This window comes from Leifsonia aquatica H1aii (assembly GCF_000633535.1).
GTDB classification, from domain to species: domain Bacteria; phylum Actinomycetota; class Actinomycetes; order Actinomycetales; family Microbacteriaceae; genus Leifsonia; species Leifsonia aquatica_A.
The window spans coordinates 1-110,703 of record NZ_AYMR01000006.1; the positions used below are offsets into that span (position 1 = coordinate 1).

The following is a 110,703-nucleotide window of genomic DNA, read 5'->3' on the forward strand; positions in this document are numbered from 1 at the left end:
GACGGGCCCGCCGGGTCGAGCAGGAGGCCCGTGTAGCCGTCTTCGCGGGCGACGCGGGCGACCGCCGCGATGGTGGTGCCGCGGGCGGTGAGGGCGGGGGACCAGACGAAGACCTCGGCGGGGGAGGTGAAGACGGGGTGCAGGAGGGCGCCGTCCTGCCCGACGGCGGACGGGATCGCGCCCTGGCCCTCGTCGAGGCCGACGTAGACGACCGGGGCGGCGGTTGCCAGCGCGAGGAACGCGGGCCACGCGAGGTCGCGGTCGACGAGGGCGTTCTTCAGTGCGGCGTTGCGACCGGGCTCGTCGGTCACCTGGGCGCGCAGCTCGTCGGCGTAGGCGATGAGGAGGGCGTCGTCTCCCGGGTCGAGGGCGAGGCCGTCGGCGCGGGACATGGCCTCGGCGAGGACCGACCAGGCCGGCTGCGCGAGCGACCGGAACTCGGCGCCGCCGTGGTAGGCGGCGAGGCGCTCGTTGCTCGTGAAGGCGACGAGGAGGTCTTTGCCCGCGGCATCGGTCTGCTTGGCGAGCGCCAGGGCGTCCCCGGGCTGGAAGCCGGCGCTCGGATCGGCGAAGACGGAGGCGCTGATGTCGAGCAGCAGCTCACCGGCGACGCACTGCCGGAGCACGTTCGAGAAGGTGCGGGCCTCCTTGCGGTCGGCCCACGCCTCCAGCGCGGTCTGGACGGGGACGTTGCGGACCAGGCGATCGTTCACCCGTCCAGTATCCCCGAGAGGCTCAGCGCTCGCCGAGGCGGTAGACGCGCTCCGCCGTCCCGCCCAGGATCTCCGTCCGTTCGCCCGGGCTCAGCCCGGCGATCAGCTCGGAGACCGTGTCCCAGGTCTCGGCGTACGGCCCGGCCAGGGTGGAGACCGGCCAATCCCCGCCGTACAGCACCCGCTCGGCGCCGAAGGCAGCCAGGGCGTGCTCCACGAACGGACGCAGGTCGGAGGCCGGCGCCATCTCGGTCGCGCCGAGCGTCGTGAGGCCGGAGAGCTTGACGGCGACATTGGGGCGCTCCGCGAGCGCCGTGAGCAGCCCGGCCCACGGCTCCCGAGAGGCGGCGCCGACCGGCGGAGTGCCCAGGTGGTCGATCACGAGCTGCAGCCCGGGCAGGTCGTCCGCGATGGCGATGGCGTGCTCCAGGTGGCGGGGGAGCACGCCGATCACGTCGAAGGAGAGGCCGCGCTCGGCGAGCACGGCGAGGGAGCGACGCACCGGCGGCTGGCCGAGCCAGTCCGGGTCGGGTTCGTCGTGGATCAGGTGCCGGACGCCGACGAAGGTCGGATGCGCGCTCCACTCCTCGACCTGTCGGGCGGCGGCGGACGGCACGAGCAGGTCCGCCCAGGCGACCACACCCGCGACCCGCGGGGAATCTACCGCGAACATCGCCGCCGAGTCCTCGACGGAGTTCGCGGCCTGGACGAGGACGACACGGTCGACGCCCGCCTGCGCCAGCTGCGGCTCCACCTCGGCGAACGCGAAGGTGCGGTCGATCGGCGCGAGGGCGGAGGTCAGCCAGGGATACTCGACCCGCTCGAGGTCCCAGAGATGCAGGTGGGCGTCGACCGTCATCTCAGTCGGCCAGGTCGAAGCGGACGAGGACGGGACCGGCGATCGTCGGCTCCGGGAGAGTCGCCACGAGGGCGTCCCCGTCGCGGGTCACCGCCAGGGGAGTGCCGTCGGCGAGGCGGGCGCTCGCCGCATCCACCGCCGTCGAGACGCCGGTGACGCGCACCTCGCCGGTCGCGTCGACGAACGCGTTCGCCGTGCCGCCCGTGCGCGTCCAGCGCACCCACGGCGCGTCGGACGGCCCTGCGACGGAGGCGTCGAGCGGGCGGCTGCCGAAGACGGCGTCGCCGTTCACCGCGTTCCAGTCGGCGAGGTGCTCGAGGGTGCGACGCTGCAGGTCGGGCACGGTGCCGCGTGCGGTGAGGCCGACATTGAGCAGCAGGTTGCCGCCCCGGGAGACGATGTCGACGAACGACGCGACAGCCGCCGGGCCGCTGAGCAGGTGCCGCTCGTCCTCCTGCGTGTTGTGGCCGAACGAGTAGCCGATGCCACGGCAGTTCTCCCATGTGCCGGAGCCCTCCACGTGCGTACCGTTCTGGTATTCGCTGGTGCGGAAGTCCCAGTGGGTCTCGCCCCAGCGGTCGTTGGCGACGCCGTCGGGGCTGGCCGCGTAGAACTTCTCGAACAGGTTCTCCATGCTGAACGGTCCGGATGGCTTGCCGGCATCGGGCCACTCGATGTCGCCCCAGAGCACGTCGGGGGAGTAGCGGTCGATGAGGTCGACGACATGGTCGTAGGCGTATTCGGCGTAGGCGGCGTCGACCGGGCGGCCGAACTCCTGGCCCTCGTCCGTGATGGGCGGCAGCTGGGAGAAGTGCCAGTCGAGGCCGCCGGAGTAGTAGACGCCGAAGCGCAGGCCGGCGGCGCGGGTGGCCTTCTCGAACGCGCCGACCAGGTCGCGCCGGGGGCCGCGGGCGACCGTGTTGCGTCCGTCGGTGCCGGGGGCGTCCCAGAGCGTCACTCCGTCGTGGTGCTTGGTGGTGGGGACGAAGTAGCCGGCCCCGGTGCTCTTGACGAGGGCGAGGAACTCCTCGGGGTCGAACTCCGCCGGATCCCACTGGTCGATGAAGTCGTCGTAGGGGGCGCCGCCGTAGACCTCGCGCTGGTGCTCGGCCGCGGGGCTGTCCTCGATGCGGATGGTGTTGTAGTACCACTCGGCGTACGGGTTGTGGGCGAACCAGTACTGCTTCTCGATGGTGCCGAGTTCGCCGATCGGCTCTGCCCAGGCGGGCACGGAGTAGGGGCCCCAGTGCACGAAGACGCCGAGCTTGGCGTCGGTGAACCAGTCGGGGGTGTCGCGCTCGAATCGACGGTAGTTCTCGGGGCGGACGGGGTCGTGAGTGAACATTGCCACGCTCGGATTCTCCTTCTTCATCGAATGGATTGTGAGGGTCGCCCTCTTCACATATCCTATAGGCAATAGCCATTCGACTCAAAGGAGAGCAACGCTGTGACCACCGCGCTTGTCGCCACGCCTGATTCGTTCGTGCGCCCGCCCGACTTCACACTGCCGGGAGGGGAGTGGTTCATCGGGGCGGGATTCGGCTTGTTCGTGCACTGGGACCACGCCAGCCAGCAGGGGATCGAGATCTCCTGGCCGCTGGTCGGCCGTTCCATCATCCCCGGTTCCGACGCCGTCGAGGACTTCGTGACCGTCGAGGAATACCAGTCGAGCGCTCCCACGTTCAACCCGGTCGAGTGGGATGCCGTCGCGCTCGCGCGTCTCGCCAAGCGAGCGGGAGCCCGCTACGTCGTGTTCACGGCCCGACACCACGCCGGCTACTCGATGTTCCACACGGCGCAGTCCGACTTCGGCATCGAGAACTCTCCGTTCGGACGCGACGTGACCCGCGAGTTCGTCGAGGCGATCCGTGCCGAGGGGATCCGCGTCGGCATCTATTACAGCCTCCCGGACTGGAACCACCCGGACTACCCGGCCTTCACCATGGCGGACCGTCCCTATGCCGAGGAGCACTGGCCGGCGGCCGGCGACCCGGCGAACGCGGGCCTGCCGATCGCCGTGGACACGCACCGCCGGTCGACGCCGGAGCAGTGGGCGCGCTACCAGCAGTACCTGCGGCGCCAGCTCACCGAGATCCTGACGGACTACGGCACCATCGACCTGCTCTGGTTCGACGGCGAGTGGGAGCGCACCGAGGAGGAGTGGGACAGCGCGGGACTGCGCGCCCTGATCACGTCGCTCCAGCCCGACGTGGTCATCAACGACCGCCTGCCCGGCCAGGGCGACTACACGACCCCCGAGCAGGGCTTCCCCGTCACCGCCCCGTCGGGCCCGTGGGAGCTCTGCCTCACGATCGGCCAGATGTGGGCCTGGCGCCCCGGCGACACCAAGAGCAAGAGCACTACGTCGCTGATCACCACGCTGATCGAGGTGGCGAGCCGAGGGGGCAACCTCCTGCTCAACATCGGGCCGAAGGGCGACGGGAGTCTCAACGAGTCGCAGGTGGCGACGCTCGAGGAGATCGGCGCATGGATGGATGTGCACTCCGAGAGCGTGGTGGACGTGTCGCCCACGCAGGGTGTCGACTTCTACGGCCCCTCGACCGCGCGACCCGGCACGCTCTACCTGCACCTCGTCCTGCGCCCGATCGAGGAGGTCGTCGTGCGCGGCATCCCGGTCGGGCGGGTTGCCGGGGTGCGGCTGCTCGCGACCGGCGAGCAGCTCCCCTACGAGGTGAACCTCGAGGTGCACGAGCAGCCCGCACCCGGGCAGGAGCCGCTCGGCGAGCTCCACATCCCGGCGCCCCGGGCGTCCGGCGCTCCCATCGACGTCATCGCGATCGATTTCGCGTAGACCGAGAGGCCTACTTGACCGTTCCCGGGCGAGCCCTTATGCTCCGAGTAACCTATATCATAGACCCTATAGGATCCAAGAGACTCCGGACTCGACGAAGCCGTCCCCCCGGAGGCCAGCGGATCGGCAGGCACGGTAGGCGATCACAGTGATGAATCCAATGAAGGAGGCACAGCAAGTGACACCACGAAACACGCGCAGAGCGGTCCGAATCGGAACCGCCGTCCTGATGGCCGGCGCCCTCGCCGCCCTGGCCGGGTGCTCCGGCGGCACCGGCGGATCGGACGCCAAGGGGCCCATCACCATGTACACCTGGGTCAGCAGCCAGAGCGATCGCGATCAGTGGCAGGGGTTCATCGACCTCGGCAAGAAGGTCGACCCCAGCCTCGACGTCACCATCGAGGGTCCGAGCTTCAACGACTACTGGACCAAGGTCAAGACCCGCCTCAGCGGCTCCAACCCGCCCTGCCTGCTCACCACGCAGGCCGCGCGCGCCCAGGAGCTCTCGGGACTGCTCATGCCGCTCGACGACCTGATCAAGAAATACAAGCTCGACACGTCGGCGTTCGACTCCTCGATGCTCAAGGGTATGACGGTCGACGGCACCATCCGCGCCATCCCCTATGACGCAGAGCCGATCGTCCTCTACTACAACAAGGACGCCTTCACCGCCGCAGGGCTCGACCTCCCGAGCACCACCTACACGCGCGAGCAGTTCCTGGCCGACGCCAAGAAGCTGACCACCGCCGACCACAAGGCGCTCGCCATCGCACCGGGCTTCTTCATCCCGAACGCGTGGGCCATCGCCGACGGCGCGGAGGCGGTCAAGAACGGCAAGCTGGATCTCACCAACTCGAAACTGGTCGATCAGGTGCAGTCGTACTTCGACCTGGTGAAGACGGACGGCATCGCGAAGGCTCCGGAGGCGGCCGACGCCTCCGACGCCTCGCAGGCGGCCTTCACCTCCGGTGCGGTCGACATGCTGATCGAAGGCCCGTGGATGTACGGGACCTTCGCCGACGCGGCGAAATTCGACCTGGGAGTGACCATCGTTCCGAGCACCTCGGGAGAGGCGCACGGCATGACCGCCGGCTCCGGGTTCGGCATCGCGAAGAACTGCAAGAACCCCGACGCGGCGTTCAAGGCCATCGTCGCGATGACCGACACCAGTGTGCTCAAGGGACAGGCCGAGAAGCGCGGCATCGTCCCCTCCCGCGCCGACGCGCAGTCGGCCTGGGCAGAGGGCAAGTCGCCGGAGGCCTACGCCGCCGTGCAGGCGCTGCTGAAGAACGCCACCGCGCAGCTCACCACGCCCACCTGGAACCAGGTGGAGACCTTGTTCACCCAGTACGGCGTCGAGGGCTACCGGGGTGACAAGAGCGCCAAGGACGTGCTGAGCACGATCCAGAACTCGGTGGGGCAGTAGCCGCATGGCCTCCCCGCTGATCACGGGTGCCGCCGTCTCGAAGGAGACGGCGGCACCCGCCGCGCCCGCGACGCGGCCGTTCCACGTACCCCACCCCACCCCGCCGCGGAAGGGCGGCAAGAAGCGCCGTGGCGACGGCCTCACCGCCCTCGCCTACCTCTGGCCCGGGCTCGCCGGCTTCGTCTTCTTCATCGTCGTTCCCCTGCTGGGCTCGCTCGTCATCAGCCTCTTCGAGTGGCCGCTGTTCGGCTCGCCGACGTTCATCGGGCTCGCCAACTACCAGAAGCTGTTCTCGGACCCGACGTTCTACACGGTCCTCTTCAACACGGTGATCTTCGCGTTCGTCTACACCGCGCTCAACCTGGCGCTGGCGCTGGCGATCTCGCTCTGGCTGAACACCCGGGTCAAGTTCGCCGGATTCTGGCGGGTCATCTTCTTCCTGCCCGCCATCACGCCGATGGTCGCCAACGCGCTGGTCTGGCGGTTGCTGCTCAGCGACAACGGCATCGTGAACTCGACGCTCGCCTCGATCGGGATCGACGGGCCGAGCTGGCTCTCCGACTCCCGCTTCGCCCTCGCCTCCGTGATCGCGATGTCGGTGTGGCAGTCGTTCGGCTACAACGTGATCGTGCTCTCGGCCGGCCTCGGCGGCATCCCGAAGGAGATCCTCGAGGCGTCGCGGATGGACGGCACCAACGCCTGGCAGCGCCTGAAGTCGATCATCCTGCCGATGCTCTCGCCGTCGCTGTTCTTCACGATGACGATGACGATGATCGGCGCCTTCCAGGTGTTCGTGCAGCCGCAGATCCTGACGCAGGGCGGACCGGGCGAGTCGACCAACACGTTCGTGCTGTACCTCTACCGCAACGGTTTCGTCTTCGACCGGCTGGGCTACGCGTCCGCCCTCGCGTGGATGCTGTTCGTCGTCGTCATGCTCATCACCGCGCTGCAGTTCGCCGGTCAGAAGAGGTGGGTCAACTATGACAAGTGAGTCCGTCCGCACCCCCGAGCGGGTGCGACCGAAGCCGCGCATGCGCCCCGCCCAGAGGGTCGTCGTCGCCAAGACCTGGCTGAACACGCTCGTGCTCGCGATCGTCGCGCTGGCGTTCACCTTCCCGTTCATCTGGATGTTCTTCTCGGCGCTCAAGCCCGAGAACGAAGTGTTCTCGCCCACGCCGTCGTTCATCGGCTCCGAGGTGAAGTGGTCCAACTTCGTCGACGCGTGGACCCTGGTGCCGTTCGGCCGATTCATCTTCAACGGCTTCTTCGTCGCGATCTGCGGCGCCCTGTTGTCGGTGATCGTGGCCGTGCTGAGCGCGTACGCGTTCTCGCGCCTGCGGTTCAAGTACCGCGACCGCATCTTCCTGCTGTACGTGTTCACGCTCGTGCTGCCGCAGGAGGTGCTCGTCGTCCCGCTGTTCATCATGATGAACCAGCTCGGGCTGGTCGACACCTACGTCGCCCTGATCGTGCCGTTCGCGTTCACCGCGTTCGGAACGTTCCTGCTGCGGCAGTTCTTCCTCACCATCCCCATCGAGTTCGAGGAGGCCGCGATCATCGACGGAGCCTCCCGGTTCCGCACGCTGTGGTCGGTGCTGCTTCCTCAGCTCGCGGCTCCGCTCTCGGTGCTCGGCGTCTTCTCGTTCGTCGGCTACTACAACTCGTACCTCTGGCCGTTGATCATCATCAACAGTCAGGACCTCGCAACCGTCCCGCTCGGCCTCTCGATGTTCACCGGCGAGCACGGAACGCAGTGGAGCCTGATGATGGCCGCCTCCACCCTGGCGATCATCCCGTCGCTGATCATCGTCGCCGTGCTCCAGCGCCAGCTCATCAAGGGCGTCGCGCTCGGCGGCTTCGGCGGCCGCTGACGCCCGGGACCCCGCCCCGCCTCGCCGCCCGGCGTCGCGCCGACCGAACCAGAAAGCAGAACCGATGACCCTCGCCCCGCCCGTCGCCCGAACCGCGGCCAGCGGCACCATCGTCAGTGCCGACGCCTGGCTGAGCGACCTCGCCGTGGAGACCGTCCGCACCGACGCCGTGCAGTCCTTCCTCAAGCAGGAGACGATCTTCGTGCGGCTGCGCACCGCCGGCGGCGCCGAAGGACTCGGCTACAGCTACACGATCGGCACCGGCGGGAGTGCCGTGCTGAGTCTGCTGCGCAGCACCCTCCTCGACGTCGTGGTCGGGCTCGACGTCAATCGGCCCGAGGAGGTGTGGCGCGCGATGTTCTCATCGACCAGGGCCACCACGGTGGGAGCCATCACCTCCCTCGCGCTCGCCGCCGTCGACACGGCCGTGTGGGACGCCCGCTGCGTCGCGGCCGGGCTGCCCCTGTGGGTGGCCGCGGGAGGCGCGCAGCCCAGCATCCCGCTCTACGACACCGAGGGCGGGTGGCTGCACTTCTCGACGGAGGAGCTCGTCGCCCAGGCGCTCGAGTCGCGTGCCCGCGGGCTCGGCGGGGTCAAGATCAAGGTCGGCAAGCCCCGCGGCCACGAAGACTACGAACGTCTCGCCGCCGTGCGGGACGCGGTGGGCGACGCCCTGGACATCATGGTCGACGCCAACCAGTCGTTGACGTCGGCGGAGGCGATCCGCCGGGCGGCGCTGTTCGAGAAGCTCGACATCTTCTGGTTCGAGGAGCCGCTCCCGGCGGAGGACCTCGCCGGGCATCGCCGCCTGGCGCAGTCGACGAGCGTGCCGATCGCGGTGGGCGAGTCGATGTACTCGGTCGGGCAGTTCCGCGAGTACCTCCAATCCGGTGCCGCCGGCATCGTGCAGGTCGACGTGGCACGCGTCGGCGGCATCACCCCCTGGCTGAAGGTCGCTCATCTCGCGGAGGCGTTCAACGTCGCCGTCGCCCCGCACTTCCTGATGGAACTGCATGTCTCGCTCTGCTGCGCCGTGCCCAACGCGCTCTACCTGGAACACATCCCTCAGCTGCGGGCGATCACGACCGCCGAGATGACCATCCGGGACGGGCACGGTGTAGCCTCCGACGAACCGGGTCTCGGCATCCGCTGGGATCTCGACGCGATCGAGGACAGGCGGGTGGCGTGACGATGGCGCAGACGAGCAGGCGGCCGTTCGGCCGGGCCGGGCTGGAGGTCGGACCGATCGGCTACGGTGCCGCGGCCCTCGGAGACCTGTACGAACCCCGCCCGGCGGACGAATGGCCGCGCATCGTCCCCACGGCCTGGAGCGCCGGCATCCGGTACTTCGACACCGCGCCGCACTACGGCGTCGGACTCTCGGAGGAGAGGCTCGGCGCGGGGCTGCGCGGGCTCTCCCGCGACGACTACGTGCTCTCGACCAAGGTCGGACGCGTGCTGGAGCCGAACCCCGACTACCGTCCGGGCGACACCGACATCGCGAACCTGTTCGCCGCCCCGGCCACGCTCCGCCGCCGGATGGACTACTCGCGCGACGGCGTGCTCCGCTCGGTCGAGGACTCCCTACGCCGGCTCGGCGTCGACCGCATCGACGTGCTCTTCGTCCACGACCCGGACGAGCATGAGCGGGAGGCGCTGGAGGGCGCGTTCCCGGCGCTCGACGACCTGCGTTCGCAGGGTGTCATCCGCTCCTACGGTGCCGGGATGAACCAGTCGGCCATGCTGACCCGGTTCGTGCGCGAGACCGACCTCGACATCGTGATGTGCGCGGGCCGCTACACCCTCCTCGACCATGCGGCCGAGGCGGACCTGCTCCCGGCGGCCGCCGAGCGTGGCGTCTCGGTGGCCGTGGCCGCGGTCTTCAACTCCGGCATCCTCGCGACCGAGCGGCCGGTCGCCGACGCGAAGTTCGACTACGGCGCGGCGCCCGCCGCCCTCGTCGAGCGCACGATCGCCATCGCGGACATCGCCGCCCCGTACGGCGTCACCGTGCCGCAGCTGGCCGTCCAGTTCCCGCTCCGGCACGCCGCGGTCTCGACGGTGGTGATGGGTGCGGACTCGGCCGGCCAGATCGAGAGCAATGCCGCCCTCGCCGACACCGCCGTGCCGGAAGACCTCTGGGCGGAGCTCTCCGCGGAAGGGGTCCTGTGAGGCGGATCCTCCATCCTCTATCCTCTTGGCACGACTCCCCGCGATCTAGGATGTGCACATGAGCATCGAACCCGACATCACGCAGGACGTGCGGGGCGAGCACTTCCTGCCCGCGCGCCGGGCGCTCGCCGACGACGTCTACGACGCCGTCCTCGGGCTGCTCATGGACCAGGTCATCGAGCCGGGGAGCCGGGCCAGCATCGACGGCATCGCCCGTCAGCTCGGGGTGTCGCCGACGCCGGTGCGCGAGGCGCTCGCCCGTCTCGAGTCCGAGGGGCTCGTGGTCAAGAAGGCCTTGAAGGGCTACACCGCGGCCCCGCTGCTGGACAGCGACGGACTCCGGGAACTGTTCGAGATGCGGCGGCTGCTCGAGCCGTACGCGACCCGCAACGCGGCCGGCGGGATCGAGGAGGGCACCCTCGACCAGCTCGGCGAGCTCTGCGAGGCGATGCACCGCAGCGGCGCAGCGGCGCACACCGGCGAGGACCGCTTCAAGGACTACAAGGACTTCGCGAACCAGGACGCCGAGTTCCACCGGATCATCGCGGAGCACTCGGGCAACGTCCTGCTCTCCGATGCGATCTCCCGGCTGCGCTCGCACATGCACCAGTACCGCATCTATTTCACCCACGGGGTCGTCGACGAGACCTCGGGCGAACACGAGGCCGTGCTGGAGGCGCTGCGCAGCGGGGACGCGGCCGCGGCCGAGGCCGCGATGCTCGATCACATCACGCGGTCGTACCACCGCATCGCGAGCAGCCTGGAGGCCGTCGAGGCGGAGTAGTCGCCCGCCTCCGCGCCGACCCGGCGGCCGCCCGCGGCTCAGCGCCGGGGGCGCAGCGAGTACATGCCGCCGTCCACGGCGAGGATCACGCCGTTGGTCGAGCCGGAGGTCGGGGAGGCCAGGTAGGCGACCGCCTCCGCGACCTCGTGCGGCTGGACCAGCCGGCCGCTGGGCTGTCGCGCCGCGAGAGCCGCCCGCTCGGCGTCGGGGTCGGTCGCCGAATCGAGCAGGCGGCCCACCCACGGAGTGTCGGCCGTCCCAGGAGCGACGGCGTTGACGCGGATCCCGAGCGGCAGGCAGTCGGCCGCGATGGCGAGGGTCATCGCCGAGATCGCGCCCTTGGAGGCCGAGTAGAGCACCCGCTGCGGCAGGCCCGCCCAGGCGGCGATCGAGCTCGTGAAGACGATGGCGGGCGCCGGCGACTCCCGCAGATGGGGCAGGGCGTGCCGCACCGTCCTGGCAGAACCGACGACGTTGACGTTGAGCACGCGCGCCCACTCGTCGTCGTCGTTGGCCGTGATATCCCCTTGCGCGCCGATGCCCGCGTTGGCGACCACCACGTCGAGGCGACCGGCGTCGGCGAGGACCGCAGCGACGGCGTCGCGCACGGAGCCGTCGTCGCCGATGTCGCAGCGGATGCCGGTGTGCGGCGCGGGCACTCCCGACGGGTCGAGGTCGAGCGCGTAGACGCGGGCGCCCTGCGCGGCGAGCTCGTCGGCGATAGCCCGACCGAGGCCGGAGGCGCCGCCGGTGACCGCGGCCACCAGGCCGTCGAAATGCTGGGACATCGATGTCTCCTTCGTGTCGGGGAAAGGTGGTCGCGCGGGACGGTCAGGCGGGACGGACGGTACTGCGCTGCGTTCCCAGTCCCTCGATGCCGACCTCGACCTCATCGCCGGCCGCGAGGTACGGGAACCGCCCGGAGAGCCCGACTCCTTCCGGGGTGCCCGTGTTGATCAGATCGCCCGGCTCGAGGACGGTGAACCGGCTGAGCCGGTAGACGATCTCGGCGACGGAGAAGATGAGGTCGCTGGTGCTCGAGTCCTGGCGGGTCTGCCCGCCGACCCGGGACCACAGCCGCAGTCCGGAGCCGTCGCCGACCTCCGCGGTCGGCACGAGCCAGGGGCCCAGCGGGTTGAACGTCTCGAAGCTCTTGCCCTTGCTCCACTGCCCGAGCGACCGCTCGAGCTGGTACTCGCGCTCCGACACGTCGTTGGCGACGGCGAAGCCGGCGATGTGCTCCAGGGCCTCTTCGGGCGAGGAGAGGTAGCGGGCGCGTGTGCCGATGACGGCGGCGAGCTCGACCTCCCAGTCCGTGGTGGTGGAGCCCGGCGGCAGCAGGATGTCGTCGTTCGGTCCGACCACCGTGTTGGGGTGCTTGTAGAACACGACGATGTCCGTCGGCGGCTCGGCGCCGGATTCGCGGGCGTGGGCCGCGTAGTTCATGCCGATGCAGATGACGGCCTGCGGGCGGGCGATGGGCGCGCCGACGCGGAGGCCGGCGGCGTCCAGCACCGGGAGCGACCCGTCCGTCGCAGCGGCAGCGGCGCGCGTGAGGCCGTCCGCGGAGAGGAAGGCTCCGTCGATGTCGGCGGTGAGCGGGCGCAGATCCCACGTCGTCGTGCCGTCGGTCACGGCCGGGATCTCCGCGCCGGGTGCGCCGAGTCGCATGAATCGCATCGAGGGTCCTTTCGCTCGGGTGGGGTCGTCGTCATCCTATTGCTATTTCCTATAGGAATTCAACGAACGAGATCGAGAGCGTTGGTATTGTCACCTATATCCAATAGGATGTTGTCGACAGCCGAACGAAAGGACAACGGCGTGAGCATCGTCACCGGCTTCGAGACCTTGGACGTGCGGTTCGAGACGTCCGCCCTGCTCGACGGGTCGGACGCGATGAACCCCGACCCGGACTACTCGGCCGCCTATCTCCGCGTGACCACCGACGCGGCCGACGGTCACGAGGGTCACGCCTTCGTCTTCACCATCGGCCGCGGCAACGACGTGCAGGTGGCCGCCATCGAGGCCGTCGCCCACCGGGTGATCGGCCGTGAGGTGGAGGACATCCTCGGGGACCTCGGCGCGTTCTGGCGCGAGTTCGTCCACGACTCGCAGCTGCGCTGGCTCGGCCCCGAGAAGGGCGTCATGCACATGGCCATCGGCGCCGTGGTGAACGCGTTCTGGGACCTCGCGGCCAAGCGCGCCGGGCTGCCGCTGTGGCAGCTCCTCGCGCGGATGACGCCGGAGGAGATCGTCGCGCTGGTGGACTTCCGCTACCTGAGCGACGCGCTGACCCGCGAGGACGCACTCGAGATCCTCCGTCGAGCGGCGCCGGGGCGGGCGGAGCGGGAGGCCGACCTGATCGCCCTCGGCTACCCCGGCTACACGACCACGCCCGGCTGGCTCGGCTACTCCGACGACAAGCTGCGCCGGCTCGCGCGCGAGGCGGTCGAGGACGGCTTCGAGCAGATCAAGCTGAAGGTCGGTGACGACCTGGACGACGACATCCGTCGCCTCGGCATCGCGCGGGAGACCGTCGGGCCGGGCATCCGGATCGCGATCGACGCCAACCAGCGCTGGGACCGCGATCAGGCGATCGAGTGGATCCGCGCGCTCGAACCGTTCGACCTCGCCTGGGTCGAGGAGCCCACCAGTCCCGACGACGTGCTCGCCCACGCCGCGATCGCGCGTGCCGTCGCGCCCGTCCCGATCGCCACCGGAGAGCACGGGATGAGCCGGGTGCTGTTCAAGCAGCTGCTCCAGGCCGAGGCGGCCTCCATCATCCAGATCGACTCCACCCGGGTCGCCGGCGTCAACGAGAACATCGCGATCCTCCTCCTGGCGGCGAAGTTCGGCGTGCCGGTCTGCCCGCACGCCGGTGGTGTCGGGCTCTGCGAAGCGGTCCAGCACTTCTCGATGTTCGACTACGTGGCGGTCTCGGGCTCTCAGGAGGGGCGCATGATCGAATACACCAAGCATCTGCACGAGCACTTCGTCACCCCTGTCGAACTGCACCGTGGACGCTACCGTGCTCCGCTCACGCCGGGGACCGGCATGGAGATGCTCCCCGCCTCGCTGCGGGCGCACGAGTTCTTGCCGACCCTGGTCGACTGACGACCCCCGCGAAGGATTCCGCATGCGCATCGCCCTCCACTCCGTGCTCCGCGACGGCCACGAGACCGCCTACGACCAGGATCACGCGGTCATCCCGGACGACCTGGCCGCCTCGTTCGCGCGCCTGGGCATCCGGGACTGGTCGATCTGGCGCAGCGGCCGAGACCTGTTCCACCTCGTCGAGTGCGACGACTTCGCCGCGGCGATGGCGGCGCTGGAGGACGACCCGGCCAATCGGCGCTGGCAGGAGTTCATCGGACGGCACGTCGATCACTTCGAGCAGTTCGGCGGCGGCGTGGCCGATCAGGAGCTGCCGCTGGTCTGGGAACTCTCTCAGCAGAGGGACAGCTGACCGTTACGTTCACAGCTTGACTCCAACCCGAGGATGATTCACGCTTATCCCTATGACCGCCACTCCGGGCCTCGTGCCCCGTGGCGCTCGCAATCCCGGGTCGCAGGGCGCACTGAGGCACCTGAACCAGGAGCGGCTCGTCGAGTTCCTGCTGGCGAACGGTCCTTCCACCCAGGCTGAGCTGGCGCGCGGGACGGGGCTGTCCACCGCCACTGTGTCCAACATCGTCCGGGACATGGCCGTCAAGGGCGTCGTCACCACCACGCCGGTCACCTCCAGCGGGCGGCGGGCGCTGCTCGTGCAGCTCACCGACACCGGCGACATCGCGGTGGGCGTCGACTTCGGCCGCCGGCACGTGCGCATCGTGCTCTGCACCCTCGGCTACGAGGTGCTCGCCGAGCAGGAGCTCGTGCTGCCCCTCGGCTACGACGTCGCCGGGGCCATCGTCGACGCCTCCGGCCTCCTGGACCGGATGCTGGCGGAGGGCGGACACGACCGCGAGTCGGTGCTCTCGGTGGGGATCGGCATCCCGGGCCCGATCGACCGCCGGACGGGAACGGTACTGCAGGGCGCCATCCTGCCCGAATGGGTCGGGGTCAACCTCCGCGACCTCGAGAACGCCTTCCGCTTCCCGGTCGTGCTCGACAACGACGCGAACCTGGGCGCGCTGGGCGAGGTCACCTGGGGCGCGCATCGCGGGGCCCGCAACATCATCTTCGTCAAGATCGGGTCCGGCATCGGCGCGGGGCTCATCCTCAACGGTCTGCCGTACTACGGCTTCCTCGGGATCACGGGCGAGCTGGGGCACACACCGGTCGTCGATCCGGGGGTGATCTGCCGCTGCGGCAACCGCGGCTGCCTGGAGACGGTGGCCTCGACCACGGTCATGATCGAGTCGCTCGGCCGCAACGGGACCGAGCCCGTCACGACCGCGGACATCCTGCGCCGCGGCCTGGAGCGCGATCCGGCCGCTCTGCGCGTGGTCGGAGACGCCGGTCAGGCGATCGGCCAGGCGATCGGGAGCGTCACCAACGTGATCAACCCCGAGCTGGTGCTGATCGGCGGCCCGCTCGTGGGCCTGGGGGAGGCGCTGCTGGAGCCCATCCGTCGGGGCATCCAGCACAACGCGATCCCGATCATCGCCGAGACCACCACGGTGAGCGTGTCGTCCCTCGGCGACCGCGCGGAGTCCCTGGGCGCTGCAGCCCTGGTGATCCAGAACGCGCTCGCCGGCGCCGAATAGCGCGACGCCGGACGGGAGCACCGTGCGGGTCGCGCCAAACCGTTACCGTCTCGTTGTCTTCACTATTTGACGCCAAGACCAGACATAGCGTTTACTACTTAGGCGCATGACCGAACATGCGTGGCAGGAATCCGAAACCAAGGAGCGACGATGTCGTCGAACGCAGTCATCCTCGAGATGCGCGCGATCACCAAGGAGTTCCCCGGTGTCAAGGCGCTGGAGGATGTGTCCCTGACCGTCAAGGCCGATGAGATCCACGCGATCTGCGGCGAGAACGGCGCGGGCAAGTCCACCCTCATGAAGGTCCTCTCGGGCGTGTACCCGTACGGGACGTACTCCGGCGACATCGTCTACCAGGGCGAGGTCATGCGGTTCAAGGACATCAAGTCCAGCGAGCAGCAGGGCATCGTGATCATCCACCAGGAGCTCGCCCTCATCCCGGAGCTCTCGATCACCGAGAACATCTTCCTCGGCAACGAACCGGGCCGCGGCGGCGTCATCAACTGGAACGAGGCCAAGCAGCGCGCGGTCGAGCTCCTCGCCCGCGTCGGCCTCTCGGACGACCCCGAGACCCAGATCAAGAACATCGGCGTCGGCAAGCAGCAGCTGGTCGAGATCGCCAAGGCGCTCAACAAGTCGGTGAAGCTGCTCATCCTCGACGAGCCGACCGCCGCGCTCAACGAGGCCGAGTCCGCCCACCTGCTCGACCTGATCCTGGGGCTCAAGAGCAAGGGCATCAGCTCGATCATCATCAGCCACAAGCTCAACGAGATCGAGCGCGTCGCCGACGAGATCACGATCATCCGCGACGGCCACAGCATCGAGACGTTGAACGTCAAGGCCGACGGCGTCGACGAGGACCGCATCATCCGCGGGATGGTCGGCCGCACGCTCGAGAGCCGCTTCCCCGAGCGCACGCCCGACATCGGCGAGACCTTCTTCGAGGTGCGCGACTGGGTCGTGCAGCACCCGCAGGTCCCCGACCGCCTGGTCGTGAAGAACTCCAGCTTCACCGTCCGCCGCGGCGAGATCGTCGGCTTCGCCGGCCTCATGGGCGCCGGCCGCACCGAGCTCGCCATGAGCGTCTTCGGCCGCTCGTACGGCAACTTCATCTCGGGCGAGATCTACAAGGACGGCCAGCAGATCCAGGTGCGGAACGTCTCCGACGCGATCCACAACGGCATGGCCTACGTGAGCGAGGACCGCAAGGTGCTCGGCCTCAACCTCCTCGACGACATCAAGCAGTCGATCGTCGCGGCCAAGCTGACGAAGATCGCGAAGCGCGGCGTCGTCGACGACCTGCAGGAGTACGCGGTCGCCGAGCAGTACCGCAAGAGCCTGCGCATCAAGACGCCGGACGTCGACCGCGGCGTCAGCACGCTCTCCGGCGGCAACCAGCAGAAGGTCGTCCTGGCCCGGTGGATGTTCACCGACCCCGACCTGCTGATCCTCGACGAGCCCACACGCGGCATCGACGTCGGCGCCAAGTACGAGATCTACGGCATCATCCAGCAGCTCGCCGCGCAGGGGAAGGGCGTCATCGTCATCTCCTCGGAGCTCCCCGAGCTCCTCGGCATCTCCGACCGGATCTACACGATCTTCGAAGGTCAGATCACCAACGAGTTCCCGATCGCGGAAGCGACCCCCGAGACGCTCCTGAAGAGCATGACATCCGCCAAGAAGAGGGTGACCGCATAATCATGACCACACAGATTCCCGAGAAGAAGAAGTCCGGGGGCATCCGCGACCTGGGCAAGATGTTCGGCAACGGCCAGTCCACCGGACGCCAGTTCGGCATCCTGGGCGCCCTCGTCGTCATCGTGGTGCTCTTCCAGATCCTCACCGGCGGCAAGACGCTCGACCCGGTGAACCTCATCAACCTGGTCAACCAGAACGCCTACGTGCTGATCCTCGCGATCGGCATGGTCATGGTGATCATCGCCGGCCACATCGACCTGTCGGTCGGCTCGGTCGCGGCGGTGGTCGGCATCGTGGTGGCCCAGGCAATGACGCAATGGAACATGCCCTGGCCGCTCGCCATCGTGCTCGGTCTCGCGATCGGCGCCGTGATCGGCGCCTGGCAGGGCTGGTGGGTCGCCTACGTCGGCGTCCCCGCGTTCATCGTGACCCTGGCCGGCATGCTCATCTTCCGCGGCCTGAACCAGTTCATCGGAAACGCGAACACCATCCCCGTTCCCGACGGCTTCACCTTCATCGGCGGCGGCTTCCTGCCCGAGTGGGGGCCGGACACCGGCTTCAACAACTCGACCCTGCTGCTCGGTCTCGTGATCGCCGTTGTGATCGTGGTCCTCGAGATCCGCACCCGTCGCAACCAGACCAAGATGGGCTCCGAGAAGGCGCCGCTCTGGGTGAGCGTGTTCAAGGTGATCGTGCTCGACGCCGTCGTGATCTACTTCACCTTCCTGTTCGCCAGCGGTCGCGTCGGGACCTCGTTCCCGGTCTCGGGCGTCATCCTCGGCATCCTGATCATCCTGTACTCGTTCGTGACGCGCAGCACGATCTTCGGCCGTCACATCTACGCGGTCGGCGGCAACTGGCACGCGGCGGAGCTGTCCGGCGTCAAGATCAAGCGGATCAACTTCTTCGTCATGATGAACATGTCCGTGCTCGCCGCGCTGGCCGGCATGATCTCGGTGGCCCGCTCGGTCTCCTCCGGCCCGCAGGACGGCCTCGGCTGGGAGCTCGACGCGATCGCGGCCGTCTTCATCGGTGGCGCCGCGGTCTCGGGCGGCATCGGAACGGTCGCCGGCTCCATCGTCGGTGGTCTGGTCATCGCCGTCCTCAACAACGGCCTCCAGCTGCTCGGCGTCACCACCGACAAGGTCCAGATCATCAAGGGCCTCGTGCTCCTCATCGCGGTCGGCATCGACGTCTACTCCAAGCGTCGCGGCGGACCCTCCTTGATCGGCCGGATGTTCGGCGGCGGCAAGAAGCAGGAGGCCGACGCCGTGGGCGCCGACCAGCCCGCCGTCGTCCCCGCCGACGACTCCGCCGAGGCCTCGTCCCGTTCACTGACGAACTGACTTCCACCTCCCACCTGCACCATCCAACACACAGAAAGTAGAAACGCCATGCGCAAATTCGCACTCGCGACAGTGGCTGTCGCAGCTGCCGCCGCGCTCGCCCTGACGGGTTGCTCGAGCCGTGACGGCTCGTCCGGCTCGTCGACGGCTGCCGGCTTCGACAAGGGCGCCACGATCGGCGTCGCCCTCCCGACCAAGACGTCGGAGAACTGGGTGCTCGCCGGTGACCTCTTCACCAACGACCTCAAGGACGCCGGCTTCAAGGGCGACGTGCAGTACGCCGGTGCCTCGGGCGCCGTCGCCGACCAGCAGTCGCAGATCCAGTCGATGATCACCAACGGCGCGAAGGTCATCATCATCGGTGCCGTCGACGGCGGCCAGCTCGCGGCTCAGGCCAAGGCGGCCCACGACGCCGGCGCCGTCGTCATCGCGTACGACCGCCTGATCCTCAACACGAAGGACGTCGACTACTACGTCGCGTACGACAACGAGAAGGTCGGCGAGCTGCAGGGCCAGGCCCTCCTCGACGGCATGAAGGCCAAGTTCCCGGACAAGAAGACCTACAACATCGAGCTGTTCTCCGGTTCGCCGGACGACGCCAACTCGAAGGTATTCTTCGACGGTGCGATGAAGGTCCTCCAGCCGAAGATCGACGACGGCACCCTGAAGGTCGTCTCGGGCCAGACCGACATCAAGCAGACCGCCACCCAGGGCTGGCTGCCGGCCAACGCGCAGACCCGCATGGACACGCTCCTCGCGGCCAACTACGCGTCGACCGAGCTCGACGGCGTGCTGTCGCCGAACGACACCCTCGCCCGCGCGATCATCACCTCGGTCCAGGGCGCCGGCAAGCCGGTCCCGGTCGTGACCGGACAGGACTCCGAGGCCGAGTCGGTCAAGTCGATCATGGCCGGCATCCAGTACTCGACCATCAACAAGGACACCCGCGCGCTGGTCAAGCAGGCCGTCGCGATGGTCACGTCCCTGCAGAAGGGCGACAAGCCGGAGATCAACGACCCGACGTCGTACAACAACGGCGCGAAGGTCGTCCCGGCTTACCTGCTCACCCCGGTCGTCGTGACCAAGGAGAACGCGGCGGAGGCGTACGCCAACGACCCGACCCTGGAGCCGCTGACCAAGTAGCACCAGCCCGACCGCCACGGCGGGACGGCGAGAAGGGCCGGAGCGACGATGTCGCTCCGGCCCTTTCGGTATCCCCCTGGTTCCGTCCCCCTGGCCGGAAGTCTGCGTCCAGACTATGAGCGGGCGGGAACGCGGGACATCGGGGTCTCCACGGATTCCGGGCACCGTGTGCGCCCGTACCGGATGGTCGGTTTTGTGGAATCCTTCGATATGAGGTAAACATATATCAGGGTATCCGCATCCTATTCGACCTCACCCGGCGAAAGAGCACGATATGACCCTCGACAGCGCCCTCGCCCTCGCTCCCGTCTCACACCTCGTCCCGTCGCGGGCGGCCGACCGCCGCCTCCTGCGCAACGACGTCTTCGAACTGATGCTGGAGCGCATCATGGACGGCACGCTCGAGCCGGGCTCCCGGCTGAAGGACGCGGAGCTCACCGACTGGCTGCGGGTCTCGCGGACGCCCGTCCGCGAGGCCCTCGGACGGCTCGGCACGATCGGACTGGTGGAGAGCTCGCCCAATCGCTACACGATCGTCGCGCCGCTCGTCGAGCGGGAGGTGCGCGACGCGATCGACGTCCTCCGGCGCCTGTATCCCGACGCGGTCCGCGACGGCCTGGCGCACCTCGACGACGATGCCGAGCTCGAGATCGGTCTGCTGGCCGGCCGACTGGAGCGCGACGAGGATCAGCACCCGGTCGACGTCTTCCTCCGCATCGTGCGGGTCGTTCTCGATGCCGTTCCCAACGGTGTGCTCATCGAGACCATCGACACCGTCCACCTGCGGGTGCTGCGCTACCTCCGGCTGCGGCCGGAGACGGCGGGGGCGCTGCCGCGGGAGCGGGTGCTCGCGTTCGCCGCAGCACTCGGCGACCGCGACGAGCAGGCGGCCGGGATCGTCGAGGAGATGCTCGACCGGACCGAGCGCCTGCTCGATCACGCCGCGGACGCCGACCCCGTCGGAGGCGCGCTCAGCGAGCGCTGACGACGGCGGGGGAGGCGGTGCCGCGCATGGCCGCCCGGTAGAAGCGGACGAGCTCCGCCGCACGCGGGCGCTGGGCGGCCATCGCGGCCGCGTCCACCCGGCGTGAGGCCATGTGGTGCCGCCACGACTCGGCCGCGCAGCGGTAGTCCCAGGCCACCCGTGCGGCGGCCTCCAGGGTCCGGCACCAGCCGATCAGCTCCCGCTCCGGAGAGGCCGCCGCCCAGGTGACGACCCGGAACCAGACGTCCGGCCGGGCCGGGTCGCCGAACGTGAAGCGACGGACCACCGCATACGCGGCGCCGGCCGCGCCCTGGCGCAGCACCCACTCGGTGGGGTGGGCGTTCGCCACGGGATGCCAGGATGCGGTCACGGCGAAACTGTACGAAACGCCGCCGACACCGCGGGCGGTTCCCGTCAGGTGAGCAGTCGGATGAGCGCCGCCACCAGTGCCGCGGCCGGCACGACGACGATGAACGGCACGCGCAGAGCGTAGAGGCCCGCTGCGATCGCCACGGCGGGCAGGCGCGCGTCCAGTTGCAGCGACTGGCTGGCGCCGAAGGTCTGCACGGCGATCAGCGCAGCGAGGAGCGCGGCGGTGAGCAGATCGCTGACCCGCGCGACGGTCGGGTGGTCGAGCGCCTTCGGGGGCACGAGCCAGCCGACGGCCTTGAGCGCGAGCACGGCGATCGACCCGAGCAGGATGATGTTCCACGTGGTCACGGCTCCACCTCCCTCTCCATCGGGATGGCCTCGGGGTGCGGAGGGTCGTCGCGCCGCCCGAACAGGTTCAGCACGCCGACCACGATGGCCACGACGGCGGCCGCGAGGACCGGCAGCCCGGGCAGCAGGAACGGCGTCAGCAGGGTCGCGACGAATCCGGCGGCCACGGCGACGGCCTGCGTCTGCCGGGCTCGCAGCCGCGGCCAGAGCAGGCCGAGGAAGGCGGCGGCCGCGGCGGCGTCCAGGCCGTAGGCGCGCACGTCTCCGATCAGATTGCCGAGGAGTGCGCCCGCCAGGGTCATCAGGTTCCAGCCCACGTAGACGACGAGCCCCGTGACCCAGAACCCCATCCGCTGCGCCCGCGGGTCCGTCTGCGCCGTGGCTACCGCCGTCGACTCGTCGATGGTGAGCTGCACGGCGGCGGCTCGGCGCCAGAATCCCCGGCCGATGATGCGGGAGAGCCGCAGTGCATAGAACGAGTTCCGCACGCCCAGGAGGGCCGCACCGGCGATCGCCGTCCCGCCGGCCGAGGCGCCGCCGGAGGCGAGCACGCCGATCAGCGCGAACTGCGAACCGCCGCTGAACATGACCAGGCTGAGCACGCAGGCCTGCCAGACGTCGAGTCCGGAGGCCGTGGCCAGGGCGCCGAACGAGATCCCGTAGGCCGCGGTGGCGAGTCCGACGGCCCATCCCGAGCGGGCGGCCGCGCGCACCTCGGGGGAGCGGTCGTCGGCCATCCTGCGAGACTAGCGCGCCTGCGCGGGTTCGGCGTCTCGCGCGGGCGGTCAGGGTGCCGGGCCGGGTGGCTCTACTGGAAGAGCCGCGCGACCACCTGATCGGCCGTGCGCTCGTCGAGCGTCCAGGGCAGGAAGATCACCCGGTACACGATCGGCGCGATGACGACGTCGATCACGTCGTCGACGCTGAACGGGGCGTCCGGATGCCGCTGCAGCAGCATCCCCGCTTCGGCGCGACGATTGCGGAGGCAGTCGGACTGCCGCTCGCCCGCGCTGGAGGCGCCGCCGCGCAGTAGTGCGGCGTTGACGGGCTTGCTGTAGTGGGCGACGATCTCGCGCGCCCAGCCGACGAGGTCGTCGTGCAGGTCGTCGGTGCGGGGGATGGGACGCTCGGGGTCGAGGCGGTACGTGGCGATGTCGTTGATCAGGGTGGGCAGGTCGCCCCAGCGGCGGTAGATGCTGGTCGGGTTGACGCCGGCCCGTTCCGCGATCATCGGGACGGTGACCCGTTCGCTGCCCTTCTCCTTCACGAGCTCCTCGACCGCGGTGCGCACGTTGTGGATGACTGCCGCGCTGCGGCCCCCGGTGCGCTTGGGGGCGGCCTCGTCGATCGTCGGTTCGGACATGGGAATAGCTTAAAGCAAATCCGCTTGCTTTAACTCGTTCGAGGTTCTAGAGTCCACTAAAGCAAACATATTTGCTTTAAGGAGGCAGTCATGACCACAGCGGATGAGCTCTGCGCGACCGGGTCCACTCCCGCCGTGCCCGGCGCCGCACGCGCAGCGCGTCGCCCGTTCCGGCTGCGTCCGGCCACAGCCTTCGCGGGGACGGCGCTCGCCTTCGTCGCGGTGGCGCTCGCCGTCGGCGCGCCGAGCCCCCTCTTCGTGCTCTACGAGCAGGAGTGGGGCTTCGCCCCGTGGCTGCTCACGGTCGCGTTCGCCATCTACGCGGTCACCCTGCTCATCACGCTGCTGGTGGCCGGCTCGCTCTCGGACCACATCGGCCGCCGTCCCGTCCTGATCGGCGCACTCGCGCTGCAGGTCGTGGCGATGCTGATGTTCCTGTCCGCGTCCGACATCGGCTGGATCATCGCCGCCCGCTCGGTGCAGGGTGTCGCCACCGGCGCCGCCATGAGCACCTTCACGGCCGCACTGGTCGAGTTGGCCCCGGAACGGCAGAAGAAGCTCGGCGCGACCATCGGGAGCACCGCCCCCGTCGGCGGCCTCGCGCTCGGCGCCCTCTTCGCCGGTCTGGCCGTCCAGTTCGCCGCGGCGCCGACGACCCTCGTCTTCGTCACCCTCGCGCTGCTCTTCGCCGCCGGCATCGTCGTCGTGGCGGCCTCGCCCGAAACCGTCGGCCGCCGTCCCGGCGCGGTGCGGTCGCTGATCCCGCGCCTGGTCATCCCCCGGGCCGCCCGCAGCGAGTTCGTCGGCGCCATCCCCCTCTTCCTCGCGACCTGGATGCTGGCCGGACTCTTCATCGGACTCTCGCCGACGATCCTGCACGGCGTGTTCCATCTCGACAGCGGGCTGCTGAACGGCGCGATCGTCGCGGCGCCGCCCGCGGTCGGCGCCGTCGCCGGGCTCGCCCTGACCCGCGCTCCCGCGCGCCGGACCACCGTGTGGGCGATGGCCGCGATCGTCGTCGGCATCGTCCTGGCCGGCGTCGGCATCGCCGCCGCGGTGCTGCCGCTGCTCTTCGCCGGCGCCGTGGTGGCCGGCGCCGGATTCGGGGCGGGCTTCTCGGCGATGCTCCGCCTCCTCGCACCCCTCGCCCCGAACGACAAGCGCGCGGAGCTGTTCGCCGGGATCTTCCTGGTCAGCTACCTCGCCTACGGCGTGCCCGCCCTGATCGCGGGCGAGCTCATCGCCACGGTCGGGCTCCTCCCGACCGTGCTCGGCTACGCCGTCGCGATCGGGGCGGTGGCCGTGGTGGCGCTGATCGTGCAGGCCGCGCGTGCCCGGCGCGAGGTCAGTCCAGGTCGATGAGCACCTTGCCCACGATGCCGCCCTCGACGGCGTCGTGGGCGGCGGCGGTGCCGGCCAGCGGGAACCGGGTGAGCGGGAGTCCGTGCTCGGCGCCGACCGGCAGCGCTCCGTCGGCGACCGCGGCCGCCACGGCACGCACGGCGGCGTCCTTCACCTCCGTCGCGGTCGTGTAGGTCAGCACGAACTGCCAGCGCAGGTTCTTCGCCATGCTCGGCCGGACCGGGATGCTCACCTCGGTCTCGCCGGGGCTGTCGGCGTAGATCGCGATCGTTCCTCCGGTCGCGGCGACGCGCACATCGAGGGCGACGTTCGCCGTCGGATTCACCTCGACCACGATGTCCACGCCGCGGGGAGCCAGGGCGCCGATCGCCTGGGCGGTGTCCGAGTCCCGGTAGTCGACGATGTGGTGCGCCCCGGCGGCGCGGGCGAGTTCGGCCTTCTCGTGGCTGCTCACCGTGGAGATCACGGTCGCGCCCGCCCAGACCGCCAGCTGGATCGCCGCATGACCGACTGCGCCCGCGCCCCCCGCGACGAGGACGGTGCGCCCGGCGAGGCTGCCGGGCGCGAGTTCGCCGGGTGCATGCTCGTACGCGGTCAGCGCGCGATGGGCGGTGAGCGCGGGGATGCCGAGGCTCGCTCCCACGTCGAAGCCCACCTCGTCCGGCAGCGCCACGACGTGGCGTACGGGCAGGACGACGAGCTGCTGGGCGGCGCCGTCGGGTCGCTGGTAGGCCGCGTCCCACACCCAGACGCGATCGCCCGGGCGCAGGCCGGTCACGCCGTCGCCGACCTCGTCGACGACACCGGCCCCGTCCTGGTTCGGGACCTGCGGGCGGGGGAGTGGAGCGGGATCGCCGCCGCCGCCGCGCCGGGACTTCCAGTCGGTCGGGTTCACCCCGGAGACGTGGATGCGTACCCGCACCTGGCCGGGGCCGGCATGCGGCTCCTCCCGCTCGCCGAGCACGAGCACGTCGGAGTCGCCGGTGGAGGAGTAGCTGACAGCCTGCATGCCCCTAGCCAACCACGGGTCAGCCCGCCGAGCACGCCCCCGAGCTGATCGGGGCGCTTCCGACGGAGGAGAGCACGGGCCGCAGCTCCGACAGGGTGAGCGCGTACCCGGTGTCGGGGTCGACGGTCGACCGGGCGAACACGACGCCCACCACATCCCCGGCCGAGTCGAGGAGCGGTCCGCCGGAGTTGCCGGGGCGGATGGTCCCGCGCAGCGCGTAGATCTCACGGTCGACCGAGCCGCTCTGGTAGATGTCGGTGCCCCGGGCGACGAGCTGGTCGCGCACACGCTGCGGGCTCACCGTGAACGGACCGTCCCCCGGGTACCCCACGGCGTAGGCCTGAGCGCCCGAGGAGAGGTCCTGCCCGATGTCGAGCGCCGGCGCCGAGAGCCCGGTCACGTCGAGCACCGCGAGGTCGCGCGACGGGTCGAAGGCGACAAGGGTCGCGCGGTCGACCGTGTCGCTGCCGGACTCGCGTACGACGATGGACGACGCCCCCGCCACGACGTGGGCATTGGTGACGACGCGGCCGCGCTGCACCACCCAGCCGCTGCCCTCGGAGTCGACGCCGCAGGCAGGCTTGGAGGCGAGCACGGTGACGACGGACCGCTCCGATGCCGAGATGTCCGCCGGCACCGAAGGGTCGGGAGCCGAGATCGTCTTGATCGACTCGTCGCCCTCGAAGACCTTCGGCAGCCCCGCGCTGGCGAGCGCGTCGTCCATCGCGCCGAGCACGGTCGACGACGGCACCGGCGCGATGCTGTTCAGGGTGGCGACGACACGGGAGGCGTTCGCGGCCTGGACGACGGTCGCCAGACTCGTCGACAAAGCGAAGCCGGCGACCAGCCACACCACGACGGCCCAGGTGGCGAGTCCGAGCACGGCGCCGACCAGGGAGTCGAGCCAGCGGATCGGCCCCCGGCGGAGCACCTTGCCGATCAGGGCGGCGATGCCTCCGGCGATGGCGTAGATCACGCCCGCGCAGACGAGGATGACCACGCCGGCGACGATCGAGCGCTGGGTGACCCCGGTGAGACCGTACGCGACGCCCCAGCCGACGACGGTGGGTGCGAGGAAGAGCCCCAGTGCGACGCCGCAGCCGAGGCCGACGAGCGAGCCGGCCGCGCGGATGGCGCCGTTGGTGTAGCCGGCGACCACGGCAAGCACGCCGAGCACCAGCAGCACGACGTCGACCACGATCTCCACGTGCCCCACGATGCCGCACGATGCTGGGCGCAGCCTCCACCCCGGGTGAGCATCCTCTGGCCCTTGCCTCCGAGAGGGCCCGCAGGGCGACCAGGACGGAGCCGGGGAGGCGGAGCGCCGCCTCCCCGGCCCTGGTCACATCGTGCGGTCGGACCCGGCGCCCGGGTCGGCGCCCGGCTTCTGCTCCGTTTCGGCACCGTCGTCCGTGCCGTCGCCCGCGGGGGCGGCGGCCGGCTTGCGCCGGGCGGTCACGACGACGATCACGACGCCGGCCACCGCCAGCACGACGATCGCGATCGCGATGCCGATCACCAGGCCGAGGCCCGAGTCGCTCGCGGCGACGGTGGGCTGCGGGCTCGCCGCGGTCACCAGCGGTGCGGAACCCCCCGAGGTCGCCTCCGGGGTCGCCGGGTCGGAGGCCGCGGGAGCCTCCGTCGCGGGCGTGCCCGCAGCGGCCCCGCACGCGGTCTTCTCGGTGCCGGCCGCCTCGGCCGCACCCGCGGGCGGCTGGTAGGCGAACGCGTACGAGTTCGACACCGTGTGCCCGTCCGCGGACACGATCTGATAGGTCACCGTGTAGGAACCGGCGCCGCCCAGGGCGACCGGGGCGCTGACGTTGCGGTCGGCGACCGTCGCGCACCCGGTCTCGAAGTGACGGGTCGCCGCATCCGGGCCGGTGACCGTCAGCAGCGTGCTCGAGCCGTCGCCGGCCAGGTCGAGCACCCGGTCGTTGAAGGTCAGCGTCACCGTGCTCGGCGGTGCGGTCACCGTCGAGTCCGCCGCCGGATCGCTGCCGACGAGGTAGTCGTGGGCCGACGCGGCCACGGCGGGCAGCAGAGCGAGGGCGAGGGCGGCGGCGAGGCCGGCCGTCGCGGCGAGGGTGCGGCGGATCATGCCCGCACCTTACCGCGGCGCACGAGCGCCAGCACGGAGATCACCAGGGCGATCGCACCCAGGGCGAGGCCGCCGATCCCGAGCCCGATCGAGACGGCCGTCGCGGCTGTCCCCGCTGCGATCGGCTCCGGGGCCGAGGTGCTGGTCGCCACCTGCGTGGTCATGGTGCCGCCGTCCTCGGCCGGGGCCGGGTCGTTCACGTACAGCGTGGGGGCCGGGTGCTCCGGCTCCTTCCCCGAGGCGGGCGTGGGCTGGGCCCAGTCCACGACGGTGCCGTCGGAGTAGTACTGGTGCGTCGGGAGCGCGATCGACCCGGTGTCGGGAACCGCACCGGCCGAGATCGTGAACTCCTGGAACTGCCCGGGGGCGATCTGCGTGCCGCTCTCGGCCGTCCAGGTGATCCGCACCGGTGCCTCGGTGATCGTGCCGTCGTCCGTCTTCACGGGCGTGGCGAGCGTCTCGGTGTCGACCGAGGCGGTCCAGCCCGGGATCGGCTGGTAGCTGACGGAGGTGAACGGCGTCGCGGTCGGCAGGTCGACCACCAGCTTCACCGTGCCCGCAGTGGCGGACTCGGTGGGCACCTTGAACGTGAGGGTGGCGTAGCTGCCGGGCGTCGCCGCATCGGGCGTGACGTGCACGTGCGCGCTGGCGGCGAGCGGTGCGGCCAGCAGCAGGAGTGCGGTGGTGGTGGCCGCGACGGAGGCGGCGAAGGTCGTCTTCTTCATGAGGGTCCTTGGTCTCTACAGGGTCGTCGAATGCGCGTGCGCGCATGCGGACCACCCCGAGGAAGCGGGGGGACCGTCAGAGCGCGCCGACGAGCGCCGGAGGTCCGCGATACCGCAGCCGCGCGAGGGGGAGGCCCAGGTCGCGCAGGCGGGCCGGCTCGGCCGCGGCGACGGCGGAGACGACGGCGACGACCCGCACGGGGATCGGCGCGATTCCGGCGACCAGCTCCGCGAAGCGCACCACCCCGACCCGGGCCGTCTGGAAGAGGCTCCAGAACGCGCGCTCGCCGAAGCGCAGCGCCACGACGGTGACGAGCACCGCGGCGGCGTGGGTCAGCCACATCGAGGGAGCGGTGGGGTCGGCGTGCGAGGCCGGCATGGTCGCGCCCGTCATCGTCAGGTGTGCACCCGCGTGCAGGTGCCCCGAGGGGACGGTGCCGTCGGCCGCCACGAATCGCGCGGTGCCATCGCCCAGGCTGAACAGCGCGTGGAACAGGAACTGGCTCAGCACGACCGACGCCGTCAGCCGCCACAGCGAGAGACGCCGCGACGTCAGGGCGATGGAGGCGATGGTCGCGAACGCGAGGCTCAGCGCCACGGGGACGACGCCCGGTGCCGCACCGCCGCCGGCCACGTGGAACAGGGCCGCGACGAAGATCGCGACCGCGGACGCGAGGGCGCCGCGCGTCGCGCGTGCCGGCCTCGATCCCATCGGTCCGTCCTCACTCGTCGTCCCCACCCGTCGCGAGGGGTTCGGAGTCAGTCTACGGAACGGATCGCACCCTCCCGCGCGGGGCTGGCGGCGCAGACCCACGGAGCAGTATCGTGCCGACCGTGGACGAGGTCATGAGGTTCCGAGCCCTGCTCCAGCTCGACGGCGCGACGGCGACGGGGATCGTCGTCCCGCCCGAGGTGGTGGACGGGCTCGGCGGTGGCGGGCGCATCCCCGTGCGCGCCACGGTCGGGGGGATCGAGTACCCCAGCTCCGTGGCCATGCGCGCGGGTCAGGCGAAGCTCCCCGTCAGCGCGGAGATCCGCTCGCGCGCCGGGATCGCGGCCGGTCAGGAGGTCGACGTGGAGCTCGTGCGCGACGACCAGCCGCGCACGGTCGCCGTCCCGGACGATCTGGCCACCGCCCTGGCCGCCGTGCCGGGGGCGCGCGAGCGCTTCGACGCCCTCTCGGCCAGCGCTCGCAAACGGCATGTGCTGGCGGTGGAGGGAGCGAAGGCTCCCGAGACCCGGTCGCGCCGCGTGGCCGGCATCCTGGCGGAGCTCGGGGCCTGAGCTGAGCCCACTGCTCCTCTTATAGGGGGTCCGATGCGCGGCCTCCGGCGCGTTCGCTCCGGTTATCCTGTGCAGCATGGCCGACGTGAGCAGCACGGGAGGGTGGAGCAGGCGGGTGCTCGTGGTGGAGGACCACGCCCTGATGCGCTCCCTCGTCGCCGATGCGTTCCGGCAGCGCGGGTTCGAGGCGACGACGGCGTCATCGGCCCCCGAGGCCCTCGCCGCTCTCGACCAGGCCGACCCCGACCTCCTCGTCACCGACATCGACCTGGGCGATCGGCCGAACGGTGTCGAGCTCGCGACGATCGTCCGCGAGCGTGCGCCCCATGTCGCCGTGCTGTTCCTGAGCAACCTCCCCCGGGAGGCCGCGGCCGCGCGCGCCCGGGGCACCGTGGCCGACGCCTCCTACGTCAACAAATCGGCGGTCGAATCGGTCGACGAGCTGGTGGACGCGGCCGAGGCGGTCCTCGCCGACCGCCCGATCACCCGGGACCGCGCGGGCAGCGGGCGACGGGACGCCCTGCTCCGGCTGAGTCCCGCCCAGCTGGAGACCGCGCGCCTGCTCGCCGGCGGGCTCACCAACGCCGAGATCGCCCGTCGCCGGGGCATCTCCGTGCGGGCCGTCGAGAAGAGCGTCGAGCGGGTCTTCCACGCCCTGGGGCTCACCGCGGGTGACGGGACGGCTGGGACGGCTCCGCGGGTCGCCGCGGCGACGCTCTACGTCACCACCTTCGGCGACGCCGACACCGGGCTATGACCGACGTCGCCCGGAGGCGCACGCGCAGGCTCATCGCGCGCGCGACCGGGAGCTCGGCCATCACCGTCTGGACGTGGGCCATCACCGCCCCCTTCGCCCTCACCGTGATGTCCGGTCTGCAGTACATCCAAGGGGGTCCGGGGGCGGTGCTCGCGCTCTCGATCACGCAGCACCTCGCCGTCGGTGTGCTGCTGGCCGGTGCGTGGGCCGTGCTCCGCGTGACTCCGGCGCGGATCCGGGTCGTCGTGGTGTTCGCCCTCTTCGCCGGCATCGGTGTGCTGCGTCCCCTTCTGTTCCTGGCCGTCGGGCGCATCCTCGACATCCCGGTCGAGACCGGCGACCTGGCGGGGCGGATCGCCATCAACGTCGTCACGACGGTGACGATCTTCACGCTGATCGCCGTCGGCGTCGACCTCGTGCGCGACCACCTCGGCGTCTACCGCCGGCTTCGTGCCGCGCAGCGCGCGACCGAACTGGACGCGGAACGTGCGGCGCTGCGCGTCAGCAGCATGCGGCACGCGGCCGTCGACGATGTGCTCGCCGAGATCGAGCGCGCCGCGACGAGCGCTGGCGGCCCCCTGCGGGCGAGCGAAGCGGCCCGAGTGCTGCGCGGACTCGCCACCGATGTGGTGCGCCCGGTGAGCCACTGGCTCTACGAACGGGAGGACGCCGCACCGGCCGGCGCCGGCGAGACGCCGCGAGTGCGGCTGCGCGACTGGGTGCTCACCCTCCACGGCGGAGCCCAGGCGGCCCCACCCCTTCTGCTCGCGGTGCTCTTCGCCGCCCTGGTCACCCCGTTCGGCCTCACCCAATACGGCTTCCTCTCCTGCGCCCCGGCCCTCATCGCGGGCCTGATCGTGGTCGCCGCAGGCAACCTCGCCGTCTCGCGAGTGCTCGTCCGCTCGCCGCGACGATTCCGGGCACTCGTCCTCGTCATCGGCTACGTGACGGTCGGCGTGCTCCTCTCGCTGGCGACCGATGCGGCGATCCGCTGGCAGGGTCTGCACCCCCACTTCATCTGGTTCGAGGCCATCACGTACCCGCTGATCGCGCTCGCCGTGGCGCTGGTCGTCTCGCTCTCGGCACGCATCCGGCTCGATCAGCATGTGCTCGAGGCGGCCGTGCAGACCAGCGTGCTCGACGCCGCCCGGCTCCGCGCCGACTACGACCATCAGCGCGCCGCTCTGGCCCGGATGCTCCATTCGGGAGTGCAGTCCGAACTCATCGCCGCTGCGCTGGTCCTCGCCGCCGGCGACGCGGATGACGCGGACGACGCATCCGGGGATCTCCGCGCCGTCGTCGACCGTGTCCGGGTGGAGCTGCTCGCCCCGCCGGAGGCGCCCGACCCGCAGCAGCGGGTGCGTGCCCTGGTCGAGAGCTGGCGGTCCGCCGTCGCGCTCCAGGCCACGGTCGCCGTCGACGCCTGGCCGCGCCTGCTCGAGCCCGCGCGGTGCGACGCCGTCGTCGATGCGATCTCCGAGGGGCTCGCCAACGCCGTCCGGCACGGCGATGGCAGCCCCGTGACCCTCGACGTCGAGCCCCACGGGGCGACCGGCGTGTCGGTCGTCGTGTCCTCCGGAGGAGTGCTGACAACGGCCTCCCCCGGAATCGGGCTGCGGCAGCTCGCGGAGCAGGCGGCGGTCGAACTGCGGGAGTCCGATGGTCGCGTCGAGCTCGCCGTCGTCGTGCCGTGAGTCCCCGACGGTGCTGTCGTACCACCCGTACCGGGCTCCTCCGGTATTCGTTCATGCGGATACGTTCGTATGGATCGGAGCCCCGCATCCGCGCAAGAGTCGAGCCGGGGCGCTTCTGCGCGACCCGAACGCGCGGGATGCGCCCCAGCGGCGGCCGAGTTCCGTAGGTACATGGAATCCATTCGTCTGCATTGATAGAACCTTCAGGCGAAATGGGGTAGAAAGGATCGGGTACGCCCCCGCCCCTGCCCCCAGGAAGATCAGCTTGCCCCGTTCCACTGCCTCCCCGCGGCCTCGCCGCGGTTCTCGTGCACCCCTCGTGGTCGAAGTGGAACGGCAGTCCGAGCTGACGGCCGACCCGGTCGACGACTTCACACGCGGCGAGCACCTGATCGCAGCGGATGCCCCCCAGGAGCAGGTCTACGGCAGCCGGCGCGCCCGGCTCGAGGCAGAGCGGACCCGTCCGCGCAAGCGGGAACGGGTGGTCGTCAAGCCGATCGTCGGTTCCCGGATGGCGGCGGCTCCGGCTCCGCGGCGCACGACGTCTGCTACCACCGCGCTCGAATCCGCGCGCGGCGGCGTCCTGCGGCGGCTGCGTGGCACCGGCCGACCCGGCGAGCACCGCCGCCGGGGCTTCCACGTCGTCGTCGCGCTCGCGCTGACGGCGTTCTTCGGCACTGCGGCGCTGCCCGCGTACGCGACCACCAGCGAGGGATCGGCCGTCGGAACGGCTCGCACCGCGCTCGCCGTGCAGACGCTGACCGGGGGCACCACAAACGCCACCCAGGTCGTGCTGCGCGACGGCCTCGACGTCCAGGAGAGCCCGCAGGCCCTGGACTCGACCACCAACAGCACGGTCTCGCCCACGGTCCAGGCCCTCGCCATCCAGCTGATGGGCGCCGTCGCCTCCGGCCGGCTCGTCGGTTCGACGCCGAACCATCTCCCTGAGATCGCGGACCTCGCCGAGGGCAGGGCCGTCCAGGGCTGCGGGGTCGACTACCGTGTGCTGCAGACCATCTCCTTCGCCCTCGCCCACTACAGCCAGGTCGGAGTCTCCGACATCAACCGTCGCTGCACGGGCCAGATCGAGGGCGCCGGAACCGAGTCGGCCCACTACGCCGACGGTGGCGGCCACGCGCTCGACTTCTATCTGCTGAACGGCTCCCCGCTGACCGGCGGGGACGCCCACTCGCTCGAGCTCATCCGCCTGCTCGACCCGATCGTCCCGGCCGGCACCGGACTCGGCCAGCTCAACTGCCGCAGCTCGATCAGCCTCGACAACTTCAAGCCGTTCGACGACACCTGCAACCACGTGCACATCGACTTCCTCAAGGCGCAGGGCACGACGATCAAATACTGATCGGAACAGGCCGACCTGCGATCGTCAGTCGCCCTTCACGCGGGGCGACGCCGTGACCTCAGGAGAAGAGGTTCAGTGCCGCCCACTGCAGGAGGATGACCGTCTTGCCGTCGGCGATGCGGCCGTCGGCGATCATCGCGAGCGCGTCATCGTAGGGCACGACGACCGGTTCGATCTCCTCGCCCTCGGCCTCGACCCCTCCGCCTCCCGCAATCTCGGCCGGGCGGTAGGGGGCAGCGTAGAAGTGGACGCGTTCGGTCACCGAGCCCGGGCTCATGTAGAGGTCGAAGAGGTGCTCGAGCTCGCCGATGCGCACGCCGAGCTCCTCCGCGGCCTCGCGCCGGATCGCCTCGTCGGGGGCGTCGCCGTCGAGCAGGCCGGCGGCGGCCTCCACCAGCATCCCGTCGGGGTGGCCGTTCACGTAGACGGGGAGGCGGAACTGGCGGGTCAGCAGCACCGTGCGGGCCGCGGGGTCGAAGAGCAGCACGGTTGCGCCGTTGCCGCGATCGTAGGTCTCACGCGACTGGGTGGTCCAGGAGCCGTCGCGGCCCCGGTAGTCGAAAGTGGTCCGCCGCAGGACGTGCCAGCCGTCGGAGGTGACCTCGACGTCACGTACGCGGACGTCCGGGTTGCCGGTCAGGTCGCGACCGGTGCGGTGAAGCCCCGTGCGCCCGCGGCCGTCCGGCTCGTCGTGCCCCCGCCGCGCATCGCTCATATCCACGAGCCTAGCGGCCGTCGAGACGGCACGATGTGCCGCGAAAACGGGCGAGACGGCGGACTATTCGCCGTCTCGGTGCGCGGGCGAGGGAGAGGGCGCGTGCTTGCGGAGGGCGCGGGCGGCGAGGATGGCGCCGGCCTCGGCATCGCGGGCCTTCACGATCGCGGCGTCGGACTTGAGGGGGAGGCTCAGGCCGTACTCGGCCTCCTCCCCGGCGAGGATCTCGCAGGCCCGCTCGACCTCGCGGTCGAGTTCGGCGCCGAGCAGCAGCGCCACGTTCGCGATCCAGATCCAGAGCAGGAAAACGATGATGCCGGCCAGCGCGCCGTAGGTCTTGTCGTAGCTGCCGAAGTTCGCGACGTAGAACGCGAACCCGGTCGAGGCGATCCCGATCACGACGATCGCGGCGATGGAGCCGGTGGTCAGCCAGCGCAGCCGCGGGTAGCGCACGTTCGGCGACACTCCGTAGAGCAGGGCCACCAGCACCACGAGCGCGACGACGACGACCGGCCAGCGCAGGATCGACCACGCGGTCTGGGCGGCTTCGCCGAGCCCGATGGCGTCGCCGATCGCCTGAGCGATCGGGCCGGAGACGACCAGCAGGATGGCGACGATGGCCACCAGCGCGAGGGCGGCGATGGTGACCACGAGCTGAGCCGGACGCAGCGCGAACGCCGTCCGCCCCTCCCGCACCTGGTAGATGCGGTTGAGGGCGCGCCCGAATCCGCCGACATAGCCGGAGGCGGACCACACCGAGCCGACGATCCCGATGGCCAGCGCGAGGCCGGTGGCGGGGGACTCCGCGAGTGCCTCGATCGGCCCGCGCACGACGTCCAGCATGCCCGGCGCCAGTTCGTTCACCATGCCGAACAGTGCGTCGATACCGGACCGGCTCTGCCCCACCAGGCCCAGGATGCTGACCAGGGCGATCATCGCCGGGAACAGCGAGAGCACGCCGAAGTAGGTGAGGCCGGCGGCCAGATCGGTGCAGGCGTCACGGGAGAAGCCGCGCAGCGTGCCCTTCAGGATGAAGCCCCACGGGAGCCGGATCCACGGGACCGGAGTGCGCTCAGCCGTCACGCCGGCGCTTCCGGATCAGCAGGGTGGCGACCCCCGCCGCGATGGTCGCGGCCGCGAGCAGCACGGCGCCCGCCGCGACCGGGTGCGAGCGGATCTGGATGCGCGGGTTGAACGTGGCGAAGATGTCGTCGAGCGTTCCGGCCAGCTCACTGCGCGTGAGCTCGAGGTCGAGCTCGATGGTGTTCATCCCGGCGCCCTTCGGCAGCGGCGGGCGGGTGGCGCCGGCACGGCCGGGCGTCGCGCTCACGGCTGCTCGCCCTTCAGGGCGTGGGCGTCGGCCTTGAGCTCCGACCCGAGGTCGTCGGGGATCGGCGGGACACCCCGTTTGAGGCTGGCCCGGCCGATGAGCACGGCGATGATCGCCAGCACGATCAGGATTCCCGCCACGATCAGGGCGGCGAGCCACGCGGGCACGATCAGCGCGAAGGCGAGCACCGCGGCTGTGACGAGCACACCGAGGGCGAAGAACACGAAGACGAGCGCCCCGACCAGCAGGCCCGCGCCGATCCCGGCCGCCTTGGCCTTGGCCGTCATCTCGGCCTTGAACAGGGCGAGCTCGGCGGTCACCAGGCGCTTGAGCTGGGCCACCAGATCGCGGGTCAGCTCCGGCAGCGGTCTCAGACCGCGCGTCGTGCGCCGCCGTTCGCGGGGGAGGGCGGGCCCCGCCGCGGGGCCGCCGGTGCTCGTGCTGTCGTGACTCATCCTGTGCCGTCTCACCTTTCGCTGTACGCCGACCGTACCCCGATGGGATGGTGCACACTAGGGACATGAGCGGCAACGACTCCTCCGGTCGCGGCGGCGTCCTGGTGGCGGTGGTCGCCGGGCAGCCGGTCGCGGTGCTCGAGCAGGCGGCCCGGCTGGCGACCGACCTCCACGTCCCGTTGGTGTGCGCCACCGTCGACCCGAACCGCTACCTCGTCTCCAACTACGTGGACGGCACCGTCGTCGCCCTGCCGTACGACCCGGACCTCCCTGAGGCCGAGGAGGAGGAGTTCGACGCCGAGCTGGAGGAGCGCATCCGCGCCGTGCTCGCGGGGCGCGGCGTCCCGTTCGTCCTGCGCCAGCTGGCGGGCGACCCCGCGTGGGCGCTGACCCGGCTGGCCGACGAGATCGACGCCCGGTACATCGTGGTCGGGACGCGTGAGGCGGGGCTGCGCGGCAGCCTGCGCGAGTTCTTCAACGGCTCGGTCGCGGTGCACCTGGCGCACCGGCAGCACCGTCCCGTGATCGTCGTGCCGCTCGCGCCGGTGCCCGGCGCCGAGACGCTGCCGTGGGAAGACCTCACGCAGCGGTGACGTCGCGGCCTCCCCTCCCCGTGCATCTGCACTGGCGCTCCGTGCTGCTCGTCTTCGTCGGCGGCGCGCTCGGGACGACGGTGCGGTACCTGATCTCGACCGCCGTCCCTCCGGTGCTCGGGCTGCCTCTCGCGACGGTCGGCATCAACGTCGTCGGTGCGTTCGTCCTCGGCTGGCTGCTGGAGGCGCTGGCGTTGCGCGGTCCCGACGAGGGCCGCCGCCGTTCGGTGCGGCTCTTCGTCGGCACCGGCATCCTGGGCGGCTTCACCACCTACAGCGCGTTCGCCGTCGACACCGACGGCCTGATCGTCGCCCAGAACCTCGGCGGCAGCATCATCTACGCCGTGGCGACGATCGCCGTCGGTGCGCTCGCCTCGATCGCGGGCATCGCCCTGGGAGCCGCGCTCGGCCGACGCCGGGCCGACCGGCTGCACCGGGAAGGGGGAGACGCGTGACGCCTCTCCTCGTCCTCGCCGTAGCGGTCGCGGGCGGCCTCGGTGCCGTGGCGCGCCTGGTGCTCGACGGCGTGACCCGCAGCCTCGTGCGGGTGAACTTCCCCCTCGGCACGACCGTGATCAACGTGACCGGCTCGTTCCTGCTCGGGCTCGTCACCGGCCTGGCCCTCGCGAACGGGCTCCCGGCCGAGTGGCGCGCGATCCTGGGCACCGGCTTCCTCGGCGGGTACACGACCTTCAGCACGGCGAGCTACGAGACGGTGCGCCTCGAGCAGCAGCGCCGCTATCGGGCCGCGCTGTTCAACGGCGTCGGGATGCTGCTGCTCGCGCTCGCCGCGGCCGGCCTCGGTCTCTGGCTCGGCCAGCTCTGATCCGGTCCGCTCCGATGCGGCCGGCACGGCCGATGCCGGCTCGGATGGCACCGGTGCAGACGCCGCTCAGTCCGTGGCGGCGTCCCGCTCCATCCACCACTCGGTGAACTCCTCCGCCCGCCCGTCCGGCGCCAGGAGGATCACCCACAGATTGCTGTAGCTGGGGCCGTCGCGGTAGTCGGTGACGCCCTCCACGAAGTACTGCGGGCCGTCCTGACCGACCAGCTGCCATTCGAACGACGCGGCGCCCGGTTCGTCGCGTGCGTCGAGCCAGCCCTCCACGATCTCGATGTGGCCGTCCCACGGCTCGGCGAACGGTTCGGTCCGGTAGCTCGCGTCCTCGGTGAAGAGGGCCCGGATGTCGTCGGGGTCGTTCGACTCCCACGCGCGTCGGTAGTCGTCGATCCAGGTGGTGATCGCGTCGGCCATGCCCCCGTTATACGCCCTGGCCACCTCGACCCGCCAGCCTGGTGCGCGACCGGCGGATACGCTATGCGCCATGACTCCGCAGTTCGAAGAGTGGGCGGCCTTCAACACCGCGGTCGCCGGGGCCGGTGCGGCCCTGGGCGGCCTCCTGATCGTCGCGCTGTCGGTCAACATCAAGCAGATCGCCGAGTCGCGCGGCCTGGCCGCACGGGCGGGCGCGTCGATCGCCTCCCTCATCCTCGGCGTCGCCCTGTGCTGCCTCGCCCTGATCCCGGGGCAGAGCACCGTCGGATTCGGAGTCCAGGTGCTCGTCGGCGCCCTCGCCTGCGGGGTCGTCGCCGTACTCGCGGCCCGCGCGATCCGGCACGACGAGACACGGACCGGCTACCACCAGTACGACGCGTCGCAGATCATCCCGTTCGTGATCCCGCTTCTCGCCTACCTGACCGGGGGTGTGCTGCTGCTGGCCGCCCTTCCGGCCGCGGGTCTGGTGCTGGTGGCCGTCGCCACCATCCTGGCGATCATCGCCACCGTGCTGTTCTCGTGGGTGGCGCTGATCGAGGTGCTGCGCTGACCGGGAGGTCGGCGGGAGACGGAGCAGAGGCCGTCGCCGTTCCGGGATCCCTCTCCGGCGTCAGTGGAGCGCGAAGGGAGGCGTCTCGACGCCCGGCGTGAGCGCCTCGGCCGGGTCGGAGCCGACCGCGACGATGCGGTTGCGCTCGTCGACGTGCACCACGTGCGGGACGAAGGAGCGGGCCTCCGCCTCGTCCATCTGCGCGTACGCCATGACGATCACCAGGTCGCCGACCTCGGCGAGGTGCGCGGCGGCGCCGTTCACGCCGATCACGCCGCTGCCGCGCTCGCCGGGGATGAGGTAGGTCTCGAACCGGCTTCCGTTGGCGATGTCGACGACCGACACCTGCTGCCCGGGCAGCAGATCGGCAGCGTCGAGGAGGTCCTGGTCGACGGTTAGCGAACCGACGTAGTGCAGGTCGGCGTGCGTGACCGTGGCGCGGTGGATCTTGGACATGAACATCGTGCGGAGCATGACGGCCGTTCTGGGTCGGTGGCGAGAGTCGGCGGGCTGGTCAGCTCGCGGCGAGCGTCAGCTGCGGCAGGGCGGCGACGAGCGCGGCCAGCTCGGGGAGGTCGGTCGCCTCGGCGAGGGCGCGCTCCAGAGCGACGTCGTGCACCGGGCGGGCGCGGTCGAGCAAGGCATGGCCGTCCCGGGTCAGCTCGGTGTAGATCCCGCGACGGTCGTCGAGGCAGTCGACCCGGGTGAGCAGTCCGCGCTCCTCGAGACGGTTCACGAGGCGAGTGGTCGCGCTCGGGCTCAGCGCGCTCGCCCGCGCCAGCTGCTGCATGCGCATGTGCCAGCCGTCCTGGCGGTTGAGCGCGTCGAGCACCGTGTACTCCACCACCGAGAGCCCGGCCTCGCGAGTCAGGGCCCGCTCGAGTTCCGTCTCGATGAAGTTGTGCAGGGCGGCGAGGGTGCGCCACCCCTGGGCGCGTACCTCGACGGCGTCGTCCGCGATGCCCATGGGGTCTCCTCTGCTCGGGTTGCGCAATCTAGTTGCACGTGCAACTATTTATAGCGCGTCTGCAAGTACCACGATACGCGATCCCCCCACCCGTACCTCATCACTCACGGAGTCTTCCCATGCCTGCTGGCCTGATCGCCCTTGCCCTCGGTGGATTCGGCATCGGTCTCACCGAGTTCGTCATCGCGGGGCTGCTGCCCGAGGTGGCCGCCGACTTCCGGGTCGACGAGGCCGCCGCGGGGTGGCTCATCTCCGGCTACGCGCTCGCCGTCGCCGTCGGCGCGATCGGGCTCACCGCCGCCGCGACGCGCATCCCGCGCAAAGCGGCGCTGCTCGGGCTGATGGTGCTGTTCATCCTCGGCAACCTGCTGTCGGCCCTCGCCCCCACCTACGCGATGATGCTCGGCGGACGCGTCGTCGCCGCCCTCTGCCACGGCGCGTTCTTCGGCATCGGCTCGGTCGTCGCGGCCGGGCTCGTCGCGCCAGAGAAGCGCGCCCGGGCCATCGCTATCATGTTCACGGGCCTCACCGCCGCCAACGTCCTCGGTGTGCCGCTGGGAACCCTGCTCGGGCAGGAGGCGGGCTGGCGTTCGACCTTCTGGGCCATCACCGGGATCGGCGTGATCGCCCTGATCGGCGTCTCCGTCCTGGTGCCGCGCGAGGTCTCCGCCGCCGGGGCCACGAGCCTGCGCCGGGAGCTCGGCGCGTTCCGATCGGGGCAGGTGTGGTTCTCCCTCGTCGCCACCGTGCTCGGGTTCGGCGGGATGTTCGGCGCCTTCACCTACATCGCCTACACCCTCACCGGCGTCTCGGGGTTCTCCGCCGGGGCCGTGCCCTGGCTGCTCATCCTCTTCGGACTCGGCCTGTTCGCCGGCAACGCAATCGGCGGCCGGCTCGCCGACCGGTCGATCGACCGGACGCTGCTCATCCTGCTCGCCGTGCTCGTGCTGGTCCTGGCCGGCTTCGCGCTCGTCGCCGCGCTGCCGATTCCCACGGTCGTCGCGCTGGTCCTGATGGGGGCGGCGGGATTCGCCACCGTCCCCGCCCTCCAGCTGCGGGTGCTGACCTACGCCGACCATGCCCCGACGCTCGCGTCGGGGGCGAACATCGCCGCGTTCAACGTCGGCAATGCGATCGGTGCCTGGCTGGGAGGCCTGACCATCGCCGCGGGCCTCGGCTACACCTCGCCGCTCTGGGTCGGCGCGGCCATGACGGTCGGCGCGCTCGTGGTGATCGCGGTGGCAGCCGTCGCCGCGCGCCGGTCCCGCGCGGTCATCGCGCCGAAGCCGGACGAAGCCCTTTCGGTCTAGTAGACGGAGGCGTACACTCACCGGTGTCCCGAACGAACTGGACGACCCCGAGGAAATGACACGCGTGACGATCAGGGGGTGATCGTGATGGTGGATGTGGCCGAAGACCCACCCCCGTCGCGCCTCGCCGTCCGCATCCTGCTGGGCTCCCTGCTCGGAGGCGCCGGCCTGGTCGTCCTGGGACTCCTCTTCGGCGGAGGTTCCGCTCGCGCCGAGGCGCCGGCGCCCCCGCCTCCCGCCGCGTCGAGCGGCCTCGGGGGCGCGGTCTCCGGGCTCACCGATGGGCTGGGTCAGGCGGTCGGAGCGGTCACCTCGCAGCTGGCGCCCGCGGTCCCCGAGCCGGTGCGGCAGGTCGTTGCGCAGGTCGTGGCGCCGGTGACCTCGGCCGTCTCCCGCGTCGCCGGATCGGACCCCGTGACGACGATCGTGCAGCCCGTGGCCACCACCGTCGACACGGTCGTGACGTCGACGCCGGTCGTCGGCGACGTGGTGACAGGGTTGCTCGGCAGCGCTCCGGTGGAGTCGGCCACCACGCCGGTGACCGGCCTCGTCGATCAGACCGTCGCCGGCGTCGCGGGGGTCGTGAGCGACACCGTCGCCCCCCTCGCTCCACCCGGCGACTCGACGCCGCCGGTCGTCTCCGTCCCGCCCGCCCCGGGCATCGCCGGGCCGGGTACGGGATCGCCGCTCGCCGCCGCGACCGTCGCGGCCACGTCCGCGCCGGGCGCGACCGCCGCCGCGGCACCGGGAGCCGTGACGTTCCCGCGGAGCACCCTCTTCCTCGCGTCGCCGATCGCGGCCGCCGCCGGAGCAGGTGCGGGCGGACCGGCCGGGCAGGATCCGGCGGTCCCCGGACGGCCGGGCGGGAACGGTCAAGCGCCCCCGGGCATGCCCTCGGGCAGCGCCGGGACCGGCTCGGCCGCGCCGGGCGGCGGCACGGTCATGCCCACGGCCATCGCCGACGGCACCGCCCTGCCCGGTAGTGCTCCGGGCCGCATCGCACACGTCATCACGGACGACCGCATCCCGGCGTCCCCTGTCGCCGACCACGACACCAGCCCCGACTGAGTGGGTCCCGTCTGCCCGCGGGCAGAACGCGACCCTGCCTCCCGAGCGGAGGCGACACCACTCATTCGAAAGGCTGAATCATGAACACGTATGTCTCGCGAGGGTTGTGGATCACCCTCTGCGCCGGCGGCCTGTGGCTGGCGGGGACCGCGGCGGCGAACGCCGCCGAGCCTCCCACCGGCGACAGCTCCGGCTCCGGCACCCAAGCGGTGGTCGGACTCTCCGTGCCGGTCACCGTCTCCGGCAACGGCATCTCGGTGCTGGGCGACTCGTCGTCCTCGGCGGCCGCCACCAGCGCCCCGGCTCCGGCTCCGGCGCCGAAGCTGACCATCGACCCGTCGGCGATCGGCGGTGTGCTCGGCGGCACGCAGGCCGTCGCCGACGTGTCGGTCCCGGTGACCGTCACCGGCAACGCGGTCAGCGTGGTCGGCGACGCGGGAAGCACACAGTCGCACACCGCACCGGCGGCACCGGCGCCCGCGCCGGCCGCGACCACGGCCGGCTCCTCCGGGAGCGGCGGCCTGATCGGCGACGTCCAGGCGCCCGTCGACGCGGCCGTGCCGGTCACGGTCGGCGGCAATGCGATCAGCGTGCTGGGCGACTCGTCGTCGACCGGTTCGAAGACGTCCGCATCGGCGGCTCCGGCACCCGGGGCGACGGCGACGAGCGCGTCGGGCGCCGGCGACTCCGGCCTCCTGGGTGGTCTGCTCGGGAACGTGCAGGCACCGGTCGATGCCGCACTGCCGGTGACAGCCGGTGGCAATGCGATCAGTGTGCTGGGGGATTCCTCCAGCTCCGGATCGACGACCACGGCCCCGCCCGCGAGTGGGGGCGCGACGGCGACCAGCGGTTCGGGCTCCGGCTCCGGTGACTCCGGCCTCCTGGGCGGCCTGCTCGGGAACGTGCAGGCGCCGATCGCCGCGGGTGCGCCCGTGACGGCCGGCGGCAACGCGGTCAGTGTGATCGGCGATTCCTCGTCGACCGGATCGTCCACCACGGCGTCGCCCACCGGCGGTGCAGCGGCCGGCGGAACCGGATCCGGTGCGAGTTCAGGCGGTGGTCTGCTCGGTGGTGCCCTCGGCGGCATCCAGGCGCCGATCGCCGCGGGGATCCCGGTCACGGCCGGCGGCAACGCGGTGAGCGTCGTGGGCGACTCGTCCAGCGCGACGTCCACCGTGACCGCCCCGGCGACGGGCGGATCGGCGACCACCGGATCGACGGCAGGAGGGGGCGCCGGGGATCCCGGCACCGGCCTCCTCGGCGGGCTGCTCCCCGTGGAGCTGCCGATCGGGCTGGATGTGCCCGTGACCGTCGGCGGCAACGCGATCAGCGTCATCGGCGACAGCGCCACGACCGGGTCGACCACGACCCCGACCACGCCGACCACTCCGACGACTCCGACCACCCCGACGACGCCGACCACCCCGACCACCCCGACCACCCCGACCACGCCGGTGGTGCCGGGTGACGGCGGTGGCACGGTCGGCACCGCGACCGCCTCGGTCGGAGCGGCTGTGGCGCTCGGCTCCGGCGGCGGAGGCATGCTGGCGTCGACGGGCTCGAACGAACTGGCGGTCGGCGCGCTCGCCGCACTGCTGGCGCTGCTCGGCCTGCTCGCGCTGTTCACGGCGGCCAGTCGGGAACGGCGGCACCACCGCACCCGCTAGACGCGTGCGTACGGCAGGCGGGCCGCCGAACCACCTCTCCTCGGCGGCCCGCTCCGCCATGCCCGGTGCACCGGCGCCGAACAGTCATTCCGCCGCGGGTGCTCCGACCGCTACGGTGTCTCTCATGATGAGCCTGCGACCTGCCCGCACCGCCCGAGCCGCCCTCACCCTCGCCGCGGTCGCCGCGGTGATCGCCCTCTCCGGATGCTCGTCGTCCGGTTCGTCCTTCACCGGGACCTGGGGCTCGTCGGACGCCGGCAAGCCCAACCTCACGATCTCGGACGACGGGACCTTCAGCGGCACCGACGGCTGCAACGCCATGTCGGGTAAGGGCACGGTGAGCGGGGACACCTTCACGTTCGGGCCGTTCGCCTCGACCCTGAAGGCGTGCGACGGCGTCAACCCGTGGCTCAGCCGGGCGAACACCGCCAAGGTCTCCGGCGACGGTCTCGTCGTCTACGCGAACAACGGAGAGAAGGTCGGCACGCTCGCCAAGGGCTAGCATGCCGACCTTCCGGGTGAGAGAGCGCCACGGGGGTGGTTGGGGGGATCTCCAGCGCAGCGCTTTCTCGGCCCGGTCAGAACCCGATGGGCCTGCCGGGAGTCAGTGGTTCGTCGCTGGCGGCGAACAGCTGGCCATCGTTGTGCTCGAGCTCTCGGCGCTCGACCTCGGCGAGGAGCGCCTTGTTGAGCATCTCGGACCAACTGCTGTCGCGTTCGGCGAACGAGGTGGCGCGATAGACCGCGCGAGCACGGTTGCGCAGGCCTTCGGTCAGATAGAACGTGATGGTCGTGCGTCGGGTTCGCGCGGCGGTCGGGCCGGTCAGCGCGCTGTGCTGCGCCCGGAACGCCGCGGTGTCCGGTGGCTTGTGGCGGGGGCCGGGGGAGCCCTCGTCGGATGGTCGGCTCATGGAGACCTCGCATATCAGAACGTGATAACAGATCTTCTAGATTCTATCGGGAGCCGGTCGCGCGGCACATCCTTAACGCTCTCCTATGCATGCATAGAAGTCGGGTGGATGATCAGCGCGAGAGGCGCTCGACGATCGAACCGAAGAGCTCGGGTCGCGCGGCTGCTGTCGGCACGATGCGTGGCCGGAACCGGGAGCGGGAGGCGATGACGAGCGCCGAGGTCAGCATCCGGAAGTCCCGGGTGGTCGCCCGCCAGGCGCGTTCGTACTGCTCGGTGTCGCGCGTACGCACGGCGGCCACCGCGGCGCGGGCCTGAGCGAAACCCACCCGCATCCCTTCGCCGGTGAGCGCGTCCACGTAGCCCGAGGCGTCGCCGGCCAGCAGCACATGACCGGACGCGCGGGCGCGGGCGCGCTGGAGCAGGGGCCCGGCGCCGCGGGCGGAGCCGACGACGGTGGAGCCGGCGAGCCGGGAGGCCAGGGCGGGGAGCGTGTCGAGCACGGCGTCCTGGTCCAGCGGCCGTCGTCCCAGCACCGCGACGCCGACGGTGTGCTCGTCGACCGGGGTCACATAGGCCTCGGCGGCGGGCGACCAGTGCACCTCGACCAGCTCGCTCCAGGGCTCGACGGCGTAGTGCCGGCGCACGCCGTAGCGCCGGCGCGCCTCCGCCTGCGGGCGGCGCTCCAGCCCGAGCATCCGCCGCACGGGCGAGTGCAGGCCGTCCGCTGCGATGGCCCAGGGAGCCTCCAGGCCCGTTCCATCGGCCAGCTCGAGACGGACGCGGTCGCGCTGCTGGGTCAGGCCCGAGACCCGGCCGTCCCTGCTCCGCGCTCCGAGCTCCTCGGCGCGCCGCGCGAGGGCGGCATGCAGCACCGTGCGGCGGACGCCGCGCCCCGGGCGCTCGGCGAACCGGTGCTCGACCCGGGTGTCGTCGTCGATGTAGGCGATCCCGGCGAGGGGGTGCCCGGCCGGGTCGACGCCGATGCGGTGCAGGGCCGCGAGCGCGCCCGGCATCAGACCCTCCCCGCAGGCCTTGTCGATGGGGCCGTCCCGGGGTTCGACGATCAGCACGTCCATCCCGTCGAGGCGCGCCTCGATCGCGCAGGCCAGCCCGACCGGGCCGCCGCCGATGACGACGAGGTCGGGGATCGGCCCCGCGCCGCTCATGCCCGCGCGGGGACGACGGTCGCCAGCGCGCGATCCTCGCACGGGATGCGCACGGCGAGCAGCAGGACGGCGTTCAGCACGGTGAAGGCGAGGGCGGTGATCCACGCCGTGTGCACGAGGGGCAGGGCGAATCCCTCCACCACCACGGCGACGTAGTTGGGATGCTTCAGCCACCGGTAGGGACCCCGCACCACGAGCGGCAGGTCGCGCACGACGATGACCCGGGTGTTCCACCGCGGACCGAGAACGGCGATGCACCACCAGCGCAGCGCCTGGCTGGCGAGCACCAGCACGAGCATCGGCCAGCCGAGCCAGGGGAGGAACGGGCGGTCGCCGAACCACACCTCCGCCAGGCAGGCCAGCAGCAGGCCGGTGTGCAGCGCCACCATCGGGGGGAAGTGCCCGCGTCCGAACTCGACGCCGCCACGCGCGAACGACCAGCGGGCGTTGCGGGTGGAGACGACCAGCTCGGCGATGCGCTCGGCGCCCGTGGCCAGCACGAGCACCAGGTACCAGATCACGCGGCCGCGCCGATCGCGGTTCCCGCGTGCGGGGCGCCCTCGGCCCAGCGCAGCAGCACCAGCTCACTGGTGACCCCGGGTCCGAGAGCGAAGAGCAGCCCGACGGTGCCGGCGGCGTGGGCGTCCAACTGCTCCGCCAGCACGTGCAGCACCGCGGCCGAGGAGAGGTTGCCGACCCGAGCCAGCGACCGCCAGCTCGCATCGAGCGCTCCCTCGGGGAGGTCGAGCGCCTCGGCGAACGCCTCCAGCACCTTCGGGCCGCCGGGATGCGCGGCCCACGCCCCGACATCGGCCACCTCGAGGCCGTGGGCGGCGAGGATCCCGCGAGCGTCGCCGGCGAAGTTGCGCTCGATCACCTCGGGCACGCCGGCGCTCAGCACGATGCGGAATCCCGTGCCGCCGATGTCCCAGCCGATGACGTCGGCGGTGTCGGGGTAGATGCGGCTGCGGGTGTCCACCACGTCGGGCCCCGCGAGACCGAGCGCCGCGGCCCGCTCGTCGCCGACCATGACGACCGCCGCCGCGCCGTCGCCGAAGAGCCCGCTGGCGACGATGTTGGCCATCGAGTCGTCGCTGGCCTGAACCGTCAGGGAGCACAGCTCGACCGAGAGCAGCACCGCGACCTCCCGCGGATGCCCGGCGAGGTAGTCGTGCACCCGGGCGATTCCCGCCGCCCCGGCGACGCAGCCGAGCCCGAAGCTGGGCAGTCGCTTGACGTCGGGCCGCAGCCCGAGTCGCGCGACCAGTTGCGCGTCGATCGAGGGAGCGGCGATGCCGGTCACCGAGGTGAAGAGCAGGAAGTCGACATCGGCCGGTTGCAGCCCCGCCGAGGCGAGCGCCCCGGTGACGGCGCGCTCCGCCAGGGTCGTGCCCTCCGCGATGAAGAAGTCGTTCGACTCCTGGAACGACGCGATCGAGCTGTACCGCTCGAGGGGCATGACGAGGCTGCGGGTCTCGACGCCGCTCGCCGCATGGATGCGCCGCATCACGGCCTGGCGCTGCGGGTCGGGGGTGATCATCCCCAGCAGCGCGGTCGTGATCTCCTGCTGGGGGTAGCTGCGGGCCGGGAGCACCGGCGCCACCGACACGATTCGGCTCACAAGCGCAACGTACACCCGGCGCACATCCTGCGACGACGGCTCACGGCCGCCTCACATCTGGACCGGATGCCGGCCGTCGGCGAGCGATTCGCGACGGCCGGTCCGAGTGCGGACGCTCAGGCGAGCACGGCCAGCGCGTCGATCTCCACCAGCATCTCCGCGCGCGGCAGCCCGGTGAAGACGGTGGTGCGGGCCGGGAGCACTCCGGAGGCGACGCGGGCGCCGACGAACTCGCCGTAGGCCTCGTTCATGGCCGCGAAGTCGTCGCGCGTGGTGAGGTAGACGCGCAGCATCATCACGTCGTCGAAGCCGGCCCCGCCTGCGGCGAGGATGGCCTCGACGTTCTGCAGGGTGCGGGTCGTCTGCGCCTTCACATCGCCCGGGTGCAGGTACTCGCTGGTGGCCGGGTCGACCGGCCCCTGGCCCGAGACCTGGAGGAACGGACCGCGGCGCACGCCCTGCGAGAAGGTGTGCGCGGGCGGCGGGGCGTCGGTGGTGGAGACGGCGATGCGGTCGGTCATGCTGAGCCTTTCGGAACGGCGGACGCACGGGCGCCCGGGAGGGTTGCGGTCGGGACGGCGGAGGGGGGTGCCCCCAGTTCGGCGGAGACGCGCGCGGTCGCGAGGAGCAGTGCGGGGAGCAGCCCGAGGACTCCCTCGTAGGGCAGCACCACGTTCGGTACCGACACCGAGACGGCGGCCGCGATGCGCCCGTCCGCGCCGAAGACGGGGGCGCCGACGCAGTTCATGAACGTCTCGTGCTCCTCGTGGTCCTCGGCCCAGCCGCGGGCGGCGCTGTGCCGCACCTCGGCGACGAGCTCGGCGGCGCCGCCGATCGTCCGCTCCGTGTAGCGCTGGAACGGCACGCCCGCGACGACGCGCTCGAGCTCGGCGTCGTCGAGCGCGCCGAGCAGCACCTTGCCGACGGCGGTCGCGTGCAGCGCTGCGGGGAGGCCGACGCGGGAGTACATGCGCAGCGGCTGCCGCGACTCGACCTTGTCGATGTACGTGACCACGCCGTCCTGGTAGGTCGCCAGGTGGACGGTCTGGCCGGTCTCGGCCGCGAGAGCGTGCAGGGCGGGGGAGGCGGCGGAGCGTACATCGCGGGCGTCGAGGGCGCTCTCGGCGAGGGCGAAGACCGCCGGGCCGAGATGGAACCGGTGGGAGCTGTCGCGCCCGACGAATCCGCGCTCCTCCAGCGTCTGGAGGAGGCGGAGGACCGTGGTCTTGTGGACGCCGACCTCGTCGGCCAGGGCGTCGAGCGTCGCGACGCCGCGGGAGACCAGGTCGAGCACATCGAGGGCGCGACCGAGGGACTGGCTCATGCGCTCCTCCAGGGGATCTCGCCGGGGTGCACGCGCCACCCGGACCATTCGTCGCGCGCGGCGGCGATCGTCGTGCGCTCGTCCGCGCTCGGCACGGAGAGCGGGCGGTCGCCGTGGCCGATCAGGGTCAGCGCCGCCAGGGCGTGCCCCAGCCGCAGGGCGGCTTCGTCGTCGCGGCCTTCCGCGAGCCCGGCGAGGAACCCGGCGGCGAACGCGTCCCCCGCCCCGACCGGCTCCACGACCTCCACCGTCAGGCAGCGGACCTCGGCCTCGCGCCCGTCCCTGCGGTGCACCGACGCGCGATGGGCGTCCTCCTTGAGCACCACGGCGTCGAGCTGCGGGAACGCAGCGAACAGGCGCACGGGGTCGGCATGACCGAAGTGGGCAAGGGCCTCGTCGTGACCGGAGAAGAGCAGGTCGGCCTGGGCGACGAGCGCATCCAGCGGCGCCGTGTCGCGACCGTGCCAGAGCCGGGGGCGGTAGTTGAGGTCGACGCTGACCACGGTCCCCGGTCCCGCCGCGGCGCGGAGTCCGGCCGTCGCCTCGGCGGCGCTCGGCGACAGGGCGGCGGTGATGCCGCTGGTGTGCAGGTGGGTGGCGCGGGCGAGCAGCGCACCGGCGGGGGAGGTGCGCAGCAGTCCGGGGGAGAGGGTGGAGGCTGCGGAGCCCTGGCGGTAGTAGTGCATCCGCGTCGTGACGCCGTCGGGCCCGGGGGTGGGCTCCTTGATGTAGAGGCCGGTCGGGCGCGCGTCGTCCGTCTCCACGGCCGAGACGTCCAGCCCGGCGTCGGCCGCGACCCGGCGGATGCGCTCGCCGAAGCCGTCGGCCCCGAGGCGCGAGATCCAGGCGGCGGGCAGTCCGAGCCGGGCGAGGGAGGTGGCCACGTTGAACTCAGCGCCGCCGACATCCGAGGCGAAGTCCCGCGCCTCGGCGAGCGGCCGGTGCCCCTCCGGGTAGAGCACGACCATCGCCTCGCCGAGCGTGACGAGCAGGGGTGAGGGCATCCCCCCTCCTCTCGAGTGCGCATGGGCGGTGGTCTTGGCGGACGTCCCTCCGCATGCTAGAACAGAACGAGCACACACTGCAACGCCCGTTGCAACATACGCAACGTGCTGCACTGCAGCGACATCCACCCGCATCCACGCCCCACCACCGGAGGACCGACGTGAGAGAGTACAAGGCCGTACCGCTCGGCTACGCCCCGGACGACGTCGCCGCGCTCGACGGCGCTCCCGCCGCGCTCCGCGACTTCCCGACCCCGCTCGTCACCCTCAGCGAGAGCGCCGTCGCGCACAACCTCGCGACGATGGCCGACTGGTGCCGCAGCACCGGGATCGGGCTCGCGCCGCACGGCAAGACCACGATGAGCCGTGAGCTCTGGCAGCGTCAGCTCGACGCCGGCGCGTGGGGGATCACGGTCGCGACCCCCTGGCAGGCCGCCGTCGCCCTCGGCTGGGGCGTGCCGCGCGTGCTGCTCGCCAATGCGCTGGTCCAGCCGGCGGCGCTGCGCACCCTCGCGCCGGACACCGACCGGCTGACCGTCTGGGCGGATTCCGTGCGCGCGGTCGAGATCATGACCGAGACGCTGGCCGGCTCCGGTCTGCCCGGCGGCGCCCTGCCCGAGCCGCTCGCCGTCCTGGTCGAGCTGGGTGCCCCCGGCGGCCGCACCGGGGCCCGCACCGCGGAGGAGGCGCTCGCCGTCGCCCGCGCGGTCGCCGCCTCCCCCGTCCTTCGTCTCGCCGGCGTCGCCGGCTACGAAGGCGCGCTCGCCCACGACGGCAGCGCCGAGTCCCTCGCGACCGTGCGCGGCTACCTCGAGCGGATCGGGGCCGTGCACGATGCCCTGGAGGCCGCCGGACTGTACCCGGAGGACGCCCCGGCGATCCTCACGGCCGGGGGCAGCGCCTACTTCGACGTCGTCGCGGAGGTCCTCGCTCCACGGCGCGATCTCGCCGGCGCCCGGGGCCGGGTCGTCGAGGTTCTGCTGCGTTCCGGCGCCTACCTCACGCACGACGACGGCTTCTACAGCGTCATCGCGCCACTGGGCCGCGCCGGGGGAGGGACGTTCCGCTCCGCGATCCACGGCTGGGCCACCGTCGTGTCCCGACCGGAGCCCGGGCTCGCACTCGTCGACGGCGGCAAGCGGGACTTCCCGTACGACGAGGGGCTGCCCGTGCCGCAGGCGGTCCGGGCGTACGGCGCCGATCACGACCTCCCCCTCTCCGGCGCGGTGGTCACGGCGATGAACGACCAGCACACGTTCGTACGCCTGCCCTCGCACGCCCGTGTCGAGGTGGGGGACGTGATCCGCTTCGGCCTCTCGCACCCGTGCACCACCTTCGACAAGTGGCGCGCCCTCCCGGTCGTCGACGACGCCCTCGGCGCAGACCCGCGCGTGATCGGCCTGCTCGAGACCACCTTCGGCTGAACGGACACAGCATGCTGCTCGACACCCTCCGCCGCGACCGCGCCCTCGCCGTCGTACGCGCCCCGCGCATCGACGACCCGGTCGGCCTCTGCCGTGCGCTCGCCGCCGGCGGCATCCGCACCGTCGAGTTCACCTTCACGACCCCGGGGGTGGAGGAGGTGATCGCCGCCGCCGTCGCCGGCGAACATGACGCGCTGGTGGGCGCCGGCACCGTGACCGACGCCCGCACGGCGGAGGCCGCCGTCGCCGCCGGAGCGCGCTTCCTGGTGACCCCCGGCCTCAGCGAGGGCGCCGCCGGTGTCGCGCGGGAATCGGGCGTGCCCATCCTGCTGGGCGCGGTCAGCCCCACCGAGGTGATGCGCGCGATCGAACTGGGTGCCGCAGCGGTCAAGGTCTTCCCGGCATCCCTGGTCGGTCCGCGCTATCTCCGGGACCTGGCCGGGCCGTTCCCCGGCACCCTCTTCGTGCCCTCGGGCGGACTCGACGCCGGCAACGCGCGCGAATGGATGGACGCGGGAGCCCTGGCCGTGACCGCAGGCTCGAGCGTCGTGAGCGCGAACGACATCGCGGCCGCCTCGTGGAGTGCGGTGACCGAGCGGGCGCGGGAGTTCGGCGCGGCCGCGGCCGGCGCATGAGCGGATCGGCGCCGACGCTCATCCGCGGCGCGCGGGTGCTCGACGGAAGCGGCCGGCCGGGCGAGACGGGCGACGTGCTCCTCACCGAGGGCCGTATCCGGCGGGTCGGCGGCCGTCTCGACGCTCCGGGCGCGCGCGTCATCGACGCCGACGGTCTCGCGCTCGCACCCGGCTTCATCGACATGCACGCCCACTCCGACATCGCCGTCCTGACCGATCCGGTGCACCTGGCGAAGGTCTCCCAGGGGGTCACGACCGAGGTCGTCGGGCAGGACGGGCTCTCGTACGCCCCCGCGACCTCCGTCGCAGCGGACGTCCTGCGCGACCAGCTGGCCGGCTGGAATGGCGTCCCGCCCGGCCTCGCCCTCGGCTGGCCGACCGTGGGCGCCTACCTGGAGGCGGTCGATGCCGCCCGCCCGGCCGCGAACGTCGCGGCCCTCGTGCCCCAGGGCACGGTGCGCCTCGACGTCGTCGGCGCTGCCGACCGCCCGGCGACCGCCGGCGAGCTCGCCGCCATGCGCGCCCTCGTCGAGGCAGGGATGCGCGACGGCGCCTTCGGGATGTCCTCCGGCCTCACCTACGTGCCCGGCATGTTCGCCGGCACGGACGAGCTCGTCGCCCTCTGCACGGTGGTCGCCGCGCACGGCGGGGTGTACGTGCCGCACCAGCGGTCGTACGGCGCGGGGGCGCTCGACGCCTACGCCGAGATGATCGACATCGCCCGGCGGTCGGGCGTCGCCCTGCACCTCGCGCACGCCACCATGAACTTCGGCGTCAACCGCGGGCGCGCGGGCGAGCTGGTGGCGCTGCTCGACGCGGCCATCGCGTCCGGTGTCGAGCTCACCTTCGACACCTACCCCTACCTGCCGGGCTCGACCACCCTCGCCGCACTCCTGCCGTCCTGGGCGGCGGACGGCGGACCGGCGGCGACGCTCGACCGCCTTCGCGACGAGGCGCTGCGTACGCGGATAGCCCACGAGCTCGACGTCGTCGGGACCGACGGCTGCCATGGCGTTCCCGTGGAGTGGGAGACCATCGAGATCTCCGGGGTGCGCGACCCGGCCCTCGCCGATCGTGTCGGCCGCACCGTCGCCTCGCTCGCCACCGCCTCGGGAGAGGCCGCGTCCACCGTCGCCCTGGATCTGCTGCTGGCCGACCGGCTCGGCACGGGGATCCTGCAGCATGTCGGCGACGAGGCCAACGTGCGCACGATGATGGCGCACCCGCGGCACACCGGCGGAAGCGACGGCATCCTGGTCGGTGACAAGCCGCATCCCCGGGCCTGGGGCACCTTCCCGCGCTACCTCGGGCACTACGTGCGCGACGAAGGCGTGCTGCGGCTGGAGGACGCCGTCGTCCACCTCGCGGCCCGTCCGGCCGCCCTTCTCGGGCTCACCGACCGCGGCCGCATCGCCCCCGGGCTCGTAGCGGATCTGGTGCTCTTCGATCCCGCGACCATCGCGGATCGGGCCACCTTCGCGGCCCCGCGCCGGCAGGCGGAGGGCATCCCGTGGGTCCTCGTGGCGGGCGAGCCGGTCATCGCCGAGGGCGCGCGCACCGAGGCGCGGCCTGGGCGCGCGCTACGCTCGTCGGCATGCGCGCCTTCCTGATCCTGCACGGCTGGGACAACCACCGACCGCCCGGGCACTGGCAGCACGAGCTGGCGACCGCCCTGCGTTCGCGCGGGGAGCGGGTCGAGTATCCGCAGCTGCCGAGCGCGTCGTCCCCGTCGCTCGCGGGCTGGCGGGATGCGGCCGGCGTCTCCCTGCGCGCCGCGGCGGCCGACGGCGCCGAGGTGACGGTGATCTGCCACAGCCTCGCCTGCCTGCTCTGGCTGGGCGCGCGTCCGGCGGACGCGGCGGTGAGGCACGTCCTGCTCGTCGCGCCGCCGTCGCGAGAGGTGGTGGCCGGCATCCCCGAGATCGCCTCGTTCGCCGCCGTCGACCCGGCACGGCCCGCCATGGCGACGACCATCGTCGCGTCGGACGACGACCCGTTCTGCCCGGAGGGGGCACAGGCGGCCTACGGGGCACCGCTCGGCATCCCGGTGCAGACCATCCCCGGCGGCGGCCACCTCGAGCTGACCGCCGGCTACGGCGAGTGGCCGTCGATGCTGGCCTGGTGCTTCGACCCGACCACCACGCTGCAGCCCCGCTGACGCCGCCCGGCGGAGCCGGTCAGCCCTGGGCTTCGCGGACGATCGCGACGAGCGGGTCGAACAGGACCTCGCCAGGGACGACCCCGGTGACCTCCGACACGATCTCCTCCGCCGAGGCCTCCTCCAGCAGGTGGCGGAGCTCGACGCTCTGCGTGTCCGCGGGCACATAGAAGCGCAGCGCGGCGCCGACGGCGGCCAGCAGCGCCTGGGGCACAGACCCGACGTAGGCGACGTGGTCGATCGCCGGACCGATGAACCGGTCGTTGCGGCCCAGCTTGCGCAGCGGTTCGCGTCCGACGCGGGCCACCTCGTCCACCAGGTGCGGGTTCGCGAAGCGGCCGAGGATCGTCGCGCGATAGGCGGCCATCTCCTCCGGGTCGAGGCCGTGCTTGGCGACGAGCGCGGCCGACGTCTCGCGCAGGGCGTCCTCGGCGGCCTGCCGTACGGCCGGGATCGCGATGGCCTCGCTGATCGTCTCGGCCCCCTGCAGGAAGCCGGTGTACGCGACCGTGGCGTGCCCGGTGTTCACCGTGAAGAGCTTGCGCTCGATGTACGGCGCCAGGGAGTCCACGAAGTGGGCGCCCGGGATGGCGGGCTCACGGCCGGCGAACGGGCTGCGGTCGACGACCCACTCGTAGAACGTCTCGACGGTCACATCCACCCCCGCGCCCGGAGCCTGGGCGGGGACGATCCGGTCCACCGCGGTGTCGGCGAAGACGGCCTTGGCGGCCAGCGCCTCCCGTGTCTCGTCGTCGAGCAGACCGTCCATCAGCTCGGCGGCCAGCAGATCGGTGGCGCCGATCGCGTTCTCGCACGCCATGACGGCGAGGCGCGGGGCGTCGTCCGCTCGGGCCGCGAGGCCCTGCGCGATCACCGGGGCGACGAAGCGCAGGATGCGCGGGCCGACCGCTGTCGTGACCACGTCGGCCGTGGCGATCTCGGCGACCAGCGCCGCCTCGTCGGTCGCGCTGTTGATGGCGCGGAAGCCGGTGACGGTCCTGGTCTGCGACTCCTCGCCGACCAGGTGGACGTCGTAGGAGTCGGCCGCGGCCAGTGCGTCGATGAGGTCGGCGTTGACGTCGGCGAACACCACCTCGTACCCGGCTTCGTGGAGCAGGAGCCCCACGAAGCCGCGGCCGATGTTGCCTGCCCCGAAGTGGACGGCCTTCATGCGTTCGGTCACCTCAGTCGTTCACGTCGCCGAGGAGCGCGAACAGCGCGTCGGCGTCCGGAGCCTCGATGAGCTCCCGCACGTCGTCGTCCTCCGAGAAGAGGATGGCGATCTTCGACAGGATCTCGAGGTGCTCGTTGTTCTGTCCCGCGATGCCCACGACGAACCGCACCTCCTCGCCGCCCCAGTCGAGCGGCGAGGAGTAGCGGACGAAGGAGAGCGCCGAGCGGGTGATCTCGTCCTTGGACTCGTTGGTGCCGTGCGGGATCGCGAGCCCGTTCCCCATGTAGGTGGAGACGGTGTTCTCGCGCTCCTGCATCGAGTCGACGTACCCGGGCTGCACCGCGCCGGCCTGCACCAGCAGCGCGCCCGCCTCCCGGATCGCGTCCTCCCGCGTGGTCGCGGTGCCCGCGGCCACGACGTTCGCCCGGTCGAGAATCGTGTCGGTCATTTGCTGGCGTCCTCCGGTGCTGATTGGGTCTGCTTGGCGACGAGGTCGACGACCTCGTCGTACTTGGGGCTGTTCATGAAGTTGTCGACCGAGACGTGGAGCGAATCCGGCGACTGGCCCTTCGCCCGGTCGGTCAGCTGCTGCTGGGTGATGACGAGATCGGCCGTGCCGTCGAGGTCGGCGATGGCCTGGTTCGTCACCGTGACCCCCTCCACCCCGGCCTTCTTGAACTTGTTGCGGAGCACGGACGCGCCCATCGCGCTCGAGCCCATCCCAGCGTCGCACGCGAACACGATGTTGCGCACCAGTCGATCGGTGGCATCGCCCTGGGCGTCGCCGGTGTCGTGCTCGCCCTCGTTCACCAGGCTGCCGAGCACCGAGGAGGACTTGCCCTTGTTCGCCTCGGTCTGGGCGACCGCGGCGGACAGGTCGCCGGCGTTGCCGGTCGCGAGGTCGCGTTTGCGCGTCGCCCGCAGCACGATGGCGCTGAAGGCGAACGAGACCGCCGCCGCCGCGACGATCGAGACCGCGATGCCCACCATGTTGGGCACCGGGGCCTGCGCGAAGATCGCGAACACCGATCCAGGGGCCGCGGGTGCGCGAAGACCGGTTCCGAAGGCGACGTTCACCGCGACACCGGTCATGCCGCCGAGCACGGCGCCGATGATCAGGATCGGCTTCATCAGCACGTACGGGAAGTAGATCTCGTGGATGCCGCCGAAGAACTGGATGATGAAGGCGCCCGGAGCGCTCGCCCGTGCGGCCCCGAGCCCGAAGATCGCCCAGGCGAGCAGGATGCCGGCGCCGGGGCCGGGGTTCGTCTCGATCAGGAAGAGGATCGACTTGCCGGTCTGCTGCGCCTCGAGCGTCCCGATCGGGGTGAAGACGCCGTGGTTGATCGCGTTGTTGAGGAAGAGCACCTTGCCCGGTTCGACCAGGATGCTGACGAGCGGCAGCAGGTGCACCGAGACGAGCCAGTTGACGCCCGCCTCCAGCGCCTTGCTGAGGCCCTCGACCAGCGGTGCGATGCCGAAGAACGCGCCGATGGCCAGGATGAAGCCGAGGATTCCGGCAGAGAAGTTGTTGACGAGCATCTCGAAGCCCGCTTTGATCTTCCCCTCCCAGATCTTGTCGACGAGCTTCATCAGATAGCCGCCGAGCGGGCCCATGATCATCGCGCCGATGAACATCGGGATGTCGGAGCCGACGATCACGCCCATCGCCGCGATGGTGCCCACCACGCCGCCGCGGACGCCGTAGACGATCCGGCCGCCTGTGTTGGCCAGCAGCAGCGGGAGCAGGTACGTGATCATCGGGCCGACGAGCCCGCCGATCGCCTTGTTCGGGAACGGCCCCTCGGGGATGAACAGAGCGGTGATGATGCCCCAGGCGATGAAGGCCGGGATGTTGGGCATGACCATGTTCGAGAGGAAGGTGCCGAAGCGCTGCACGCCGACGCGCGCGCCTCCGGGTCGCTTCGCTGTCGTCGCCGTCGTCGACGTCTCTGTCGCCGATGTCATGATGGGGCCTCGTTTCTGTCAGGGATCCCGTTTCTGGTGGGGGATCTCATCGGGTGGGGGTGCGCTACTGCGGGAAGGCGGCCGCGGCCGCACGGACCGCGTCGCGGGCTTCGGCCGCGCCGTCGGCGGCCAGGGCGACCTCGGCCAGGGCCCGCGCCTGGTCGAGGGTGAAGCGGGTCAGGGAGAGCCGCACGTCGGCGAGTGCCGCCGGCGACATCGAGAGGGTGGTGGCGCCGAGGCCCACCAGGACGACCGCCAGCAGCGGGTCGGCCGCGGCCTCGCCGCAGACGCCCACCGGCTTGCCGTGGTTCGTGCCCGCCGAGCCGACCTCGCCGATCAGGCGGAGGACGGCGGGGTGCCACGGGTCCTGGAAGCCGGCGACCGAGCCGAGCAGGCGGTCGGCGGCGAGCGTGTACTGGGTGAGGTCGTTCGTGCCGATCGAGGCGAACGCCGCCGACTGCAGCACCCGGTCGGCGAGCAGCGCGGCGGAGGGGACCTCCACCATCACCCCGACGGTCTTCAACCCGAACCCGGTCGCCAGCTCGACGAAGTACCGGGTCTCCTCCACGGTCGACACCATCGGCGCCATGACCCAGAGGTCGGCGTCGGTGGCCGCGTCGGCCTCGGCCAGGGCGGTGAGCTGCTCGCGGAGCAGATCCTCGTTCGCCCGCAGGGCGCGCAGGCCGCGGAGGCCGAGCGCGGGGTTGTCCTCGTGGGCGTCGTTGAGGAACGCGAGCGGCTTGTCGGCGCCGGCGTCGAGAACGCGCACGACGACCTTCTTGCCGGGGAACGCCGCGAGCAGGGCGGTGTACTGCTCGCGCTGCTGCTCCACGGTCGGAGCCATCCGCTGATCCAGGAACAGGAACTCGGTGCGGAACAGGCCGACGCCCTCCGCCCCGGCGTCGAGCGCCTTCTGCGTCCCCTCCGCGGAGCCGAGGTTGGCCAGCAGCGGGACGGGCGTGCCGTCGGCCAGCGCCCCGGGTTCCCGGCCGCCGGCGAGGGCGGCCGCGCGCTCGTCGATGCGCCGTCGGGCGTCGGCGCTCTCCTCCGCGCTCGGGGCGACGGTGACGGTGCCGGAGGCGGCGTCGACGACCACCTCGGTCCCGTCGGTCAGCGTGTCGGAGCCGGCCACCCCGACGATGGCGACGATGGCCTTCTCGCGGGCGAGGATCGCGGTGTGGGAGGTCGGACCTCCCTCGCGCGTGATCAGCCCCAGGACCTTGCTCAGATCGAGCAGTGCGGTGTCGGCCGGGGCGAGGTCGTGGGCGACGAGCACGTACGGTTCGTCGGACTCGGGCACCCCAGGAGCCGGACGGCCCGAGAGCGCCGCGATCACGCGCTGGGCGACATCGTCCAGGTCGGTGGCGCGCTCGCCCATGTAGCCGCCGAGGCCGATGAGCATGTCGCGGAACACCGCGAAGCCCTCGAACACGGCGCGCTCGGCGGTCGTGCCGCCGTCGATCCGCGCGGCGACGTCGTCGGCGAGGGTCGAGTCCTCCGCCATCATCGACTGCGCCTCGAGCACGTCGGCGGCGATGCCGGTCACCTTCGCGGCGCGCGACCGCAGATCGGTGGCGACGGCGGCGACGGCCTCGGCGACACGCGCCTTCTCCTCGTCGGGGGTGCGGGTGCTGGGCGTCTCGGCCGGCTCCGGGAGCGGGTCGGACATGCGGAGCACCGGTCCGAGGGCGACGCCCTGGCCGATGCCCGCTCCGGTGAGCCGGGTGGTGGACACGCTGGTCTCGGTGGCCATGATCAGGCGTCGTGGTCCGTGGTGAGGATGTCGGCGAGGTCGTCGAGCACCGCGTCGGCGTTCGCCGCGTCGGTGGTGAGGACGATCTTGTCGCCGTGGTCGATGCCCAGGGAGATCACGCCGAGGATGCTGCCGGCGTTGACGGACTTGCCGCCCTCCTTGGACAGCTGGACGGTGGCGCCGGACGCGTTGACCGCCTCGACGAAGAGCTTCGCCGGGCGCGCGTGCAGTCCGTGGCTCGATCCGACAGTGATGATCCGCTCAGCCATGTGGGTTCTCCTTCGATGATGCGATGCCCCGGGGTCCCGGGAGGGTGGCTCGTGCTCTCATAGTGCCTTCGCTCGGGCGTCGAGAGCCAGATCCAGGGCCTGGGCGCCGTCGAGGGCGGCGGGGGAGACCGGGGGGAGCACGGCGACCGCGGTGCCCGTGACGACAGCGCGATCGCGCAGCGCCGGCACCGAGGACTCCAGATGCGCGCCGACGAGGACGACGTCCACGCCGGCGAGGGAGTCGAGCTGGGAGACGCTCCCCGCCTCCACGATCACCGAGGCACCGCGGGCGGCCGCGGCGCTGCGCAGCTTGACGGCGACGAAGGTGCTCGAGGCTCCCGCGCCGCAGACGACCATGATCTTCATCGACCTGTGCCTTTCGGTAACGCAGAGTTGCTGGGTGGAGCAGTCGTGCTGGGTGGAGCGGATGGATCGTCTGCCATGCTCGTCCCGTCGGTGGCCGCCCTCCAGCCGCGTATCTTCCGGGGGTGCGGAAGCCCGCGCGGAGGACCGCCGCTCGTGCCCGAAGCCCAGCCCGTCTTCCGGGGGACCGGAAGATCGGCGGGATGCGCCTCGGCCTGGGGGCCGGTAGGTGATTGACTCGGAGCGGAAGGTGGTGCAGGTGGCGCTCTCGGCGCAGCAGACGAGGATGCTCGACATCCTGGCGCGCCGTGCTGCCTGGGTGACGGCGGCGGAGCTCGCACACGATCTCGGCGTGACCTCCCGCAGCATCCGCACCTACGCCGCGGCGCTCGGCGACCTCGTGGTGTCAGGGGCGAACGGCTACCGCGTGCGCCCGGAGGCGTACGCCGCCCATGTCGACGGGGACGGTCAGGCGGAGTCCGGCGCCGGGTCCCCCCAGGAACGACTCGTCTTCGTCGCCCGGCGGCTGCTCGACGAGCCGGAGGGCGTCGACGTCTACGAGGCCGCCGGGAGCCTCTTCGTGAGCGAATCGACGATCGAGTCCGATCTGACCCGCCTGCGCGGCATCCTCGCCGACACCGAGCTCGCCCTGAAGCGTCAGGGCCCGGTCGTGCAGCTGACCGGGCCGGAGATCGCCCGCCGCAAGCTCATCAGCCGGTTGTTCCGCGACGAGATGCGTCAGGGCGTCGTCGACATCGCGCGCATCCAGGAGGCCTTCTCCTCCAGCGGCCTGGCGGAGTTCAAGTCCGACCTGGTCGCGATGCTCGACGCGCGGGGCTTCTTCGTCAACGAGTACGGCATCAACGACGTGCTTCTGCACATGGCCGTCGCGCTCGACCGCGTCGCCAAGGACCGCGTGCTGCCCGCCGCGGGCGATCCGCAGGTCAGCGAGACCATCCGCTCGCTCTCCGACGACCTCGGCGGACTGGTCGCGACCCACTTCGACGTCGTGCTCGACCCCACCGAGCTGCGCTACCTCGCCATCCTGCTGCGCACCCGGGTGATCGCGCCCGGCGCGGGCCGCGATCCGGTCGAGGAGTTCGTGAGCGAGGCCGACCTGGAGGTCGTCCGCGGGATCGTGACGCGCGCCTCGACCGAGTACCTGGTCGACCTGCGGGACGAGAACTTCATCGTCCGGCTCACCCTGCACGTGCAGAACCTCGTGGCCAGGGCGCACGAGAAGTCGTACTCCCGCAACCCGCTGACCCGCTCGATCAAGAGCTCCTACCCGATGATCTACGAGTTGGCCGTCTACATCGCGAGCCGGCTGCAGGCGGCGGAGGGCATCGAGGTGAACGAGGACGAGATCGCCTACATCGCGATGCACGTCGGCGCGTACCTGGAGCAGCAGTCACGGCGCCGGGACGCGGTGACCTGTGCGGTGGTCTGCCCGAACTACTACGACATGCACATCCTCCTGCGCGACCGGCTGGAGAGCGCGCTCGGCGACGACCTCGACGTCACGAGTGTGATCACGACCGCCGACGCCGACTGGGGCGCCATCGACGCGGACCTGGTGCTGACGACGATCGACCCGCGCGGCCGTCGCGAGAACGCGGTCATCGTACAGCCGTTCGTCACCGAGACCGACATCGAGCACATCCGCCAGGCCGTCGCCCGCATCCGCCGGCAGCGGCGGCGCGCCCGGATCAAGAACGACCTCCTCGAGTACTTCGACGAGCGACTGTTCCTGCGCAACTTCTACGCCCGTGACGCGATCACGATGATCCGGGCGCTGGGGGACCGGATGATCGCGGTCGGTGCCATCGACCAGGACTACGTCGACCAGACGATCGAGCGCGAGCAGATGTCGTCGACGGCGTTCACCGACTCGCTCGCGGTGCCGCACGCCATGACGATGGGCGCCAAGCGGACGGCGATCGCGATCGTGGTCAACGACACGGCGATGGATTGGGGCGACGCGCGGGTGAACGTGATCGCCTTCATCGCCTTCGACGCGGGAGGCCGCGCCTCCTTCCAGACGGTCTTCGACCAGTTCGTCGAGGTCTTCGGCGATCGCGAGGCCGTGCTCGGTCTCATCCGCCGCGCCGACACCTTCAGCGCCTTCATCGACGAGCTCGTCCGCATCATCGACTCCTGACCCTCTCGCCCCTCCCACCGACAACCGCCGAGTACACGAATTCTCTGCGTACTCGGCCGGTTCGGCCCCACTTTCTGCGTACTCGGCCGTCTTCGAGGGGAGAGACGACGGACCGCCGGGCGCACGAGGCGGCCGGCGGTCCGGTGAAGCGGCGCGAAGGGCGCTGAGCTAGTTCGCGGTGATCGTGTACGTGACCGAGACGCCGGGGGTGCCCACGGCGACGGTGTACTTGTCGTTCGTGTAGACGGCCTTCGAGTCGGTCGAGCCCGCCTGCTTGGTGTAGCCGGCCTTCTCGAGCGCGGCGGTCGCGTCGGCGAAGCCGGTCTTGGTGGTGGGCTGGACGGTGACCGACCAGCCGTTGTCCTTGTCGCCGCGGGCGACGACGACCTGGCCGTCGACGAGCGGGACGTCGCTCTTCGGGAAGTCCGAGGGCAGCGAGGCCGCGGCCTGGGTCGACGACGAACTGGAGGTGGACGACGAGTCCGATCCGGTGCTGGAGCAGCCGGCGAGGGTGGCGATGGAGAGTGCCGCGACGAGCGCGACGGGAGCGAGCAGAGAGGTACGGGTGCGCATGATCTTCCTAGTGCTGTATGTCTGGTGGTGCGGTGTTGCAACAACACTCCAGCGTACTCGCGCGCCCGCCTCCGGTCAGCCGAGCAGCAGCCTGCGCAACTGGTCGGCGGAGTGGACCACCGCGATCGCGCCGGCGGCCTCGGCCGGCGAGCCGTAGCCCCACTCGACCAGGATGGTCGGCAGCCCGTGGGCGCCGGCGCCTTCGACGTCGTACTGGCGGTCGCCCACCATCACCGTGTGATCGAGGTCGACGCCCTCCGCGGTGAGCCGGCGCAGGGCCTCCTCCACCACGTCCGCCTTCGCGCTGCGCGTCTCGTCCTCGCTGGCGCCGGTGATCACGGTGAAGTACGGGGCCAGGCCGAAGTGCTCCAGGATGCGGATCGCCTGCGACTCGGGCTTGCTCGTCGCGATGGCGAGCGGGATACCGGCGGCGTGGAGGTGCTCCAGGAGCCCGCGGATCCCGGGGAACACGGCGCTGTCGAACGCGCCCTCGGCGGCGTAGTGGGTGCGGTACACCGCGAGGGCGGCACGCGCTTCGGTCTCGTCCATGCCCGCGAACTTCTCGAGCGAGTCGAGCAGCGGCGGCCCGACGTACTCGACGAGCTCCGCGGGGGTGGGGACGGGGCGGCCCAGCTCCTCGAACGTGCGAACGAGGGAGCCGGTGATGCCCGGGGCGGAGTCTGTGAGGGTGCCGTCGAGATCGAAGAGCACGCAGGTCCACGTCCGGGTGACGGTGGGGGTGATGGGGGTGGTCATAGCAGTCCCAATGGTATGGGGCGTATGTGAACGTTCGCTCAGCGGTCGCCCAGAGCGGACTCGATGTGCGAGCGCGCCACGACCATGGTCTGTTCCGAGCCGGGGTCGAACTGCACCGCGACGAACTCCGCGGTGCGGACGAATCCGAGCGCCTCGACGGCCGGGACGATGACCGCCTGGACCTTCGTGCCCGCACCCTCCGCCGTCCGGCCGACGGCCGAGCGCAGCGCCTTCATCGAGGTGAAGAGGGGCAGGACCGGTTCGCCGGTGGTCGAGCTGATGGTGCGCAGACGGGTGTCCTGCGGGGTGGACCCGGTCACGTCGACGACCAGGCCGCCCTTCACCGCGGCGGCGAGCAGGGCCTCCAGGTTCGCGAGGGTCGGCTCCGCCGCGATGTCCGCGAGCGCGGCGCGCACGGGGACGTTCTCGTAGCTCTGCGGGAAGCGGGGTGCGGGCGCCATCAGAAGAGCCTGCTGTCGCTGTCGTCGATGCCGCGCATGGCGTCGTAGTCGAGCACCAGGCAGCGGATGCCCCGGTCCTCGGCGAGGGTGCGGGCCTGGGGCTTGATCTCCTGCGCGGCGAAGACGCCGGTGACGGGCGCCAGCAGCGGGTCGCGGTTCATCAGCTCGAGATAGCGGGTGAGCTGCTCGACGCCGTCGATGTCGCCACGCCGCTTGAGCTCGACGGCCACCGAGGCGCCCGCGGCGTCACGGGCCAGGATGTCGACCGGTCCGATGGCGGTCATGTACTCGCGGCGGACGAGCACGTGCCCGTCTCCCAGCAGGTGGATCTGCTCGGCGAGCAGCTTCTGCAGGTGCGCCTCGACGCCGTCCTTCTGCAGGCCGGGGTCGATGCCGAGCTCGTGCGCCGAGTCGTGCATCACCTCGTGGATCGAGACGATCAGCATGTCGGCCGTCTTGGCCTGGGTGACGCGCCAGACCTCGGTGACGCCGGCCTCCCGCTGGAGCTCGTCCGGTTCGGTCACCGCGAGGGTGCAGGGCGGGCTCATCCAGTTGAGCGGCTTGTACGAGCCGCCGTCGGAGTGGACGAGCAGGCTGCCGTCGGATTTGAGCATGAGCAGCCGCGGGGCCAGAGGCAGGTGCGCGCTCAGGCGTCCGGCGTAGTCCACGGAGCAGTTGGCAATGACGAGACGCACCGCAACATCCTACGGGGGAGGACCGGTAGACCGGCTGCGCGCCGGGGCACTGGACGCGGAAGCGGTGCCTGGCAGGATGGGGGCATGCCTCACGATCTCGTCATCGGCACGTACACCGAACGCCTCCCGCATGTCGACGGTCACGCCGACGGCGTGCTCGCGGCCCGCTTCGACGGGTCGGAGGTGTCGGACATCTCCGTCGCTGCGCGGGTGCGGAACCCGTCCTGGGTGGCCGTCGCTGCGGGCGGCACGCGCGTCTACGCGGTGTCGGAGACCGGCCCGGAGGGCGGTCTGCTCGCCTTCGAGCGCGCGGGCGACGGCACGCTCCGGCTGCTCGGCGAGGCTCCCAGCGGCGGCGCCGATCCCGCACACCTGGCCGTCCACCCGGCGGGGCACCTGCTCGCGGGCACCTACAGCGGAGGCTCGGTCTCGGTCTTCGCGCTGAACGGCGACGGCTCGATCGGCGCGCGCACCGGGTTCGTTCAGCATGAGGGGCGCGGTCCGGACGATGCGCGCCAGGAGGCGGCGCACGTCCACCACCTCAGTGCCGACCCGGTCAGCGGCGATGTCGTCGTGGTCGACCTGGGGCTGGGGGAGGTGCGCTGGTACGCCCTCGATGACGACGGTTCCCTGACCCTGCAACCGGAGGCCACGATCGCCTCCGGCGCCGCCGGCCCGCGGCATCTCGCGTTCCACCCGGACGGCCGGCACGCGTTCGTGCTGAACGAGCTCGACAGCACGCTCGACGTCCTGCGCCGCGGCGACGACCGGTTCGTGCGCGTATCGACCGTGTCCACCCGTGCGCCGGGAGCGGTCGGCGACAACCTCCCGGCGGCCGTGCGCGTCACGGAGGACGGCGCGACGGTGCTGGTCACCAACCGGGGCGACGACACGATCGCCGTCTTCTCGTTCGACGCCGATGTCTCGCGCGCCGCCCTCGTGGCCACGGAGCCGGTGCGCGGCCGTGCACCGCGCGATCTCGCCATCGCCCCCGAGGGCGACCGCGTGCTGGCCGCCTGCCAGGACAGCGACGAGGTCACCGTGTTCGCCTTCGACCCGCGCTCGCGCGCGCTGCGCTTCCTCGGCACCTCGCCGGTCCCCACCCCGGTCTGCCTCGCCTTCGTTTGAGCGTCCGCGACCGGCGCGCGTCGCTGTGCGGCAGCTGCCGAGGTGTGGTTCTCCCGAGGCGTGTCATTTCCTGAGATCAGTGGCGCAAGCGCCCGGATCTCCGTTCCTACGGCGACCTGAGCGGCGTGTCGCGGAGAATCTCCGGAGCTGATGCGGCGGTGCTCAGGCGCTCGCGGCGGCCTTCCGTGGCCGCACCGCCGGCGCCGCGAGGAACGACGCGAGCAGCAGGGCGAGGATCAGATAGAGCGCGTTGAGGAGTCCGAACTCCTTGCCGAGGAAGCCGATGACCGGCGGACCGACCAGGAAGGCGCAATAGCCGATGATGGCCACGGCCGACACGCGGGCGGCCGGGTTGCTCGCCCCGTCCGCGGCGGCGGACATGCCGAGCGGGAAGCCGAGGGAGACGCCGAAGCCCCAGAGCAGCGTGCCGATCACGACGACCCACATCGGGCCGCCCAGGATGAACAGCAGCAGACCGGCGACGCCCATCGCGGCGGTGATGCGGATCGCGTTGACCCGGCCGATCCGGTCGACGATCGGGCCGCCGGCGACGCGACCGACGGTCATGGCCGCCACGAAGCAGCCGAAGACGACGGCGCCGGTCGAGTTCGCCTGGCCGTGCCCGTCGACGACCGCCAGGGAGATCCAATCGTTGGCCGAACCTTCGCCGAACGCCATGCCGAGCATGACGACGCCGATGAGGATCAGTCGCCAGTCGGCCCATACGGAGAGCGCCGCGCGCATCCGGTCGCCGAACGGCACGCGCGGGGCGTCGGCCTGCTCGTCGCCGAGCTCGGCCTCGCGCGGGATGAAGCGGATGGCGACGGCGATGCCGGCGACCAGCACGACCGCGATCCCCAGCAGATGCCACGCGACACCGATGTGCAGGGCGGCCGCAGCGGCGCCGATGCCCGCGCCGATCACCGTGCCGAGGCTGAAGCAGGCGTGCATGAGCGGCATCAGCGTCTTGCCGATCTCGCGCTCCACCGCTGTGCCCTCGACGTTCATCATCACGTCGAGCATCCCGTTGCCGAACCCGAGCAGGATGAGCCCGATCGCGACGACCGGGACCGAGTGGAACACGGTCGAGCCGAGCCCGAGGGTGGCCGTGCCCACTGCGGCGACGGTCAGCGCACCGAACATGGACTTGTGGGGTCCGAAACGCACGAGCACGGGGGAGGAGAGCGCGAGCCCGAGGATGGCCCCGGCCGACATCCCGAGGATCAGCAGGCCGATCGAGGAGGTGTCCTTGCCGAGATCGAGGTCGTCGCGCACGCCGGGGATCCGGGCGACCCAGGTGGCCGTCGCCAGCCCGCTCAGGACGAAGACGCCGAAGATGGCGTTGCGCCAGGCGGCGAGCTCACGGCGGCTGCGCGCCGGAGCGGCGGTGGGGGAGGTCGGGGTCGGCTGTGACATCGCAGGTCCTGGTGATCGAACGGGAATCGGGCGGGTGTGTGGCAATCGAATCGTTTCGATCGAAACGATTCGACTAAGCTAGCACACGTGAACGACAGCAGCACAGCACCCGCGACCTCTCGGCCGACCCTGGCCGCGGTCGCCCGCCTCGCCGGCGTCTCGAACTCGACGGCCTCCCTCGCGTTCTCCGGGTCCGGCCCGGTCTCCGACGCGACGCGCGACCGAGTGCTCGCCGCGGCGAAGCAGCTCAACTACGGCGGCCCCGACCCGCGGGCGCGCTCGCTGCGCCGCGGCCGGTCGGGCATCGTCGGCGTCGTCATGGAGGAGCGCGTCGGCGACGCCTTCCGCGACCCGATCAAGATCGCGCTGCTGGACGGCATCACCGAGGAGATCGGCGCGATCGACGCCGGCCTCCTGATCCTCACCGACGCCGGGGACGCCGCGCAGCGCATCGAGGACGCCCCGATGGACGCCGTCGTGCTCATCGGCTGCAGCCCGCGCCTCGACGAGTCGGTCGCCATCCTCCGACAGCGCGGGATCCCGCTCGTCGCCATCGAGGGTGATCCGGCGGCGGGCATCGCCACCATCGGTCAGGACAACCGGGAGGCGAGCCGCGTCGCCGCCCAGCACCTCTACGACCTGGGCCACCGCGACGTCGCCGTGGTGGCCCTGCCGCTCACGCGCGACCGGGCGCGCGGACCCTTCACCGCCGCGACGGCGCTGTCCGCCAGCTCCACCACCGCCGTGGACCGGCTCGCCGGCGCACAGGACGTCTTCCCCGGCATCGGGGGCTGGGTCACGCGCGGGTCGTTCGTCGAGGAGGGCCGGCTCGCAGGCACCGCCCTGCTCGAGAAGGCCCAGGGACGCCCCACCGCGATCATCGCCCAGAGCGATCTGCTCGCCGCGGGCGTCATCCGCGCCGCCGAGGAGCTCGGCCTCGAGGTGCCGTGGGATGTCAGCGTCGTCGGGTTCGACGGCGCCCGCGTCGACGGCCTCTGGCCGTACGACCTCACCACTCTCGTCCAGCCCGCCGTCGACAAGGGCCGGGCCGCGGGCCGGTCCGTCGTCGACATGCTGGAGGGGCGCGGGATCACCCCCGAGTCGTTCACCTCCGAGTTCCACCAGGGCAACACGACCGCCGCCCCCGCGCGCCGCTAGCACCCGCGGCTCCCGCGGCACCCCCCTCGGGCTCCCGCGTCGACATTTGGACCAAATCGCGCGAAAGCGTCGCGTAAACCCACGATTCGGTCCAAATGGGCCAGCACTCATCGTGCCGAATGTCGCGAAACCGCCCGCCGCGTAGGGTGAGGGTATGGATCTTGAGGCCCTCTACCGCGATCTCCACGCCCACCCCGAGCTCTCGTTCGCCGAGCACCGCACCGCCGGCATCGTGGCCGAGCAGCTGACCGCGCTGGGGGTGGAGGTGCACACCGGCATCGGCGGCACCGGCGTCGCGGGCGTTCTGCGCAACGGCGAGGGCCCGACCGTGCTCCTGCGCGCCGACATGGACGCACTGCCGGTGCGCGAGCAGACGGGGCTGCCCTGGGCCTCCACCGTCACGGCGCAGGACGACACCGGCGCGACCGTCCCCGTCATGCACGCCTGCGGTCACGACATCCACATCACCTGCCTGCTGGGCGCCGTCGAGGAGCTCGCCGGCTCGAGGGACGCCTGGTCGGGCACGCTCGTCGTGGTGTTCCAGCCCGGCGAGGAGCACGGCGGCGGCGCCCAGGTCATGGTCGACAGCGGCCTCTACGACGTCGTCCCGGCCCCTGACGTCGTGCTCGGTCAGCACGTCACCCCGCTGCCGTCGGGCATGCTCGGCGCGCACTCCGGGCCCGCGATGGCGGCCGTCGACACGATGGAGGTCACCCTCCACGGCCGCGGCGGCCACGGTTCGCGCCCCGAGACGACGATCGACCCCATCGTGATGGCGGCCTCGGCCGTGATGCGCCTGCAGACCGTCGTGTCGCGCGAGATCGCGCCGCAGGACACCGCCGTGGTCACGGTGGGGACCCTGCACGCGGGGACCAAGAACAACATCATCGCGGCCGAGGCGACCCTCGGCCTCAGCGTCCGCAGCTTCAACGAGGAGGTGCGTGAGCGGGTCCTCGGTGCCGTGGACCGCATCCTGCGCGCCGAATCGGAGGCGTCCGGAGCGCCCAAGGCCCCCGACGTCGAGTGGGGTGAGCGCTACCCCGTCACCGTCAACGACCCGGAGGCCACCGCGCGGGTGACCGCGGCCTTCACCGCCGAGTTCGGCGCCGAGCGGATCTTCGACCCGGGCGCGCTCTCGGGCAGTGAGGACGTCGGCAACCTCGCCACGGCGGCCGGCGTGCCTCTCGTCTACTGGATGCTGGGCGGAGGCGACCCCGAGGTCGTGCGGGCCGCGATCGCCGCAGGCACGGTCGACACCGACATCCCGTCGAACCACTCGCCGTTCTTCGGCCCGCTCGCGCAGCCGACCATCCCGACCGGCGTGCGCGCCCTCGTGGTGGCGGCCCGGGAGTGGCTGGGCTGAGCCGGGCTAGAGCGCCCCGGCGCGCATCCACGCCCGGCCGCGGGCACGGAGCCCCAGCGTGACCGCGCGCGCCCCCAGATACCCGAACACGAAGGCCGCGGTGAGCCAGGCCAGTCCCGTCGCGTCGTGGCCGCCCCAGGCCACCACCGCGATCGCGAGCGGCACGAACACGGCGACGTTCGCGAGCCCGGTGAGGGCCAGGTAGTGGGCGTCTCCCGCGCCGATCAGCACCCCGTCGAGCACGAAGACGTATCCGCCCAGCGGCGCGCTGATGCCGACCAGGGCCAGCCCGACGGGGAGCAGGGAGGCGACGCTCGCGTCGCTCGTGAACAGTCCGGCGGCGACGGGGCTGAGCAGCACGGTCACGGCTCCGAGCACGACGCCCGCGCCGATGCCCCATTGCAGGCACCGGCGCAGCACGGCACGCACGTGCTCGAGATCGCCGGCGCCGAGTCCCTTGCCGATCAGGGCCTGCGCGGCGATGGCCAGCGCGTCGAGGGCGAAGGCGAGGGTCGCGAAGATCGTCATCGTCACCTGGAACGCGGCCAGTTCGTCCGGTCCGAGACGCGTGGCGGCGAAGACGGCGAGGAGCATGGCGGCGCGCAGGCTCGCCGTGCGCAGCAGCAGCCAGCCGCCCGCGCGGGCGCTGCGCCCGATCCCGGAGTGGTGCGGGAGCAGGGGTGCGCTCACGCGCCGGGCGTGACGGGCGACCACGATCAGGTAGATCGCGACCATGCCCCACTGAGCGGCGACCGTGCCGGCGGCCGAGCCGGCGATGCCCCAGCCGGCGACGTAGATGAACAGGTAGTTCAGGGCGATGTTGGCCGCGAAGCCGGCGACCGCGACGGCCAGTGGTGTGCGGGTGTCCTGCAGCCCGCGCAGCAGACCGGTCGTCGCGAACACGATCAGCATCGCGGGGAGGCCGAGCATCGAGATCTCCAGGTAGCGGGTCGCCTGTTCGGAGATGTCCGCCGACGCGCCGAAGAGTCCGACGAGCGCGGGGGAGGCGAACCAGCCCGCTGCCGCGAGCACCGCCCCGAGGCCGAGGGCGAGCCAGGTGCCGTCGACACCCGCGGCGACGGCCCCGCGCTCGTCGCCCGCACCGAGGCGGCGCGCGACGGCCGGCGTCGTGGAGTAGGCCAGGAACACCATCAGCCCCACGATCGTCTGCAGCACCGCGCTGGCGATCCCCAGGCCGGCCAGGGGTGCGACGCCGAGGTGCCCCACCATCGCGGAGTCGGCCAGCAGGAAGACGGGCTCGGCGATCAGCGAGCCGAGCGCAGGCACGGCGAGGCGGAGGATCTCCCGGTCGACCGGGCGGCGGAGGAGGGCGTTCACGGCGTGGTCAACGCTAGCGCGGAACACCGACACACGAGCGGCACGACCGCTACGATCGCGGGATGCGGCTCACCACTCTCGGCGTCTCGAGCCACTACCCCGTGCCTGGTGCTCCCTGCGTGGGGATGCTGCTGGAGCACGACGATGTCTCGATCTGGGTGGACGCCGGCCCGGGCAGCTTCGCCGAGCTGCAGCGCCACGTCGCCCTCGAGGACCTGTCGGCCGTCTGGGTCTCGCACGGCCATGCCGATCACGCGGTCGACCTGCTGCCGGCGTTCTACGCCTACCGCTACGGCGGCGTCCGCGCTCCCGCGGCCGTCCCCGTCCTGGCACCGGAGGACGTGCGCGGGAGGCTGATCGGCTTCCTCGGGCCGGCGTCCGGTCCCGAGCTCGACCGGGTCTTCGCCTTCGACGCCGTGGGCGACGGCGGCAGGCGGGAGCTCGGCGGGATGGTCCTGCGCTGGCGCAGTGTGCGGCACGACGTCCCCGCGTTCGCCCTCCGGGTGGAGGCCGGTGGGGCGTCGCTCGTCTACACCGGCGACTCCGGGCCGTGCAGCGCCCTCGACGAGATCGCCGCCGGGTGCGACCTGCTGGTGTGCGAGGCCGGGACCGATCGCCGCGAACCCGGCGGACCAGCCGTGCACCTCACACCGGAGGAGGCCGGAGAGCTCGCCCGGCGTTCCGGAGCGCGGCGTCTGCTGCTGACGCATCTCGCGCTCGGGCTCGAACCCGCGGAGGCCGTCGGCCGCGCCTCCGCGCACTTCGACGGTCCGGTACAGGCGGCGGCGGTGTCGAGCGCACCGGTGTCGGTGGCCGTGCCTACAGTGGACTCATGAGCACCCTCATGCCGCAGCTCCTCGCCACCTGGACCTGGCGTCTGGAGCGCGTGCGCAGCGGGCGCACCATCCTGAGCCGCAGCCAGGCGAGGACGGCGCGGGCCGACCTCGTCAACGACCGGGCCGCGCAACCCGAGGGGTACGCGGACTACGACGAGGAGTTCACGGCCGCTCTGGATGCGTTGCAGGTGCTCGCCCAGCAGCAGAACCGTCGTGACGACCTGCTCTCCGTGTTGTCGACCGAGCGTCGTCGCCGCGAGGGTGACGATGCGCCCGCCGCGTCGACCGACCGGGGGCGGGTCTCCCTGGCCGCCGAGCACGACCGGGTGCCTGCGGGCCTCCCCGAGATGCTGGACCAGTGGGTGCACCGGCTGATCCGGTACCGCAGCGGGGCCAAGCTCATCGCTCCCGTGGAGGCGGCGCGTGCGGAGATCCGGCTGCGCAACGAGGCCGACCTCCACCCCGGCGCGTACCGCAACACGATCGCGGGACCGTTCTACGGTCGCGTGATGCGAGAGCTGGGGGAGATCGCCACCAGTGATCGGCCCGGAGTGCATCTGGGCGGTCGCGGTCTGCACCGGGGCATCCCGAGCGACAGCCGCCGGTGACGCGGCGGCGTTCCCCCGCCCGCGTCGTGACGACGGTGGCGGGGATGGCGGTCGCCGCCGTGCTCGCTCTCTGCGGGTACGCGGTGGTGTCCGGCGGCGGAACGGACGTGCTCACCGGACCGGGTCCGCTCGCGCCGGAGCGGCCCGCGACGGCCTCTTCGGCGGCGGCCTCCCCGACGACGGCCTCCCCGACGACCGGCGCCGCCGCCTCGGCCTCGGCCGCCGCCTCGGCCTCGGCCGCGGCCGAGGGCAGGGATGCGGGCGTTCCGACCGCCGCAGAGGCCCGCGCGCTGCTCGCCGGCCTTCCCGTCAAGGGCAGCGCACCGGCCACCGGGTACGACCGGGTCGCGCGCTTCGGCGAGGCGTGGCGGGACGTCGACGGCAACGGCTGCGGCACTCGCGACGACATCCTGGCCCGCGACCTCGACGACGTCGTCCGGCGGGGGAGCTGCACGGTGCTCTCCGGCACGCTCGACGATCCCTACACCGGCACGCGCATCGCCTTCCAGCGCGGCCCCGAGACCTCGGCGCGGGTGCAGATCGATCACGTCGTCCCGCTGCTCGACGCTTGGCGCACCGGAGCTCAGGGTTTGACCAAGGAGGCGCGCGTGCGGCTCGCCAATGACCCCCTCAATCTGGTCGCGGTCGACGGGCCGACGAATCAGAGGAAGGGTGCGGGCGATGCTGCCACGTGGCTGCCGCCGTCGAAGGCGTACCGCTGCGTGTACGCGTCGCGACAGGTGGCGGTGAAGGCGGCCTACGGCCTCTGGGTCCTCCCGGCGGAGGGCGCGGCGCTCGACCGCATCCTCGCCGCCTGCTGAGCCGTCCGTTCCGGAGGCGCGTCCGGCGCGCACCGCGTCCCTCGATGGGGGGCGCGAATCCCGCCCTACGGCGCGCGCTCGGGCACTAGCATCGAGCCATGCTGAGCCCTGTCGAGGCCGCGGCGCTCCTCGGAGTCGACCCGACCGCTGCCTCTCACGATGTCGAGAGCGCCTATCTCGCCCACCTGGCCGCCGTGCCCGCGCACGATGTCGAGGCCCGCGACCGCCTGGCGGCCGCCCGGGATGCGCTGGTCGCCGCCGCCCGCTGGCAGTCCCCCGGCGGCGCGGTCGCGCCGACCGTCCCCGCGCCGACCGTCCCCGCGGCTGCGTATCCGCCGCTGTCCGCGCCGCCGTACGGCGCTGCTGCGGCTCCGGGAAACCCGGCCTACCCCGGCACCGCACCGCACTCCGCCGCACCCGCCTACCCCGCCGCACCCGCCTACCCCGCCGCACCCGCCGCACCCGCCGCGCCCGCGTTCCCTGCTGCGCCCGTCTACGCCGGCGCACCGCAGTACCCGGGTGCCCCGCAGTACCCGGGTTGGCAGCAGTATCCGGGCAACCCGCAGTATCAGGGCCGCCCGCCGTATCCCGGCTACGCGCAGAGCACGGCCTACCCGGCCTACCCGCCCTACGCGCCGCCGCGCCGGGGGCCGTCGACGGGCGCGATCGTCGGCTGGGTCCTCGGCGGGTTCGCCGTGCTCCTCGTCCTCGTCGTCATCGCGGCGGTGGCGATCGTCGGTGCGGCGCGCTCGACGTCGGGCTACGACACCGCGGCCGGCACCGACGTCGGGTCGGCCTCGGGCGAGTACGTCGTCGACGGCGTTCGCGTCCAGTACGACGACACCGGGTGGGATTTCACGCTCACCTCGCCCCAGGACTGCCCCGCCGCCACCGTCACGGTCGGGTTCAGCGACGACGAGAGCGGCCCGGCGGCCGAGGAGTTCACCGACACGGTCGCGCTCGCCGCGCACCAGCCGCACATCTACTCGGTCCCCTACGACGCCTCGAGCCTGCAGTACGCGAGCATCGACGCGATCGAGTGCGGCGCCTGACCGGCCCGCGCGGCCGCCGGGCGACACGCCCGTAAGGATTCCGTAAGAACTTTTCACAAATTACTGAAACAAGCGTAGAGTCCCGCGCATGGACACAGTGATTGAGGCCACCGGCCTCGAGAAGCGCTTCGGCCGGGTGCGCGCCCTCGACGGGCTCGACCTCTCCGTCGCGGCGGGCGAGGTGCACGGCTTCCTCGGCCCGAACGGTGCGGGCAAGTCCACCACCATCCGCATCCTGCTGGGCCTCGCCCGCGCCTCCGGCGGCAACGCGACGGTGTTCGGGCGCGACCCGTGGAAGGACGCGGTCGACCTCCACCGTCGCATCGCCTACGTACCCGGGGACGTCAACCTCTGGCCGAACCTCTCCGGCGGTGAGGCCATCGACCTGCTGTCGCGGCTGCGCGGCGGAGCGGCTGATCGGTCCGCGTACGCGGAGCGCAAGAAGCGGCTGATCGATGTCTTCCAGCTCGACCCCACCAAGAAGGGCCGGGCGTACTCCAAGGGCAACCGGCAGAAGGTCGCCCTCGTGGCCGCGTTCGCGACCCCCGCCGACCTCTACATCCTCGACGAGCCCACGAGCGGGCTCGACCCGCTGATGGAGGCCACCTTCGACGCCGAGATCGCGCGGATCGCGAAGGAGGGTGCGACGGTCCTGCTCTCCAGCCACATCCTCTCCGAGGTGGAGCAGCTCTGCGACCGCGTCAGCATCATCCGCGCCGGCACGACCGTGGAGACCGGCACGCTCGACCAGTTGCGGCACCTGACCCGCACCGAGGTGTCGTTCGCCGCCGACGGCGTCACGGAGGCCGCTCTGGCGAGCATCCCGGACGCCCACGACCTGCACGTGCGCAACGGGCGGGTGACCTTCACCGCCGACAGCGACGCCCTGCCGCCCGTGCTGACGGCACTGGCAGGGCTGGATGCGCGGAGCCTCACCGTCGCGCCGCCCTCCCTCGAGGAGCTCTTCCTGCGGCACTACGGCGACGAGTTGCCCGGTTCCGTCGAGGAGGGTGCCGCCCGATCGGACGGCATCGAGGCGGCGACGGGACGATGAGCGCCACCACCGTCCCCGACCGCACCGGCGCGCACCGCCTCGCGTCGTCCACGGTGCGCTCCGGCGGCGCCGCTCGCACGCTCGGGATCCTGCTGCGCCAGCGCCTGCGCCGCGACCGGTGGCAGCTGGTCATCTGGCTCGTCGGCATCGGCGTGCTGGCGCTCTTCTCGGCGGCGGCGATCGCGCAGACCTATGGGAACGCGACCAGCCGCGCGGAGCTGCTCCGGCTCGCGATCGCCAACCCGACCATCCTGATGCTCCGCGGGCTGCCCGACGGGACGAGCTTCGCAGCGGTCACCTTCTTCGAGATCTTCACCTTCCTCGCCCTGCTCGCGGGGCTGATGAACACCTTCCTCGCGGTCCGCCACTCGCGCGCGGAGGAGGAATCGGGGCGGGCTGAACTGATCGGATCCACGCCCGCCGGCCGTCTGCTGCCCACCGCCGCGACGGTCGTGCACGGGCTGCTGGCCGACATCGCCCTCGCGCTCGTGACCGCCCTCGGCTTCATCGCCGCCGGCCTCCCGGTCGGTGGATCCTTCGCCGCCGGTGCGGCGACCGGCGGCGTCGGTGTCGCCTTCCTCGCCGTCGGCCTGCTGCTGGCGCAGATCATGAGCACCTCCCGCGGGGCGAACGGCTTCGCCGCCGCGCTCGTGGTGCTCGCATACCTCCTGCGCGGGATCGGCGACGCGACCGGGACGCCGACGGGCGACGGGACCCACCTGGTCGCCGGGTGGACCAGCTGGCTGAGCCCGATCGGCTGGGGCGAGCAGGTGTCGCCGTACGGGAGCGTCACCGGATGGCCGCTGCTGCTGCAGCTCGGCTTCGCCGCGGTGCTGATCGGCATCACCTTCTCCCTCCAGGCCGTCCGCGACTCCGGGGCGGGCGTCGTCGCCGAGCGCGCCGGCCGGCGAGACGCCCTGCCGGTGCTGCGCGGGCCGCTCGGCCTCGCCTGGCGGCTGCAGTGGCCGACCATCGTCGGTTGGACGGTCGGCGGGGCCGCCACCGGTGCCCTCGCCGGCGCGCTCGGCAGCCTGGTCAGCAGCTCGATCGCGAACAACCCCGACCTCTCCGACATCCGCTCGGCCATCGGCCGGATCGGCGCCGGAGGGTCGGGTCCGCTCACGCAGCTCTTCATCTCGGCGATCTTCGCCATCGCCGGCGTGCTCGCCGCGGCGTGCGCGGTGCAGGCCGTCATCCGGCTGCGGCAGGAGGAGGCCGCCGGCACCGCCGAGGCGCTGCTCACCGCGCCGCTCTCCCGGGTCCGCTGGCTGTTCGGCTTCGTTGTCGTCGGCATCGGCGCTGTGCTGCTGGTGCTGATCGCCGCCGCCCTCGCGTCCGGGCTCTCGGCGGTCGCCTCGGGCGAGAGCGCGGCGCGCATCGGAGACTCGTTCGTCGCCGCAGCGGCCCAGCTTCCCGTCGCCCTCGTCTATCTCGGCGTGCTGACGCTGGTGTTCGTCGTCCTCCCCGGCTGGACCATCCCCGTCGGATGGACCGCCCTCGGCCTCGGCGCGTTCATCGGGATCTTCGGCGGCCTGATCGACCTCCCCGACCCCATCCGCCACCTCTCGCCCTTCGCCGACGCGCCCGTCGTCGTCGGTGACGTCGACTGGACCGGGGGATACTGGATGTTCGGCATCGCGATCGTCGCCCTGGCCGCGGCCGCCGCCCTCCTCCGCCGCCGCGACGTCGCGATCGGATAGGAGCTGGCATGGCGAAGGACCCGATCGCGCTCGCCGACGTGCGGGAGCACTCCGCCGCGATCCTCGCCGCGGCCGGGTTCCCGAAGATGCCCGCGCGTGTGCTCATGGCCCTGACCGTGACCGAGCAGCCCGGTCTCACCGCCGCCGAGCTCGCCGAGACCCTCGCCGTCAGCGCGGCCGGGATCTCGGGCGCCGTGCGCTACCTCCAGACCCTCGGCATCATCCGCCGCGTCTCCCAGTCCACGAGCCGCCGAGACCGCTACGAGCTCCCCTCGGACTGGTATGCCCTCATGGTCCGCAACAGCCCGATCTACGCCGCTCTCGCCGACCAGGCCGACGTGGGTCTCTCCGCGGTCGACGACCCGGCCTCCCCGGCCACCGAGCGCCTCCGCGACATGGCAGGCTTCTACCGCTTCCTCCAGGGGAGGCTGCCGGAGCTGATCGGGGAGTGGGAGGGCGTGCGCGCGGCGACGCAGCCCCATTCCGTCCCACGCTGAGCCGCCTCCCGGCCGTTCGCCCCCGGGTCGGTCAGACTGGGCGGAGCACCACCACCCGCAGCCAGAACGGGTGGCGCACCACCGCACCGGCACCACCGGCGCCAGCACCACCGCGCCGGCACCGCCAGCACCAGCACCACCGCGCCGGCACCGCCAGCACCAGCACCACCGCGCCGGCACCGCCGGCACCAGCACCACAGGGGGACCCCATGCGTTTCACCACGCCCCGGCAGAAGGCGATCGTCATCGCCGTCCTGGTCGCCGTCGACATCGTGCTGGTCTTCCTCCTCGACGCCCTGCACTCCGAGCTCGGGTCGATCGCGCTCACCGTGCTGCAGACAGCGGGGTGGTACCTCGCGACGCGCGTCTTCCGAGGCCCCGGGGAGTCGCTGCAGGCCGCTCGACCGTGGTGGCGGATGACGAACCGTCCGCTGCTGTCGGCGGTGCTGGGTGCTCTCTACGGGGTCTCGGCGCTGGCCAACGCGATCTTCTCGTTCGCCGGTTACGGCAGCGTCTCCGGCTGGGTGTCGATCCTCGGGCAAGCCGTCCTGGCGGCGTTGTTCGCCACCTCGGCCACGCGGTTGCGTGCCCTGGCCCGCGTCCCGGCCTGAGCCGTAGGCTGGGGGCATGACGCTCGCCTCCGGTATCGCTTCCGACGAACTCGACCCCACGATCCGCCCGCAGGACGACCTGTTCCGGCACGTCAACGGCAGGTGGATCGACCGCACCGAGATCCCCGAGGACAAGGCCCGTTGGGGGTCGTTCATGGTGCTCGCGGAGCAGTCCGAGGCGGCGGTGCGCGAGATCATCCAGGCCGCGCAGGATGCGCCGGAGGGCACGGAGGAGCGGAAGTTCGGCGACCTCTACACGAGCTTCCTGGACGAGGAGCGGGTGGAGGCGCTGGGCATCCGGCCGATCGAGGCGCAGCTCGCGCTGGCGAGCGACGTCGACTCCATCGCGGGGCTGCTGCGGACCCTCGGCAGGCTCGAGCGTCACGGCGTCGGCGGTTTCTACCAGCTGTTCGTCGACAATGATCCGGGCGACCCGGAGCGCTACCTCGTCTTCGCCGAGCAGGGCGGCATCTCGCTGCCCGACGAGTCGTACTTCCGCGAGGAGCGGTTCGCGCCCATCCGCGAGGCGTTCGTCGCGCACATCCAGCGGCTGTTCGAACTCGCCGGCCTCGACGGCGCCCCCGAGCGCGCCCAGCGGGTGTTCGACCTGGAGACCGAGATCGCGGCCCAGCACTGGGACAACGTCGCCTCCCGCGACTCCGAGAAGACCTACAACCTCTACACCTGGGCCGATGCCGACACCCTCTTCGCCGGTGGCGGCGGCGACCCGGAGGCGAGCCTCGACGAGTGGGCCGCCGCGCTCGGTGCCCCGGAGGGTGCGCTCGCCGAGATCGTGCTGCGACAGCCGTCGTTCACCTCCGGCCTCGCCGGCCTGCTCACCGCGTCTCGGCTCGAGTCGTGGAAGGACTGGCTCGCGTGGCAGATCATCCACGGCGCGGCCCCGTACCTGCCGGGCGACTTCGTCGACGCCAACTTCGACTTCTACGGCCGCGCCCTCACCGGCACCCCGCAGATGCGCGCCCGCTGGAAGCGCGGCGTCTCCCTGGTGGAGGGTGCGATGGGGGAGGCCGTCGGACGCATCTACGTGGAGAAGCACTTCCCGCCCGCTGCGAAGGACGCGATGGACGACCTGGTCGCCCACCTCATCGAGGCGTACCGGCAGAGCATCCGGACCCTCGAGTGGATGGGCGAGGAGACCCGCGACCGCGCCCTGGACAAGCTGGAGAAGTTCACCCCGAAGATCGGCTACCCGGTGAAGTGGCGCGACTACTCCGCACTGCAGATCGACGCGACCGACCTGGTCGGCAACGTGCGTGCCGCCGCCCTGTTCGAGTTCGACCGCGAGCTGGGCAAGATCGGCACGCCGCTGGACCGCGACGAGTGGTTCATGACGCCGCAGACGATCAACGCGTACTACAACCCCGGCTTCAACGAGATCGTGTTCCCTGCGGCCATCCTGCAGTACCCGTTCTTCACGGCCGACCGCGATGCAGCGGCCAATTACGGGGCCATCGGAGCGGTCATCGGGCACGAGATCGGGCACGGGTTCGACGACCAGGGCTCCAAGTTCGACGGCGACGGGCGCCTGGAGGACTGGTGGACCGAGGCGGACCGGGCAGCGTTCGAGAAGCGCACCGGGAGCCTGATCGAGCAGTACAACGCGCTGGCTCCCGCCCAGGTGCCCGAGCACCACGTCAACGGCGCGCTCACGATCGGCGAGAACATCGGCGACCTGGGCGGCCTCGGCATCGCCTGGAAGGCCTACCTGCTGTCGCTCGACGGGCAGGAGCCGCCGGTCGTCGACGGCCTCACCGGCGCCGAGCGGTTCTTCCTCTCCTGGGCGCAGGCCTGGCAGCAGAAGGGCCGCGACGCGGAGGTCATCCGCCTCCTGGCGATCGACCCGCACTCGCCGAACGAGTTCCGCTGCAACCAGATCGTGCGCAACATCGACGCCTTCTACGACACGTTCGGCGTGGTGGAGGGCGACGCGCTCTGGCTCGACCCGGAGTCGCGCGTCACGATCTGGTGACCCGGACACGTGCGTCGCTCCTCGGCGACGCACGTGTCCCCTGATCGGGGTAGCATCGACCCCAGTCGCGGGTTCGGGGGGACCGCGCGAACCGCACCACTCTCGCAGGAGAAACCCGAACCACGTGACGATGCAGACCCAGGAGTCCGAGCGCCGCCGGCGCCACGCCACCGCCCGACGCGCCCGCCACCGCGGACCGGCCACCTCCGACGACGCCTTCTCGCGCAGCTTCAACAGCCTCGGCCAGCTCGCCCTCCAGGGCGTCCAGGTCTCGGCCCGCGCGACGGATCTGAGCACCGGTGCCGTGCTCTTCTCGGTCGACGACCACATCGTCATGCCGACCGCGAGCATCGGCAAGGTGCTCCTCCTCGTCGAGGTCGCAGCGCGCCTGCAGTCCGGCCAGCTCAGCCCGCTCGTGCAGCTGGACCGCCTGCCGCAGGACGCCGCCGGCGATTCCGGCATCTGGCAGCATCTCCAGGTCCCCGCCCTCCCCGTCGCCGATCTCGCCGCCCTGGTGGGTGCCACCAGCGACAACCTGGCCACCAACGTCCTGCTGCGCCGGGTCGGGCTGGAGGCGGTGAGCGCCCGCACCGAGGCGCTCGGCCTGACCCGCACCGCATTGCTCGACCTGGTGCGCGATCACCGTGGACCCGACGATGCGCCGCAGCTCTCGGTCGGGAGCGCCAACGAGCTCACGTGGCTGTTCTCCTCGCTCGCGCGCGGGGAGGTCGTCGACGCCGCCACGAGTCAGCGCGTCATCTCGTGGCTCTCGCTGAACAGCGACTTCTCCCTCGTGTCGAGCGCCTTCGGTCTGGACCCGCACTCGCACCGGCAGGCCGAGCACGGCATCCTGCTCGTCAACAAGACCGGGATCGACGCCGGCGTGCGCAGCGAGGTCGGCGTCCTCCGCGGGCCGAACGCGGGCGTCACCTATGCCGTCTCGACGTATTTCGACGACACCGAGCTGCCCGAGCGTCTCGCTGTCATCGACGGAATGCGCACGGTCGGCCTCGACCTCCTGGAGTACGTGTTCTGACTCGCCGCCCCGTTCAGCGCGCGGCCAGGAACGCGTCCTCCGCGTCATAGTCGAACCAGCGATCGGCCTCGGCCCGCTGCGCCAGGCCGGGGAAGGCCGACGTCCAGTCCTCCTGCCGCCGCTCGGCGGCCTCCGCCTCCCGCACGGCCCAGTCGACCGCGGCGGCGACGGACTCGGTGTAGCCGACCGGTTGACGATAGCCGAGTTCGACCTCGGCCGCGGCCATGCTGAGCAGCAGCGGCCGCGCCACTGTCCACGGGGTGCCGCCCACCCCGTCCACGGGCGGCCCGGGGAAGACGTCGATCTCCACCTCCCGGTCGAGCGATCGATAGACGGCCTGAGCGATCTCGGCGACGCTGACGTCGTCGGTGTCCACGGCGTTCAGCACGCGCGTGCCCGGCTGATCCGCGCAGAGGGCCACCAGCTCCGCGATGTTGACCGTCGACGAGGTGCTGAAACGGTTCCGGCCGCGATCGGACAGCACGACACGGTCGCGCCCGTCGAGGGCGCGCTTGATGAAGTACCACTCGCGCAGGGCGGGGCTGAAGGGGCCGTGGACCGCACCGGGACGCAGGATGCTGACCGTCAGGTCATCGACGGCCAGCAGGGTGCGCTCCAGTGCCGCTTTGAGCGGCGAGTACGTGCGTTCGGCGTTGTCGATGGTCGGGTCGGTCTCGCGCAGCGGCACGGGATAGTCGGGGAAGTCGTCCGGGCCGGTCACGATGTCGAGGTAGCCGCCGTCGCGTCCCGCGTAGACGGAGCCGGTGGAGATCACGACGAGCGACCCCACCTCACCCGCGAGCCGGGCGAGCTGCTCGCCGTGGCGGGGTTCGTAGGCGACGGTGTCGAGCACCAGGTCGTGCCCGCGCGCGCGCTCGATCAGCGCGTCGGTGTCGTCGCGGTCGAGCCGGATGCTGGTGACGTCGAGGTCGGCCAGCTCGGTGTCGCCGTGGTGCTCGCCGCGGTGCGCGACGAGCACCGACCACCCGTCCGCGGCGAGTCGACGGGCGACGGCGGAGCCGATCTGCCCGGTTCCGCCGATGAGCATGGCCGTGCGTGTGGTGTCCGACATGCGGTCCACCGTACGCCGCGACCGCTCGGGCGTCGTCGGTCCGGTCCCGGGGTCTGCGCAGGGCAGAAGGCGCTGCGGTGCCGTGCTCCGGTCCCGTACGGGCTCAGCGCAGCAGGGTGCGGGCCAGCGCGACGTACTCGCGTGCGTTGGCGTCGGGGAGGTAGGCCTTGCCGAGGGCGTTGCCGATGGCGGGCAGCGCCAGCGGGTCGGCGTATGCCATGGAGATCGTCGCGTAGGTCGGGTTGAACTTGCTCTTGAACGCGAAGAGCGAGGCGAAGCCGTAGGCAGGCTCCAGCGTGCGGGCGAGGAAGCCGAGGAGGCGGTCCATCGTGTCGGGTTCCGCCGGCTCCTCGCCCGGCGCGAGCGGCTTGCCGGCGAGGGGTGCGCCGGACAGGCTGAGCACCTCGACGCCCTCCTCGCGCATGCGCAGGGCGGCGGACGCGATGGTGAACTCCATGATGCCCGGGATGCTGCCGTCCGCCCGGCGCATGAAGTCGATCGTGTAGGCGATCACCCGGCCGTCCCGCCAGCTCGGCAGCCAGCTCGTCACCGCCTGCAGGCCGCCGGTGGGGTCGAAGGCCAGCAGGAGGCGCACGTCCGGGTCTTTCAGCTCGGCCATCCCGCCGAGCGTGAAGCCCATCTCCGGCAGCTCCTTCTCGGCCACCCACTGCTCGCTGATCGAGGCGATCTGGGTCTGGTGCAGCGGCGGCAGGTCGTCCCAGGTGGACCACACGGTCGTGATCCCCTCCTTGAGGCCGCGGTTGTGCGCCTGCCGCACCTTCTGCCACGGCTTGCCCGCCATGTCGAAGGTCTGCGGGTGCATGAGCGTCTCCTCGCCGACGGAGACGGACTGCCAGCCGAGGGAGTCGAACACCGGCAGGTACTCGTCGTGCACGCTGTAGAACACCGGCGTCCAGCCATTGGCATCGCAGAACCCGATGAACTCGATGATCGTGCGCTCCACCCGGTCGGGGTGGCAGACCGGGTCGGAGAGCGTGATCGCGATCCCGTTGATGACCCGGTACGCGACCGCAGCGTCGTTCTCCTCGCTGAACCAGTAGACGTTGCCGGGCCAGGTGCCCATGAAGCCGAGGGTGCCGCCGCCGCCCGCGCGGAGGAGCTCGCGGAAGTGCAGCTCGTCTCCCACGGTGCGACCGGTGGAGGTGGCGCGGTAGAGGCGCATCGTGGCGAGCACGAAGATCAGCCAGAAGACGGGCCCGACCCACTGGTACAGCGCGATCACGACCGGGGTGGTCGGCACGATGACCTGACCGAGCACCGACTCGAAACCCGACGGGACGAACCGTCGGACGGTGGAGGCGAAGACGTCGCCGATGGTCGCGTCGGGGACGAACTCGACCAGGGAGGCGAGGCCGGCGATGAGGTACGCAACGCCCAGCAGCAGGAACGACGAGACGGTCAGCAGGGTGAAGCGCACCACGGCGTCCCGCGGCGCGCGGATCTGGAACTGCCGCCGCGTCAGGATCAGCAGGACGATCGACGCGAGCGGCACGACGACGACGGCCAGCAGCCACGCCAGCGCCTCGAGGGCGGGAGCCAGGGCGTCGATGCCGTCGATGTCGATGCGGATGTCGCCGTCCGGAAGCGCCGTGAACGGCAGCACCATCATGCCGATGTTCACGACGATGCCCAGGACGAGGGCGAAGTGCCGGCCGCGCCGCAGCCCGATCGCGGTGACGATCAGCAGCACCAGGGGCAGGAGGGTCAGCAGCAGCGGACCGAGACCCTGGACAGAGACCACCGCGAGCTCCAACCGGCAATTGGAGGTGTACACCTGGTCGCACGCCTGCAGCACGGTGGAGGTGTCCAGCTGCTGGTGCTGGAAGAGCGTCGCGATGAAGGAGAACGGACCGAGCCCGCCCGGGGGCAGCAGCGCGACCAGCGGGCCGAGGGCGGTGATCGCGACGATCGCCGCGACGAGGTTGCGCGTCTCTCCGTGCGAACTGCGCCGGATGCGATGGAGGCGTCCGCCCCGCAGCAGGGCGCCGAGCGCCAGACCCAGCAGCGCGGCGAACAGACGGTACACGTTGTTCTGGTCGCCGTTGTAGAGCACGAAGGCCAGGAGCGTCGCGAAGGTGAGCAGCCGGATCCGCCGCCGCCACAGCGCCGAGGCGAAGGCGCTCGCCGTGATCAGCGCCCCGACGATGCCGATGGTCGGATCCAGGGTGAAGTCGTACTCGGTGGCCGAGGCCCAGAGCTCGCCGATGCTCGCGGCGGCCCACTGACCCACGACGCCGATCGTGATTCCGAGCACGCCCGTCGCCACGAAGGCGATCGAGGCACGCAGGGTGCCGAGGAGACGCTCCGCGACGGCCATCAGCGTCAGCGCGAGCACCACCGCCACGGCGAGCTGCGCGGCGTCCTCCGGCACGAACAGGGCGGTGAGCGGCGTCCACCAGAATCCGCCCTGGATCGTCGTGGTCACCCCGGCCGCCCAGACGAGCGCCGTGCCGCTGTCGGTGGCCGGACTCCACAGCGTCCCGGTCACGACCGAGGTGACGATGACGACGGCGGCGACCAGGATGCTCGCCGGGGCGACGCGGGCGAAGCGGCCGAGGGCGACCCAGAAGGCCGCGGGCGGCTTTCGGCCGCGACCCGGCTCCGCGTCCGCCGGCTCGGCGTCCGCGCGTCGATCGCTCGCGGGGGGTGCGCTGCTCATGCTCGGTTCCGGTCGTCGGCGGAGGGACCCGGACGGATCCCTGAAGACGAGTATGGCCCGAGGATGCGCGCCGACCTATCCGTCACCGGCGTCGTCGCGTGTCGCCGCGGGACCGCTCAGAACTCGCGGAGGCGCTCCGCGAGGTAGCGGTCGAGGCCTTCGAGCGGGATGCGCTCCTGCTTCATGGAGTCGCGGTCGCGCACGGTCACGGCGTCGTCCTCGAGGGAGTCGAAGTCCACGGTCACCGCGAGCGGCGTGCCGATCTCGTCCTGCCGGCGGTACCGGCGACCGATGGCGCCCGAGTCGTCGAAGTCGACGTTGCGGCGCTGGCGGAGCCGGTCGGCGAGCGAGCGGGCCAGCGGCGAGAGGGCCTCGTTGCGGGAGAGCGGGAGCACAGCGACCTTGACCGGCGCGAGGCGGGGATCGAGGTGGAGGACGGTCCGCTTGTCGGTGCCGCCCTTGGCGTTCGGCACCTCCTCCTCGTCGTACGCGTCGACCAGGAAGGCCATGAGGGCGCGGGTGAGGCCGAAGGACGGCTCGATCACGAACGGCACGTAGCGCTCGTTCTTGTTCTGGTCGAAGTAGCTCAGGTCCTTGCCCGAGTTCTCGATGTGGGTCTTGAGGTCGTAGTCGGTGCGGTTCGCGACGCCCATGAGCTCGCCCCACTCGCTGCCCGCAAACTGGAACTTGTACTCGATGTCGATGGTGCGCTTCGAGTAGTGCGCCAGCTTGTCCTTCGGGTGCTCGAGGCGGCGGATGTTCGCCGGGTCGATGCCGAGGTCGACGAACCAGTCCCAGCAGAGGTCGATCCAGGTCTGGAACCATTCCTCGTCGGTGCCGGGCTCGACGAAGAACTCGATCTCCATCTGCTCGAACTCGCGGGTCCGGAAGATGAAGTTGCCCGGCGTGATCTCGTTGCGGAACGCCTTGCCGATCTGGCCGATGCCGAACGGCGGCTTCTTGCGTGCGGTCTGCAGCACCGCGCCGAAGTCGGTGAAGATGCCCTGCGCCGTCTCCGGGCGCATGTAGTGCAGGCCCGACTCGTCGTCGACGACGCCGAGGTAGGTCTTCATCAGGCCCGAGAACTGTCGGATCGGCGTCCACTGGCCCACCTTGTCGGGGTGGTCGGGGTCGGCGATGTCGTCGAGACCGTTCGCCGGCGGGTGGCCGTGCTCGGCCTCGTACGCCTCGAACAGGTGGTCGGCGCGGTAGCGCTTGTGGGTGATCAGGGACTCCGTGAGGGGGTCGCTGAAGACCTTGACGTGACCGGAGGCCTCCCACACCGGGGTCGGCAGGATGATCGCCGAGTCCAGGCCCACCATGTCGCCGCGGCCGCGCACGAAGCGGTTCCACCACTCGCGCTTGATGTTCTCCTTCAGCTCCACGCCGAGGGGGCCGTAGTCCCAGGCCGAGCGCGTGCCTCCGTAGATCTCACCCGACGGGAAGACGAATCCGCGGTGCTGTGCCAGCGTGATGACGGAATCCAGTCTCGACGTAGCGGCCATGGTGCTCCCTGCTCGTGGTGTCGGTGCGGGTGGGTGGAGAAGTCCGCAACCATCCTAACGAGGATGCGCCTGTGCCCGCGCCGGACGCGGGAGGCGAGAGGAGGCCGGCGCCGTGCCGGTCGCGCTCAGCGGGCGCGCCACTCCTCTTCGAGGAGTGCGTAGACCGCGGTGTCCGACCATTCGCCCTTGAAGATCTCGGTCTGCCGCAGGAGCGCCTCCCGCTGCATCCCGATGCGCTCGCAGAGCCGGGCGGAGGCCTCGTTGCGGGCGTCGAGCTGGGCGAAGACGCGGTGGCCGCCGAGGGCGTCGAAACAGAGCGAGAGGATCGCGTCCGCCGCCTCGCTCGCGAACCCGTTGCCGTGGAAGGCGGGGTGGAACACCCAGCCGATCTCGAACTTGCCCCACGCCGCCGACTTCAGGAAGACGCTCATGTCGCCGATGACGCGCCCGTGCCCGCCGGCCGGGTCGGGCAGTTCGACGGCGTAGACGATGCCGTCGCCGTCCTTCTCCAGGCGGTTCATCGCGATCCGCTTGCGCAGGTGCTCGGCCGACTCCTCGTGGTCGTGCACCTCCCAGTAGAGGTAGCGCACGACGTCCTTGAGCTTCTGGTAGGCGTGCACATCGTCCAGGTCGCCGGTGTTCAGCGGGCGCAGCACGAGACGCTCGGTGCGCAGCTCCTGCGCGGCGTACGGGAGGCCGGTCGCGCCGTGCGGCTCGACGGTCTCGGTGGGGGCTGCGGCGTCGTTGCTCACGGATCCTCCGGTTCGGTGGGTCAGGCGGTCTGGTCGTCGACCGCGCTCAGGCGGGGTCGCGCGGTGGCGGGTTCGATCTCGAGCCCGAAGAGGGCGGCGGCCCCGGCCACGAAGGCCTCGGCCTCGCCGTTGCGGGCGAGCTCGCGGGCGCGCACCGACGGGGTGTGCAGGAGCACGCCGGCGAGGTGGCGCAGGGCGACCTCCGTCTGCTCGTCGGCTCCGCGGGAGCGGGCGCGCTCGATCTCGGCGTCGAGCACATCGAACACGTGCGTGCGGAGGGCGACGAGAGCCGGGGTGACGGCCTGTTCGGCGGTCTGGGCGGCGAACTCCGCGGCGGCCTCCCCGACGATGCTGCGGGCGTCGTCGGCGGCGGACAGCTCCTCCAGGGGAGCGTGGATACTGATGGTCTCGAGGTCGAGCAGCTCGACGCCGTCGAGTGCGGCGACCGCGGGGTCGACGTTGCGCGGGAGGCCCAGGTCGACGACGAGGCGACGGTCGGCGGCGCCGGGCCGTGCGGCCGCCTCGGCCAGGAGCTCGGGGGTGAGGACGTAGTCGGTGACCGTGGTGCAGGTGACGACGAGGTCGGCGCGAGCGAGGGCCTCCAGCAGGCCGCCCTCGACGACCGGGCGCACGTCGTGCGACAGCGCGAACTTCGCGGCGCGTCCCGAGGCCGAGTAGACGCGGACGTCCTCCGCGCCCTTGTCGCGCAGCGCGGCGAGGCTCGCGCCGGCGTACTTGCCGGTGCCGACGAGCAGCACGCGGGTCTGCGACCAGTCGCTGACCCGGCTCTCGGCCAGGTCGAGTGCGAGGCGGACCATCGAGCGGCCGGCGGTCATGATCCCGGTGCGGTTCTTGACGCCGCGGGAGGTGCGCGAGGCGACCTGGAACAGGCGCTCCAGGTCACTGGTCACGGTTCCGGAGGCGCGGGCCGACTCGAGCGAGCGGCGCACCTGGCCGGCGATCTCGCCCTCGCCGACGACGACGGACTCGAGCCCGCTGGAGACGGCGAAGAGGTGCTCGGCGACCGAGTGGTCGCAGTACACGGCGCTGGAGGCGCGCAGCTCGTCGGCGGGGATGCCGCTGGCGGCGCTGACCGCGTCGATCACGGTCTCGGACGACACGGCCCGCGCGGAGGGCAGCGGGTCGTCGATGTCGAGGTAGGCCTCGAAGCGGTTGCACGTGGCGACGACGACCGATCCGGCGACGAGTTCACTGTGCTCCGCGAGCGCCGCGGTGACGGCGGGCGCAGAGCGCTCGAGCCGTTCGAGGAGGTCGAAATCCGCCGTGCGGTGGCTCGACGAGAAGCAGAGAAGCACGGACCGAAGCCTACGCTCGCCGGGCGCGAACCTCGAATCCGGGTGCGCGCTCTTCCGGGTCGCCGCAGGGATTCCCGGGGGATTGGCAGATTCTGGCCTGGCAGAATCAGGGGGTGACCGCACTCGCCTCCGCCCACCCCCTCGCCTCCGGCCGCACGGCCTCCAGCCGGCTGGTCCGCGCCTATCAGGGCGACCGTCCCGAGACGACGCCCGTCTGGTTCATGCGACAGGCGGGCCGTTCCCTTCCGGAGTACCGCGAACTGCGCGTCGGCACCCGCATGCTCGACGCGTGCCTCGACCCGGCGATGGCGAGCGAGATCACCCTCCAGCCGGTGCGCCGTCACGGCGTGGACGCGGGCATCTTCTTCAGCGACATCGTGGTGCCGCTGAAGCTCGCCGGTGTGGAGGTGGAGATCCAGCCCGGCAAGGGCCCGGTCTTCGCGCAGCCGGTACGGACCGCGGCCGACGTGGACCGGCTGACCGCGGTCGACCCCGCCTCGCTCGGGGACGACGTGTTCGCCCCGATCGCCGAAGCGGTGCGGCTCACGATCGCGGAGCTCGGCGACACCCCCTTGATCGGTTTCGCCGGTGCGCCCTTCACCCTGGCGGCCTATCTGGTGGAGGGCGGCCCCTCCAAGGACCACATCCGCGCCCGTACGCTCATGCACGCCGACCCCGACGCGTGGGCACGCCTCATGGCCTGGGCCGCCGACATCTCCGGCGCCTTCCTGCGGGCGCAGGTGCTCGCGGGCACGAGCGCGGCGCAGCTGTTCGACTCCTGGGCCGGCTCTCTGTCCCTGCACGACTACGTGCAGCACGTCGCTCCCGCCTCCGCACGGGCCCTCTCGCACGTGCGGGACCTGACCTACGACGTGCCCGGCGCGCCTGCGGCCGGCGACGAGCCGCCCGCCGAGCCGGAGACCCGCAACGTTCCGATCGTCCACTTCGGCGTCGGCACGGGCGAGCTCCTCAAGGCCATGCACGATGTCGGCGCCGACACCGTGGGTGTCGACTACCGCATCCCGCTCGACGAGGCCAGCCGCCGCCTCGGCCACGTGGTGCCGGTGCAGGGGAACGTGGACCCGGCGATGCTCGACGCCCCGTGGGAGGTGCTGCAGACCCACGTGACGGACGTGCTCGAGCGCGGCCGGGACGCTCCCGCTCACGTCCTCAACCTTGGGCACGGCGTCCCGCCCGAGACCGACCCGACCGTCCTGACCCGGCTGGTCGAGTACGTGCACGGCTGGCGCCCCGAATGAGCGAGGACGCGCTCGGCGACGAGATCCGGCACGCGGTCGAGGCGCCCCCGACCCGCATCGTGGTGGTCGGCGGCGGCGTCGCCGGCCTGGTCGTCGCGCGCGAGTGCGCCCGTCCCGGATTCGAGGTGACGGTGCTGGAGGCCTCGGGTCGTGTGGGTGGGTCGGTCGCCCCGCTCGAGCTCGACGGGCTCACCCTCGACGCCGGCGCCGAGAGCTTCGCGACCCGCGGCGGACATGTCGCCGAACTGATCGATGCGCTCGGTCTCTCCGACGACGTCGTCCAGCCGAGTGCCGCCGGCGCGTGGGTGCGACACGGCAGCCGTTCCGTGCCGCTCCCCAAGGCGGGCCTCCTCGGCATCCCGAGCTCCCCGCTGGCGCGCGACGTCGTCGCTGCGATCGGCTGGGGCGGCGCACTCCGCGCCTATCTCGACCGTCTGAAGCCCGTGCTGAAGATCGGACAGGAGAAGCGGCTCGGCACACTCGTCCGCTCCCGGATGGGCTCGAAGGTGCTCGAGCTGCTGGTCGCCCCGGTCGTCACCGGCGTCTACTCCGCTGCGCCGGACGACCTCGACGTCGACGTGGTCGCACCCGGACTCAACGCCGCGCTCACCCGGCTCGGCTCGCTCTCCGGTGCTGTCGGCGAGTTGCGTTCCGCGGCCACGGCGGGCAGTGCGGTCGGCGGCATCCGCGGCGGCATGTGGCGGCTCCCGGCGGCGCTCGCCGCGGATGTCGCGTCGCGCGGCGGGACGATCCGCCTGCAGGCCCCGGTCACCGCGATCGAGTCGGGGGAGGCGCCGAGCGAGGAGGACCAGGCGGCGGAGGCCGTCGAAGCCGCTCTCGCGGGCGTCCTGGCCGACGAGCTCGGCCTCCCGGCGCCCTCCGTCACGGACCTCCCCGGCCTCCCGGCGCGCTGGAGTCTCCGCCTCGCCGACGGGGAGCGGATCGCCGCGGACGTCGTCGTCGTCGCCGCACCCGCCGATCCCGCGCTCGCCCTCCTCGCGACCGCCGACGACGCGCTCGCCGACCTCGCCGCGCTCGAATGGCCCGCCGCCTCCAGCGTCGAGCTGGTCACCCTCGTCCTGGCCGACGACCGCCTGGCCGCCGCGCCGCAAGGCACCGGCGTGCTGGTCGCCGACACCGCGGACGCCGACGTCACGGCGAAGGCGATGACCCACTCCAGTGCCAAGTGGGCGTGGGTCGCGGAGGCCTCAGGCCCCGGCCGGCACATCGTCCGACTGTCGTACGGGCGCGCAGGCCGACCGGCCGAATCCCGAGATCTGGACGACACCGCGCTGCGTGCCCTCGCCGTCGCGGACGCGGGCCGCCTGCTCAATATTCCTCTTCGGGAATCCGACCTCGTCGCATTCGCGCGCACCCCCTGGACGAACGCCCTGCCCTATGCAACAGTGGGGCAGCGGGACCGCATCCAGCGAGTCCGCGACGGAGTCGATGCCGTCGAGGGCCTCGAGGTCACCGGCTCCTGGCTGACCGGAACCGGGCTGGCCTCGGTCGTCCCGGATGCCCGCCGGGTCGCCGAGAAGGCACGGGGTCTACGCTGGAAGGCACTGACCGACAACCTGTAGACCGAGCAAAGGGGACCACATGCGCGGAAAGATTCTCTTCGTCACGGGGGCGGCCGTCGGCTACGTGCTCGGCACTCGTGCCGGCCGCAAGCGCTACGAGCAGATGAAGTCGGCGGCGACCAAGGTCTGGGAGTCGCCCGGTGTTCAGAAGCAGGTGCACGCTGTGGAGGACTTCATCGCCGAGAAGGTGGGCGAGATCCCCGAGACCGTCGTCGTGACCGTCAAGAAGTTCGTCGTCCGGGCGAACCAGCGGCGTCGCGAGGCGCGCGAGACCTACCCGTCGCCGGCCGCCGAGGCGGCTCTGCGGGCTGAACGGGACGCGTGAGCGCGTCCGTGCGAAGGGAGTGAGCGGAATGACCGATCAGGAACGTGCTCGGGCGAAATCGCTCGTCCAGCTGATCTCCGACCTGCCTCGACTGCTGATCGACCTGGTCAAGGCCGAGCTGGCGCACCTCAAGGCGGAGTTCGCCGCCAAGGCGAAGTATGCCGGGGTCGGCATAGGGCTGTTTGCCGTCGCGGCGGCCTTCCTCTTCTTCGCTCTCGGCGTGCTGGTGGCCGCCGCCATCCTCGGCCTCGCCGTCGTGCTCCCGGGGTGGGCGGCGGCCCTGATCGTGTTCGGTGCGCTGCTGATCCTCGCCGCGCTGCTGGTGCTGCTGGGCGTGGGATCGCTCAAGAAGATCCAGGGCGTCGCACCGCAGAAGACCATCGACAGCATCAAGGAAGACGCGGACGCTCTGAAGGGGCTGGGAAAGTATGACCACTGACCGCAGCGACGTCGATCGCGCTCGGGCCGAGCTGGCCGCGACCCTCGACGCCATCGAGTACAAGCTGAACGCTCCGAAGCGCGCCACCGAGCGTGTGAAGACGTTCGCGTCGGCGAGCCCGCTCGCCTTCGCCGGCGTGGTGGCCGGAGTGGCCGCCGCCGTCGGCGGCATCGTCTGGGGCATCGTCCGCCTCACCCGGCGCTGACGCCGGAGCTCGAACCGCGGGCATCGCGCCCGCGGTTCCGTCGTGCGTTTTGGCCTTCACAGGATTGAGAGGGAGACTGTGGGTATGAGTACCCCGGCTGCCGTTCCGGCAGAGTCGACCGCCCCCGAAGAATCCAGCGACACTCCGACCGGCTTCGCCCTCTGGGCGGTTCTCCGTCGGGACCCCGCACGCCCCGACGACCTCGACGGCACCGACGTGCCGAAGGCCGTCTCCGAGCTCGAAGGCGTGATCGATGACATCACGTTGCAGGGCGTCACCACCCGCGGCCTCTACGACGTCTCCGGCCTGCGCGCCGACGCCGACCTGATGATCTGGCTGCACGGACCCGACGCGGAGGGGCTGCAGTGGGCGCTCCGCCAGTTGCGCCGCACCCGGCTGCTGAAGGCGCTCCTCCCGACCTGGAACGCGATGGGGGTGCACCGCGACGCCGAGTTCAACAAGGCGCACGTGCCCGGCTTCCTCCGCGGCAAGGAGCCGAAGAGCTGGCTCTGCGTATACCCGTTCGTGCGCAGCTACGAGTGGTACCTGCTCCCCGACGAGGAGCGCGGCCGGATGCTCTCTGAGCACGGTCGCAAGGGCGCGGCGTTCCGCTCGGTGCTCGCGAACACCGTCGCATCGTTCGCCCTCGGCGACTACGAGTGGATCCTGCCGTTGGAGTCGGACGAGCTGGTCGACCTGGTCGATCTGATGCGCGACCTGCGCCAGACCGATGCCCGCATGCACGTGCGCGAAGAGGTCCCGTTCTTCACCGGTCGCCGGATCGAGCCGGCCGAGGTCGTGGAGGTGCTCCAGTGAGCGCAGAGCCCGGCGCGCGCGTCCTCGGCGCGACGCCCGCCGCCGCCGACGGCCCCGAGCATGTCACCGAGCCGGTCGCCTACGACGCGATCCTGCTCGCCGGCTTCGGCGGCCCGGAGGGGCAGGACGACGTCATCCCCTTCCTCCGCAACGTCACGCGCGGCCGCGGCATCCCCGAGGAGCGCTTGGAGGAGGTCGCGCACCACTACCGGCACTTCGGCGGCGTGAGCCCGATCAACGACCAGAACCGCGAGCTCAAGGCGGCGCTGGAGGCCGAGTTGGCCTCGCGCGGCATCGACCTGCCCGTGCTCTGGGGCAACCGCAACTGGGACCCGTACATCGAGGACGCGCTGAAGGAGGCGCAGGAGCAGGGCTTCACGAAGCTCATCGCCATCGCCACGAGCGCGTACTCCTCGTACTCCAGCTGCCGTCAGTACCGCGAGGACTTCGCGCGCGTCCTGGAGGAGACGGGCCTCGAGGGCACGATCCAGATCGACAAGGTGCGCCAGTTCTTCGACCACCCCGGCTTCGTCGAGCCCTTCATCGAGGGCGTGAGGAACGCGGTGACCGAGCTGCAGGAGAAGGTCCCGGGCATCGACCCGGCGACCGAGATCCGCATCCTGTACTCGACGCACTCCATCCCGTCGACCGATGCCGCCAAGTCGGGCCCGGCCGAGCGCGGATTCGGCGAGGGAGGCGCCTACGCCGCCCAGCATCTCGCCGTCGCGGAGGTCGTCTCGCAGGCCGCGACGGGCGGGGTCATCGGATGGGATCTGGTCTACCAGTCCCGTTCCGGCCCGCCGTCCATGCCGTGGCTCGAGCCCGACATCAACGACCGCATCGCCGAGCTCCCCGCGACCGGCGTGAAGGCCGTGATCATCGTCCCGCTCGGCTTCGTGAGCGACCACATGGAGGTCCTCTGGGATCTCGACAACGAGGCCATGGAGTCGAGCGAGGAGAACGGCCTGGTGGCCGTCCGCGTCCCCACTCCCGGCACGCATGCGAAGTACGTGAAGGGGCTCGTCGATCTGGTGCTGGAACGTCGCGACGGGGTCCCGGTCGACCAGCGTCCCGCGCTGACCTCGCTCGGCCCCTGGTACGACGTGTGCCGGCCGGGGTGCTGCGAGAACGTGCGTCTCGGCTTCAAGCCCGCCGCCGCGGGGCTCGCGCCGTGACCGGCGCCGTGCGCCGTGCCGATGGGCCGGCCGAGCGTCGCGAGGGAGTGCTGCGCGTGGGGACACGCGGCAGCGCGCTCGCCGTCGCGCAGACGACGGCGGTCGCCGAGGCGATCGCCCGCGCGACCGGTCTGGACGTGGAGCTGATCACGGTCACGACGCACGGCGACACCTCGCGCGAGTCGCTCTCGGAGCTGGGCGGCACGGGAGTCTTCGCCACGGCGCTGCGGGAGGCCCTGCTCGCCGACGAGTGCGACCTGCTGGTGCACTCGCTCAAGGACCTGCCCACCGCGGCCGCACCGGGGCTCGTGATCGGAGCGGTGCCGAAGCGCGCCGATGCCCGCGACACGCTCTGCGCCCGCGACGCCCTCACCTTCGAGGCCCTGCCGGAGGGTGCCCGTGTCGGTACCGGTTCGCCGCGGCGGATCGCGCAGCTGGCGTCGGCGCGCCCGGACCTCGAGGTCGTGGACATCCGCGGCAACGTGGACACCCGCCTGGGCCGTGTCGCCGAGGGCGACCTCGACGCCGTGGTGCTCGCGGCCGCCGGTCTCGGTCGGCTGGGGCGCCTGGACGCGGTCACCGACTACTTCTCGCTCTCCCAGATGCCGACCGCGCCCGGACAGGGCGCGCTGGCGCTGGAGGTGCGAGCCGGCGACGAGAAGGGCCGCGGGCCGATCGCCCGGGCACTCCACGCCGTCGACCACGTCACCAGCCATGCCGTCGTCACTGCGGAACGCGCAGTGCTCGCCGGACTGCAGGCAGGGTGCGCCGCGCCGATCGGTGCGACCGCCCTCGTCGACGACGGCCTGCTGTTCCTCACCGCCTCGGTCTACCGCCCGGACGGCTCGGAACGGATCACCGCATCCCACGCCGCGACCCCCGAGTCCCTGAGTGCCGGTCATCTCGACGAGGCCGCGCGGGACGTCGGGGAGCGGGTGGTCTCCGAACTGCTCGGCGCGGGGGCCGCCGGCCTGGCCCCCCTGGGGAGTGTCCGATGACCCAGCCACCCACCGCACCGAAACCGCTCGCCGGCTGGCGCGTCCTCGTGCCGCGCGGCGGTCCCTGGGGCGATTCGGTCGCGGCGGACCTGCGCGCCAAGGGCGCCTCGCCGGTCGTCGCCGCGATGATCAACTTCGCGCCGACCGCAGACGCGCCCGCGCTGGAGCGCGCGCTGGAGCGCCTCACGGCGGGCGAGTTCGACTGGATGACGGTCACGAGCGCGACCACCGTCGATGTGCTGAGCGCTCAGCGTGTGGTCGTGCCGTCCACGACGCGCGTCGCCGCGGTCGGCGAGACGACGGCCGCCGCACTCGTGGCCGCCGGGTACAAGGTCGACCTCGTGCCCGCCGAGGACAATTCCGCGCGCGGACTGCTCGAGGAGTGGGAGGCCGCCACCCAGGGCGTCGTACCGTTGAAGATCCTCACCCTCCGCTCCGAGATCGCGAAGCCTCTGCTGACCGAGGGGCTGCGCCGCATCGGCCACGACGTCGAATCGGTGGTCGCGTACCGGACCGTCGGGGTCTCCGTGCCCGAGGACGTCGTCCGCGATGTCCGCGACGGTCTCGTCCAGGCCATCCTCGTGACCAGCGGCTCGGTCGCGGAACAGGTCCAGCTGCAGCTCGGCCCGGTTCCGGAGTCGACCCTCGTCGCCGCGATCGGTCCGCAGACCGCGCGTGACGCCCGATCCTTCGGCTTGCGCGTGGACGTCATCGCCGCCGAGCGCACGGCCCTCTCCCTCATCGACGCGGTCGCCGACGTCGCACGGTCCCGCGCCTCCTGACCCCCTCCCGGCGTCGGCCAGGGCGGGCGCACAGCCGCACGGGCGTAGGGTGGTGAGAGTGAGTGAGCTGCATCCTGTCATCCGCCCTCGACGCCTCCGGCAGAGCGCGGCGCTCCGCCGCCTGACCGCGGAGACACGACTCCACCCGGCCGAGCTGATCCTGCCGATGTTCGTGCGCGAGGGCGTCGGCGAGCCCGTGCCCATCGGGTCGATGCCCGGCGTGCAGCAGCACTCGATCGATTCTCTGAAGCGCGCGGCCGTCGCGGCCGCGGAGGCGGGGGTCGGCGGCGTGATGCTCTTCGGCGTGCCCGAGACGCGGGACGCCGTCGGCAGCTCCGCGACCGACCCGGAGGGCATCCTCAACGTCGCCACCCGCGCCCTCGCGGCCGAGGTCGGCGACGCGCTCGTGGTGCAGACCGACCTCTGCCTGGACGAGTTCACCGACCACGGCCACTGCGGCGTGCTCGACGCCGCCGGCCACGTCGACAACGACGCAACGCTCGAGCGCTACCGCGACATGGCCCTCGCCCAGGCCGAGGCCGGTTCTCAGCTGCTCGGCCTCTCCGGCATGATGGACGGCCAGGTCGCCGCCGTGCGCGACGCGCTCGATGCCGCCGGCCGACACGACGTGGTGCTGCTCGCCTACGCCGCGAAGTACGCCTCCGCGTTTTACGGGCCGTTCCGCGAGGCCGTCGACTCGCAGCTCTCCGGCGACCGCCGCGCCTACCAGCAGGATCCGGCCAACCGTCGCGAGGGTCTGCGCGAGGCACGGCTCGACCTCGACGAGGGCGCCGACATCCTGATGGTCAAGCCGGCGCTGAGCTATCTCGATGTGCTCAGCGATGTGGCCTCGATCAGCGACGTCCCCGTCTGGGCTTACCAGGTGTCGGGGGAGTACGCGATGGTGGAGGCGGCGGCCGCACACGGGTGGATCGACCGCCGTCGGATCGTCGAGGAGACGCTGATCGGCGCGCGCCGGGCCGGAGCCGATGCCGTCATGACCTATTGGGCGACCGAGGCGGCGGGGTGGCTGCGATGAGCGATCTGGCAGGCCTGGCCGACGGTGCCGCGCTCGGCGACGTGAACCTCGCCCAGTTCGAGCGCGCCCAGCGCGTGATCCCGGGCGGGGTCAACTCCCCGGTGCGCGCCTTCCGCTCCGTGGGGGGCACGCCCCGGTTCATGGTGTCGGCGTGGGGACCGTACATCACCGACGCGCAGGGTCGCGGATACGTCGACCTGGTCGCCTCGTGGGGACCCGCCATCCTGGGTCACGCCCACCCGGCCGTCGTCGCGGCCGTGCAGGAGGCCGCCGCGAAGGGGCTCTCCTTCGGTGCGTCCACCCCGGCCGAGACCGAGCTCGCGGAGGCGGTGCTCGGACGCGTCCCGTTCCTCGAGAAGCTGCGCCTGGTCTCGACCGGCACCGAGGCGACCATGACGGCCATCCGGCTGGCCCGTGGGTTCACGGGTCGCCCGCTGCTGATCAAGTTCGCGGGGCACTATCACGGCCACTCCGACGGTCTGCTGGCCGAGGCCGGCTCCGGTCTCGCGACGCTCGCACTCCCCGGCTCGGCCGGCGTGACCGAGGCCACCGCGGCCCAGACCCTGGTGCTGCCGTACAACGACCTCGACGCGGTCCGGGCGGCCTTCGAGGCGAATGGTCCCGACATCGCCGCGGTCATCACCGAGGCGGCCGCGGCCAACATGGGCGTCGTCCCGCCGGATGCCGGGTTCAACGCGGCCCTCGCCGATCTCGCGCACGAGTTCGGCGCCCTGCTCATCCTCGACGAGGTGCTCACCGGTTTCCGGGTGAGCGAGGCCGGCTTCTGGGGCCTCGACCGCGGCTACACGCCCGATCTGGTCACCTTCGGCAAGGTCATCGGCGGGGGGATGCCTCTGGCGGCCCTCGGCGGCCGTGCCGAGCTGATGGACTTCCTCGCGCCGACCGGCCCGGTCTACCAGGCGGGCACCCTCTCCGGGAACCCCGTCGCCGTCGCGGCGGGGCTCGCGACGCTCGCGCACGCCGACGAGGCGGTCTACGACCGGCTCGACATCGTCGCGGAGTCCGTCTCCGGCGCGGTCTCCGACGCCCTCGCCGCGGAGGGCGTCGCCCACCGCGTGCAGCGGGCGGGCAACCTGTTCAGCTTCGTCTTCGGTGACTTCGCCACGGCCCCGCGCACCTACGCCGAGGTGCAGACGCAGGAGGCGTTCCGCTACCGCGCGTTCTTCCACGCCATGCTCGACGCGGGCGTCTCGCTGCCGCCGAGCGTCTTCGAGGCGTGGTTCGTGACCGCCGCCCATGACGACGCCGCTGTCGGGCGCATCCTGGACGCGCTGCCCGGTGCCGCGCGTGCTGCGGCCTCCGCGACCGCGAACGCCTGAGGGTCCGGGTCGGACGCTGAGGGTCCGGCCTCAGTCGTCCGAAGCCGAGCGGACGGGCGACAGCGTCTGGACGAAGCTGTAGGTGGCCGTCGCCGGCCAGCCCTCGGCGTCGAGCAGGGCGTAGATGTCGTAGATCCCACCGCCGGATGCGCTGCGCCGGAGGGTGCGTGGAGGCACGTCCGAGGGTGCGCGCTCGGTGACCGTGCGCGGCGGCTCGCCCTCACGCAGAAGGCGGGCGCGGAAGGTGGTGGTGCGGGTCACCCGACCACCTTCTCACACCCGCCCGCTGCCTAGGCTTGGCCGTGCGACGCTCTCGACCGGCGCGACAGCGAGTCGATGATGACCGCGAGCAGCAGCACGGCGCCGGTGATCATGAAGCGGTACGACGAGTCGAGGTTCATCAGCGTCAGGCCGTTCGAGATCGACTGGATCACCAGGATGCCGAGCAGGGCCGACCAGGCGGAGCCACGGCCGCCGAAGAGGCTCGTGCCGCCGATGACCGCGGCCGCGATCGCGTTCAGGTTGGTGTCGGTTCCGCCGGACGACGCGCTGACCGAGGCCAGCCGCGCCGCCGCGAGCAGACCGCCGACGGCCGCGAACGTCGAGCAGAGGATGAACACGCTGATGAAGACCCGGTTCACCTTGATGCCGGCGCGGCGGGCCGCTTCGACCGAGCCGCCGACCGCGAAGACCGAACGACCCCACTTGGTGCGGGTGAGGAAGTAGTTCATCACGATCACCAGCACGACGAAGAAGAGGAACATCGCTCCCGTGCCACGATCCGTCGAGAGGTACCAGACGGCGATGCAGAGTCCGACGAGCAGCAGCGCCGCCTTCAGGGCGACCGCCGCCGTCGAGCCTTCCGAGAGGCCGGCGTTCCGGCGGCGGACGTTGCGGCGCCAATCGGAGAGGAACATCCCGCCGGCCGCGACCACCGCAAGGGCGTACGCCGCCCATGGCGGGAGGAAGGTCTGCTGCGCGAACGAGACGATCCACGAGTCGTAGGGGATGTTGATCGAGCTGTTCGGTCCGAGGATCCACAACTGCACGCCGAGGAAGCCGAGCAGACCGGCCAGCGTGATGACGAAGCTGGGCACCCCGAAGCGCGTGAAGAGCAGACCGTAGAGGTAGCCGATCACCGCTCCGGCGAGGATCGCTACGATCACGGTCGCCCAGAGCGGCCAGTGCAGCTGGGTGAAGCCGACCCCGAGGATGGCGGCGGAGACGCCGCTCACCGACCCGACCGAGAGGTCGATCTGGCCGAGCAGCAGCACCAGCACGATGCCGATCGAGATGGTGCCGATCGCCGCGCACTGCAGTGTCAGGTTCACCAGGTTGTTGGCGCTCAGGAAGTTGGGGTTCAGCACCTGGAAGACGACCCAGATGACGACGAGGCCGATGACGACCGGGAGCGAGCCGAGGTCGCCGCCGCGCACCCGGCGGCCGAAGCCGCGCAGCGCACCGCCGAGACCCGCCTCGCGGATGAGGCGCTCGTCCTGCAGGTCGGCCGCGACCTCGGCGGGGGTCTCCGCTGTTGCCTTGCTCATGCGTCGGCCTTCCCTTCGCTGATGCCCGCCTCGCCGGCGCGGCCGGCCCGACGGCTCACGACGTTGTCCGTCGCACCGGTGATGGCGGAGATGATCTCCTCGTAGCTGACGTCCGGCACGCGGAAGTCACCGTTGTTGCGGCCGAGGCGCAGCACCGCGACCCGGTCGGCGACCGCCTGGACGTCGGCCATGTTGTGGCTGATGAGCAGCACTCCGAGCCCGCGCTCACGCAGCCGCTCGATCAGGTTGAGCACCTCGGCCGTCTGCGCCACCCCGAGGGCGGCGGTGGGCTCGTCGAGGATGACGACGCGGGGGTCGCCGATCAGCGACCGGGCGATCGCGACCGTCTGCCGCTGACCTCCGGAGAGCGAGGCGACAGCGATCCGGACGGAGGGGATGCGCGCCGAGAGCTGCCGCAGCAGGCTCCACGACCGCTTCTCCATCTCCTCCTCGTCGAGGGTGCCGTGGGTGATCTCACGGCCAAGGAAGAGGTTCGAGACGACGTCGAGGTTGTCGCAGAGGGCGAGGTCCTGGAAGACCGTCGCGATGCCCAGCTCGCGCGAGGCGGCGGGCGACGGGATGCTGACGTCCTGGCCGTCGAACGTGATCGTCCCGGAGTCCTGCGGGTGCACGCCCGCGAGGATCTTGACGAGTGTGGATTTGCCGGCGCCGTTGTCGCCTACGAGGGCGACCACCTCACCGGGATAGACATCGAGGCTGATGTCGGTGAGCGCCTGCACGGCGCCGAAGCCTTTCGAGACGCCGCTCAGCGAGAGCACGGGCCGACGCTCGGTCCGCTCCTCCTCGGCGATCGCGGATTCCATGGTCACGGCGTTCTCTCCTTCGAGGTGAGCTGGGTGGTTCGGGTCCATCGTAGGGCGGGTGCACACGGCCCTCCAGGTGCGATGATCCGCATCTGGAGGGCCGTGCTGCCAGGTGTTACTTGATTCCGTACTTGTCGCACGCCGCCTTGTAGTCCGCGGTGCAGATCTTCGCAGCGGAGTCCGCTCCGTAGAACTCGTCCTTGACGACCGTGCTCTCGATGTTGTCGGTCGTGACCGCGACCGGCTTCAGGAGGAACGACGCGATCTTCGCGCCGCCGGCAGTGTCGACGCTCGTGTCACCGGCCGGCTTCTGGGCCTTGGTGAGCGCGATGACGAGCTCGGCCGCCTTCTCCGCCTCCGGCTGGATGGCCTTGTAGACCGTCATGTACTGATCGCCGGCGAGGATGCGCTGGATGCCCGCGAGCTCGGCGTCCTGCCCGGTGACCGGCGGGATCGGCGAGACGTTGGCCGCCTTGAGTGCGGCGATCGCGCCGCCGCCCGTGCCGTCATTGGCCGCGTAGATGGCCTTGATTTGGCTGCCGAACTGCGTGATCTGACCGGACACCCAGTTCTGGGCCTGTGCCGGGTCCCATCCTGGTGTGTCGTACTCGGCGAGCACTTTGTAGCCGCTCGTGTCGATCACGCTGTGCGCGCCCTTCTTGAACAGGGTCGCGTTGTTGTCGGTGGGCGAGCCGTTGACCATCAGGATGCCGCTGCCGGCGGGGACGCCGTCCTTCTTGAGCTTGTCGACCAGGGCCGTGGCCTGCAGCTTGCCGACCTCTTCGTTGTCGAACGAGATGTAGTAGTCGACGTCCTTGCTGTTGATCAGGCGGTCGTAGGAGATGACCGGGACGTTCTTGGCCTTCGCCTCGCCGACGATGGAGGCCGCGGCCTCGCCGTCGAACGGGTCGAGGACGAGCACCTTGACGCCCTGGGTCAGCATGGACTCCGCCTGCTGCTGCTGCTTGCTGGCGTCGCCGTCGGCGTTCGCGTAGAGCACCTTGCAGCCGGAGCAGAGGTCCTTGATCTTGGCTTCGAAGAAGGGCTTGTCCGCCGCCTCGTAGCGGGCGGTGACGGAGTCGGGGAGGAGAAGGCCGATCTGGGCCTTGGAGGCGTCCGCCGTGGAGGTGCTTCCACTGCCGGAGCCGTTCGAACAGGCTGTGAGACTGAGTGCTGCGAGGAGGACCGCGGATGCTGCGATCATTCCCCTCTTGGTGGCGATCTTCATTGAAAAACCTCCGGTTCGAGCCCGCCATCCTTGGCGGCTGGGTTGAGTGTGTCAGGTGCGCGTCTTGGCGTCAATACTTGAAGTCAACGCATTCGATAACGGTTGGTCACGTTTGGGGGGTGACGGGGGACAGCGCGCGGAGCGGGCTCAGTTGGCTGTGCTCTGCGGGGTCAGCGAGACCCGGTCGACCGCGTAGGCGACCGCCCCGAGGGTGGCCGCGCGCGTCCCGAGCTGGCCTTGCACGATGTCGGGCATCAGGTCCTCGCCGACGATGATGGAGCGCTCGACCGCGTGCCGCATCGGGCCGAGCAGCAGCTCGCCCGCGCGGGCCAGCTCACCGCCCACCACGACGCGCTCCGGGTCGAGCAGGTTGCAGAGATTCGCCGTGGCGACGCCGATGTGCTTGCCGGCGTCCGCGATCGCGCGGATGCAGCGCGCATCCCCGGCCATGGCCTGCAGCACCACGTCGCCGAGCTTGAGGCTGCCGAGATGGTCGCGCAGCTCGTCCAGGATGGCCGGGCCGCCGGCGATGGCCTCCAGGCAGCCGCGGTTGCCGCAGCGGCAGAGGGGGCCGTTCTCCCGGATGGTCGTGTGGCCGAACTCGCCGGCGACGCCGTTGTTGCCGCGGAAGAGCCCGCCGTTCAGCAGCAGGCCGGCACCGATCCCGTCCCCGATGTCCAGCGTGATCGAGTTGCGCTTGCCGCGTCCGGCGCCGAAGCGCGACTCGGCCAGGGCGGTCAGATTGGCGGCGTTGTCGACGAACACGGGGCGTTTCACCCGGCGCTCCATGGCCTCGGCGACCACCACGCCGTCCCAGCCGCGCATGATGCCGCTGCGGGCGATCGTCCCGCTCGCGCGGTCGAGGGGCGCGGGGAGGGCGATGCCGATCGCGAGCACCTCGTCGCGCGACGCCTCCACCGAGTCGAGCATGTCGCTCAGCAGCATCGAGACCTTGTCGAGCTCGTTGTCCGCGCGGTGGTCGCGTGCCAGCGGCATGTGGTTCTCGGCGACGACGGTGTGCGCGACATCGGCCAGCGCCACACGCAGATGACGGGTGGAGAAGTGCACGCCGACCACGAGGCCGAGCGCGTGCGCCAGCGTGACGTGCTGGGCCCGGCGGCCGCTGCGGATGCTCTGCGTGGTGTGCAGCACACCGGAGGTCGACAGCTCCTTCACGATGTTGGACACCGTCGCGGGGGAGAGGCCGGTGGCACCGGCGAGCTCGACCTGGGTCAGGCCGCCGTGCTTCTTGATGGCATCGACGATTCGAGCTCGGTTGGCTTCACGAAGTGAAGTCTGCGAGCCCGGAGTCCGTCTCTGGGTTGCCACGACGAGAAGGATACATGCCGCATCGGTGCTCGGACCTCCGAGGCACAACCCAAGGGTTATGGCTTTGTGAGGTTCGGCACTGCCGCACGCTCCGAGGGCTTGGCAGGATAGAGACATGGCCGATCTGTACGTGCACCCCGACCGCCTGGAGATCCATCTCACGCGGGCCGAGAAGGTGCTCGCGCTCAAACGCGACGGCCTGGTCATCCCGCGCGACAGCATCCGCTCGGTCGCCATCACCGAGGACCCGTGGATCTGGATCCGCGGCATCCGCGCGCCTGGTGCGGCGGTGCCGCTCACGCTGTCTGTCGGCACGTGGAAGTTCCACGGTGGGCAGGACTTCCTCGTCATCAAGGGCAAGCAGCGGGCCGCCGTCGTGATCGACCTCGATGGCGAGGAGTACTCCCGGGTGATCGTCTCCACGCCGCACGCCGCCAAGCTCGTCGAAGCGCTGAGAGTGGATGTCGCGGAACTCCCCGCCGAGGGCGAGATCATCGAGTAGTCGCGGCCGGAGAGGCGGGCGCGCTGCTCAGCCGGCCTGCGCGACGACGAACAGCACCAGACCGATCAGCGGCGGGATGCCCTGGACCAGGGCCGCGGACGGCTTCCGGCCTCCGACGGTGAGTTGCACGACCGCCGCGAGGACCATGCAGGTGCAGGTGAAGAACATCAGGCCGAAGCCGACGTGCCGCAGAGTGGTCCAGTAGAGCACCATGCCCACCACCGCCCCCGCCGCGAAGAAGAGGTTGTAGAAGCCCTGCGTGTAGGCGATCGGCCGGCTCGTGTCGGCATCGCGCTGCGACGCGACGCCGTAGCGCCGCCAGACCGAGGGCGATGACCACGCCATCGTCTGCGACGCGAAGATCCCCAGATGCACGACGGCGGCGAGTGCGACGAAGACGGACGCGACGATGGCCATGCCGGGAGGATACGCTGCGGAGGCATGGAAGCGCTTCAGGCGGACTGCGTGATCTCGGGAGGCGGACCGGCCGGCGTCATGCTCGGCGTCCTCCTCGCCCGCAACGGACTGGAGGTCGTGGTGCTGGAGAAGCACGCGGACTTCTTCAGGGACTTCCGCGGCGACACCATCCACCCCTCCACGATCGGCGTGCTCGGCGAACTCGGTCTGCGCGAGCGGTTCCTCGGTCTGCCGCACACGAGCGTGCGCACGCTGGACGCCGTCGTGAGCGGCACCCGCCTGCACCCGGTCGACTTCTCCCGGCTCGGTCCGCCCGACGACTTCCTCGTGCTCGCGCCGCAGTGGGACTTCCTGTCCTTCCTCGCCGGCGAAGGCGCACGGTATCCGGGATTCCGGCTGCTGATGGAGACGACCGCGACCGGGCTGACCTGGTGGGACGGCGCCGTGACCGGCGTGCGTGCCGCCGGGCCCGACGGAGAGCTCGAGATCGCGGCGGCGCTCACCGTCGCGGCGGATGGGCGCGACTCGATGCTGCGCGGCGCGGCCGGACTGCGCCCGCGCCGCTTCGGCGTGCCGATCGACGTGCTGTGGTTCCGGCTCCCGAAGCCGGCGGAGGCCCCACCCAGCACGCTCGCCTACCTGCGTCACGGATCGATGGTGATCACGATCGACCGCGGCGACTACTACCAGACGGGGCTCGTCATCGCGAAGGGCGGGATCGACCAGCTGAAGGCGGGCGGCCTGTCCGCCTTCCGCGACGCAGTCGCGGCCGCGGCGCCCTTCCTTCGCGAACCGTTGGCGACGATCGACGACTGGGAGCAGATCAAACTGCTCAGCGTGCAGATCGACCGGCTCGACCGCTGGTACCGTCGCGGGTTCCTCGCGATCGGCGACGCCGCCCATGCGATGTCGCCGGCGTTCGGCGTCGGCGTGAACTACGCCGTGCAGGATGCGGTGGCCGCGGCGAACGCCCTCGTGGCCCCGCTGCGCGCCGGGCCGGTCGACCTCGGCGTGCTCGACGGCATCCAGCGGCGGCGGCTCCCACCCGTGGCCGCCATGCAGCGCATCCAGCTCGCCGCCCACCGGGGCATCGCACGCCCGGGCGGACCGGAGGGCCTCCCCGACCCTCTGCCGCCGGCGATCCGCACCGCGCTCGCCGCTGCGATGCCGCTGGTGCAGCGGGCGACGGCGCGGTTCATCGGTCGCGGGCTCCGGCCGGAGTCGGTCGCGCCCGAACTGCGCTGACGTCCCGGCCGCGCACGGACGACTCGATGCGGCGGCGTCAGCAGCGCGACATCAGGACAGCAGCATCAGGATGAAGCCGATGAGCGGCAGCGCGCCCTGGGTGATCGCGGCCCGCCAGTAGCCCTTGCCGGTGGTGAGCAGCACCACCGACGCGGCGAACATGCAGGCCATGGTGAAGAGGATGAGGGCCAGGCCGGCGGGGTGCAGACCGACGCCGTAGAGGATGAGCCCGACGACCGCACCGATCGCCAGGAAGAGGTTGTAGAAGCCCTGGTTGTAGGCCATCGGCTTGGTGGTGTCGGCCGCCGCCTGGTCGGCCACGCCGAACCGCTTCCAGACGGACGGGCGCCCCCAGGCCACGCTCTCCATGAAGAAGATCGCGACGTGCAGGGCGGCGGCGAGGGTGACCACGACGGTGGCGAGGACGATCATGCCGCCAGCATACGGGCGGGCCCAGCGGTTGCGCGCTCAGGCGCGCACGTCGACCACCGTGCGTCCGCGCAGCCGTCCGGCCAGGATCTCCTCCGCGGCGGGCACGGCCGCGGCGAGCGGGATGACGCTCGTCATGGCGGCGAGCGCCTCCTCGTCGAGATCCGTGGCGAGTCGTCGCCAGGCAGCCTCGCGCAGGGCGGCCGGAGCCTCCACCGAGTTGATGCCGACCAGGGTCACGCCGCGCAGGATGAACGGGAGCACGGTCCCCGGCAGGTCGGGCCCCTGGGCGAGACCGCACGCGGTCACGGTGCCGCCGTACCGGGTCTGCGCCAGGGCGTTAACGAGGGTGTGGCTGCCCACGGCGTCCACCACCCCGGCCCAGCGCTGGCTCTGCAGGGGCCGTCCCGGATCGCCGAGCTCGGCCCGATCGATGATCGCCGTCGCCCCGAGGTCGGTCAGGTAGCCGGCGAGCTCGTCCACACGTCCGGTCGAGGCCGTCACCGGATAGCCGAGACCCGACAGCACCGCGACGGCGACGGAGCCGACCCCGCCCGCCGCTCCGGTCACGAGCACACTGCTCCCGCTCTCGCGCACCTCCACCGGGTCGACGCCGTGACGCTCGAGGGCCAGTACCGAGAGCATCGCGGTGAAGCCGGCGGTGCCGATCGCCGCCGCCTGCGCCGACGAGATCGCGGCGGGGACGCGCACCAGGGCGTCGCCGCGCACCCGGGCCCGTTCGGCCAGGCCACCGTGGTGGGACTCGCCGATCCCGTCGCCGTTGAGCACGACGCGGTCGCCGGCCCGCCAGCGCGGATCGGCGCTCGACTCGACGGTGCCGACCAGGTCGATGCCCGGGATGAGGGGCGAGGTCCGCGCCACCCCAGGCCGTCCGCCGATGGCCAGCCCGTCCTTGTAGTTGAGCCCCGAGTATTCGACCGCGACGGTCACGTCGCCCGGCAGGAGGAAGGCGTCGGTGACCCGCCGCACCTCCGCCGTGTGGGCGGTGATCCTGCCGCCCTCGATCTCCTGCTCGATCACGATCGCCCGGAAGTCGCTCATGTCTGCAGCCTACGCGGGGCCCCGGGCGGTCGTCAGTTCAGCGTGCGGGTGCCGTCCGGCAGCGCCCCTCCGGCGTAGAGCGCCTGCGCCGCGTCCTGCAACGCGGTCAGGGCGACGCGCTGCGTCCACGGGCCGTACGAGACCCGGGCGACGCCGAGCTCCTGCAGCCGGGCGGGAGAGAGGGAACCGGGGACCGCGATGACGCTGAGCGTGCGCTCGCCCAGGCCGCCGACCAGCGCGGCCACCGTCGCCTCGTCGAGCAGCCCGGGCACGAAGACGCTCGTCGCTCCGGCGTCGAGGAAGGCCCCTCCGCGGCGGACGGCCTCCTCGGTCTTCTGCGCGACCGACGGCAGAGTGTCGCGGAGGAAGACGTCGGTGCGCGCATTGAGGGCGAACGGCACCCCCTCCGCCTCGGCCGCCCGCACCGCGTCCCGTACAAGGGCCACCGCGTCCTCGAACGGACGCATCCGGTCCTCCAGGTTGGCGCCGACGACTCCCACGCCGATCGCTCGGCGGATCGTCTCGCCGGCGTCACCGTACCCGCCCTCGAGGTCGGCGCTCACCGGCAGGTCCGTCGCCGCGACGATCCGGCCCACCATGTCGAGCATGAGGTCGAGCGGGATCTTCTCGCCGTCGTCGTATCCGAGCGTGGCGGCGATGGAGTGGCTGGCGGTCGCGAGGGCGCGGGTCTCGGGCAGAGCGGCGATCGCGGTCGCGCTGATCGCGTCCCAGACATTGACGACCTGCAGCAGTTCGGGGGCGTGGTGGAGGCGGCGCAGCTCGGAGCCGCGTTCGGTGATGGTGGCCATGCCGCCACCCTACGACCACGTGCGCGTGCCCTCTAGGATGGCCCCATGACCCAGCCGGAGGCTCCCAGCGCGGCGCCGAACGACGCTCCGGGGGCCGGGCGCAAGACCCGGTCGGCGACCGCCCGGCGGTTCTCGGTCAATGCGGTCGTCGACTACGCGTTCTTCCTGTTCGGGGGCGTCGCCGCGGTCTGGCTGGCCTGGCTCGTGCTCACCGAGAGCTTCGGGTGGGGATGGTTCCTCGTCCTGTTCTTCATCCTGTTCTGGCTCGTCCTCGCCTATCTGGTGCTGCCGAGACTGCACCGGATCCTGACCCAGATCTACGTTCCCGACTACTTCATCGGCCGGGCCCGCACCAGCGATGGACTGCTCGGCGACCCGGTCAACCTCGCGCTGCTCGGGTCGGAGGAGCAGCTCGACGACGCGATGCGCGCCGCCGGCTGGACCCGCGCCGACGACGTCACCCTGGCCTCCAGCCGCCGCATCGTGACCTCGACGCTCCTGCGCCGCAGCTACGACGAAGCGCCGGTCAGCCCGCTGTTCCTGTTCGGCCACCAGCAGGACGTCGCCTATCAGCAGGAGGTGCTCGGCAACCCGGCCAAGAGGCATCATGTGCGGTTCTGGAAATGCCCGGAGGGCTGGCTCCTGCCGGGCGGGCACCAGGTCGACTGGCTCGCGGCCGGCACCTTCGACAAGTCCGTCGGCTTCTCGCTGTTCACCCTGCAGATCACGCACAAGATCGACGCGAACACCGACATCGAGCGGGACCACATCGTCTCCACACTGCTGACGGCCGACATCGGGGTGGAGGTCGAGGTCATCCGCGACTTCTCCAGCGGCTACCACTCGCGCAACGGGGGAGGCGACAGCATCGAGACCGATGGCGACCTGCCTGTGGTCGATCTGGGACGCGTCCCCGTCGACGCCGAGGCCGAGCGCGTGGTGCAGCAGGCGGAAGCACGCCGCATCGCCCTCGCCGAGCGTCGACCGATCCCGACGGCGCTCGGCTTCCTGCTCATGCTGCTGCGGGTCGGGGCGGGTGCGCTCTTCGTCGCCCTCACGGTGCTGAGCTGGCGGGAGTGGGTGGGGTCGCTCTTCGACGCCGGTGATCTGGAGGGGGTGACCCGCCATCAGGCGGACGTCGTCTTCGGGGTTCTGCTCGGGATCTTCGCCGCCGGCCTCGTCTTCTACTTCCTCCTCGCGCTCCTCGTCCTCTTCGGCAGCAATTGGGCCCGGATCGCGTCCATGTCGTACAGCGCCGCGCTCATCGTGTTCGCGGCCATCGACTTCTTCAACGGCGGCCCGCAGATCACGCTGCGCAACAACCTCCTCGGCCTGCCGCTCGACATCCTGGTCGTACTGGCCCTGTCGTCCCAGAGGTCCCGGCTCTGGGCTCGCCGTCCCAGGGGCTCGCGCCGCGCCGGGGGCGCAGAAGCGACGGCCCACGCCCTCGCCGCGGCCCGGGCGCCCGCGGACGACACGACGCTGCGCTAGCGCGGCCGCATCGCGGCCCGGCGCCGGCGGAACGGCCGTCGTCACATGAGCGGCTTCTTGCCACCGGGACCGGACGACTTGAGCGCCGCCTCCTCCGCGTCGAGGAAGGCGAGGACCGAGCGCACGGCCGGCTCCTGGTAGCGGCCTTCGGCGCGGGCGGTCAGCACAGCCTGCCGCTCCGCGACGATCATGGTGCGGCGCAGGTGCCGGTACTCGAGCGGGGTGTCCTCGCTCTCGTCGGCGGAAGGGTTCTCCAGGGCGTCGGAGAGGAAAACGGCATTGATCCGCAACCGCTCGATCACGCGCTGGTCCTCGTTGCCGGTGACCTGGGTCTCCAGGTGCTCCAGTCCGGCCGTCTGCGCTTCGGCGAGCAGCCGCTGCATCTCGCTCGCCTCCTGCGCGAAGTCGGGCGACGGCAGATGCAGGCGACGGATGATCCACGGCAGTGCCAGACCCTCGAGCAGGGTGGCGACCACGACCACGAACGCCAGGAACTGCAGGAACTCGCGGTGCGGGGTCTCCGTGGGCAGCAGGAACACCGCGGCCAGCGTGACCACGCCGCGGATCCCGGCGAACGACACGGCGATGCCCGTCGGCCACGACCAGCCGCGCTCCCGCAGGCGCCGAGGGCCGTACTTGTACAGCGCCGTCGTGCCGACCATCCACGCGAACCGGGCGAGGAACAGTGCCAGCAGCACCACGACGCTGATGATCACCGTCTCCCACACGGTGATGCCCGAGCGGAACGCGCCGCTCAGGATGCTCGACAGCTCCAGCCCGATGAACAGGAAGACGGCGTTCTCCAGCAGGAACTGGATGGTGCGCCAGTTGATCGTCTCGGCGATGCGGGCCTCGGCCGTCTGGATGGTCGGCGACCGGTAGCCGAGGTAGAGGCCGGCGACGACGACCGAGAGGATGCCGGAGCCGTGCAGGAACTGCGAGGGGATGAATGCGAGGTACGGAGTGATCAGCCCGAGCGACGTGTCCAGCACGGGGGAGCGCAGTTGCTTGCGGATGAGCGAGAGCACCCAGCCGACCGCGAGACCGACGCCGATGCCGACCACGACGGCCAGCCCGAACTCGCCCGCGATCGCCCACGGGTTGATCACGCTCACGATCGCGGCGATGCTCGCGTTCAGGGCGACCAGCGCGGTCGCGTCGTTGAGCAGGCTCTCGCCCTCCAGCACCGTCACGAGTCGGCGGGGGAGGTGTCCGCGACCCGCGATCGCGGTCACCGCCACCGTGTCCGTGGGGGCGACCACCGCCCCGAACGCGAACGCGGCGGCGAGTGTGATCGCCGGGACGATCAGCCAGGTCGCGAACCCGACGACGATCACGGTGAAGGCCACGAGTCCGACCGAGAGCAGCAGGATGCCGTCGCGGCGGGCCCGCACATCCACGATGGAGGTCTGGATCGCCGCCGCGAACAGCAGGGGCGGCAGCAGGCCGTAGAGCACGACCTCGGGCTCCAGCGCGATCTGGGGGACGCCCGGGATGAACGACGCGATGGCGCCGACGACCACCAGCACCACCGGAGCGGACCAGCCGACACGGCGCGACAGCCCCGTGACGGTGACCGTGACGAGGACGAACGACACGATCCAGACGATGGCTGCTACCGGATCCATGGTGTTCATGATGGCCGCAACGCGAAGCGGCCAGCAATGGTTCCCACCGGTCGGGGAGGACGCGTTCGCCGTCAGCGAGGGGGAGAGGCGTGCGCTTCGCAGCGCAGCATGTCGCACCTCTCGCAGACCACCAGCTGCTCGCGGCACGACGGATCCGCGCAGTTCCGCATCCGGCTGGTCGCCGCACCGCAGGCCGCGCACCGGCCGAGGACGGCGGGATCCGGGCCGAACGACACCGACCCCCGTCCGTCGAAGACGTACAGCGACCCCTCCCAGAGCCCGGCGTCGCCGAACGCCTCGCCATACCGGACGATGCCGCCGTCGAGCTGGTAGACCTCCTGGAACCCGCGGGACTTCATCAACCCCGAGAGCACCTCGCACCGGATGCCGCCGGTGCAGTAGGTGACGACCGGCTTGTCCTTGAGGTGGTCGTACCTCCCGCTCTCCAGCTCGGCGACGAACTCGCGGGTGTTCGACACCTCCGGCACGACCGCATCGCGGAACCGTCCGATCTCGGCCTCGAACCGATTGCGCCCGTCGAAGAAGACCACGTCGTCGCGTTCGTCGACCAGTCGCTGCACGTCCTCAGGGGCGAGGCGCTCGCCGCCGCCGACGACACCGGAGCCATCGACCCGCAGCTCGTCCGGAGCCCCGAAGGAGACGATCTCGTCGCGCACGCGCACCGAGAGCCGGGGGAAGTCACGGCTGAGACCGTCCTCGTCCAGACCGGAGCCTTCGCTCCACTTCGCGTCGAGCCCGTGGAACCCCGGATACTCGCGGGTCGACCGCAGATACCGCTTCACGGCATCGAGCTCCCCGCCGACCGTGCCGTTGATGCCGTCCTTCGAGATCAGGATGCGTCCGCGCAGTCCCAGCGACGCGCACAGGTCGCGCTGCCACAGCCGGATGGCCTCCGGATCGGGCAGCGGAGTGAACGCGTAGTAGAGCAGGATCTTGGGGACGGGCACCTGTCGATGGTAGGCGACGCGGGCGAGACGGGGCCCGGAGGGCAGCGGGCCACGCGCCCGAAGCTGCGAACGCCGGAAGTTTCGTTCG

Annotated in this window: 115 protein-coding genes; 59 read left to right on the top strand and 56 right to left on the bottom strand. The window is 71.6% G+C overall.

What is annotated here, in order from left to right; translation table 11 throughout:
• From U870_RS0103860 to U870_RS0103870, 3 genes are all read right to left on the bottom strand, one after another.
• On the bottom strand, window positions 1–713 hold a 713-nt coding region (locus tag U870_RS0103860; RefSeq protein ID WP_025156094.1), incomplete at its 3' end, for an SseB family protein.
• Between the two features lie 22 nt (window positions 714–735).
• Window positions 736–1,572, bottom strand: a complete 837-nt coding sequence (locus U870_RS0103865) for an amidohydrolase family protein (protein WP_025156095.1) — start codon at window positions 1,570–1,572, stop codon at window positions 736–738.
• 1 nt (window position 1,573) lies between these two features.
• Window positions 1,574–2,917, bottom strand: coding sequence for an alpha-L-fucosidase (locus U870_RS0103870; RefSeq protein ID WP_240183633.1), 1,344 nt, complete (start codon window positions 2,915–2,917; stop codon window positions 1,574–1,576).
• A gap of 102 nt (window positions 2,918–3,019) precedes the next feature.
• Here U870_RS0103870 and U870_RS0103875 point away from each other — a divergent pair, with 102 nt between their 5' ends.
• From U870_RS0103875 to U870_RS0103905, 7 genes are all read left to right on the top strand, one after another.
• Complete coding sequence (locus tag U870_RS0103875; protein ID WP_025156097.1) at window positions 3,020–4,384, top strand: alpha-L-fucosidase; 1,365 nt, start codon at window positions 3,020–3,022, stop codon at window positions 4,382–4,384.
• A 178-nt stretch (window positions 4,385–4,562) separates the two neighbouring features.
• Entirely contained in the window at window positions 4,563–5,810 is a 1,248-nt protein-coding gene (locus U870_RS0103880) for an ABC transporter substrate-binding protein (protein ID WP_240183624.1), read from the top strand.
• Window positions 5,811–5,814: 4 nt separating this feature from the next.
• The gene (locus tag U870_RS0103885; protein WP_025156099.1) at window positions 5,815–6,801 is read left to right on the top strand and encodes a carbohydrate ABC transporter permease; all 987 of its coding nucleotides are present in this window, start codon (window positions 5,815–5,817) and stop codon (window positions 6,799–6,801) included.
• Window positions 6,791–7,681, top strand: coding sequence for a carbohydrate ABC transporter permease (locus tag U870_RS0103890; RefSeq protein ID WP_025156100.1), 891 nt, complete (start codon window positions 6,791–6,793; stop codon window positions 7,679–7,681). The genes U870_RS0103885 and U870_RS0103890 overlap by 11 nt, the downstream gene beginning before the upstream one ends.
• 64 nt (window positions 7,682–7,745) lie before the next feature.
• Complete coding sequence (locus tag U870_RS0103895) at window positions 7,746–8,870, top strand: mandelate racemase/muconate lactonizing enzyme family protein (RefSeq protein WP_025156101.1); 1,125 nt, start codon at window positions 7,746–7,748, stop codon at window positions 8,868–8,870.
• Between the two features lie 2 nt (window positions 8,871–8,872).
• Entirely contained in the window at window positions 8,873–9,853 is a 981-nt protein-coding gene (locus tag U870_RS0103900) for an aldo/keto reductase (RefSeq protein ID WP_043709393.1), read from the top strand.
• A 58-nt stretch (window positions 9,854–9,911) separates the two neighbouring features.
• Window positions 9,912–10,637, top strand: coding sequence for a GntR family transcriptional regulator (locus tag U870_RS0103905; protein ID WP_025156103.1), 726 nt, complete (start codon window positions 9,912–9,914; stop codon window positions 10,635–10,637).
• 38 nt (window positions 10,638–10,675) lie between these two features.
• Here the strand turns inward: U870_RS0103905 and U870_RS0103910 are convergent, their stop codons facing one another.
• Together U870_RS0103910 and U870_RS0103915 are read right to left on the bottom strand one after the other, a co-directional pair.
• Window positions 10,676–11,425 carry an SDR family NAD(P)-dependent oxidoreductase gene (locus tag U870_RS0103910; RefSeq protein ID WP_025156104.1) on the bottom strand — a complete coding sequence of 250 codons (750 nt, stop codon included), beginning with the start codon at window positions 11,423–11,425 and terminating at the stop codon, window positions 10,676–10,678.
• A 43-nt stretch (window positions 11,426–11,468) separates the two neighbouring features.
• On the bottom strand, window positions 11,469–12,317 hold the full coding sequence (locus tag U870_RS0103915) for a fumarylacetoacetate hydrolase family protein (RefSeq protein ID WP_025156105.1): 849 nt from the start codon (window positions 12,315–12,317) through the stop codon (window positions 11,469–11,471).
• A 141-nt stretch (window positions 12,318–12,458) separates the two neighbouring features.
• Here U870_RS0103915 and U870_RS0103920 point away from each other — a divergent pair, with 141 nt between their 5' ends.
• From U870_RS0103920 to U870_RS24600, 7 genes are all read left to right on the top strand, one after another.
• The gene (locus U870_RS0103920; RefSeq protein WP_025156106.1) at window positions 12,459–13,751 is read left to right on the top strand and encodes an enolase C-terminal domain-like protein; all 1,293 of its coding nucleotides are present in this window, start codon (window positions 12,459–12,461) and stop codon (window positions 13,749–13,751) included.
• Between the two features lie 22 nt (window positions 13,752–13,773).
• Complete coding sequence (locus tag U870_RS0103925) at window positions 13,774–14,103, top strand: L-rhamnose mutarotase (RefSeq protein WP_025156107.1); 330 nt, start codon at window positions 13,774–13,776, stop codon at window positions 14,101–14,103.
• Window positions 14,104–14,155: 52 nt separating this feature from the next.
• Window positions 14,156–15,346 carry an ROK family transcriptional regulator gene (locus U870_RS0103930; protein WP_025156108.1) on the top strand — a complete coding sequence of 397 codons (1,191 nt, stop codon included), beginning with the start codon at window positions 14,156–14,158 and terminating at the stop codon, window positions 15,344–15,346.
• Window positions 15,347–15,496: 150 nt separating this feature from the next.
• Window positions 15,497–17,044, top strand: a complete 1,548-nt coding sequence (mmsA, locus tag U870_RS0103935; protein ID WP_025156109.1) for a multiple monosaccharide ABC transporter ATP-binding protein — start codon at window positions 15,497–15,499, stop codon at window positions 17,042–17,044.
• A gap of 2 nt (window positions 17,045–17,046) precedes the next feature.
• Window positions 17,047–18,390 carry a multiple monosaccharide ABC transporter permease gene (mmsB, locus tag U870_RS0103940; RefSeq protein WP_025156110.1) on the top strand — a complete coding sequence of 448 codons (1,344 nt, stop codon included), beginning with the start codon at window positions 17,047–17,049 and terminating at the stop codon, window positions 18,388–18,390.
• A 48-nt stretch (window positions 18,391–18,438) separates the two neighbouring features.
• Window positions 18,439–19,533, top strand: coding sequence for a substrate-binding domain-containing protein (locus U870_RS0103945; RefSeq protein ID WP_025156111.1), 1,095 nt, complete (start codon window positions 18,439–18,441; stop codon window positions 19,531–19,533).
• Window positions 19,534–19,807: 274 nt separating this feature from the next.
• A complete protein-coding gene (locus U870_RS24600) occupies window positions 19,808–20,518 on the top strand; it encodes a GntR family transcriptional regulator (protein WP_025156112.1) in 711 nt (236 codons plus the stop codon).
• Here U870_RS24600 and U870_RS0103955 read toward each other — a convergent pair.
• From U870_RS0103955 to U870_RS0103970, 4 genes are all read right to left on the bottom strand, one after another.
• Entirely contained in the window at window positions 20,505–20,888 is a 384-nt protein-coding gene (locus U870_RS0103955) for a hypothetical protein (RefSeq protein WP_025156113.1), read from the bottom strand. The two genes, U870_RS24600 and U870_RS0103955, sit on opposite strands and share 14 nt — an antisense overlap.
• A gap of 44 nt (window positions 20,889–20,932) precedes the next feature.
• Window positions 20,933–21,238 carry an AzlD domain-containing protein gene (locus tag U870_RS0103960; protein ID WP_025156114.1) on the bottom strand — a complete coding sequence of 102 codons (306 nt, stop codon included), beginning with the start codon at window positions 21,236–21,238 and terminating at the stop codon, window positions 20,933–20,935.
• Entirely contained in the window at window positions 21,235–21,975 is a 741-nt protein-coding gene (locus U870_RS0103965) for an AzlC family ABC transporter permease (protein ID WP_025156115.1), read from the bottom strand. Before U870_RS0103965 ends, U870_RS0103960 begins: the two co-directional genes overlap by 4 nt.
• 71 nt (window positions 21,976–22,046) lie before the next feature.
• On the bottom strand, window positions 22,047–22,601 hold the full coding sequence (locus U870_RS0103970; protein WP_025156116.1) for a TetR/AcrR family transcriptional regulator: 555 nt from the start codon (window positions 22,599–22,601) through the stop codon (window positions 22,047–22,049).
• Between the two features lie 90 nt (window positions 22,602–22,691).
• Between U870_RS0103970 and U870_RS0103975 the strand changes: the two genes are divergently transcribed.
• Window positions 22,692–23,963: an MFS transporter gene (locus U870_RS0103975; RefSeq protein WP_025156117.1), complete on the top strand. Its 1,272-nt coding sequence runs from the start codon at window positions 22,692–22,694 to the stop codon at window positions 23,961–23,963.
• Here the strand turns inward: U870_RS0103975 and U870_RS0103980 are convergent.
• The 5 genes from U870_RS0103980 to U870_RS0104000 form a co-directional block, all read right to left on the bottom strand.
• Window positions 23,947–24,972 carry an NADPH:quinone reductase gene (locus tag U870_RS0103980; RefSeq protein ID WP_025156118.1) on the bottom strand — a complete coding sequence of 342 codons (1,026 nt, stop codon included), beginning with the start codon at window positions 24,970–24,972 and terminating at the stop codon, window positions 23,947–23,949. The two genes, U870_RS0103975 and U870_RS0103980, sit on opposite strands and share 17 nt — an antisense overlap.
• A gap of 19 nt (window positions 24,973–24,991) precedes the next feature.
• Window positions 24,992–26,179, bottom strand: a complete 1,188-nt coding sequence (locus tag U870_RS0103985; RefSeq protein ID WP_025156119.1) for a MarP family serine protease — start codon at window positions 26,177–26,179, stop codon at window positions 24,992–24,994.
• A gap of 135 nt (window positions 26,180–26,314) precedes the next feature.
• Entirely contained in the window at window positions 26,315–27,073 is a 759-nt protein-coding gene (locus U870_RS0103990; protein ID WP_025156120.1) for a copper resistance CopC family protein, read from the bottom strand.
• Entirely contained in the window at window positions 27,070–27,798 is a 729-nt protein-coding gene (locus tag U870_RS0103995) for a YcnI family protein (RefSeq protein WP_025156121.1), read from the bottom strand. The genes U870_RS0103990 and U870_RS0103995 overlap by 4 nt, the downstream gene beginning before the upstream one ends.
• A 76-nt stretch (window positions 27,799–27,874) precedes the next feature.
• Window positions 27,875–28,510, bottom strand: coding sequence for a hypothetical protein (locus U870_RS0104000; RefSeq protein ID WP_025156122.1), 636 nt, complete (start codon window positions 28,508–28,510; stop codon window positions 27,875–27,877).
• Window positions 28,511–28,644: 134 nt separating this feature from the next.
• Between U870_RS0104000 and U870_RS0104005 the strand changes: the two genes are divergently transcribed.
• From U870_RS0104005 to U870_RS0104020, 4 genes are all read left to right on the top strand, one after another.
• On the top strand, window positions 28,645–29,082 hold the full coding sequence (locus tag U870_RS0104005; RefSeq protein ID WP_025156123.1) for a YdeI/OmpD-associated family protein: 438 nt from the start codon (window positions 28,645–28,647) through the stop codon (window positions 29,080–29,082).
• Window positions 29,083–29,158: 76 nt separating this feature from the next.
• Window positions 29,159–29,839 (top strand): response regulator transcription factor, encoded by a 681-nt coding sequence (locus tag U870_RS0104010; protein ID WP_081815163.1) that lies wholly within the window; start codon window positions 29,159–29,161, stop codon window positions 29,837–29,839.
• Window positions 29,836–31,533: a hypothetical protein gene (locus U870_RS0104015; RefSeq protein ID WP_025156125.1), complete on the top strand. Its 1,698-nt coding sequence runs from the start codon at window positions 29,836–29,838 to the stop codon at window positions 31,531–31,533. The genes U870_RS0104010 and U870_RS0104015 overlap by 4 nt, the downstream gene beginning before the upstream one ends.
• 319 nt (window positions 31,534–31,852) lie before the next feature.
• On the top strand, window positions 31,853–32,893 hold the full coding sequence (locus U870_RS0104020) for a hypothetical protein (protein ID WP_240183625.1): 1,041 nt from the start codon (window positions 31,853–31,855) through the stop codon (window positions 32,891–32,893).
• A gap of 58 nt (window positions 32,894–32,951) precedes the next feature.
• Here the strand turns inward: U870_RS0104020 and U870_RS0104025 are convergent, their stop codons facing one another.
• From U870_RS0104025 to U870_RS0104040, 4 genes are all read right to left on the bottom strand, one after another.
• Window positions 32,952–33,608, bottom strand: a complete 657-nt coding sequence (locus tag U870_RS0104025; RefSeq protein WP_025156127.1) for an NUDIX domain-containing protein — start codon at window positions 33,606–33,608, stop codon at window positions 32,952–32,954.
• A gap of 63 nt (window positions 33,609–33,671) precedes the next feature.
• A complete protein-coding gene (locus U870_RS0104030) occupies window positions 33,672–34,691 on the bottom strand; it encodes a YihY/virulence factor BrkB family protein (RefSeq protein WP_025156128.1) in 1,020 nt (339 codons plus the stop codon).
• Window positions 34,681–34,938 (bottom strand): hypothetical protein, encoded by a 258-nt coding sequence (locus U870_RS0104035; RefSeq protein ID WP_025156129.1) that lies wholly within the window; start codon window positions 34,936–34,938, stop codon window positions 34,681–34,683. The genes U870_RS0104030 and U870_RS0104035 overlap by 11 nt, the downstream gene beginning before the upstream one ends.
• Complete coding sequence (locus U870_RS0104040; RefSeq protein ID WP_025156130.1) at window positions 34,935–35,393, bottom strand: phage holin family protein; 459 nt, start codon at window positions 35,391–35,393, stop codon at window positions 34,935–34,937. The genes U870_RS0104035 and U870_RS0104040 overlap by 4 nt, the downstream gene beginning before the upstream one ends.
• A gap of 65 nt (window positions 35,394–35,458) precedes the next feature.
• Here U870_RS0104040 and U870_RS0104045 point away from each other — a divergent pair, with 65 nt between their 5' ends.
• From U870_RS0104045 to crcB, 3 genes are read left to right on the top strand one after another with little or no spacing between them, the layout of a single operon-like run.
• Complete coding sequence (locus tag U870_RS0104045) at window positions 35,459–35,986, top strand: universal stress protein (RefSeq protein ID WP_025156131.1); 528 nt, start codon at window positions 35,459–35,461, stop codon at window positions 35,984–35,986.
• Between the two features lie 20 nt (window positions 35,987–36,006).
• Complete coding sequence (locus tag U870_RS0104050; protein ID WP_240183626.1) at window positions 36,007–36,441, top strand: fluoride efflux transporter FluC; 435 nt, start codon at window positions 36,007–36,009, stop codon at window positions 36,439–36,441.
• Complete coding sequence (gene crcB / locus U870_RS0104055) at window positions 36,438–36,812, top strand: fluoride efflux transporter CrcB (protein WP_025156133.1); 375 nt, start codon at window positions 36,438–36,440, stop codon at window positions 36,810–36,812. Before U870_RS0104050 ends, crcB begins: the two co-directional genes overlap by 4 nt.
• Before the next feature lie 66 nt (window positions 36,813–36,878).
• On the opposite strand, the gene U870_RS0104060 is transcribed toward crcB, so the two are convergent.
• Window positions 36,879–37,241, bottom strand: coding sequence for a nuclear transport factor 2 family protein (locus tag U870_RS0104060; protein WP_025156134.1), 363 nt, complete (start codon window positions 37,239–37,241; stop codon window positions 36,879–36,881).
• Window positions 37,242–37,311: 70 nt separating this feature from the next.
• On the opposite strand from U870_RS0104060, the gene U870_RS0104065 reads away from it, so the two are divergent.
• Entirely contained in the window at window positions 37,312–37,812 is a 501-nt protein-coding gene (locus tag U870_RS0104065) for a hypothetical protein (protein ID WP_025156135.1), read from the top strand.
• Between the two features lie 60 nt (window positions 37,813–37,872).
• On the opposite strand, the gene panD is transcribed toward U870_RS0104065, so the two are convergent.
• The gene (gene panD, locus U870_RS0104070; RefSeq protein WP_025156136.1) at window positions 37,873–38,286 is read right to left on the bottom strand and encodes an aspartate 1-decarboxylase; all 414 of its coding nucleotides are present in this window, start codon (window positions 38,284–38,286) and stop codon (window positions 37,873–37,875) included.
• Window positions 38,287–38,326: 40 nt separating this feature from the next.
• Window positions 38,327–38,779, bottom strand: a complete 453-nt coding sequence (locus U870_RS0104075; protein WP_025156137.1) for a MarR family winged helix-turn-helix transcriptional regulator — start codon at window positions 38,777–38,779, stop codon at window positions 38,327–38,329.
• A gap of 119 nt (window positions 38,780–38,898) precedes the next feature.
• On the opposite strand from U870_RS0104075, the gene U870_RS0104080 reads away from it, so the two are divergent.
• The 4 genes from U870_RS0104080 to U870_RS0104100 all read left to right on the top strand — a co-directional run bounded on the left by U870_RS0104080 (window position 38,899) and on the right by U870_RS0104100 (window position 43,326).
• Window positions 38,899–40,089 (top strand): MFS transporter, encoded by a 1,191-nt coding sequence (locus tag U870_RS0104080; protein WP_025156138.1) that lies wholly within the window; start codon window positions 38,899–38,901, stop codon window positions 40,087–40,089.
• 78 nt (window positions 40,090–40,167) lie between these two features.
• Window positions 40,168–41,157, top strand: coding sequence for a hypothetical protein (locus tag U870_RS0104085; protein ID WP_025156139.1), 990 nt, complete (start codon window positions 40,168–40,170; stop codon window positions 41,155–41,157).
• An 80-nt stretch (window positions 41,158–41,237) separates the two neighbouring features.
• Window positions 41,238–42,824 (top strand): hypothetical protein, encoded by a 1,587-nt coding sequence (locus U870_RS22360; protein WP_081815164.1) that lies wholly within the window; start codon window positions 41,238–41,240, stop codon window positions 42,822–42,824.
• A 127-nt stretch (window positions 42,825–42,951) separates the two neighbouring features.
• Window positions 42,952–43,326 carry an META domain-containing protein gene (locus U870_RS0104100; protein WP_052357548.1) on the top strand — a complete coding sequence of 125 codons (375 nt, stop codon included), beginning with the start codon at window positions 42,952–42,954 and terminating at the stop codon, window positions 43,324–43,326.
• 76 nt (window positions 43,327–43,402) lie between these two features.
• On the opposite strand, the gene U870_RS0104105 is transcribed toward U870_RS0104100, so the two are convergent.
• The 7 genes from U870_RS0104105 to U870_RS0104135 all read right to left on the bottom strand — a co-directional run bounded on the left by U870_RS0104105 (window position 43,403) and on the right by U870_RS0104135 (window position 48,852).
• Window positions 43,403–43,735 carry a ParB family protein gene (locus U870_RS0104105; protein ID WP_025156142.1) on the bottom strand — a complete coding sequence of 111 codons (333 nt, stop codon included), beginning with the start codon at window positions 43,733–43,735 and terminating at the stop codon, window positions 43,403–43,405.
• A gap of 112 nt (window positions 43,736–43,847) precedes the next feature.
• The gene (locus U870_RS0104110; protein ID WP_029947158.1) at window positions 43,848–44,903 is read right to left on the bottom strand and encodes an NAD(P)/FAD-dependent oxidoreductase; all 1,056 of its coding nucleotides are present in this window, start codon (window positions 44,901–44,903) and stop codon (window positions 43,848–43,850) included.
• Window positions 44,900–45,424 carry an isoprenylcysteine carboxyl methyltransferase family protein gene (locus U870_RS0104115; RefSeq protein ID WP_025156144.1) on the bottom strand — a complete coding sequence of 175 codons (525 nt, stop codon included), beginning with the start codon at window positions 45,422–45,424 and terminating at the stop codon, window positions 44,900–44,902. Before U870_RS0104115 ends, U870_RS0104110 begins: the two co-directional genes overlap by 4 nt.
• Window positions 45,421–46,524, bottom strand: a complete 1,104-nt coding sequence (locus tag U870_RS0104120; RefSeq protein ID WP_025156145.1) for a type III polyketide synthase — start codon at window positions 46,522–46,524, stop codon at window positions 45,421–45,423. The genes U870_RS0104115 and U870_RS0104120 overlap by 4 nt, the downstream gene beginning before the upstream one ends.
• Before the next feature lie 116 nt (window positions 46,525–46,640).
• Window positions 46,641–47,045, bottom strand: coding sequence for a RidA family protein (locus U870_RS0104125; protein ID WP_025156146.1), 405 nt, complete (start codon window positions 47,043–47,045; stop codon window positions 46,641–46,643).
• A complete protein-coding gene (locus U870_RS0104130) occupies window positions 47,042–47,848 on the bottom strand; it encodes an IclR family transcriptional regulator (RefSeq protein WP_025156147.1) in 807 nt (268 codons plus the stop codon). The genes U870_RS0104125 and U870_RS0104130 overlap by 4 nt, the downstream gene beginning before the upstream one ends.
• On the bottom strand, window positions 47,845–48,852 hold the full coding sequence (locus U870_RS0104135) for a sugar kinase (protein ID WP_025156148.1): 1,008 nt from the start codon (window positions 48,850–48,852) through the stop codon (window positions 47,845–47,847). The genes U870_RS0104130 and U870_RS0104135 overlap by 4 nt, the downstream gene beginning before the upstream one ends.
• Before the next feature lie 161 nt (window positions 48,853–49,013).
• Here U870_RS0104135 and U870_RS0104140 point away from each other — a divergent pair, with 161 nt between their 5' ends.
• Genes U870_RS0104140 through U870_RS0104155 form a run of 4 tightly spaced genes read left to right on the top strand, consistent with a single transcriptional unit; the run spans window position 49,014 to window position 53,069 of the window.
• Window positions 49,014–50,276 carry an alanine racemase gene (locus U870_RS0104140; protein ID WP_025156149.1) on the top strand — a complete coding sequence of 421 codons (1,263 nt, stop codon included), beginning with the start codon at window positions 49,014–49,016 and terminating at the stop codon, window positions 50,274–50,276.
• Between the two features lie 11 nt (window positions 50,277–50,287).
• Window positions 50,288–50,911 (top strand): bifunctional 4-hydroxy-2-oxoglutarate aldolase/2-dehydro-3-deoxy-phosphogluconate aldolase, encoded by a 624-nt coding sequence (locus tag U870_RS0104145; RefSeq protein WP_025156150.1) that lies wholly within the window; start codon window positions 50,288–50,290, stop codon window positions 50,909–50,911.
• Window positions 50,908–52,521 carry an N-acyl-D-amino-acid deacylase family protein gene (locus tag U870_RS0104150; RefSeq protein WP_025156151.1) on the top strand — a complete coding sequence of 538 codons (1,614 nt, stop codon included), beginning with the start codon at window positions 50,908–50,910 and terminating at the stop codon, window positions 52,519–52,521. Before U870_RS0104145 ends, U870_RS0104150 begins: the two co-directional genes overlap by 4 nt.
• On the top strand, window positions 52,506–53,069 hold the full coding sequence (locus U870_RS0104155) for an RBBP9/YdeN family alpha/beta hydrolase (protein WP_025156152.1): 564 nt from the start codon (window positions 52,506–52,508) through the stop codon (window positions 53,067–53,069). The genes U870_RS0104150 and U870_RS0104155 overlap by 16 nt, the downstream gene beginning before the upstream one ends.
• A 19-nt stretch (window positions 53,070–53,088) precedes the next feature.
• Here U870_RS0104155 and U870_RS0104160 read toward each other — a convergent pair whose 3' ends face one another.
• From U870_RS0104160 to U870_RS0104185, 6 genes are all read right to left on the bottom strand, one after another.
• Window positions 53,089–54,240 (bottom strand): mannitol-1-phosphate 5-dehydrogenase, encoded by a 1,152-nt coding sequence (locus U870_RS0104160; RefSeq protein ID WP_025156153.1) that lies wholly within the window; start codon window positions 54,238–54,240, stop codon window positions 53,089–53,091.
• Window positions 54,241–54,253: 13 nt separating this feature from the next.
• Window positions 54,254–54,691 (bottom strand): PTS sugar transporter subunit IIA, encoded by a 438-nt coding sequence (locus tag U870_RS0104165; protein WP_025156154.1) that lies wholly within the window; start codon window positions 54,689–54,691, stop codon window positions 54,254–54,256.
• The gene (locus U870_RS0104170; RefSeq protein WP_025156155.1) at window positions 54,688–56,211 is read right to left on the bottom strand and encodes a PTS mannitol transporter subunit IICB; all 1,524 of its coding nucleotides are present in this window, start codon (window positions 56,209–56,211) and stop codon (window positions 54,688–54,690) included. Before U870_RS0104170 ends, U870_RS0104165 begins: the two co-directional genes overlap by 4 nt.
• A gap of 64 nt (window positions 56,212–56,275) precedes the next feature.
• Window positions 56,276–57,964: a phosphoenolpyruvate--protein phosphotransferase gene (gene ptsP, locus U870_RS0104175; protein ID WP_029947159.1), complete on the bottom strand. Its 1,689-nt coding sequence runs from the start codon at window positions 57,962–57,964 to the stop codon at window positions 56,276–56,278.
• 2 nt (window positions 57,965–57,966) lie between these two features.
• The gene (locus U870_RS0104180) at window positions 57,967–58,233 is read right to left on the bottom strand and encodes an HPr family phosphocarrier protein (protein WP_025156157.1); all 267 of its coding nucleotides are present in this window, start codon (window positions 58,231–58,233) and stop codon (window positions 57,967–57,969) included.
• A gap of 57 nt (window positions 58,234–58,290) precedes the next feature.
• Window positions 58,291–58,599: a PTS sugar transporter subunit IIB gene (locus U870_RS0104185; protein ID WP_025156158.1), complete on the bottom strand. Its 309-nt coding sequence runs from the start codon at window positions 58,597–58,599 to the stop codon at window positions 58,291–58,293.
• Window positions 58,600–58,855: 256 nt separating this feature from the next.
• On the opposite strand from U870_RS0104185, the gene U870_RS0104190 reads away from it, so the two are divergent.
• The gene (locus U870_RS0104190) at window positions 58,856–60,757 is read left to right on the top strand and encodes a BglG family transcription antiterminator (RefSeq protein WP_025156159.1); all 1,902 of its coding nucleotides are present in this window, start codon (window positions 58,856–58,858) and stop codon (window positions 60,755–60,757) included.
• A 168-nt stretch (window positions 60,758–60,925) separates the two neighbouring features.
• Here U870_RS0104190 and U870_RS0104195 read toward each other — a convergent pair whose 3' ends face one another.
• From U870_RS0104195 to nucS, 4 genes are all read right to left on the bottom strand, one after another.
• Window positions 60,926–61,330, bottom strand: a complete 405-nt coding sequence (locus tag U870_RS0104195; protein WP_025156160.1) for a hypothetical protein — start codon at window positions 61,328–61,330, stop codon at window positions 60,926–60,928.
• A 75-nt stretch (window positions 61,331–61,405) separates the two neighbouring features.
• On the bottom strand, window positions 61,406–62,086 hold the full coding sequence (locus tag U870_RS0104200; protein ID WP_025156161.1) for an HAD family hydrolase: 681 nt from the start codon (window positions 62,084–62,086) through the stop codon (window positions 61,406–61,408).
• Between the two features lie 38 nt (window positions 62,087–62,124).
• Window positions 62,125–62,547 (bottom strand): SseB family protein, encoded by a 423-nt coding sequence (locus U870_RS0104205; protein WP_025156162.1) that lies wholly within the window; start codon window positions 62,545–62,547, stop codon window positions 62,125–62,127.
• Entirely contained in the window at window positions 62,547–63,242 is a 696-nt protein-coding gene (nucS, locus tag U870_RS0104210; protein ID WP_025156163.1) for an endonuclease NucS, read from the bottom strand. The genes U870_RS0104205 and nucS overlap by 1 nt, the downstream gene beginning before the upstream one ends.
• Before the next feature lie 84 nt (window positions 63,243–63,326).
• Between nucS and U870_RS0104215 the strand changes: the two genes are divergently transcribed.
• Window positions 63,327–64,370 carry a lactonase family protein gene (locus U870_RS0104215; protein WP_025156164.1) on the top strand — a complete coding sequence of 348 codons (1,044 nt, stop codon included), beginning with the start codon at window positions 63,327–63,329 and terminating at the stop codon, window positions 64,368–64,370.
• 162 nt (window positions 64,371–64,532) lie between these two features.
• Here U870_RS0104215 and U870_RS0104220 read toward each other — a convergent pair whose 3' ends face one another.
• Window positions 64,533–65,786: an MFS transporter gene (locus U870_RS0104220; RefSeq protein WP_025156165.1), complete on the bottom strand. Its 1,254-nt coding sequence runs from the start codon at window positions 65,784–65,786 to the stop codon at window positions 64,533–64,535.
• A gap of 87 nt (window positions 65,787–65,873) precedes the next feature.
• On the opposite strand from U870_RS0104220, the gene U870_RS0104225 reads away from it, so the two are divergent.
• Window positions 65,874–66,944, top strand: coding sequence for a LacI family DNA-binding transcriptional regulator (locus U870_RS0104225; protein ID WP_025156166.1), 1,071 nt, complete (start codon window positions 65,874–65,876; stop codon window positions 66,942–66,944).
• A gap of 154 nt (window positions 66,945–67,098) precedes the next feature.
• Window positions 67,099–68,307 (top strand): amidohydrolase, encoded by a 1,209-nt coding sequence (locus tag U870_RS0104230; protein ID WP_025156167.1) that lies wholly within the window; start codon window positions 67,099–67,101, stop codon window positions 68,305–68,307.
• A gap of 6 nt (window positions 68,308–68,313) precedes the next feature.
• Here U870_RS0104230 and U870_RS0104235 read toward each other — a convergent pair whose 3' ends face one another.
• Complete coding sequence (locus U870_RS0104235; RefSeq protein WP_025156168.1) at window positions 68,314–69,645, bottom strand: MATE family efflux transporter; 1,332 nt, start codon at window positions 69,643–69,645, stop codon at window positions 68,314–68,316.
• A gap of 62 nt (window positions 69,646–69,707) precedes the next feature.
• Between U870_RS0104235 and U870_RS0104240 the strand changes: the two genes are divergently transcribed.
• The 10 genes from U870_RS0104240 (at window position 69,708) to U870_RS0104285 (ending at window position 79,850) form a co-directional block, all read left to right on the top strand.
• Window positions 69,708–70,481: an MBL fold metallo-hydrolase gene (locus U870_RS0104240; RefSeq protein ID WP_025156169.1), complete on the top strand. Its 774-nt coding sequence runs from the start codon at window positions 69,708–69,710 to the stop codon at window positions 70,479–70,481.
• Complete coding sequence (locus U870_RS0104245) at window positions 70,478–71,089, top strand: hypothetical protein (protein WP_025156170.1); 612 nt, start codon at window positions 70,478–70,480, stop codon at window positions 71,087–71,089. Before U870_RS0104240 ends, U870_RS0104245 begins: the two co-directional genes overlap by 4 nt.
• Entirely contained in the window at window positions 71,086–71,910 is an 825-nt protein-coding gene (locus U870_RS0104250) for an HNH endonuclease family protein (protein ID WP_240183627.1), read from the top strand. The genes U870_RS0104245 and U870_RS0104250 overlap by 4 nt, the downstream gene beginning before the upstream one ends.
• A gap of 98 nt (window positions 71,911–72,008) precedes the next feature.
• A complete protein-coding gene (locus U870_RS23960; RefSeq protein ID WP_025156172.1) occupies window positions 72,009–72,962 on the top strand; it encodes a hypothetical protein in 954 nt (317 codons plus the stop codon).
• Window positions 72,963–73,050: 88 nt separating this feature from the next.
• Complete coding sequence (locus U870_RS0104260) at window positions 73,051–74,016, top strand: ABC transporter ATP-binding protein (protein WP_025156173.1); 966 nt, start codon at window positions 73,051–73,053, stop codon at window positions 74,014–74,016.
• Window positions 74,013–75,716 (top strand): ABC transporter permease, encoded by a 1,704-nt coding sequence (locus U870_RS0104265; RefSeq protein ID WP_025156174.1) that lies wholly within the window; start codon window positions 74,013–74,015, stop codon window positions 75,714–75,716. Before U870_RS0104260 ends, U870_RS0104265 begins: the two co-directional genes overlap by 4 nt.
• An 8-nt stretch (window positions 75,717–75,724) precedes the next feature.
• On the top strand, window positions 75,725–76,213 hold the full coding sequence (locus U870_RS0104270) for a GbsR/MarR family transcriptional regulator (protein ID WP_025156175.1): 489 nt from the start codon (window positions 75,725–75,727) through the stop codon (window positions 76,211–76,213).
• Between the two features lie 209 nt (window positions 76,214–76,422).
• The gene (locus U870_RS0104275) at window positions 76,423–76,824 is read left to right on the top strand and encodes a hypothetical protein (protein WP_025156176.1); all 402 of its coding nucleotides are present in this window, start codon (window positions 76,423–76,425) and stop codon (window positions 76,822–76,824) included.
• Window positions 76,825–76,840: 16 nt separating this feature from the next.
• The gene (locus U870_RS0104280; RefSeq protein ID WP_025156177.1) at window positions 76,841–78,814 is read left to right on the top strand and encodes a M13 family metallopeptidase; all 1,974 of its coding nucleotides are present in this window, start codon (window positions 76,841–76,843) and stop codon (window positions 78,812–78,814) included.
• A 124-nt stretch (window positions 78,815–78,938) separates the two neighbouring features.
• Entirely contained in the window at window positions 78,939–79,850 is a 912-nt protein-coding gene (locus tag U870_RS0104285) for a serine hydrolase (protein WP_025156178.1), read from the top strand.
• A 13-nt stretch (window positions 79,851–79,863) separates the two neighbouring features.
• On the opposite strand, the gene U870_RS0104290 is transcribed toward U870_RS0104285, so the two are convergent.
• The 5 genes from U870_RS0104290 to U870_RS0104310 all read right to left on the bottom strand — a co-directional run bounded on the left by U870_RS0104290 (window position 79,864) and on the right by U870_RS0104310 (window position 87,175).
• Window positions 79,864–80,922 carry an NAD-dependent epimerase/dehydratase family protein gene (locus U870_RS0104290; RefSeq protein WP_025156179.1) on the bottom strand — a complete coding sequence of 353 codons (1,059 nt, stop codon included), beginning with the start codon at window positions 80,920–80,922 and terminating at the stop codon, window positions 79,864–79,866.
• Window positions 80,923–81,025: 103 nt separating this feature from the next.
• A complete protein-coding gene (locus tag U870_RS0104295; protein WP_025156180.1) occupies window positions 81,026–83,602 on the bottom strand; it encodes a bifunctional lysylphosphatidylglycerol flippase/synthetase MprF in 2,577 nt (858 codons plus the stop codon).
• Between the two features lie 116 nt (window positions 83,603–83,718).
• Window positions 83,719–85,107: a glycine--tRNA ligase gene (locus tag U870_RS0104300; protein WP_025156181.1), complete on the bottom strand. Its 1,389-nt coding sequence runs from the start codon at window positions 85,105–85,107 to the stop codon at window positions 83,719–83,721.
• A gap of 125 nt (window positions 85,108–85,232) precedes the next feature.
• The gene (locus tag U870_RS0104305) at window positions 85,233–85,859 is read right to left on the bottom strand and encodes a GNAT family N-acetyltransferase (RefSeq protein WP_052357544.1); all 627 of its coding nucleotides are present in this window, start codon (window positions 85,857–85,859) and stop codon (window positions 85,233–85,235) included.
• Window positions 85,860–85,879: 20 nt separating this feature from the next.
• Window positions 85,880–87,175, bottom strand: coding sequence for a glutamyl-tRNA reductase (locus U870_RS0104310; RefSeq protein ID WP_025156182.1), 1,296 nt, complete (start codon window positions 87,173–87,175; stop codon window positions 85,880–85,882).
• Window positions 87,176–87,288: 113 nt separating this feature from the next.
• On the opposite strand from U870_RS0104310, the gene hemE reads away from it, so the two are divergent.
• The 11 genes from hemE (at window position 87,289) to hemL (ending at window position 97,136) form a co-directional block, all read left to right on the top strand.
• On the top strand, window positions 87,289–88,434 hold the full coding sequence (gene hemE, locus U870_RS0104315) for a uroporphyrinogen decarboxylase (protein WP_025156439.1): 1,146 nt from the start codon (window positions 87,289–87,291) through the stop codon (window positions 88,432–88,434).
• Window positions 88,431–90,017 (top strand): protoporphyrinogen oxidase, encoded by a 1,587-nt coding sequence (hemG, locus tag U870_RS0104320; RefSeq protein WP_115644392.1) that lies wholly within the window; start codon window positions 88,431–88,433, stop codon window positions 90,015–90,017. The genes hemE and hemG overlap by 4 nt, the downstream gene beginning before the upstream one ends.
• A gap of 19 nt (window positions 90,018–90,036) precedes the next feature.
• Complete coding sequence (locus U870_RS0104325) at window positions 90,037–90,342, top strand: hypothetical protein (protein ID WP_025156184.1); 306 nt, start codon at window positions 90,037–90,039, stop codon at window positions 90,340–90,342.
• Window positions 90,343–90,370: 28 nt separating this feature from the next.
• Window positions 90,371–90,781, top strand: a complete 411-nt coding sequence (locus tag U870_RS0104330; RefSeq protein ID WP_025156185.1) for a phage holin family protein — start codon at window positions 90,371–90,373, stop codon at window positions 90,779–90,781.
• Window positions 90,771–90,986 carry a DUF3618 domain-containing protein gene (locus U870_RS0104335; protein WP_025156186.1) on the top strand — a complete coding sequence of 72 codons (216 nt, stop codon included), beginning with the start codon at window positions 90,771–90,773 and terminating at the stop codon, window positions 90,984–90,986. Before U870_RS0104330 ends, U870_RS0104335 begins: the two co-directional genes overlap by 11 nt.
• A gap of 84 nt (window positions 90,987–91,070) precedes the next feature.
• A complete protein-coding gene (hemQ, locus tag U870_RS0104340) occupies window positions 91,071–91,802 on the top strand; it encodes a hydrogen peroxide-dependent heme synthase (protein ID WP_025156187.1) in 732 nt (243 codons plus the stop codon).
• Window positions 91,799–92,977 (top strand): ferrochelatase, encoded by a 1,179-nt coding sequence (locus U870_RS0104345; RefSeq protein ID WP_025156188.1) that lies wholly within the window; start codon window positions 91,799–91,801, stop codon window positions 92,975–92,977. Before hemQ ends, U870_RS0104345 begins: the two co-directional genes overlap by 4 nt.
• On the top strand, window positions 92,974–93,975 hold the full coding sequence (hemC, locus tag U870_RS0104350) for a hydroxymethylbilane synthase (protein WP_029947166.1): 1,002 nt from the start codon (window positions 92,974–92,976) through the stop codon (window positions 93,973–93,975). Before U870_RS0104345 ends, hemC begins: the two co-directional genes overlap by 4 nt.
• The gene (locus U870_RS0104355) at window positions 93,972–94,757 is read left to right on the top strand and encodes a uroporphyrinogen-III synthase (protein WP_025156190.1); all 786 of its coding nucleotides are present in this window, start codon (window positions 93,972–93,974) and stop codon (window positions 94,755–94,757) included. Before hemC ends, U870_RS0104355 begins: the two co-directional genes overlap by 4 nt.
• 67 nt (window positions 94,758–94,824) lie before the next feature.
• The gene (gene hemB, locus U870_RS0104360) at window positions 94,825–95,796 is read left to right on the top strand and encodes a porphobilinogen synthase (RefSeq protein WP_025156191.1); all 972 of its coding nucleotides are present in this window, start codon (window positions 94,825–94,827) and stop codon (window positions 95,794–95,796) included.
• On the top strand, window positions 95,793–97,136 hold the full coding sequence (gene hemL / locus U870_RS0104365) for a glutamate-1-semialdehyde 2,1-aminomutase (protein ID WP_025156192.1): 1,344 nt from the start codon (window positions 95,793–95,795) through the stop codon (window positions 97,134–97,136). Before hemB ends, hemL begins: the two co-directional genes overlap by 4 nt.
• Before the next feature lie 30 nt (window positions 97,137–97,166).
• Here hemL and U870_RS0104370 read toward each other — a convergent pair whose 3' ends face one another.
• The 5 genes from U870_RS0104370 to U870_RS0104390 all read right to left on the bottom strand — a co-directional run bounded on the left by U870_RS0104370 (window position 97,167) and on the right by U870_RS0104390 (window position 102,064).
• Window positions 97,167–97,397 carry a hypothetical protein gene (locus tag U870_RS0104370; protein WP_025156193.1) on the bottom strand — a complete coding sequence of 77 codons (231 nt, stop codon included), beginning with the start codon at window positions 97,395–97,397 and terminating at the stop codon, window positions 97,167–97,169.
• A 29-nt stretch (window positions 97,398–97,426) separates the two neighbouring features.
• Window positions 97,427–98,683 (bottom strand): sugar ABC transporter permease, encoded by a 1,257-nt coding sequence (locus U870_RS0104375; protein WP_025156194.1) that lies wholly within the window; start codon window positions 98,681–98,683, stop codon window positions 97,427–97,429.
• Complete coding sequence (locus tag U870_RS0104380) at window positions 98,680–99,507, bottom strand: ATP-binding cassette domain-containing protein (RefSeq protein WP_029947169.1); 828 nt, start codon at window positions 99,505–99,507, stop codon at window positions 98,680–98,682. The genes U870_RS0104375 and U870_RS0104380 overlap by 4 nt, the downstream gene beginning before the upstream one ends.
• 115 nt (window positions 99,508–99,622) lie before the next feature.
• Window positions 99,623–100,735: an ABC transporter substrate-binding protein gene (locus tag U870_RS0104385; RefSeq protein ID WP_025156196.1), complete on the bottom strand. Its 1,113-nt coding sequence runs from the start codon at window positions 100,733–100,735 to the stop codon at window positions 99,623–99,625.
• A gap of 147 nt (window positions 100,736–100,882) precedes the next feature.
• Window positions 100,883–102,064, bottom strand: coding sequence for an ROK family transcriptional regulator (locus tag U870_RS0104390; RefSeq protein ID WP_025156197.1), 1,182 nt, complete (start codon window positions 102,062–102,064; stop codon window positions 100,883–100,885).
• 115 nt (window positions 102,065–102,179) lie between these two features.
• Here U870_RS0104390 and U870_RS0104395 point away from each other — a divergent pair, with 115 nt between their 5' ends.
• On the top strand, window positions 102,180–102,566 hold the full coding sequence (locus U870_RS0104395; protein WP_025156198.1) for a hypothetical protein: 387 nt from the start codon (window positions 102,180–102,182) through the stop codon (window positions 102,564–102,566).
• Window positions 102,567–102,593: 27 nt separating this feature from the next.
• Here the strand turns inward: U870_RS0104395 and U870_RS0104400 are convergent, their stop codons facing one another.
• Entirely contained in the window at window positions 102,594–102,983 is a 390-nt protein-coding gene (locus U870_RS0104400; RefSeq protein ID WP_025156199.1) for a DUF1304 domain-containing protein, read from the bottom strand.
• Window positions 102,984–103,007: 24 nt separating this feature from the next.
• On the opposite strand from U870_RS0104400, the gene U870_RS0104405 reads away from it, so the two are divergent.
• Window positions 103,008–104,228 carry an FAD-dependent oxidoreductase gene (locus tag U870_RS0104405; protein WP_025156200.1) on the top strand — a complete coding sequence of 407 codons (1,221 nt, stop codon included), beginning with the start codon at window positions 103,008–103,010 and terminating at the stop codon, window positions 104,226–104,228.
• Window positions 104,229–104,279: 51 nt separating this feature from the next.
• Here U870_RS0104405 and U870_RS0104410 read toward each other — a convergent pair whose 3' ends face one another.
• The 3 genes from U870_RS0104410 to U870_RS0104420 are packed head-to-tail and all read right to left on the bottom strand — an operon-like array spanning window position 104,280 to window position 106,528.
• On the bottom strand, window positions 104,280–104,660 hold the full coding sequence (locus tag U870_RS0104410) for a DUF1304 domain-containing protein (protein ID WP_025156201.1): 381 nt from the start codon (window positions 104,658–104,660) through the stop codon (window positions 104,280–104,282).
• Between the two features lie 36 nt (window positions 104,661–104,696).
• A complete protein-coding gene (locus U870_RS0104415; protein ID WP_025156202.1) occupies window positions 104,697–105,719 on the bottom strand; it encodes an MDR family oxidoreductase in 1,023 nt (340 codons plus the stop codon).
• A gap of 32 nt (window positions 105,720–105,751) precedes the next feature.
• Entirely contained in the window at window positions 105,752–106,528 is a 777-nt protein-coding gene (locus U870_RS0104420; RefSeq protein WP_025156203.1) for an isocitrate lyase/PEP mutase family protein, read from the bottom strand.
• 45 nt (window positions 106,529–106,573) lie between these two features.
• Here U870_RS0104420 and U870_RS0104425 point away from each other — a divergent pair, with 45 nt between their 5' ends.
• Complete coding sequence (locus U870_RS0104425) at window positions 106,574–108,019, top strand: LssY C-terminal domain-containing protein (protein ID WP_025156204.1); 1,446 nt, start codon at window positions 106,574–106,576, stop codon at window positions 108,017–108,019.
• 41 nt (window positions 108,020–108,060) lie between these two features.
• Here the strand turns inward: U870_RS0104425 and U870_RS0104430 are convergent, their stop codons facing one another.
• On the bottom strand, window positions 108,061–109,647 hold the full coding sequence (locus tag U870_RS0104430) for a Na+/H+ antiporter (protein WP_240183628.1): 1,587 nt from the start codon (window positions 109,645–109,647) through the stop codon (window positions 108,061–108,063).
• A 71-nt stretch (window positions 109,648–109,718) separates the two neighbouring features.
• The gene (locus U870_RS0104435; protein WP_025156206.1) at window positions 109,719–110,615 is read right to left on the bottom strand and encodes a rhodanese-related sulfurtransferase; all 897 of its coding nucleotides are present in this window, start codon (window positions 110,613–110,615) and stop codon (window positions 109,719–109,721) included.
• Window positions 110,616–110,703: the final 88 nt, after the last annotated feature.

Bases quoted from the DNA above. Each gene is read 5' to 3' on its own strand.
- hemG (WP_115644392.1), top strand. From the start codon at position 88,431: ATGAGCGAGGACGCGCTCGGCGACGAGATCCGGCACGCGGTCGAGGCG.
- U870_RS0103980 (WP_025156118.1), bottom strand. From the start codon at position 24,972: ATGCAGGCTGTCAGCTACTCCTCCACCGGCGACTCCGACGTGCTCGTG.
- hemL (WP_025156192.1), top strand. From the start codon at position 95,793: ATGAGCGATCTGGCAGGCCTGGCCGACGGTGCCGCGCTCGGCGACGTG.
- U870_RS0104150 (WP_025156151.1), top strand. From the start codon at position 50,908: ATGAGCGGATCGGCGCCGACGCTCATCCGCGGCGCGCGGGTGCTCGAC.
- U870_RS0103930 (WP_025156108.1), top strand. From the start codon at position 14,156: ATGACCGCCACTCCGGGCCTCGTGCCCCGTGGCGCTCGCAATCCCGGG.
- U870_RS0104160 (WP_025156153.1), bottom strand. From the start codon at position 54,240: ATGAAGGCCGTCCACTTCGGGGCAGGCAACATCGGCCGCGGCTTCGTG.
- hemQ (WP_025156187.1), top strand. From the start codon at position 91,071: ATGAGTACCCCGGCTGCCGTTCCGGCAGAGTCGACCGCCCCCGAAGAA.
- U870_RS0103975 (WP_025156117.1), top strand. From the start codon at position 22,692: ATGACCACAGCGGATGAGCTCTGCGCGACCGGGTCCACTCCCGCCGTG.
- U870_RS0104290 (WP_025156179.1), bottom strand. From the start codon at position 80,922: ATGTCGGACACCACACGCACGGCCATGCTCATCGGCGGAACCGGGCAG.
- U870_RS0104245 (WP_025156170.1), top strand. From the start codon at position 70,478: ATGAGCACCCTCATGCCGCAGCTCCTCGCCACCTGGACCTGGCGTCTG.
- U870_RS0104420 (WP_025156203.1), bottom strand. From the start codon at position 106,528: ATGGCCACCATCACCGAACGCGGCTCCGAGCTGCGCCGCCTCCACCAC.
- U870_RS0104100 (WP_052357548.1), top strand. From the start codon at position 42,952: ATGAGCCTGCGACCTGCCCGCACCGCCCGAGCCGCCCTCACCCTCGCC.
- mmsA (WP_025156109.1), top strand. From the start codon at position 15,497: ATGTCGTCGAACGCAGTCATCCTCGAGATGCGCGCGATCACCAAGGAG.
- U870_RS0104005 (WP_025156123.1), top strand. From the start codon at position 28,645: ATGAGGTTCCGAGCCCTGCTCCAGCTCGACGGCGCGACGGCGACGGGG.
- U870_RS0104145 (WP_025156150.1), top strand. From the start codon at position 50,288: ATGCTGCTCGACACCCTCCGCCGCGACCGCGCCCTCGCCGTCGTACGC.
- U870_RS0104040 (WP_025156130.1), bottom strand. From the start codon at position 35,393: ATGAGTCACGACAGCACGAGCACCGGCGGCCCCGCGGCGGGGCCCGCC.
- U870_RS0104215 (WP_025156164.1), top strand. From the start codon at position 63,327: ATGCCTCACGATCTCGTCATCGGCACGTACACCGAACGCCTCCCGCAT.
- U870_RS0104000 (WP_025156122.1), bottom strand. From the start codon at position 28,510: ATGGGATCGAGGCCGGCACGCGCGACGCGCGGCGCCCTCGCGTCCGCG.
- U870_RS0104270 (WP_025156175.1), top strand. From the start codon at position 75,725: ATGGCGAAGGACCCGATCGCGCTCGCCGACGTGCGGGAGCACTCCGCC.
- U870_RS0104025 (WP_025156127.1), bottom strand. From the start codon at position 33,608: ATGAGCGATGCGCGGCGGGGGCACGACGAGCCGGACGGCCGCGGGCGC.
- U870_RS0104240 (WP_025156169.1), top strand. From the start codon at position 69,708: ATGCGGCTCACCACTCTCGGCGTCTCGAGCCACTACCCCGTGCCTGGT.
- U870_RS0103995 (WP_025156121.1), bottom strand. From the start codon at position 27,798: ATGAAGAAGACGACCTTCGCCGCCTCCGTCGCGGCCACCACCACCGCA.
- U870_RS0104405 (WP_025156200.1), top strand. From the start codon at position 103,008: ATGGAAGCGCTTCAGGCGGACTGCGTGATCTCGGGAGGCGGACCGGCC.
- U870_RS0104400 (WP_025156199.1), bottom strand. From the start codon at position 102,983: ATGGCCATCGTCGCGTCCGTCTTCGTCGCACTCGCCGCCGTCGTGCAT.
- U870_RS0104220 (WP_025156165.1), bottom strand. From the start codon at position 65,786: ATGTCACAGCCGACCCCGACCTCCCCCACCGCCGCTCCGGCGCGCAGC.
- U870_RS0104230 (WP_025156167.1), top strand. From the start codon at position 67,099: ATGGATCTTGAGGCCCTCTACCGCGATCTCCACGCCCACCCCGAGCTC.
- U870_RS0104410 (WP_025156201.1), bottom strand. From the start codon at position 104,660: ATGATCGTCCTCGCCACCGTCGTGGTCACCCTCGCCGCCGCCCTGCAC.
- panD (WP_025156136.1), bottom strand. From the start codon at position 38,286: ATGCTCCGCACGATGTTCATGTCCAAGATCCACCGCGCCACGGTCACG.
- U870_RS0104165 (WP_025156154.1), bottom strand. From the start codon at position 54,691: ATGACCGACACGATTCTCGACCGGGCGAACGTCGTGGCCGCGGGCACC.
- U870_RS0104060 (WP_025156134.1), bottom strand. From the start codon at position 37,241: ATGGCCGACGCGATCACCACCTGGATCGACGACTACCGACGCGCGTGG.
- U870_RS0104375 (WP_025156194.1), bottom strand. From the start codon at position 98,683: ATGAGCAAGGCAACAGCGGAGACCCCCGCCGAGGTCGCGGCCGACCTG.
- U870_RS0104080 (WP_025156138.1), top strand. From the start codon at position 38,899: ATGCCTGCTGGCCTGATCGCCCTTGCCCTCGGTGGATTCGGCATCGGT.
- U870_RS0104330 (WP_025156185.1), top strand. From the start codon at position 90,371: ATGACCGATCAGGAACGTGCTCGGGCGAAATCGCTCGTCCAGCTGATC.
- U870_RS0103925 (WP_025156107.1), top strand. From the start codon at position 13,774: ATGCGCATCGCCCTCCACTCCGTGCTCCGCGACGGCCACGAGACCGCC.
- U870_RS24600 (WP_025156112.1), top strand. From the start codon at position 19,808: ATGACCCTCGACAGCGCCCTCGCCCTCGCTCCCGTCTCACACCTCGTC.
- U870_RS0103965 (WP_025156115.1), bottom strand. From the start codon at position 21,975: ATGGCCGACGACCGCTCCCCCGAGGTGCGCGCGGCCGCCCGCTCGGGA.
- ptsP (WP_029947159.1), bottom strand. From the start codon at position 57,964: ATGGCCACCGAGACCAGCGTGTCCACCACCCGGCTCACCGGAGCGGGC.
- U870_RS0104185 (WP_025156158.1), bottom strand. From the start codon at position 58,599: ATGAAGATCATGGTCGTCTGCGGCGCGGGAGCCTCGAGCACCTTCGTC.
- U870_RS0104385 (WP_025156196.1), bottom strand. From the start codon at position 100,735: ATGAAGATCGCCACCAAGAGGGGAATGATCGCAGCATCCGCGGTCCTC.
- U870_RS0104075 (WP_025156137.1), bottom strand. From the start codon at position 38,779: ATGGGCATCGCGGACGACGCCGTCGAGGTACGCGCCCAGGGGTGGCGC.
- U870_RS0104355 (WP_025156190.1), top strand. From the start codon at position 93,972: ATGACCCAGCCACCCACCGCACCGAAACCGCTCGCCGGCTGGCGCGTC.
- U870_RS0104300 (WP_025156181.1), bottom strand. From the start codon at position 85,107: ATGGCCGCTACGTCGAGACTGGATTCCGTCATCACGCTGGCACAGCAC.
- U870_RS0104135 (WP_025156148.1), bottom strand. From the start codon at position 48,852: ATGCCCTCACCCCTGCTCGTCACGCTCGGCGAGGCGATGGTCGTGCTC.
- U870_RS23960 (WP_025156172.1), top strand. From the start codon at position 72,009: ATGCTGAGCCCTGTCGAGGCCGCGGCGCTCCTCGGAGTCGACCCGACC.
- U870_RS0104205 (WP_025156162.1), bottom strand. From the start codon at position 62,547: ATGGCGCCCGCACCCCGCTTCCCGCAGAGCTACGAGAACGTCCCCGTG.
- U870_RS0103910 (WP_025156104.1), bottom strand. From the start codon at position 11,425: ATGTCCCAGCATTTCGACGGCCTGGTGGCCGCGGTCACCGGCGGCGCC.
- U870_RS0103900 (WP_043709393.1), top strand. From the start codon at position 8,873: ATGGCGCAGACGAGCAGGCGGCCGTTCGGCCGGGCCGGGCTGGAGGTC.
- U870_RS0104265 (WP_025156174.1), top strand. From the start codon at position 74,013: ATGAGCGCCACCACCGTCCCCGACCGCACCGGCGCGCACCGCCTCGCG.
- U870_RS0104295 (WP_025156180.1), bottom strand. From the start codon at position 83,602: ATGAGCAGCGCACCCCCCGCGAGCGATCGACGCGCGGACGCCGAGCCG.
- U870_RS0104415 (WP_025156202.1), bottom strand. From the start codon at position 105,719: ATGAGCGACTTCCGGGCGATCGTGATCGAGCAGGAGATCGAGGGCGGC.
- U870_RS0104275 (WP_025156176.1), top strand. From the start codon at position 76,423: ATGCGTTTCACCACGCCCCGGCAGAAGGCGATCGTCATCGCCGTCCTG.
- U870_RS0104155 (WP_025156152.1), top strand. From the start codon at position 52,506: ATGCGCGCCTTCCTGATCCTGCACGGCTGGGACAACCACCGACCGCCC.
- U870_RS0104200 (WP_025156161.1), bottom strand. From the start codon at position 62,086: ATGACCACCCCCATCACCCCCACCGTCACCCGGACGTGGACCTGCGTG.
- U870_RS0103915 (WP_025156105.1), bottom strand. From the start codon at position 12,317: ATGCGATTCATGCGACTCGGCGCACCCGGCGCGGAGATCCCGGCCGTG.
- U870_RS0104125 (WP_025156146.1), bottom strand. From the start codon at position 47,045: ATGACCGACCGCATCGCCGTCTCCACCACCGACGCCCCGCCGCCCGCG.
- U870_RS0104065 (WP_025156135.1), top strand. From the start codon at position 37,312: ATGACTCCGCAGTTCGAAGAGTGGGCGGCCTTCAACACCGCGGTCGCC.
- U870_RS0103970 (WP_025156116.1), bottom strand. From the start codon at position 22,601: ATGTCCGAACCGACGATCGACGAGGCCGCCCCCAAGCGCACCGGGGGC.
- U870_RS0104280 (WP_025156177.1), top strand. From the start codon at position 76,841: ATGACGCTCGCCTCCGGTATCGCTTCCGACGAACTCGACCCCACGATC.
- U870_RS0104015 (WP_025156125.1), top strand. From the start codon at position 29,836: ATGACCGACGTCGCCCGGAGGCGCACGCGCAGGCTCATCGCGCGCGCG.
- U870_RS0104430 (WP_240183628.1), bottom strand. From the start codon at position 109,647: ATGGATCCGGTAGCAGCCATCGTCTGGATCGTGTCGTTCGTCCTCGTC.
- U870_RS0104180 (WP_025156157.1), bottom strand. From the start codon at position 58,233: ATGGCTGAGCGGATCATCACTGTCGGATCGAGCCACGGACTGCACGCG.
- U870_RS0104260 (WP_025156173.1), top strand. From the start codon at position 73,051: ATGGACACAGTGATTGAGGCCACCGGCCTCGAGAAGCGCTTCGGCCGG.
- U870_RS22360 (WP_081815164.1), top strand. From the start codon at position 41,238: ATGAACACGTATGTCTCGCGAGGGTTGTGGATCACCCTCTGCGCCGGC.
- U870_RS0103885 (WP_025156099.1), top strand. From the start codon at position 5,815: ATGGCCTCCCCGCTGATCACGGGTGCCGCCGTCTCGAAGGAGACGGCG.
- U870_RS0104325 (WP_025156184.1), top strand. From the start codon at position 90,037: ATGCGCGGAAAGATTCTCTTCGTCACGGGGGCGGCCGTCGGCTACGTG.
- mmsB (WP_025156110.1), top strand. From the start codon at position 17,047: ATGACCACACAGATTCCCGAGAAGAAGAAGTCCGGGGGCATCCGCGAC.
- U870_RS0104105 (WP_025156142.1), bottom strand. From the start codon at position 43,735: ATGAGCCGACCATCCGACGAGGGCTCCCCCGGCCCCCGCCACAAGCCA.
- U870_RS0103890 (WP_025156100.1), top strand. From the start codon at position 6,791: ATGACAAGTGAGTCCGTCCGCACCCCCGAGCGGGTGCGACCGAAGCCG.
- U870_RS0103990 (WP_025156120.1), bottom strand. From the start codon at position 27,073: ATGATCCGCCGCACCCTCGCCGCGACGGCCGGCCTCGCCGCCGCCCTC.
- U870_RS0104170 (WP_025156155.1), bottom strand. From the start codon at position 56,211: ATGACATCGGCGACAGAGACGTCGACGACGGCGACGACAGCGAAGCGA.
- U870_RS0104110 (WP_029947158.1), bottom strand. From the start codon at position 44,903: ATGAGCGGCGCGGGGCCGATCCCCGACCTCGTCGTCATCGGCGGCGGC.
- U870_RS0104335 (WP_025156186.1), top strand. From the start codon at position 90,771: ATGACCACTGACCGCAGCGACGTCGATCGCGCTCGGGCCGAGCTGGCC.
- U870_RS0103870 (WP_240183633.1), bottom strand. From the start codon at position 2,917: ATGTTCACTCACGACCCCGTCCGCCCCGAGAACTACCGTCGATTCGAG.
- U870_RS0104380 (WP_029947169.1), bottom strand. From the start codon at position 99,507: ATGGAATCCGCGATCGCCGAGGAGGAGCGGACCGAGCGTCGGCCCGTG.
- U870_RS0103895 (WP_025156101.1), top strand. From the start codon at position 7,746: ATGACCCTCGCCCCGCCCGTCGCCCGAACCGCGGCCAGCGGCACCATC.
- U870_RS0104195 (WP_025156160.1), bottom strand. From the start codon at position 61,330: ATGCGCACCCGTACCTCTCTGCTCGCTCCCGTCGCGCTCGTCGCGGCA.
- U870_RS0103945 (WP_025156111.1), top strand. From the start codon at position 18,439: ATGCGCAAATTCGCACTCGCGACAGTGGCTGTCGCAGCTGCCGCCGCG.
- U870_RS0104395 (WP_025156198.1), top strand. From the start codon at position 102,180: ATGGCCGATCTGTACGTGCACCCCGACCGCCTGGAGATCCATCTCACG.
- U870_RS0104425 (WP_025156204.1), top strand. From the start codon at position 106,574: ATGACCCAGCCGGAGGCTCCCAGCGCGGCGCCGAACGACGCTCCGGGG.
- U870_RS0103905 (WP_025156103.1), top strand. From the start codon at position 9,912: ATGAGCATCGAACCCGACATCACGCAGGACGTGCGGGGCGAGCACTTC.
- U870_RS0104045 (WP_025156131.1), top strand. From the start codon at position 35,459: ATGAGCGGCAACGACTCCTCCGGTCGCGGCGGCGTCCTGGTGGCGGTG.
- U870_RS0104130 (WP_025156147.1), bottom strand. From the start codon at position 47,848: ATGAGCCAGTCCCTCGGTCGCGCCCTCGATGTGCTCGACCTGGTCTCC.
- U870_RS0104010 (WP_081815163.1), top strand. From the start codon at position 29,159: ATGGCCGACGTGAGCAGCACGGGAGGGTGGAGCAGGCGGGTGCTCGTG.
- U870_RS0103865 (WP_025156095.1), bottom strand. From the start codon at position 1,572: ATGACGGTCGACGCCCACCTGCATCTCTGGGACCTCGAGCGGGTCGAG.